The sequence below is a fragment of the Terriglobales bacterium genome (assembly GCA_035651655.1).
Lineage (GTDB): Bacteria > Acidobacteriota > Terriglobia > Terriglobales > Acidobacteriaceae > DASRFG01.
This window is the reverse complement of record DASRFG010000023.1, coordinates 519,044-634,386: the sequence shown is the minus strand read 5'-3', so window position 1 is coordinate 634,386 and position 115,343 is coordinate 519,044. Positions and strand designations below refer to the sequence as shown.

Annotated in this window: 99 protein-coding genes, 2 tRNA genes and 1 pseudogene (2 of these 102 running past the window's edge); 55 read left to right on the top strand and 47 right to left on the bottom strand. The window is 56.7% G+C overall.

The genetic code is table 11. The annotated features are described in order from the left end of the window. Nucleotides 1–1,261 carry the 3' portion of an arginine--tRNA ligase gene (gene argS / locus VFA76_11175; GenBank protein HZR32398.1) on the top strand. The gene continues 716 nt to the left of window position 1, outside the view, so only the last 1,261 of its 1,977 coding nucleotides appear in the window; the start codon falls outside the window, past its left edge; the stop codon is at nucleotides 1,259–1,261. A gap of 23 nt (nucleotides 1,262–1,284) precedes the next feature. Here the strand turns inward: argS and VFA76_11170 are convergent, their stop codons facing one another. Together VFA76_11170 and smpB are read right to left on the bottom strand one after the other, a co-directional pair. Further along, on the bottom strand, nucleotides 1,285–2,940 hold the full coding sequence (locus VFA76_11170; protein HZR32397.1) for a leucyl aminopeptidase: 1,656 nt from the start codon (nucleotides 2,938–2,940) through the stop codon (nucleotides 1,285–1,287). A 57-nt stretch (nucleotides 2,941–2,997) separates the two neighbouring features. Next, nucleotides 2,998–3,534: an SsrA-binding protein SmpB gene (smpB, locus tag VFA76_11165; GenBank protein ID HZR32396.1), complete on the bottom strand. Its 537-nt coding sequence runs from the start codon at nucleotides 3,532–3,534 to the stop codon at nucleotides 2,998–3,000. Between the two features lie 179 nt (nucleotides 3,535–3,713). Between smpB and VFA76_11160 the strand changes: the two genes are divergently transcribed. The 6 genes from VFA76_11160 to VFA76_11135 all read left to right on the top strand — a co-directional run bounded on the left by VFA76_11160 (nucleotide 3,714) and on the right by VFA76_11135 (nucleotide 10,464). Further along, complete coding sequence (locus VFA76_11160; GenBank protein HZR32395.1) at nucleotides 3,714–6,041, top strand: cohesin domain-containing protein; 2,328 nt, start codon at nucleotides 3,714–3,716, stop codon at nucleotides 6,039–6,041. A 44-nt stretch (nucleotides 6,042–6,085) separates the two neighbouring features. After that, nucleotides 6,086–6,610: a type II secretion system protein gene (locus tag VFA76_11155; GenBank protein ID HZR32394.1), complete on the top strand. Its 525-nt coding sequence runs from the start codon at nucleotides 6,086–6,088 to the stop codon at nucleotides 6,608–6,610. Continuing rightward, on the top strand, nucleotides 6,604–7,011 hold the full coding sequence (locus tag VFA76_11150; GenBank protein ID HZR32393.1) for a prepilin-type N-terminal cleavage/methylation domain-containing protein: 408 nt from the start codon (nucleotides 6,604–6,606) through the stop codon (nucleotides 7,009–7,011). The genes VFA76_11155 and VFA76_11150 overlap by 7 nt, the downstream gene beginning before the upstream one ends. Before the next feature lie 61 nt (nucleotides 7,012–7,072). After that, nucleotides 7,073–8,752 carry a urocanate hydratase gene (gene hutU / locus VFA76_11145; GenBank protein HZR32392.1) on the top strand — a complete coding sequence of 560 codons (1,680 nt, stop codon included), beginning with the start codon at nucleotides 7,073–7,075 and terminating at the stop codon, nucleotides 8,750–8,752. Between the two features lie 41 nt (nucleotides 8,753–8,793). Continuing rightward, entirely contained in the window at nucleotides 8,794–10,137 is a 1,344-nt protein-coding gene (gene hutI / locus VFA76_11140; GenBank protein ID HZR32391.1) for an imidazolonepropionase, read from the top strand. 251 nt (nucleotides 10,138–10,388) lie between these two features. Then, nucleotides 10,389–10,464, top strand: a tRNA-Phe gene (locus VFA76_11135). A gap of 88 nt (nucleotides 10,465–10,552) precedes the next feature. Here VFA76_11135 and VFA76_11130 read toward each other — a convergent pair. The 3 genes from VFA76_11130 to VFA76_11120 all read right to left on the bottom strand — a co-directional run bounded on the left by VFA76_11130 (nucleotide 10,553) and on the right by VFA76_11120 (nucleotide 18,336). After that, nucleotides 10,553–12,817: a M23 family metallopeptidase gene (locus VFA76_11130; protein HZR32390.1), complete on the bottom strand. Its 2,265-nt coding sequence runs from the start codon at nucleotides 12,815–12,817 to the stop codon at nucleotides 10,553–10,555. Nucleotides 12,818–13,201: 384 nt separating this feature from the next. After that, entirely contained in the window at nucleotides 13,202–16,708 is a 3,507-nt protein-coding gene (locus VFA76_11125; GenBank protein ID HZR32389.1) for a TonB-dependent receptor, read from the bottom strand. Nucleotides 16,709–16,923: 215 nt separating this feature from the next. Beyond that, entirely contained in the window at nucleotides 16,924–18,336 is a 1,413-nt protein-coding gene (locus VFA76_11120) for an amidohydrolase family protein (protein ID HZR32388.1), read from the bottom strand. Nucleotides 18,337–18,442: 106 nt separating this feature from the next. Between VFA76_11120 and VFA76_11115 the strand changes: the two genes are divergently transcribed. Beyond that, entirely contained in the window at nucleotides 18,443–20,224 is a 1,782-nt protein-coding gene (locus VFA76_11115) for an amidohydrolase family protein (protein ID HZR32387.1), read from the top strand. Then, complete coding sequence (locus VFA76_11110) at nucleotides 20,221–21,522, top strand: APC family permease (GenBank protein HZR32386.1); 1,302 nt, start codon at nucleotides 20,221–20,223, stop codon at nucleotides 21,520–21,522. Before VFA76_11115 ends, VFA76_11110 begins: the two co-directional genes overlap by 4 nt. A gap of 36 nt (nucleotides 21,523–21,558) precedes the next feature. Here the strand turns inward: VFA76_11110 and VFA76_11105 are convergent, their stop codons facing one another. Further along, complete coding sequence (locus tag VFA76_11105) at nucleotides 21,559–22,854, bottom strand: FAD-binding oxidoreductase (protein ID HZR32385.1); 1,296 nt, start codon at nucleotides 22,852–22,854, stop codon at nucleotides 21,559–21,561. Between the two features lie 83 nt (nucleotides 22,855–22,937). Between VFA76_11105 and VFA76_11100 the strand changes: the two genes are divergently transcribed. Further along, on the top strand, nucleotides 22,938–23,339 hold the full coding sequence (locus VFA76_11100) for a secondary thiamine-phosphate synthase enzyme YjbQ (GenBank protein ID HZR32384.1): 402 nt from the start codon (nucleotides 22,938–22,940) through the stop codon (nucleotides 23,337–23,339). Nucleotides 23,340–23,419: 80 nt separating this feature from the next. Here the strand turns inward: VFA76_11100 and VFA76_11095 are convergent, their stop codons facing one another. Beyond that, nucleotides 23,420–24,076: a DUF5818 domain-containing protein gene (locus tag VFA76_11095; GenBank protein ID HZR32383.1), complete on the bottom strand. Its 657-nt coding sequence runs from the start codon at nucleotides 24,074–24,076 to the stop codon at nucleotides 23,420–23,422. A 340-nt stretch (nucleotides 24,077–24,416) separates the two neighbouring features. Between VFA76_11095 and VFA76_11090 the strand changes: the two genes are divergently transcribed. From VFA76_11090 to VFA76_11065, 6 genes are all read left to right on the top strand, one after another. Further along, nucleotides 24,417–25,412: a GRP family sugar transporter gene (locus VFA76_11090; GenBank protein ID HZR32382.1), complete on the top strand. Its 996-nt coding sequence runs from the start codon at nucleotides 24,417–24,419 to the stop codon at nucleotides 25,410–25,412. Nucleotides 25,413–25,465: 53 nt separating this feature from the next. Further along, a complete protein-coding gene (gene rbsK / locus VFA76_11085; GenBank protein HZR32381.1) occupies nucleotides 25,466–26,488 on the top strand; it encodes a ribokinase in 1,023 nt (340 codons plus the stop codon). A gap of 105 nt (nucleotides 26,489–26,593) precedes the next feature. Continuing rightward, nucleotides 26,594–27,583, top strand: coding sequence for a nucleoside hydrolase (locus VFA76_11080; protein HZR32380.1), 990 nt, complete (start codon nucleotides 26,594–26,596; stop codon nucleotides 27,581–27,583). A 130-nt stretch (nucleotides 27,584–27,713) separates the two neighbouring features. Further along, complete coding sequence (locus tag VFA76_11075; GenBank protein ID HZR32379.1) at nucleotides 27,714–30,704, top strand: carboxypeptidase regulatory-like domain-containing protein; 2,991 nt, start codon at nucleotides 27,714–27,716, stop codon at nucleotides 30,702–30,704. Between the two features lie 45 nt (nucleotides 30,705–30,749). Beyond that, nucleotides 30,750–32,225, top strand: a complete 1,476-nt coding sequence (locus tag VFA76_11070) for a tetratricopeptide repeat protein (GenBank protein ID HZR32378.1) — start codon at nucleotides 30,750–30,752, stop codon at nucleotides 32,223–32,225. Between the two features lie 54 nt (nucleotides 32,226–32,279). Continuing rightward, nucleotides 32,280–34,049, top strand: a complete 1,770-nt coding sequence (locus VFA76_11065) for a CRTAC1 family protein (protein ID HZR32377.1) — start codon at nucleotides 32,280–32,282, stop codon at nucleotides 34,047–34,049. A 13-nt stretch (nucleotides 34,050–34,062) separates the two neighbouring features. Here VFA76_11065 and VFA76_11060 read toward each other — a convergent pair whose 3' ends face one another. Genes VFA76_11060 through VFA76_11050 form a run of 3 tightly spaced genes read right to left on the bottom strand, consistent with a single transcriptional unit; the run spans nucleotide 34,063 to nucleotide 35,244 of the window. Beyond that, on the bottom strand, nucleotides 34,063–34,719 hold the full coding sequence (locus VFA76_11060; protein ID HZR32376.1) for a hypothetical protein: 657 nt from the start codon (nucleotides 34,717–34,719) through the stop codon (nucleotides 34,063–34,065). Between the two features lie 27 nt (nucleotides 34,720–34,746). Further along, nucleotides 34,747–35,088 carry a redoxin family protein gene (locus VFA76_11055; protein HZR32375.1) on the bottom strand — a complete coding sequence of 114 codons (342 nt, stop codon included), beginning with the start codon at nucleotides 35,086–35,088 and terminating at the stop codon, nucleotides 34,747–34,749. A 9-nt stretch (nucleotides 35,089–35,097) separates the two neighbouring features. Further along, nucleotides 35,098–35,244: a hypothetical protein gene (locus tag VFA76_11050; protein ID HZR32374.1), complete on the bottom strand. Its 147-nt coding sequence runs from the start codon at nucleotides 35,242–35,244 to the stop codon at nucleotides 35,098–35,100. Between the two features lie 175 nt (nucleotides 35,245–35,419). Between VFA76_11050 and eno the strand changes: the two genes are divergently transcribed. Next, nucleotides 35,420–36,739 (top strand): phosphopyruvate hydratase, encoded by a 1,320-nt coding sequence (gene eno / locus VFA76_11045; protein HZR32373.1) that lies wholly within the window; start codon nucleotides 35,420–35,422, stop codon nucleotides 36,737–36,739. 17 nt (nucleotides 36,740–36,756) lie between these two features. Continuing rightward, nucleotides 36,757–38,367, top strand: coding sequence for a 2,3-bisphosphoglycerate-independent phosphoglycerate mutase (gene gpmI / locus VFA76_11040; GenBank protein HZR32372.1), 1,611 nt, complete (start codon nucleotides 36,757–36,759; stop codon nucleotides 38,365–38,367). Nucleotides 38,368–38,547: 180 nt separating this feature from the next. Here gpmI and VFA76_11035 read toward each other — a convergent pair whose 3' ends face one another. From VFA76_11035 to VFA76_11025, 3 genes are all read right to left on the bottom strand, one after another. Continuing rightward, on the bottom strand, nucleotides 38,548–38,715 hold the full coding sequence (locus tag VFA76_11035; GenBank protein ID HZR32371.1) for a hypothetical protein: 168 nt from the start codon (nucleotides 38,713–38,715) through the stop codon (nucleotides 38,548–38,550). Between the two features lie 492 nt (nucleotides 38,716–39,207). Further along, entirely contained in the window at nucleotides 39,208–39,672 is a 465-nt protein-coding gene (gene msrA, locus VFA76_11030; protein HZR32370.1) for a peptide-methionine (S)-S-oxide reductase MsrA, read from the bottom strand. A 62-nt stretch (nucleotides 39,673–39,734) separates the two neighbouring features. Next, nucleotides 39,735–40,931, bottom strand: coding sequence for a hypothetical protein (locus VFA76_11025; protein ID HZR32369.1), 1,197 nt, complete (start codon nucleotides 40,929–40,931; stop codon nucleotides 39,735–39,737). A gap of 94 nt (nucleotides 40,932–41,025) precedes the next feature. On the opposite strand from VFA76_11025, the gene rpsO reads away from it, so the two are divergent. Both rpsO and pnp read left to right on the top strand, forming a co-directional pair. Beyond that, complete coding sequence (gene rpsO / locus VFA76_11020) at nucleotides 41,026–41,337, top strand: 30S ribosomal protein S15 (protein ID HZR32368.1); 312 nt, start codon at nucleotides 41,026–41,028, stop codon at nucleotides 41,335–41,337. A gap of 244 nt (nucleotides 41,338–41,581) precedes the next feature. Beyond that, nucleotides 41,582–43,948, top strand: a complete 2,367-nt coding sequence (gene pnp, locus VFA76_11015) for a polyribonucleotide nucleotidyltransferase (GenBank protein ID HZR32367.1) — start codon at nucleotides 41,582–41,584, stop codon at nucleotides 43,946–43,948. A 91-nt stretch (nucleotides 43,949–44,039) separates the two neighbouring features. On the opposite strand, the gene murA is transcribed toward pnp, so the two are convergent. The 4 genes from murA to VFA76_10995 all read right to left on the bottom strand — a co-directional run bounded on the left by murA (nucleotide 44,040) and on the right by VFA76_10995 (nucleotide 47,842). Further along, a complete protein-coding gene (gene murA / locus VFA76_11010; protein ID HZR32366.1) occupies nucleotides 44,040–45,344 on the bottom strand; it encodes a UDP-N-acetylglucosamine 1-carboxyvinyltransferase in 1,305 nt (434 codons plus the stop codon). An 83-nt stretch (nucleotides 45,345–45,427) separates the two neighbouring features. Beyond that, nucleotides 45,428–46,378, bottom strand: a complete 951-nt coding sequence (murQ, locus tag VFA76_11005; protein HZR32365.1) for an N-acetylmuramic acid 6-phosphate etherase — start codon at nucleotides 46,376–46,378, stop codon at nucleotides 45,428–45,430. Beyond that, nucleotides 46,335–46,793 (bottom strand): hypothetical protein, encoded by a 459-nt coding sequence (locus tag VFA76_11000; GenBank protein ID HZR32364.1) that lies wholly within the window; start codon nucleotides 46,791–46,793, stop codon nucleotides 46,335–46,337. Before VFA76_11000 ends, murQ begins: the two co-directional genes overlap by 44 nt. Continuing rightward, nucleotides 46,790–47,842 (bottom strand): serine hydrolase domain-containing protein, encoded by a 1,053-nt coding sequence (locus tag VFA76_10995; protein HZR32363.1) that lies wholly within the window; start codon nucleotides 47,840–47,842, stop codon nucleotides 46,790–46,792. The genes VFA76_11000 and VFA76_10995 overlap by 4 nt, the downstream gene beginning before the upstream one ends. A 243-nt stretch (nucleotides 47,843–48,085) precedes the next feature. Between VFA76_10995 and VFA76_10990 the strand changes: the two genes are divergently transcribed. Next, nucleotides 48,086–50,470 carry a serine hydrolase gene (locus VFA76_10990; protein HZR32362.1) on the top strand — a complete coding sequence of 795 codons (2,385 nt, stop codon included), beginning with the start codon at nucleotides 48,086–48,088 and terminating at the stop codon, nucleotides 50,468–50,470. 21 nt (nucleotides 50,471–50,491) lie between these two features. Further along, nucleotides 50,492–50,752 carry a hypothetical protein gene (locus tag VFA76_10985; protein ID HZR32361.1) on the top strand — a complete coding sequence of 87 codons (261 nt, stop codon included), beginning with the start codon at nucleotides 50,492–50,494 and terminating at the stop codon, nucleotides 50,750–50,752. A gap of 14 nt (nucleotides 50,753–50,766) precedes the next feature. On the opposite strand, the gene VFA76_10980 is transcribed toward VFA76_10985, so the two are convergent. Next, a complete protein-coding gene (locus tag VFA76_10980) occupies nucleotides 50,767–51,561 on the bottom strand; it encodes an ABC transporter permease (GenBank protein HZR32360.1) in 795 nt (264 codons plus the stop codon). Continuing rightward, a complete protein-coding gene (locus VFA76_10975; protein HZR32359.1) occupies nucleotides 51,542–52,264 on the bottom strand; it encodes a phosphate ABC transporter ATP-binding protein in 723 nt (240 codons plus the stop codon). The genes VFA76_10980 and VFA76_10975 overlap by 20 nt, the downstream gene beginning before the upstream one ends. Nucleotides 52,265–52,384: 120 nt before the next feature. Between VFA76_10975 and VFA76_10970 the strand changes: the two genes are divergently transcribed. Genes VFA76_10970 through VFA76_10960 form a run of 3 tightly spaced genes read left to right on the top strand, consistent with a single transcriptional unit; the run spans nucleotide 52,385 to nucleotide 54,943 of the window. After that, nucleotides 52,385–53,356: a serine hydrolase gene (locus tag VFA76_10970; protein ID HZR32358.1), complete on the top strand. Its 972-nt coding sequence runs from the start codon at nucleotides 52,385–52,387 to the stop codon at nucleotides 53,354–53,356. 57 nt (nucleotides 53,357–53,413) lie between these two features. Next, the gene (locus VFA76_10965) at nucleotides 53,414–54,133 is read left to right on the top strand and encodes a hypothetical protein (protein ID HZR32357.1); all 720 of its coding nucleotides are present in this window, start codon (nucleotides 53,414–53,416) and stop codon (nucleotides 54,131–54,133) included. A gap of 6 nt (nucleotides 54,134–54,139) precedes the next feature. Beyond that, nucleotides 54,140–54,943, top strand: coding sequence for a hypothetical protein (locus tag VFA76_10960; GenBank protein HZR32356.1), 804 nt, complete (start codon nucleotides 54,140–54,142; stop codon nucleotides 54,941–54,943). 7 nt (nucleotides 54,944–54,950) lie between these two features. Here VFA76_10960 and VFA76_10955 read toward each other — a convergent pair whose 3' ends face one another. Then, nucleotides 54,951–55,673 carry an SIMPL domain-containing protein gene (locus VFA76_10955; GenBank protein ID HZR32355.1) on the bottom strand — a complete coding sequence of 241 codons (723 nt, stop codon included), beginning with the start codon at nucleotides 55,671–55,673 and terminating at the stop codon, nucleotides 54,951–54,953. 199 nt (nucleotides 55,674–55,872) lie between these two features. Here VFA76_10955 and VFA76_10950 point away from each other — a divergent pair, with 199 nt between their 5' ends. Beyond that, a complete protein-coding gene (locus VFA76_10950) occupies nucleotides 55,873–56,079 on the top strand; it encodes a hypothetical protein (GenBank protein HZR32354.1) in 207 nt (68 codons plus the stop codon). Between the two features lie 69 nt (nucleotides 56,080–56,148). On the opposite strand, the gene VFA76_10945 is transcribed toward VFA76_10950, so the two are convergent. After that, the gene (locus tag VFA76_10945; protein HZR32353.1) at nucleotides 56,149–57,237 is read right to left on the bottom strand and encodes an HD domain-containing phosphohydrolase; all 1,089 of its coding nucleotides are present in this window, start codon (nucleotides 57,235–57,237) and stop codon (nucleotides 56,149–56,151) included. Between the two features lie 127 nt (nucleotides 57,238–57,364). On the opposite strand from VFA76_10945, the gene VFA76_10940 reads away from it, so the two are divergent. From VFA76_10940 to VFA76_10930, 3 genes are all read left to right on the top strand, one after another. Further along, nucleotides 57,365–60,868 carry a GAF domain-containing protein gene (locus VFA76_10940; protein HZR32352.1) on the top strand — a complete coding sequence of 1,168 codons (3,504 nt, stop codon included), beginning with the start codon at nucleotides 57,365–57,367 and terminating at the stop codon, nucleotides 60,866–60,868. A 307-nt stretch (nucleotides 60,869–61,175) separates the two neighbouring features. Further along, complete coding sequence (locus VFA76_10935; GenBank protein ID HZR32351.1) at nucleotides 61,176–61,694, top strand: sigma factor-like helix-turn-helix DNA-binding protein; 519 nt, start codon at nucleotides 61,176–61,178, stop codon at nucleotides 61,692–61,694. Nucleotides 61,695–61,878: 184 nt separating this feature from the next. Then, nucleotides 61,879–62,448 carry a sulfite oxidase-like oxidoreductase gene (locus VFA76_10930; protein HZR32350.1) on the top strand — a complete coding sequence of 190 codons (570 nt, stop codon included), beginning with the start codon at nucleotides 61,879–61,881 and terminating at the stop codon, nucleotides 62,446–62,448. Nucleotides 62,449–62,458: 10 nt separating this feature from the next. Here the strand turns inward: VFA76_10930 and VFA76_10925 are convergent, their stop codons facing one another. The 3 genes from VFA76_10925 to VFA76_10915 form a co-directional block, all read right to left on the bottom strand. Beyond that, nucleotides 62,459–63,067, bottom strand: coding sequence for an SPOR domain-containing protein (locus VFA76_10925; protein HZR32349.1), 609 nt, complete (start codon nucleotides 63,065–63,067; stop codon nucleotides 62,459–62,461). A 53-nt stretch (nucleotides 63,068–63,120) separates the two neighbouring features. Next, a complete protein-coding gene (locus VFA76_10920; protein ID HZR32348.1) occupies nucleotides 63,121–63,894 on the bottom strand; it encodes a slipin family protein in 774 nt (257 codons plus the stop codon). A gap of 150 nt (nucleotides 63,895–64,044) precedes the next feature. Then, nucleotides 64,045–65,442 (bottom strand): nodulation protein NfeD, encoded by a 1,398-nt coding sequence (locus VFA76_10915; protein ID HZR32347.1) that lies wholly within the window; start codon nucleotides 65,440–65,442, stop codon nucleotides 64,045–64,047. 182 nt (nucleotides 65,443–65,624) lie between these two features. Between VFA76_10915 and VFA76_10910 the strand changes: the two genes are divergently transcribed. Next, nucleotides 65,625–66,002 (top strand): LPXTG cell wall anchor domain-containing protein, encoded by a 378-nt coding sequence (locus VFA76_10910; GenBank protein HZR32346.1) that lies wholly within the window; start codon nucleotides 65,625–65,627, stop codon nucleotides 66,000–66,002. Nucleotides 66,003–66,379: 377 nt separating this feature from the next. Further along, nucleotides 66,380–67,792: a hypothetical protein gene (locus VFA76_10905; GenBank protein ID HZR32345.1), complete on the top strand. Its 1,413-nt coding sequence runs from the start codon at nucleotides 66,380–66,382 to the stop codon at nucleotides 67,790–67,792. Between the two features lie 119 nt (nucleotides 67,793–67,911). Here VFA76_10905 and VFA76_10900 read toward each other — a convergent pair whose 3' ends face one another. From VFA76_10900 to VFA76_10865, 8 genes are all read right to left on the bottom strand, one after another. Beyond that, entirely contained in the window at nucleotides 67,912–68,190 is a 279-nt protein-coding gene (locus VFA76_10900) for a helix-turn-helix domain-containing protein (protein ID HZR32344.1), read from the bottom strand. Nucleotides 68,191–68,244: 54 nt separating this feature from the next. Then, complete coding sequence (locus VFA76_10895) at nucleotides 68,245–68,802, bottom strand: CvpA family protein (protein ID HZR32343.1); 558 nt, start codon at nucleotides 68,800–68,802, stop codon at nucleotides 68,245–68,247. 30 nt (nucleotides 68,803–68,832) lie between these two features. Further along, entirely contained in the window at nucleotides 68,833–69,744 is a 912-nt protein-coding gene (locus tag VFA76_10890; protein HZR32342.1) for a phosphoribosylaminoimidazolesuccinocarboxamide synthase, read from the bottom strand. 264 nt (nucleotides 69,745–70,008) lie between these two features. After that, entirely contained in the window at nucleotides 70,009–73,854 is a 3,846-nt protein-coding gene (gene smc / locus VFA76_10885) for a chromosome segregation protein SMC (GenBank protein HZR32341.1), read from the bottom strand. Nucleotides 73,855–74,244: 390 nt separating this feature from the next. Then, on the bottom strand, nucleotides 74,245–75,624 hold the full coding sequence (locus VFA76_10880; protein ID HZR32340.1) for a dipeptidase: 1,380 nt from the start codon (nucleotides 75,622–75,624) through the stop codon (nucleotides 74,245–74,247). 114 nt (nucleotides 75,625–75,738) lie between these two features. Further along, nucleotides 75,739–76,809: a glycine oxidase ThiO gene (gene thiO / locus VFA76_10875; protein ID HZR32339.1), complete on the bottom strand. Its 1,071-nt coding sequence runs from the start codon at nucleotides 76,807–76,809 to the stop codon at nucleotides 75,739–75,741. A 105-nt stretch (nucleotides 76,810–76,914) separates the two neighbouring features. Beyond that, a complete protein-coding gene (locus VFA76_10870) occupies nucleotides 76,915–77,556 on the bottom strand; it encodes a class D sortase (GenBank protein HZR32338.1) in 642 nt (213 codons plus the stop codon). 192 nt (nucleotides 77,557–77,748) lie between these two features. Then, nucleotides 77,749–78,285, bottom strand: a complete 537-nt coding sequence (locus tag VFA76_10865) for a hypothetical protein (protein ID HZR32337.1) — start codon at nucleotides 78,283–78,285, stop codon at nucleotides 77,749–77,751. A 285-nt stretch (nucleotides 78,286–78,570) separates the two neighbouring features. Between VFA76_10865 and VFA76_10860 the strand changes: the two genes are divergently transcribed. Beyond that, nucleotides 78,571–79,455, top strand: coding sequence for a hypothetical protein (locus VFA76_10860; GenBank protein ID HZR32336.1), 885 nt, complete (start codon nucleotides 78,571–78,573; stop codon nucleotides 79,453–79,455). A 51-nt stretch (nucleotides 79,456–79,506) separates the two neighbouring features. Here VFA76_10860 and VFA76_10855 read toward each other — a convergent pair whose 3' ends face one another. The 4 genes from VFA76_10855 to VFA76_10840 form a co-directional block, all read right to left on the bottom strand. Then, nucleotides 79,507–80,097, bottom strand: a complete 591-nt coding sequence (locus VFA76_10855; protein ID HZR32335.1) for a hypothetical protein — start codon at nucleotides 80,095–80,097, stop codon at nucleotides 79,507–79,509. Between the two features lie 61 nt (nucleotides 80,098–80,158). Then, complete coding sequence (polX, locus tag VFA76_10850; GenBank protein ID HZR32334.1) at nucleotides 80,159–81,904, bottom strand: DNA polymerase/3'-5' exonuclease PolX; 1,746 nt, start codon at nucleotides 81,902–81,904, stop codon at nucleotides 80,159–80,161. A 147-nt stretch (nucleotides 81,905–82,051) separates the two neighbouring features. After that, nucleotides 82,052–82,261, bottom strand: coding sequence for a cold shock domain-containing protein (locus tag VFA76_10845; GenBank protein HZR32333.1), 210 nt, complete (start codon nucleotides 82,259–82,261; stop codon nucleotides 82,052–82,054). Nucleotides 82,262–82,473: 212 nt separating this feature from the next. Beyond that, complete coding sequence (locus VFA76_10840) at nucleotides 82,474–83,079, bottom strand: NUDIX hydrolase (GenBank protein ID HZR32332.1); 606 nt, start codon at nucleotides 83,077–83,079, stop codon at nucleotides 82,474–82,476. Between the two features lie 38 nt (nucleotides 83,080–83,117). Here VFA76_10840 and VFA76_10835 point away from each other — a divergent pair, with 38 nt between their 5' ends. After that, nucleotides 83,118–84,011, top strand: coding sequence for a DUF2520 domain-containing protein (locus VFA76_10835; GenBank protein ID HZR32331.1), 894 nt, complete (start codon nucleotides 83,118–83,120; stop codon nucleotides 84,009–84,011). Here VFA76_10835 and ribA read toward each other — a convergent pair. Further along, entirely contained in the window at nucleotides 83,998–84,612 is a 615-nt protein-coding gene (gene ribA / locus VFA76_10830) for a GTP cyclohydrolase II (protein HZR32330.1), read from the bottom strand. The genes VFA76_10835 and ribA overlap by 14 nt on opposite strands. Nucleotides 84,613–84,717: 105 nt before the next feature. Here ribA and VFA76_10825 point away from each other — a divergent pair. From VFA76_10825 to VFA76_10795, 7 genes are all read left to right on the top strand, one after another. Beyond that, nucleotides 84,718–84,793 (top strand) — tRNA-Ala (locus VFA76_10825). Between the two features lie 246 nt (nucleotides 84,794–85,039). Continuing rightward, nucleotides 85,040–86,980 (top strand): hypothetical protein, encoded by a 1,941-nt coding sequence (locus VFA76_10820; protein HZR32329.1) that lies wholly within the window; start codon nucleotides 85,040–85,042, stop codon nucleotides 86,978–86,980. Between the two features lie 251 nt (nucleotides 86,981–87,231). Continuing rightward, complete coding sequence (locus tag VFA76_10815) at nucleotides 87,232–87,555, top strand: hypothetical protein (GenBank protein HZR32328.1); 324 nt, start codon at nucleotides 87,232–87,234, stop codon at nucleotides 87,553–87,555. 40 nt (nucleotides 87,556–87,595) lie between these two features. Continuing rightward, nucleotides 87,596–88,057, top strand: coding sequence for a hypothetical protein (locus VFA76_10810; GenBank protein ID HZR32327.1), 462 nt, complete (start codon nucleotides 87,596–87,598; stop codon nucleotides 88,055–88,057). Between the two features lie 463 nt (nucleotides 88,058–88,520). Continuing rightward, nucleotides 88,521–88,928, top strand: coding sequence for a response regulator (locus VFA76_10805; GenBank protein ID HZR32326.1), 408 nt, complete (start codon nucleotides 88,521–88,523; stop codon nucleotides 88,926–88,928). A 25-nt stretch (nucleotides 88,929–88,953) separates the two neighbouring features. Continuing rightward, on the top strand, nucleotides 88,954–89,385 hold the full coding sequence (locus VFA76_10800) for a response regulator (protein HZR32325.1): 432 nt from the start codon (nucleotides 88,954–88,956) through the stop codon (nucleotides 89,383–89,385). Nucleotides 89,386–89,411: 26 nt separating this feature from the next. Continuing rightward, the gene (locus tag VFA76_10795) at nucleotides 89,412–89,801 is read left to right on the top strand and encodes a hypothetical protein (protein HZR32324.1); all 390 of its coding nucleotides are present in this window, start codon (nucleotides 89,412–89,414) and stop codon (nucleotides 89,799–89,801) included. 114 nt (nucleotides 89,802–89,915) lie between these two features. Here the strand turns inward: VFA76_10795 and VFA76_10790 are convergent, their stop codons facing one another. Further along, on the bottom strand, nucleotides 89,916–90,083 hold the full coding sequence (locus tag VFA76_10790) for a Flp family type IVb pilin (protein HZR32323.1): 168 nt from the start codon (nucleotides 90,081–90,083) through the stop codon (nucleotides 89,916–89,918). Between the two features lie 388 nt (nucleotides 90,084–90,471). Then, entirely contained in the window at nucleotides 90,472–92,067 is a 1,596-nt protein-coding gene (locus VFA76_10785) for a S41 family peptidase (GenBank protein ID HZR32322.1), read from the bottom strand. Between the two features lie 305 nt (nucleotides 92,068–92,372). Between VFA76_10785 and VFA76_10780 the strand changes: the two genes are divergently transcribed. Genes VFA76_10780 through VFA76_10770 form a run of 3 tightly spaced genes read left to right on the top strand, consistent with a single transcriptional unit; the run spans nucleotide 92,373 to nucleotide 94,448 of the window. Further along, complete coding sequence (locus tag VFA76_10780; GenBank protein ID HZR32321.1) at nucleotides 92,373–92,678, top strand: twin-arginine translocase TatA/TatE family subunit; 306 nt, start codon at nucleotides 92,373–92,375, stop codon at nucleotides 92,676–92,678. A 52-nt stretch (nucleotides 92,679–92,730) separates the two neighbouring features. After that, complete coding sequence (gene tatC, locus VFA76_10775; protein ID HZR32320.1) at nucleotides 92,731–93,477, top strand: twin-arginine translocase subunit TatC; 747 nt, start codon at nucleotides 92,731–92,733, stop codon at nucleotides 93,475–93,477. Beyond that, complete coding sequence (locus tag VFA76_10770; protein HZR32319.1) at nucleotides 93,474–94,448, top strand: M28 family peptidase; 975 nt, start codon at nucleotides 93,474–93,476, stop codon at nucleotides 94,446–94,448. Before tatC ends, VFA76_10770 begins: the two co-directional genes overlap by 4 nt. A 13-nt stretch (nucleotides 94,449–94,461) precedes the next feature. Here the strand turns inward: VFA76_10770 and VFA76_10765 are convergent, their stop codons facing one another. After that, entirely contained in the window at nucleotides 94,462–95,964 is a 1,503-nt protein-coding gene (locus VFA76_10765) for an ATP-binding protein (protein HZR32318.1), read from the bottom strand. Nucleotides 95,965–96,203: 239 nt separating this feature from the next. On the opposite strand from VFA76_10765, the gene VFA76_10760 reads away from it, so the two are divergent. Beyond that, complete coding sequence (locus VFA76_10760; protein ID HZR32317.1) at nucleotides 96,204–96,368, top strand: hypothetical protein; 165 nt, start codon at nucleotides 96,204–96,206, stop codon at nucleotides 96,366–96,368. Between the two features lie 32 nt (nucleotides 96,369–96,400). Here the strand turns inward: VFA76_10760 and VFA76_10755 are convergent, their stop codons facing one another. Beyond that, a complete protein-coding gene (locus tag VFA76_10755; protein HZR32316.1) occupies nucleotides 96,401–97,219 on the bottom strand; it encodes a DUF2231 domain-containing protein in 819 nt (272 codons plus the stop codon). A gap of 178 nt (nucleotides 97,220–97,397) precedes the next feature. On the opposite strand from VFA76_10755, the gene VFA76_10750 reads away from it, so the two are divergent. Genes VFA76_10750 through ubiE form a run of 3 tightly spaced genes read left to right on the top strand, consistent with a single transcriptional unit; the run spans nucleotide 97,398 to nucleotide 100,272 of the window. Further along, nucleotides 97,398–98,318, top strand: coding sequence for a TerC family protein (locus tag VFA76_10750; protein HZR32315.1), 921 nt, complete (start codon nucleotides 97,398–97,400; stop codon nucleotides 98,316–98,318). 18 nt (nucleotides 98,319–98,336) lie between these two features. Further along, a complete protein-coding gene (aroB, locus tag VFA76_10745) occupies nucleotides 98,337–99,452 on the top strand; it encodes a 3-dehydroquinate synthase (GenBank protein ID HZR32314.1) in 1,116 nt (371 codons plus the stop codon). A gap of 7 nt (nucleotides 99,453–99,459) precedes the next feature. Further along, entirely contained in the window at nucleotides 99,460–100,272 is an 813-nt protein-coding gene (ubiE, locus tag VFA76_10740) for a bifunctional demethylmenaquinone methyltransferase/2-methoxy-6-polyprenyl-1,4-benzoquinol methylase UbiE (GenBank protein ID HZR32313.1), read from the top strand. Here the strand turns inward: ubiE and VFA76_10735 are convergent. Together VFA76_10735 and VFA76_10730 are read right to left on the bottom strand one after the other, a co-directional pair. Next, the gene (locus VFA76_10735; protein ID HZR32312.1) at nucleotides 100,269–101,360 is read right to left on the bottom strand and encodes an NAD-dependent epimerase/dehydratase family protein; all 1,092 of its coding nucleotides are present in this window, start codon (nucleotides 101,358–101,360) and stop codon (nucleotides 100,269–100,271) included. The genes ubiE and VFA76_10735 overlap by 4 nt on opposite strands. After that, nucleotides 101,361–102,545: a peptidylprolyl isomerase gene (locus VFA76_10730; GenBank protein HZR32311.1), complete on the bottom strand. Its 1,185-nt coding sequence runs from the start codon at nucleotides 102,543–102,545 to the stop codon at nucleotides 101,361–101,363. A 162-nt stretch (nucleotides 102,546–102,707) separates the two neighbouring features. On the opposite strand from VFA76_10730, the gene VFA76_10725 reads away from it, so the two are divergent. From VFA76_10725 to VFA76_10710, 4 genes and pseudogenes are all read left to right on the top strand, one after another. Then, entirely contained in the window at nucleotides 102,708–104,135 is a 1,428-nt protein-coding gene (locus VFA76_10725) for a cation diffusion facilitator family transporter (protein ID HZR32310.1), read from the top strand. Between the two features lie 21 nt (nucleotides 104,136–104,156). After that, complete coding sequence (locus VFA76_10720) at nucleotides 104,157–104,555, top strand: OsmC family protein (GenBank protein ID HZR32309.1); 399 nt, start codon at nucleotides 104,157–104,159, stop codon at nucleotides 104,553–104,555. Nucleotides 104,556–104,646: 91 nt separating this feature from the next. Next, nucleotides 104,647–104,832: pseudogene (locus tag VFA76_10715) on the top strand (glutaredoxin family protein). Then, a complete protein-coding gene (locus VFA76_10710) occupies nucleotides 104,822–105,769 on the top strand; it encodes an EamA family transporter (protein HZR32308.1) in 948 nt (315 codons plus the stop codon). The pseudogene VFA76_10715 and the gene VFA76_10710 overlap by 11 nt, the downstream one beginning before the upstream one ends. Nucleotides 105,770–105,806: 37 nt before the next feature. On the opposite strand, the gene VFA76_10705 is transcribed toward VFA76_10710, so the two are convergent. Then, nucleotides 105,807–106,862, bottom strand: a complete 1,056-nt coding sequence (locus tag VFA76_10705; GenBank protein HZR32307.1) for a UDP-N-acetylmuramate dehydrogenase — start codon at nucleotides 106,860–106,862, stop codon at nucleotides 105,807–105,809. A gap of 167 nt (nucleotides 106,863–107,029) precedes the next feature. Here VFA76_10705 and VFA76_10700 point away from each other — a divergent pair, with 167 nt between their 5' ends. Beyond that, nucleotides 107,030–107,464 carry a BrxA/BrxB family bacilliredoxin gene (locus VFA76_10700; protein HZR32306.1) on the top strand — a complete coding sequence of 145 codons (435 nt, stop codon included), beginning with the start codon at nucleotides 107,030–107,032 and terminating at the stop codon, nucleotides 107,462–107,464. On the opposite strand, the gene VFA76_10695 is transcribed toward VFA76_10700, so the two are convergent. Both VFA76_10695 and aroF read right to left on the bottom strand, forming a co-directional pair. Next, nucleotides 107,461–108,639, bottom strand: coding sequence for a beta-propeller fold lactonase family protein (locus tag VFA76_10695; protein ID HZR32305.1), 1,179 nt, complete (start codon nucleotides 108,637–108,639; stop codon nucleotides 107,461–107,463). The genes VFA76_10700 and VFA76_10695 overlap by 4 nt on opposite strands. After that, the gene (aroF, locus tag VFA76_10690; GenBank protein HZR32304.1) at nucleotides 108,636–109,712 is read right to left on the bottom strand and encodes a 3-deoxy-7-phosphoheptulonate synthase; all 1,077 of its coding nucleotides are present in this window, start codon (nucleotides 109,710–109,712) and stop codon (nucleotides 108,636–108,638) included. The genes VFA76_10695 and aroF overlap by 4 nt, the downstream gene beginning before the upstream one ends. A gap of 101 nt (nucleotides 109,713–109,813) precedes the next feature. Between aroF and VFA76_10685 the strand changes: the two genes are divergently transcribed. From VFA76_10685 to VFA76_10675, 3 genes are all read left to right on the top strand, one after another. Next, complete coding sequence (locus tag VFA76_10685) at nucleotides 109,814–110,752, top strand: deoxyribonuclease IV (protein ID HZR32303.1); 939 nt, start codon at nucleotides 109,814–109,816, stop codon at nucleotides 110,750–110,752. 81 nt (nucleotides 110,753–110,833) lie between these two features. Then, on the top strand, nucleotides 110,834–113,455 hold the full coding sequence (gene leuS, locus VFA76_10680) for a leucine--tRNA ligase (protein HZR32302.1): 2,622 nt from the start codon (nucleotides 110,834–110,836) through the stop codon (nucleotides 113,453–113,455). Next, nucleotides 113,456–114,412 carry a hypothetical protein gene (locus tag VFA76_10675; protein HZR32301.1) on the top strand — a complete coding sequence of 319 codons (957 nt, stop codon included), beginning with the start codon at nucleotides 113,456–113,458 and terminating at the stop codon, nucleotides 114,410–114,412. Here VFA76_10675 and VFA76_10670 read toward each other — a convergent pair. Continuing rightward, nucleotides 114,364–115,343, bottom strand: partial view of an acyl-CoA dehydrogenase family protein gene (locus tag VFA76_10670; GenBank protein HZR32300.1) — the 3' portion only. 199 nt of this gene lie beyond the right edge of the window; only the last 980 of its 1,179 coding nucleotides appear in the window; the start codon falls outside the window, past its right edge — the gene reads right to left on this strand; its stop codon occupies nucleotides 114,364–114,366. The two genes, VFA76_10675 and VFA76_10670, sit on opposite strands and share 49 nt — an antisense overlap.

Here is a 115,343-nt window from a genome sequence, read left to right as displayed (position 1 = left end):
GACCGCAATTCTGCGCATTCACCTGCAGACTATGGAGCGGCTGGAGGTCGAGTACGACTTTCTGCCGCGAGAGAGCGAGATTCTCCATTTGCATTTCTGGGATGCCGCCTTCCAACAGTTAAAAGAAAAAGGCGTGCTCTATTTGGAAACTCGAGGCAAAAACGCAGGTTGTTGGGTGATGCGGCGGGTGAACACGCAAGCGGCTACGGGCACAGAGGGCGCCCAGGCCGAGGTGGCGGAAGAAGATCAGAAGGTGATCGTCCGCTCCAATGGCACCGTCGGGTATGTTGGCAAAGATATCGCCTATCACTTGTGGAAGTTTGGCCTCCTCGGCAAGGATTTTGGATACCAGCGCTTCTTCCGCTACCCCAATGGTCACGAATGCTGGATCTCAACTGACCCGAAATACGGGAGTCCTGACCATCCTCATTTCGGCGGTGTACGCGCCATCTACAACGTGATTGACGCGAGACAAGCTGAAGCGCAGAACACCGTCATCGAAGCGCTACGCGCGCTGGGTTACGCGGAACAGGCAGACCACTATACCCATTTCTCTTACGAGATGGTGGCGCTCACCCCGCGTTGTGCCGCCGAATTGGGGTATCAGCTTTCCGAGGACGAATGGGGCAAGGCCTACATCGAAGTTTCTGGCCGGCGCGGCTTTGGGGTCAAAGCCGACGACCTGATTGATGCGCTAATCGCATCTGCGCAGCGCGAAGTGGGCCCACGGCATCCTGAGCTCAGTGAGAGCGAACGTGCCAATATTGCAAAACAGATTGCTCTCGGCGCTTTGCGCTATTTCATGCTTAAGTTCACCAAGAATTCGGTGATTGCATTCGATTTTAAGGACGCGCTCAGCTTCGAAGGCGACACCGGGCCTTATGCACAATACGCGGTGGTACGGGCGACCAATATTTTTCGCAAAGGAGAAGTAGATCCCGAGACCCTCGATAGCGGCGGCATTGACTTCAGCAAATTTCTTGAAGGTGAAGCGGGAAACGAAATCTGGGAGTTGTGGCTGGCAGCCTCGAAAACCTCATTCGTGGTAGACCAGTGCATCGCCACCACAGAACCGGCCTACGCCGCCAAACACGCCTTTCAACTGGCGCAGATGTTCAATAATTTCTATCACCGGCACCGCATTATCGCCGAACCCGACCAAGAGCGCAGAAAATTCCTGTTTGCCACGGCGGCAGTTGTGCGGCGCGAACTGATCCGCGTACTGGAGGTCATGGGAATCGGCGTGCCGCCGGTCATGTAGCGGGACGGTGTATCGGTTCCGGCCTATAATCCCGCGCCGCTGTCCGATCTCTTCTGGGCCGCCTGGGTTCCGATGCCTCGGCTGCCTTGTCCGCCGGCGGAGCCAGCCTGGCCGGCACCATCTTTGGCAAGGTCCTTTACGAACTCGACCAGCGAGCGTACTGCGATGCCCGAAGGTCCTTTCGCGATCCAGGCCTTGTTCTCTTCCATCCAGGCCGTGCCCGCAATGTCGAGGTGAAGCCAGGGTGTTTCTTCGGCAAATTCCTTCAGGAACATGGCTGCGGTGACGGCTCCCCCGTAACGCCCTCCAGTGTTCATCATGTCCGCGATATTGGAGCGGATCATCTCTTTGTATTCTTCGTCGAGGGGCATGCGCCACATCTTTTCACCCGAGCGCTGGAGAGCGCGACTGAAGCGCTCGAAGATCTCTTCGTTGTTGGTGAAGATGCCGGCGTTGACCATGCCCAGTGCCACCACTACCGCGCCGGTGAGCGTGGCGGCGTCAATCAGGTGAGTGCAGCCGAGCTGGCGAGCATAGTGAAGTCCGTCGGCGAGGACCAGGCGGCCCTCGGCGTCCGTGTTGATGATCTCTATGGATTTGCCAGACATCGCGATCTGCACATCACCCGGCTTTTGGGCGTGCCCGGAGGGCATGTTCTCGGTGGCACAAACAATCCCGATAACACGCACTTTGGGCTTGAGCAGCGCAATGGCTCGCATGGCGCCGATCATGGCCGCGCCGCCAGCCATGTCGTACTTCATCTTCTCCATGCCATCGCTCGGCTTGATCGAAATGCCGCCGCTGTCGAAGGTGATGCCTTTGCCTACCAGACCAAGCACCGGTTTGTCCGGTGCATCTTTGGGCTCGTAACGAATCACGATCAAGGCGGGCGGCTCGTCCGATCCCTGGGCCACGCTCCAGAATGCCCCCATCTTCAATTCTTTGATCTTGTCGGCGCCGTAGGTTTCTACGCGCAGATTGTCGGAACGCGGAGCGATCTCTTCCACCATCTTGCGAGCGCGTTGTGCGAGGACAGTCGGCGTGAGGCGGTTGCCGGGTTCATTCACTAGTTCGCGGGTGAAATTCTGCGATTCGCCGATGATGCGAGCTTCTTCCATGGCCGCCCGCAATTTGGCTTCATCCTTTTTCTCGCGGACGACCACGGTCAATGCTTCGATGCGCTGGTCTTTGCGGTCACTCTTGTACGTGTCGGGATCGAAGTTGCCGACGAATGCGCCTTCAATGGTGGACTTGACTGCATCCGGCGCGTCGCCACGCTCAAAAACGTACGTGCTCTGTGAAGCGGGATTGGCTGGACCCGACCAACTCTCGGGTGCAACGAAAGCGAAGCTTCGAATTCCTTTGGGTTTAAGAAAGCGTACGGCTGTGCCGGCGAGTTTGCGAAGCTCGTATCCGGTGAAATTGTCAGCCTTGCCGCCGCCAATCAACAGCAAACGCTTTGCTTTTAAGCCAGCGGGGCGGTGCAACATCACGGTTTCAAAGATTTTGGCGGTTACTTCACCGCTAGAGATAAGGTCAGCTGCAGCAGAGCGCACAGCGGCGTCGCTGATATCGAGCGCGGTTTCGTTCTTCTCTTTTTGTCCGCGATCAAGGACGGTGACGACGAGGCATTCAGTTTCAATCTGACTCGGAGTGGCGAACGAGAGGTCGGTCTTCATAGTTGGTGCTTCTACAGTAAAAGATGGAGGGACGGTTTGTCATCCACGGCGGCGGGCTTAACGGGCGTTGTGCTTCCTTCCACGGGCGACGGCCTCGCGAGCTTCGCGATCGGCGGTGCGGCGACGCTCGGTTTCCCTTTTGTCCCACAGCTGCTTGCCCTTGGCCAGGGCCAGCTCAACCTTGACCCGCCCATTTTTGAAGTACATGCGGGTCGGAATCAGCGTCAGGCCGCGCTGTTGGGTCTTGCCGATAAGCTTCCGCAATTCATCGCCGTGAACCAGCAGCTTGCGAGTCCGAAGAGGCTCGTGGTTAAAGATGTTACCGTGCTCGTAAGGCCCGATATGGGCATTCAAGAGCCAGAGTTCGCCATCTTTAATTAGGCCGTAAGAATCCTTGAGGTTGGCGTGCCCCGCGCGGACCGATTTGACCTCGGTCCCGGTGAGCACGATGCCAGCCTCGAACTTGTCCGTAAGAAAGTAGTTGTGGGAGGCAGCACGGTTGACTGAGGCGTCGCGTTGGCCGGCAGCAGTGGGGTCGCGCCGGGGGTGTTTCTCACTTCCAGGACGAACCGTATGTGCAGGCTGGCGAGGCATTTAACCGGATAAGGCAGCGCTTGAGAGACTAAAATGTACCATACAGTAACCAGCGGATTCGGCCGCTCCCGATGCTATAATTTTTGCTCCTCATGCAATTTTCGCCTTCTCAGCCGATCAAACAAGGAGCAGCGTTTCAGTCTGCGGGCGAAGTCCTGCTCGGCAACGCCAAGTCTCTAATGGCCAGGTCGATCCAAACCTTCGGAGTACTATGCCTCTTAATCGCCGTCTCTGTTCCGGCATTGGCGGACCAGGCGAAGTCCTTTTATAACAAGGGCAAAGACGCTGAAGCCCGGCAGAACTATGAGCTTGCCTACGAAAACTATAAGCACGCCTACGATTTGAGGCCGAAAGAGGTACGCTATCGCGCGGCTTACGAACGCACCCGTTTCCTCGCAGCGGCCTCCAAAGTACATCGCGGACAACTACTACGCGAGGCCGGCAAGTTACAGGAAGCGCTGGCGGAGTTCGAGGCTGCGGCGGCAATAGATACGTCCAGCTTCATCGCTCAGCAAGAGGCCGCACGCACCCGCCAATTAATGCAGCAGGTAGAGGCACCGCCCAAGCCGCAAGCTGCCGCACCGGGCCCACTGAGAAAGATGTTGGATCAGGCAGGCGGCCCGGTCGAACTTGCCCCCATTTCCAATGTTCCCATCACCCTGAAGCTTACGGAAGACACAAAGACGATTTATGAGACGGTGGGCAAGCTGGCAGGGATCAATGTGCTCTTCGATCCCGACTACACCTCGCGCCGGATCAGGGTCGAGTTGAATGGAGTTACCCTGCAACAGGCCCTGGAAATTATCGCCTTGCAATCTAAAACCTTCTGGCGGCCGGTGACTCCGAACACCATCTTTGTTGCCGCAGACAATCCAGCCAAGCGCAAAGAATTAGAGCAGAGCGTCATCAAGACTTTTTATTTGTCCAATTTGTCCGCCCCTACGGAATTGCAGGACGTGGTCAACGCGATGCGCACTATCCTGGAGGTCAGTCGCATCCAGCAGTTGCCCTCACAGAACGCCATCGTCGTGCGGGGCACACCGGACCAGCTGGCGCTGGCTGAAAAGCTAATAGGGGACATTGATAAGTCCAAGCCGGAAGTAGTGGTGGATGTCGTGGTGATGCAGGTCACGCGGCAAAAAATGCGCACCCTCGGAATTAATCCTCCCACCACCGGTACGGTCACGCTGCAAAGCAATGTGAACCCTGCCAGCGGCAGCGGTAGTGGTTCGGGGGCCGGCAGCGGCAGCAACGCCAGTTCTTCAGGGAGCATAAACCTCAATCGCATAGGCAACCTGACTGCCACCGACTTTCAGGTAAACATCGGGCAAGCCACGGCGACGGCATTGTTTTCAGACAGCGACTCGAAACTTATTCAAAATCCACAGATTCGGGCAATTGATGGGCAAAAAGCCAGTTTGAAGATTGGCCAGCGCGTGCCGGTGGCGACGGGTTCGTTTCAGCCCGGTATTGGCGGTGTAGGCATAAACCCGCTGGTGAATACGCAGTTTCAATATCTCGATGTCGGCGTGAACGTTGATATCACGCCGCATATCCATGGCGACCGGTCGGTCACTTTGAAAGTTGGAATGGATATCTCGGAAGTGGACTCGACGACGAACATCGGCGGCATCAACCAGCCGGTAATCGGACAACGCAAGATCGAGCACGAGATCAGGCTCAAAGAGGGAGAAGTCAACATCCTGGGTGGCATCCTGGAACACCAGGACACAAAAGCGTTGACCGGCTATCCGTGGCTGGCGCAAGTTCCAATTCTAAAATACCTGTTTTCGCAAACTACTCAGGATCGGCGTGATAGCGAAATCGTTTTTGTGCTGATACCGCACGTGGTCCGTGGCCAGGTAGTGGATGAGATGAATCAGCGCGTGTTGGATGTGGGCACGGCGAACTCAATTGATCTACGGCGAGCCAGCGAAGCGGCTCCTAACGTAAATCAGCCGGCAGCGCCAGTGCAATCCACGTCACCATCTTCCGCAGCACCCGCGCCTTCCCAACCGCCAGCTGTTACTCAGCCGGGGGCACCGGCCCAGCCACAGGCTGCCGCCGCTGAACCATTCGTGACGCCTGGTTCGGCAGTGGCTCTCAGCTTCGACCCAGAGAACGTCACTCCGGCGGTAGGTTCTACCTTTGCAGTGAACGTAAATTTGAAGGGTGGGCAAAACATCTATTCGGTTCCGGTGCAAATTGCCTACAACCCGAATTCCCTGCAAGTACTGAACGTCTCTAATGGACGCCTTCTGTCGCGCGATGGCCAGGCGGTGGCGCTGGTGCACCGGGATGATCCTGCCACCGGGATTCTTCAGGTTACCGCGACGCGTCCTCCCAATACGGGAGGAGTCTCGGGCGACGGAGATGTATTTACGATTACGTTCCTGGCCAAGGCCGCAGGCAGCTCTACCCTCAGCATCACGCGGGACGGTTTACGCGATGCCGCCATGCAGCCGATCCAGGCGAGTGGCTCAAAGGCCGCGATCAACGTGCAGTAGCGCCTTGGGACCGCAGATCCGAGTAAAATGTTGTGTATAAGTTCATGATTAAAGAAGTTCGCCTGGTGGGCGTTAGCCGTCTACCAGTGCACTCTAAATATCCTCCATTGGAAAACGTGCGGTTGCGCAGGTCGAGGGGCTTCACGCTCGTCGAGTTGATTGTCACCATGTCAATCCTCGCGATCCTCACCGGGCTGGCGGTTCCGTTAGTCCGGGTGAAAATCCAGCGCGAACGGGAGCGCGAACTGCGCCGAGATCTCTGGGAATTACGCGATGCCATTGACCGCTATAAGGACGCGGCTGACCGCGCGGCATTTCAAATCAAAGTGGGAAGTGAAGGTTATCCGCCCGATTTGGAGACCCTGGTGAATGGGGTGGACGTGGGAGGCAAGAAAGTGCGTTTCTTGCGGCGCATCCCCGTGGACCCGATGACCGGTAAAAACGAGTGGGGTTTGCGCTCGATGCAGGACGACCCTACTTCTGACTCCTGGGGCGGGCAGAACGTGTTTGATGTTTTCACGAAATCGCCGGGAACAGCACTGGACGGGACAAAGTATTCAGAATGGTGAGCGGGAAACCCAAATCGCGCAGCGGCGGCTTCACCCTCATCGAGTTGATGATGGTGATCAGCATCCTGCTGATTCTGTATTCGATTGCGACGCCGATTTACAAGACCTCAATTCTGCGCGCGCGGGAGACGGTGCTGAAAGACGACCTGTTCCAGCTGCGCAGCCTGATTTCACAGTACACCTTGGACAAACAAAAGGCACCGCAGTCTTTGGAAGACCTGATCTCAGCAGGTTATTTGAAGTCCATTCCTAAAGACCCCTTCACTGCGTCCACAGAAACATGGACAACTGATCAAGAAGACACGCTGCTCAGCGTGGACCAGCAGCAGCCCGGCATCATTGATGTGCATAGCGGATCAAATCAGGTGAGCTCCGAAGGCACACCCTATAGTTCGTGGTGAAGATTCGCAGGCCCGAACCCCGAATTGCGCCACTTGGTAGAACCCACTAACATTGATCCTTATGCCGGTTGAAACCGAAATCAACCACTCCACCTATACCCCAATTAGCGCGCCGCGCGGAAACCGCATTTCCTGCAAGGGCTGGCAGCAGGAAGCGGCCATGCGCATGCTCATGAACAATCTTGATGAAGAGGTTGCGGAACGGTCTCGCGACCTGATTGTCTATGGCGGTAGCGGCAAAGCAGCGCGTAATTGGGAGTGCTATCAAGCGATCCTTCACTCCCTAAAGTCATTGGAGAACGACGAGACTCTGCTGGTTCAATCTGGTAAGCCGGTGGGCATATTTAAGACGCATGAATATGCTCCACGCGTGCTCATCGCCAACTCCAACCTGGTGGGGCACTGGTCAAATTGGGAGAAATTCAACGAACTGGATCGCGCCGGCCTGATGATGTATGGCCAGATGACGGCGGGCTCGTGGATTTATATCGGCTCACAGGGCATTGTCCAGGGCACGTTTGAGACCTTTGCTGCCGCAGGAGAAAGGCATTTTCGTGGCGAGCTGGCAGGCAAGCTGATCGTGAGCGGCGGCATGGGTGGCATGGGCGGCGCTCAGCCTCTGGCAGCTACGATGACCGGCGCGACTTTCCTGGGAATTGACGTTGACCCCGAGCGCATCAAGAAACGCCTGAAGACCGGCTATTGCGACTTCATGGTCAACTCGCTGGACGAGGCGCTGCGGATTATAAAGAATGCCGTTCGCAAGAAAGAAAATATTTCAGTGGGGCTGGTCGGTAACTGCGCCGATGTCATTCCGGAGCTCGCAGAACGGGGTGTGGTGCCGGACATCCTTACGGACCAGACTTCAGCGCACGATCCGCTGAATGGATATATCCCGCAGGGACTCACCTTGGAGCAGGCGGAGGAGTTGCGCCAGCGCGATCCTAAAGCATATGAACAGCGTTCTCTGGATTCGATTGCGCGCCACGTCGAAGGCATGCTGCGCCTGCAGAAGATGGGCGCGGTAACATTCGATTACGGCAACAACATTCGTACGTTTGCTTTCCAGAACGGAGTTAAAAACGCTTATGATTTTCCGGGATTTGTCCCCGCTTATATTCGACCATTATTCTGTGAGGGACGCGGCCCGTTCCGATGGGTAGCGCTTTCGGGTGAGCCGTCAGACATCGCGGTCACGGATGAGCTGGTGCTCGAGCTTTTTCCTGATGATCGTGTTCTTAAGCGTTGGATTGATCTTGCCCGCAAGCGAATCAAGTTCCAAGGTCTGCCGGCGCGCATTTGTTGGCTGGGTTATGGGGAGCGCGCACAGTTCGGGTTGGCGATTAACGAGCTGGTGAAAAAGGGAAAGATAAAGGCGCCCATCGTGATGGGGCGCGATCACCTGGACAGCGGTTCTGTGGCATCGCCATACCGCGAGACGGAGAGCATGAAAGATGGCAGCGATGCGGTGGCTGACTGGCCGCTGCTGAATGCGCTGCTGAACACTGCAAGCGGCGCGTCCTGGGTCTCGATCCATAACGGCGGCGGCGTCGGCATCGGATATTCGCAACATGCCGGCCAGGTCACGGTCGCCGACGGCAGCGACGCAATGGCCAAGCGCATCGGGCGCGTCCTTACCAACGATCCCGGCATCGGCGTGGCGAGGCATGTAGATGCGGGATACGATGAGGCCAGCGACTTCGCACAGAAAAAGGGAATTAACATTCCCATGAAGCGGTAAGCCGTCACTTTTCATTAGCAAGCATTCTCTGTCATCACCGGATGCCCAAAGTCTCCAGAACAAATAGTGTGCGCCGAGGATCGGCGGGCCCCGCTGCTCGTGGCCGCCGGAACGATTTCGGGCCGGTCCTGCTCACCAACATCCGTCAATTGCTGACGCTGCGTTCAGGCAGCACCGGCCCACGCCGGGGGAAAGAACTACGCGACCTTGGAATTATTGAAGATGCCGCCGTTCTGTGCGACGCAGGAAAAATCCTCTCTGTCGGAAACACAAAGGATGCACTCTATGATCCTTGGCTGAAGAAAAATCGCCGCAGAGTCGAGGAGATTGATTGCGCAGGGAAGGTGGTCATTCCGGGTTTTGTGGATTCGCACACTCATCCTGTTTTTACCGGCCCCCGCTTGCTGGATTTTGAAAAGCGCATTGCTGGAGCAGACTACGAGGCGATCTCTCAGGCAGGCGGCGGCATTCGCTCCAGTGTAGAAGGGGTGCGGAATGCCACGCGGCAGAAACTTGCCCACAAGGTGCTCGCGGCATTTGAAGAAATGGGAGCGCAGGGCACTACGACCGCCGAGGCAAAGTCCGGCTACGGGCTGAGCGTCGAGGCAGAACTGAAGTCTCTACTTGCGATTCGAGACGCAGCCAATCGTTGGCCGGGCACCGTGGTCCCCACTCTCTTAGGTGCGCATGTGGTCCCGCGAGAATACGAGGGCCACTCAAAAAAGTATGTTCAGGATGTCTGTAAGCTAATGGTGCCTCGTGCCGCCCGTGAGAAGTTAGCGAAATTTGTGGATGTGTTCCGCGACCGCGGAGCATTTTCAGTGGAGGAGGCGGAGCAGATTTTCAAAGCGGCCATCAGGAACGGTTTGGGTGTGCGCGCGCATGTCTGCCAATTAACCATGTGCTCTCTCGCGCCTCTCCTTGGGTACCGGCCAGCCTCACTGGATCACCTGGATTTCGTTGCCGACAATGACATCAAGGAGCTGTCGCAATCAGAAACCGTTGCAACTCTGGTACCGGGCGCTAACTACTATCTTGGTCTCGACCGATTTCCGCCGGCGCGGAAGTTGATTGATAACGGAGTAGCCGTCGCTTTGGCCACAGACTACAACCCGGGAACCTCACCCACCACCAGCATGCCATTTGTGCTGTCCCTGGCGAGCACTCATTTGAAAATGTCGCCCGCCGAGGCAATCAGCTCCGCGACCATCAATGGAGCGTGCGCACTGGGACTTCAAGATCGAAAAGGAACTATCGAGCCGAGCAAGGATGCCGACCTCGCGATATTTGATTTCACGGATTATCGTGAGCTGGCCTACTGGTTTGGATCCAATCATTGCTGGGCCACGATAGCAGGCGGAGAAGTAAAAATGAATTGCCGCTAGTAAGTCGTGGGGCAGGGGTGAGGGTCTGGTTTCTGGGTGAGTCGACGATCGGCGGACTTGCATTGCCTGCGGCCGTTGCCTTCCCGTCCAACCGTGAGCATCCGATTGAGGGTTTGGGGAACGCGTTGTTATAATCAGTCTGGTTCTGCAAGTTTCCAATCGATGCGGTCGCAAAGGCCGCCTCTTCCGCCACTGTGAGGGCGCGCTCTGAACGGCTTACTCGCCGCCAGTTCCGCCGGTTTCCAAGTTGTGGCCAGGTAGCTCAGTTGGTAGAGCGCAGCCCTGAAAAGGCTGGCGTCGGCGGTTCGATTCCGTCCCTGGCCACCATGATTAAAATCCCTTAGGCCCCCTCGTAAAGGTTTCAAGACTAATGGATTCACGCCTCCCTCTCACTGTGCCCCGGTCGGTCATCGAGCTAGTTGGGATCATTCCAAAGCAAGATATTAGGCCCGAATGGATAAGGATCTGTTCGAGTCGAACTCTTCCAGCCATAAGGATCGATAGGAACGCAACGCGGAAGAGCACATTGGTATGCGCCCCTGGACGTCTTTATTAATCCTTTCCTCACTTCGAAATGGAGATGGGCTCCGAGAATAAGCGGCTTGTTGTTAGGTTTTATAGCCTTGTTCCCAACTTGTCCGATCGTACATTGTGGCGTAACAGGAACGCGCTGACCATCACCTCGATGCAAGGTGATGCTAGCCTGGCCAGGACAAGTAATCACCCTGAAATCGACGGCATAGTAGTATGAGATCAGCACACCTAGACCCGAGTCTGCCAAGCTAAACGTATAAACACCGGTTGCATCAACCGTATACTGGCCGGAAGTCGGGTTCGACCTAACCTTCTTCAGTTTCTTGTTTGGGCGTGCTGCATAGACCACACGCAGGTTACTTTGAAATTCCCCGGCATGGGCGACGGCCACCTGGAATGGCGCTTGCGGAATAGTTGCCGATTCATTCTTAACCTTTTCCAGGTCACCCATGTGGAGATACCACGTGGAGTAGCCGTTTCCGTGGTCAAGGGTGAGAATGTTAAAGCCATCAACGGCACTACTGGTGGCGGCTCCTGTGCAGTCGGTTTTCCGAGTGATGGGATCACAATCCGGAATAAAAGCCACGCCCGGGGCTGGTGCAAAAACAGAGGTTCCTAAGCTTGTCGGATAGTCGAAACCCGGGTGCCCTTCGTAAAACAGCCATGACTTACAATTGACTGGCTTATGATTTTCGTCGTAACAGCCCCCTCCGCCCGTGTAGTAGCCATTTATCGCGAATGGTTGATCTAGGGTGTTTTTGTAACCGGCCGGAGATCGTGGATTACCCTGCGCGTTTAGGGCGACACATGGCGCTGCCGCGGGCGTGCAATTAAATGTACCCTCCTCGCCTGTATACGCGTCAACTAAATTATCGGCCGCGTAGTATTGTGGGTTCCCCTGACTATTCTTTGCGACATGGTGATCCATGACCGTGCTGATACTGGCAGTGGAGGGCGTCACTCCGTGTAAGGGAAAACTCAGGAACGGGGTCGACCCGTCGGCGTTCTTCAATAGCCATACTTGCGGGACTTGGTTGCTGTTCTGGACGGCATTCAGAGCATCAATCAATATTTTGCTGTTTGGATTGTAACCGCTGCCGACCAGAAATCCCCGTGGCGGGATCCCCGGCGTGCTCCCAGGGATTATGTTCGTCCACGCGTCGGTGCCTCCGATCGCATTCGCATCTGAAAGGAGCCACGTTCCGTTCGTTCCATCGCCAGGAACGATGTCGAGCACAACTAGCCGGTTGCTTCCTGGATCATAGCCAAAAGTGGATACATCCCCTGCCGGTGGTATCGTTCCGCCCGGAGTTAGAAAGGTCCACGCTACGTTGGGAGGAGTAGATAAAAGATCGAGGCTCCCAACAAAGCTCGCATTGCTGTAGCCACAGCAACCTCCGAAGATAGTGACAACATGGGAAGCAGGATCGTAGCCTGTGGCGAAATGGCCACGTCCCGAGGGTACGCTGCCGCTTTGAGAAACCATTTGCCACAAGGACCCAGGTGGATCGTTAATGTCATTCGCATCTTGCAGTACCCAGACGTCGGACCAGGTTTGAGTACCCGCAGGGTTTGACCCGAAGAAAATCGTCATTGCATTTGCAGCTTGATCGTAGATTGCTCCATTCTGTGATCGTGCGTCAGGCGGGCCTCCACTGGGTGTACGCTGGACCCAAGTTGGAGAGCTGCTGTTAAGCCCGTTTGCATTGGTTAGAATCCAAACGTCATTCAGAAATGGGCCATAGCCAAAGCCATTTGTTGTTCCTCCGAATACGATCATCCGATTGGTGACGGGATCGTAAACCGCACTGTGCCTTAAGCGGCCGGGCGGATCATTAGTTGTTTGAAGCTTATTCCAGGTTGGGATGCCTGCAGCCCCGCTTGCGTTAACGAGCACCCAGGTATCGTGCGATACCGCACTGTTGTCAAACGGGCTCACTCCGCCGAAGACGATCAAGCGGTCGTGGGCGGCATCATAAGCGCTGCTCTGAGAGCCGTCTCCGCCATAATGTGGGAAGCCGTTCGGCGAAGTGGTAGCCGGTGTGATCGGTGGAAGCCAAGTTGTCTGTGCAAAGCCGGCCCCGGCTGTAACAGCGAGTAGCGCTGTCAGGAGAATGGTGCGCGCGACGAGGTTTCCCGTTTTCATTACATTCCCTCCAGGCAGCAATGAGAGACGCGTCCGTTCTTGCGCGGAACGCGGTCTGCATCGCGCAGATTTTCCGCTTGGGTTCGTTCCCGGGAACCAGGAGACTTCACCTCAGGGTGCAGCACTTGCTCTGTGAGGGAACTGCTCTTCGGAGAGGCGATTCCGGGCGGATTGTGCTCCCGCCGTTTAAGAGTGTCAAGCGGAAATTTCAGATCCCGATTTCGTTTCTCAAAAAACGCTGATGGCTTCCCCTTGCGGTAGGTAAAGCTGAAAGAACAACGTCACGGCTCGAGCGGCAACTTGAGCACTATTCTTATATAGGTCGCGTCAAGGATGAGGCGCACGAGCCACACGGAGTAGGTGCCGTCTGTCCGAGTGTTCTGGCTAAAACGACACTCGCATCCCAATCTCGAAGGCGCGAGGAATGCCCTGCGAGAACACGCCCGTACCCAAACCGTATCGGTTGGCGCGTTGCGCATAGGTGGTGCCGTTAGCTGAGCCGACGGAACCATCCAGCACGCCGCGTATAGGCGAAGTAATGAAACCAGCCGGCGGATCGAAGTTTGCCTTGTTCACAACGTTGAATATGTCAACCGTAGGCTCGAGCACGAACTCCTCTCCCGCACCCTTCCAGAGCCGATTCAAGTGAAAGGGGTAGCTGATGCGCAGATCGTCGGCAATGAAGTTGTCAATTCCAACCTGGCCGGCGGGAGCGTTGGTGATGGCGGGAACCACTGCGCCTAGCTGTTTCAACTGCGCGGACGTAAACAGACCGGCTGATACCAGGGCCTGGCCAGCAGGAGTCAGCGTGCCCGCAGTGCTGGAATTGAAATTGTTGATAACAGAATTCAGGCTGCCGACTTTCACACCGCGGCCGAAGGCGCCAAGATTTGTGCCGGGCAGAAGGTCACTGCCGGTGCCGTCGCCGGTGAGGTCGGTCAGGAAGATTTCAGCTGGGCAATTGCACTGTAAGGGCACGCTCAGGCTGTTCGGGAGAGCGCTGTAAATGCGCGTCAACATGCTGACTCGAAGCCCGCCGCGGACGTCGAAAGTGCCGCCAAAAGCAAGCATGTGAGTGCGGTCGAGGGCGTTCGGCCCGAAAAAGTGCAAGGGGTTCAGATTGTCGCGCGCGTTCTGGGCGTAGACAACATCCTGATCAGGTGCAGTCGAGTTAAAGCGGGAGAGGCTGTAATTGGCCTGCCAGGAAAGCTGGCGCACGCCGGGAAACGGATTGGCAACATTCTGGTTCAAGCGCACCTGCAGCGCGTTGTACACCGAGCGGCCAATCGTGTCGCTGAGCATGATCTGGCCGAAGCTGGGATCCACTCCGCCAAATGCGAAGGTGTTATTGGGCTGAACTATTGTTGTCAATAGCCCATTCGCAGGCGAGCCCAAGCCATTGGCGGCGAAGGTCTGGATGGTGGCGCCCTGGGAAATTGTGCACGCGATGTCGGCACAACCGGGGTACTGGGCTATTGTTGTTTGGATTGCGGCCTGCGCAGCAGCCTTGTTGAAAGTCCGGGCCGCACCCAGGAAATTTACATCGTGGTTCATGATGGAATGGGTGTTTACGTTGCGCAGGTAATCCACGGAGACAAATAAGTTTTTGCGGATTTGGCGCTGTACGCCGAAATTGATCTCGACGGAGCGCGGGATCTGGAGGTTCGGAGCAAGTACCCCGAACAGAGTATTCCGATTGAATCCATTAGGATCGTCAAATCCGGGAATGCCATTGGGATTGAAGGTGGCTGCTGCTGCAGCACTGGCAGCCTGAAACGCGGCTTGAGCCGCGGCAACCTGCCCAGCGACACTTCCGATCGGCTGGCCAATCCAGGGAGTCACCGAGATAGAGGTGCCTGGAACGGTCCCACTGTTAACCACAGGGGTGAAGTTAGCCAAGCCGCCAGGAATGCGTAGCGGTCGGTCGAAAAGGATGTTCTCGGTCAGGAAATTGTCGTAAAACAGGCCGGCACCGAGGCGCACGGAAGTCTTGCCATCCTTGAATGGGTCCCAAGCAACGCCAACCTGGGGAGCAAAGTCCAGATTAGCTTGGCGGGGTGGACGGTCAGAACCCGGAATCAGGCTTGTAAGGCTGGGCAGGGCGCGCGCGTCGCTGTCAGTACGACCGGTTACACGGTTATACCGCAGGGCGAGCGTGGCAGTCAGGTTCGGCTTCACCTTCCAGACATCGCCCACGTACAGGCTGAAACGGTGCCCCGGAAATGTGCCATGGGGGAGGCCCATTCCTCGTATTTCTGAAGAAAATCCCAGACCGTTGCCGAAGGCGATGTTTTCCAGAGGATAGTTGAGCGGATTAGTAGCGCCGCCGCCAAATGTGTTGTTGGCGTTCGCGAAATTCACTTCAGTAGATGTTCCGTTCGAGTTAAGTATGGGACCATCGCCGATGAAACCAGAAAATCCGCCTTCAAGGATGCTGACGTACTCAATCCCATAGCGAAGAGTGTGGGAGCGGTAAGGTACCGAGCCGTCATAGCGGACCTGCTTGTTGCGCTGCAATGTGAACTGCGGCACCAGATAGTTAGGTCCGAGGCAGAGCTGGTTGACACCAGCGGTGCAGAAAACATCGGGACCAATGCCGATTCCCGCGGGCACTCCTCCGGGGAATGCCTGGGGCAGTCCACCGACGACGTGCAGCGCATCCTGGATGAAGTTGCGAAAACGCATCAGGCCAAAGCGGAAGCTGTGGGTGTAGGTACCCGTGGTGCCGTCCAAGGCGAAAGTGTGCACTGCATTTAGATTTCGATTGGAGAATGGCTGAAGGGAAATCCCCCCGAATCCGGTGACCAAATTCAGCTGGTCAAAGTGAAAGGAATAAAACGTGCGCCAATTATTGGAGATGTTCCAGTCGAGACGGGCGGTGGCTTCGGTCTCGTGGAATGGAGTTGAGAACGCGCCGGCAAAATTGGAAAAATTCCCACCGGGACTGACAAAGGTCGTTCCGTGCTGCAGCGTGTGCTCATGACCGACAAACCAGAACAGCTTGTTTTTAATGAACGGCCCGCCAACACGCCAACCCACCATGCTGCGGTCGAAAGGCGCCTTCGTCGCCCCCACGCGGGCAGCCAGAGAGTCGTTGCGGAAAAGATAGAAGGCGCTGCCGTGCAGTGCGTTGGAGCCAGCGCGGGTTATGACATTAACGGCCCCTGAACTGGTGACACCGTTCGCCGGGTCTAGTGTGGATTGCGCGACTTGGAATTCCTGAATGGATTCTTCGGACAAATTGATGGTAGTAGTGCCGACGAAATCGTCAGTTATGTCAACGCCGTCCGCCTCAATTCGGGTCGAACGTCCTGAGCGGCCCTGCAGAGAAATGGCGGCGAAACCCTGTTTGGTGGGGTCGAGATTTCCACCGTCCTGAATTTGCGCGCCAGCGTTCAGCTGTGCCAAGTCGAGGAAGTTGCGGCCATTTAGGGGTAATTGGTCGATCTGTTTGGCGGTCATCACGTCCTGCACCACCGCTTGGACGGTGTTGACAGGGCTTGCGGTCTCGGCGCTCACATTGATGGAAGTGCTTTGCTCGCCGACTTGCAGCCTGAAGTCACCATTTGCGGTCTCGCCCACAAGCACGATGACCGCCTGACTCCCGGCGCCAAAGCCTTTCTGCTGGTAGCTTACGGTGTACTGTCCCGGCGCGAGGGCGGTCGCGGAATACGTGCCGGCATTGGTCGTGGCCAGGGTTCGAGTAGCGCCCGTAGAAACCGACCTGATGGTCACCGCCACTCCCGGAACCACCGCGCCGCTCGGGTCGGTGACCGTTCCAATGATGCTGCCGGTGGCGGTCTGGCTTAAGGCTGGCTGGCTCACCGACAGAGTGAAGAGAATTGCCAGTCCGAGAAGAACAACCTGCAAATAACAGCTCCGTATCCGCATACTTCCTCCATTACGGCGACAGCACCTGCACAATAGCAACAACTTATTGCTAATACACTTGTCGCGACCTACAGACAGCAAAGAGAATGGAAAGTTTCAGAAAAGAATGAAAGTGGAAACGACTATACCCCACTTGTGGGAGCTGTCAAGCAGAACCCTGACAGCTCAACGCGCTCGCCTGAAAAGAAAGACTTCGTGCTCTGCACTGCGATTCGTTAACGGGAGTTCGCTGCCAGCACGACCTGGTGCAGAAGATCGTCCAAGCGCGAGCGCGACAGATAGCGGCCGTTAAGCACCACGGCACGAATTTTGCGAATGTTACTGATATTTGCCAATGGATCCGCATCCAGCAGCACCAAGTCGCCCACGTTGCCCTTCTGCACGGTTCCCATGTCTGACCTACCCAGAAAGAACGCAGGATTGCGAGTGGCGGTTTGCAATGCCTCCAGGGGCGTGAAACCGGCGCGAACAAAATATTCCAGCTCCTCATGCAGACTGAAGCCGGGAAAAACGTGCACTCCGGCAGCGGTATCAGTGCCTGCTAGGAAAGGAACGCCGGCCCGGTGCATGGCGCCGACAATCTCCAACTCCTTATCGGTGAACTTTTCGCGGACGGGTAATGGATCCGTGTCCATGTCTTTCAATATGTCGGTAGTGAACATTGGCCAGGTGTGGTCCTTCCAGGCCGCCGGGGCATACTTGGTGAGCGGATCGCGACTGAAATCGCTCTTGTCTATTAACCATTGCCCGTGCTCCCAGACCAGCGTCGGTACCTGCCAGGTCTGGTTCTTGGCGAAGAGAGCGATCAAGGTCTTCGCGTTGGCATCGCTGTAAGTGGCCACGAAGCGGCCGGGCCCTTTAGGACCCTTCATCAGGTCATCTTCTATAGTCGAGCAAGCTTCAAAGACACCGGTCAGGTGCTCGATGCTTTTCTGCCCGGCATTTGAGGCTTCGCTAGCGCGGACAGCGTCCGGCACGTGCCCGACAAATGGAATGCCCTGTTTCTTGGCTTCCTCCACCGCGGCAAAATAGGCATCACGGGGAATCAGCGATTGAAACTTAATAAAATCAACACCCGCCCGTTTGAGATCATCGACCGTCTTGCGGCCATCATCCGGCGTGCCCACGCCGACCGAACTTGGGAAGCGAGGTTTGGGGCCATCGAGCATGGGTCCGGCAATCACTAGTCTTGGGCCAAGCAGTTTTCCAGAGGCGATGTCCGAACGCCACTGCTTTGCGACCGCCAAGTCGGCCCCCATATCCCGCACACCGGTAACGCCGTTGGCAACGAACAGCGGAAACGATATCTTCTCCCCTGTCCACTGTGGCAGCCACTCGCCAAACACCGTATGCACATGCATGTCCCAAAGGCCGGGTATGAGATATTTGCCGCGGCCATCCACTACCTGCGTGTTTTTTATAGTGGCGGCGTGGCCGTTTTTTGCGACCTCGACAATTCGCTGGCCGGAGACCACAACCGTCATGTCATGCTGAGTGGGGCCACCAGTAGTATCAATGACGTTGACGTGCGTAAAGGCGACCGGCCGGTCAGCGGCAACGGCCCTTGGCGCGCACAGGAACATGATCGCAACGGCAAGGAGAAGTTGCAGTCGGAAATTTGTTGGCATAAATGTATTGCTGGGTGCGCGTCATTGTACTAGCGCACTCGCAATTCTCAAACTGGCGTCAGTCAGAACAAAGCTTTCGGTTAACCCCAGCACCTGAAAGGCGCTGATGACTACGAAATCGTTGTTGCAGTACGCGGCAGTGATGGCGCTGCTGGTGGTAGCGGCAGGGATCATGCCGGCAGCAAAATCTGCAGTTGCGGCGAACCCACCTCAATCTGATGCGGCCGATCTAGTGCTGATAAACGGCAAAATTCTAACCGTGGATGCCAACGATTCGATCGCGCAGGCGGTGGCGATTAAGGGAGGAAAGATTGTCGCTGTCGGCTCGAGCGAAGCCATCCTGCAGCGGGCCGGGAGCGGTACACGCGTAATTGATCTGCACGGGCGCACAGCTACACCCGGGCTCATTGATACTCATGGTCACTTCGCGGACGGTGGTGTCAATGAGCTCTACCACGTCAACCTGAGCGACTCCTCGCGAGTGGAAGATGTGGTCGCCAAGGTTCGCGACAAGGTGGCGACGACGAAGCCGGGGGAATGGGTCCAGGGCGATGGCTGGGACGAGGGCAAGCTGGCGGAGCATCGTTATGTGTATGCATCGGACCTCGACAAGGTTAGCCCTAACAATCCGGTGTGGTTGTTACATACCACCGGTCATTATGGAGTGGCGAACAGCTACGCGATGAAGTTGGCGCACATATCAACTGAAACGCAACCGCCTGCTGCGGGCACGATCGATCATGACGCCGCAGGCAATGCCACCGGCGTGCTGAAGGAAGCGGCCATGAGCTTGGTGACGCGCCTGATTCCGGCTACTACTCCCGAGCAGGAGCGAAATGGAATCCTGCACATTATCGAAGGCCTGCATCGGGAAGGCATGACGGCGGTAAAAGACGCCGACATCGAGGCACACACATGGGAGGCCTACCGACAGCTTCTAGAGGAGAACAAATTGAGCGTGCGGGTGTTCGTGCTATGGCATGCCGGCACGACGATGGAATCGGCGCGCCAGACTGCCGCACGCATCTCGGCGCTCCCCAAGCCGCCACAATCTCTCGGCGATGGGATATTGCTCTCCGGCGGCGCGAAGCTGTACATGGATGGCAGCGGCGGAGGGCGCACCGCGTGGGTACACAAGGAGTGGAACAAGAACTTTATCGACAAGGATGCCGGTAATTTCGGATATCCGTCAACCGATCCTGAGATCTACCGTCAGGAAGTTCGATTGTTTCATCAGGCGGGTATACACGTGGGCACGCATGCCGTGGGCGATCGCGCGATTGACTGGGTGGTGGACACCTACGCGCAGGTCTTGAAGGAGAAGCCGACGCGCGGGCTTCGGCATAGCATCATCCATTGCAATATCCCAACCGGTCACGCGATTGATACGATGGCGGTACTACAAAAGGAATACGACGCTGGCTACCCCGAGCCTCAACCGCCATTTGTGTGGTGGATCGGTGACACTTATGCCGGCAACTTTGGTCCGGAGCGCTCGCTGCGGCTGAATCCGTTCAAAACCTATTTGGCGAAAAATGTGAAATGGACTGGAGGCTCGGATTACTTCGTTACGCCTTTCCCAGCACGTTACGGTCTGTGGGCGTCCATTGTCCGCGAACCGCTGAAGGGTGTGTACGGAGCGCATCCCTTTGGCACTGCAGAATCCGTCGACATTCACAGCGCACTGCGTTCATACACGGCGTGGGCAGCACGGCAACTTTTTCTTGAAGACAAGATCGGCTCGATCGAGTCTGGCAAGGAAGCTGACATTGCCGTGTGGGACCGCGACATGTACTCGATTCCATCCGCCGACCTAAAGAATCTGAAGTGTGAGATGACTATCTTTGCCGGAAGAATCGTTTATACGGCCGAGAACGGAGAGCGTTGAACCGGCGACAACTCACGAAGACAGGCCTCTTCTATTTTGTTTTCGTGATGTACTCCTACACCACGGCTGGTCCTTTCGGGTTGGAAGACCAGGTCAGCACCTCCGGGCCGGGACTCACCCTCATCTATCACCTGCTGCTGCCTTTCTTCTGGTGCATTCCCATCTCACTGGTTGCGGCCGAGCTGACTACTGCCATGCCGGTGCAGGGTGGCTTTTACCGCTGGACGCGTGCCGCGTTCGGAGATTTCTGGGGATTTCTGGCGGGATGGTGGAACTGGTGCGCTTCGTTCTTACTAGGTGGCGCCTATGCAGTGCTGTTCAGCGATTACGTCAGCTACTGGCTTCCCCAGCTCGTGGGCTGGAAGCACTACCTGCTCTCGGTTGCGCTGATCGCATTGATTGCCTGGGTAAACATTCGAGGAATTCAACTGGTCGGCAAGGTGGCGACGGTCCTTGAGATTTTTATTCTCCTGCCGGTCGTGGTGCTCTGCGTGGTGGCCTTATGGAAGTGGCAGCACAATCCTTTTTCGCCCCTGGTGCCTCCGCAAGGGCCAGTGTTCCAGGTATTCGGCGTCGGGCTCGCATTGGGCATCTGGTTGTATTCGGGATATGAACAGCTTTCAACCGTCGCGGAAGAAGTAGAAAATCCGCAGCGCAATTATCCCCGCGCTCTGGCGTGGGTAGTGCCCATGTCTATGGCGACCTACTTCTTGCCGACCTTGTGCTCCCTGGCTGCCCTGGACAATTGGCAGCTATGGCATACCGGATATTTCTCTCAGGCTGCCCGGTTAATCGGCGGCCCTTGGCTCGGACTCTGGATGACTTTGGCTGCCACTGTGACCAGCGTTTCCATCCTCAACAGCACGGTGTTGGCGAGCACACGCATGCCATTCGCCATGGCCGAAGACGGTTATCTCACGCCGATCTTGACACGACTGCACTCGCGCTATAAGACACCCTGGATCGCCATTCTGGTTTCGGCCGCGGTGTATGCCGCTCTGTCCTGGCGCACGTTAACCGAGCTGATCTCCATCTATGCGTGGTTAAGGATCGCAACCTCGCTGTTGACGGTGCTCTCGGGTTGGCGCTTGCGGAACAAAGCGCCCGAGCTGCCGCGTCCGTTTCACATTCCCTGGGGACGCAAAGGCTTGTTGTACTCCGTCGGCGCTCCGGTTTTGCTGAGTGGAGTGGCGCTACTGGGGAGCGATCGTGTGGGCACCCGCTGGGGATTGATCTTGCTGCTTCTTGGTCCGCTCGCTTATCTGTTATTGCGACGGCGGCCTCGCCTTCAGAGGTGAAGAAAGGCGGCTTTCTCTAAACGTCGTGAATTGAAGTCAGCTGACCCAATCCAAAAACCGGTACCAGGCTCCAGCCAGCGGAAGGAACCACGGGCGGCCGTTATAGAGTCCCAGTGGAGCTGTAGGGAAGGGGATACCGGCAAACGGATTTTCGCTGGTTCCGCCGCAGATCAGGTCACCCATCTGCATGCCCAAATAGGTCGCCATGGCAACACCGTGGCCGGCGTATCCCAGGGAATAGTACATGCCATCAAGCTGGCCGGCATGGGGCATGATGTCGAATGCAAAATCGAGCGTGCCACCCCAGGCGTAGTCAATTTGTGTGTCGCGGAGCTGTGGGTAAACGCTCAGCATTCCGCGGCGGAGAATTTCCGCGCTACGGCGAACAGAATTTTGAGTCTCCGGAAAGAAGGCCGCGCGGCCGCCGAACAGCATTCGGTTATCTGGAGTCAGGCGATAGTAGTAGAGAAAATTTTTCGAGTCATAGATCATGCGGTTGCGGGGGCTGAGTTCGAGCGCCAGACTCTCCGGCAGACGCTCCGTAACAATAATGTAGGAACCGATGGGGATCACACGCTTGCGGAGCGCCGGGGTCGTGCTGGTGTAGCCGCTGGTGGCTACGAACACGTCACGCGCCCACAATTGGCCGCGGGAAGTGTTCACTTTAAATCCCGAATCTCCATTGCGGGACGCTGCGGCTAGAGCCTGGACGCGTGCATGCTCATAGATGGTTGCGCCAGTTCTTTGCGCGGCTTCGGCCAATCCGGCGACATAGCGGGCCGGATTCAGGCCGGCGCTGGTTTCATCTACCAGGCCTCCAAAATAAATGTCGGAACCGATCTCCGCGTGCAAGTCTTTTCTTGGAACCACCTGCAGAGAATGCTTAAAGTCGCGCGCAAGGGTTTCGGCCGACCTTGCGAAGGCTGCGAAGTGAGCTGCTTTGCACGCCACCTCCAAGTGTCCGGTGCGGGAGAGGTCGCAGGCAATGTTCTCTTGTTTCACTATCTGCTCAACCGAATCAATTGAGGCGAGCGAGGCGGCATACATGCGTCGCGTGGCCTCAAGGCCGTACTTCGAAACCAGCTTCTCCACCGACAGCTTCATTCCGGTGAGCACCATTCCGCCATTCCGCGAACTGGCGCCCCAGCCCACGGTCTCGGCTTCCATGACAGCGACCTTCGCGCCACGTTTCGCCATAGCGCGCGCGGCCGAAAGGCCGGTGAACCCGGCGCCGATCACAGCGACGTCCACTCGCTCGGGTAACGGACCGGAGTTGTTCCCCGCGGGCATGGTGGCGGTATCCAGCCAGAAGGTTTTTTCTTTGTAGCCCATGAACGAGGCGCCGATATTATCATCCGCAAGCTACAACAGGCTGCGGCTTCTCGCCAGACCACATCCAATTGAAAGTGAAATCAATGCAGAAGATAACCGTAAAGACGGGGAAGAAACGCCAGGTAGTGGACATCACCGACCAGCTGGATGCCGTATTGCGTAAACACTACCCGGATGAGACCGGCATTTGTCAGCTTTCGTTGCTCCATACGACGGCGGCGCTCACCACAGCCGATCTGGATCCCGGAACCGATCTCGACATGCTTGACGCTTTTGAGGCCATGATGCCCAAACTACGTTATCGTCATCCCCACAATCCCGCCCATGTGCCCGATCACATTCTCTCGGCAATGATTGGGACCTCTCTTGCGCTGCCAGTACAGAAGGGAAAGTTGGTGCTAGGTACCTGGCAGAGGGTAGTTCTTATAGAGTTCGACGGACCGCGCGAACGGGAGAGCGTCGTTGCCCTTGTTCCCGTGCACTGAGGCGGGCTTCCGAATTTTGGCCAAAAAAAATCCACCGGCAAATTTCGCCGGTGGGTCGAGAAAGAATTTTCCAGCTGCGCTTACTTGCTGCTCGGCATGCTGCCCGAGGTGCTGCAGCTGTCGGAGATTTTCTTTGCCTTGGTCACGTTGAACGTGTTCTGTGCTGCACTCGAAGCGCTGGGATTAGCTCCAGAAGCGTTCGACGCGCCGGCCTGGGAAGAATCCGACGGGTTCGACGGATTTGAACTGCTGGGCTGAGAACCGCTCTGAGAACCGCTGGAGCTGCTCATGCCGCTGTTCGAGCTGGAACCGGCGGCTTGTTCGGCGCCGCTTACACGTACTTCTTTTCCAACGTATTCACTCAGCGAAGAGGTATCGCCGCTCAGCTGCCAGGTCTGGCCGTTCTTATCGGTCAGCGTGTAGCTGCCACCTGAACCGCTTAAGCAGCCTTCAAGTTTCGTCTTTGCAGTTGAGGTGGTCGTGCTGGTCGTGGTGGTGGATTGAGTAGTGGTTGTCGTTTGCGAACCGCTCGGATTGGCGGTGCTGGTGGAGCTATTGGGATCCGAGCTTTGGGAAGAAGTACTGGGCGAAGAGGTACTGGTGCTTTGCGAAGCACTTGTCTCTTGCGAAGCACTTGTTCCGCTCTGCGGATTGCTGGCGGATGTGTCGCTGGTTTGCGCCACAACCCAAGCTGAAGCGAGCAGCAGCAGCAGGGTCACTAACCATGTATTTCTCATTACAGGTATCCTCCTAAGGGTTTTCCTTCGGCCATTTGAGCTGTCGATTGTTGTTAGGCGTGGCGCGCTTGAATAATTAGATTGGACCCAACGTGAGAGGTTGGCTGTCCGGAAGCCTCAATCGAGAGCTGCTGGCCTGAGCACTTCAGGTACTCCGGGTGGTTGATCAGCTATGACTTGGCTTGTGTCTCGGCAAGTTTTATTGGCCACCAACAATCCGCCCACAGCAGATGGTCATACGCCCGGGGATTGACCTTGACAAAGGATTGAAACGTTTTACGATTGCCCACCGCCTATCCTCTTGTGAACGGGTGGGTTGGGCGTAAGGGGAGGACAACGGATGTATCAGCCGGAAGCATATGCCGTGGTGCTGCTGTTCATGATCACTAGTGCTGTCTGCTGGGGGTCATGGGCCAACACTATGAAGCTCACTCCCAAGTGGCCGTTTCCGCTGTTCTACTGGGATTACGTCTTCGGTATTGTGCTGACGAGTATCTTTTGGGGGCTCACCCTGGGAAGTTTGCGAGGAGGACAATCCAGCTTTCTGGCCGACCTTGCTCAAACTGACACCCGCCACATTCTCTACGCCATGGCTGGGGGAGCGGTATTTAACGTTGCCAACCTGCTCCTGGTAGCAGCGATCGCGATCGCCGGATTAGCAGTAGCCTTTCCCATCGGCATTGGTTTAGCTCTGGTGGTAGGAGTACTAATGAATTATCTCCTGGCACCGAAAGGTCATCCTTACTTACTCTTCGGCGGCGTAGCCATGGTGATGCTCGCCATCGTCTTCGACGCGATGGCGTATCGCCGGCGCGAGGTGGGACGGCAGCAGGTCAGCCGCAAGGGGATCGTGATCAGTCTGGCCTGCGGCGTTCTCATGGGAGTGTTCTATCCGTTGGTGACTAAGGCGGTAACCGGCGAGCGGGCGCTCGGCCCGTATGCAGTGGCGTTCTGGTTCTCGATCGGCACATTGTTGTGCGCAGTGCCGGTGAATTATTTAATGATGCGCAAGCCGCTGACCGGCGACCCTCCTGTCCGCGTGAAGGATTATTTTGCTGGGCGTGCTTCGTGGCACCTGATCGGAATATTAGGCGGGGCGATTTGGTGTACGGGCACGGTGTTGAACTTCGTCGCGTCCCATGCGCAGTTGGTCGGCCCGGCAGTTTCATACGCGATCGGACAAGGCGCGACCATGGTCTCAGCCATATGGGGTGTGTTTATCTGGAAAGAATTTGCGAATGCGCCGCCTGAATCGCGTCGGCTAATCCCGCTCATGTTCGCATGCTTCGTCATCGGGCTGGGAGCGGTTGCAATAGCGCCGATCGTCACTCATTAAATGTCGTTGTTCATTAAGATCGTTTGCTCATTAATTTGGATCCTTGGAGCGAGATGAAACCGATACTAGTGGTGGGGAGCGTCAACCTGGATATGGTGGCCTCGTCCGAGCGCATTCCTGCGCCCGGGGAGACGCTCATCGGCAACCGGTTTGAGACCTTCTTCGGCGGAAAGGGGGCGAACCAAGCGGTGGGAGTGGCGCGGCTCGGCTATCCCGTAAGTATGATCGCCAAGGTAGGCGACGACGAAATTGGGGAGCGCCTGCGGCGAGGGCTGCACGATGCCGGCGTAAACGCCCGCGGGATTACAGCAGCGGCGCAGACTTCATCGGGAGTCGCCCTGATCACAACCGACAGCCGGGGTCAAAACAGCATTGTCGTGGTGCCTGGAGCGAACGGGCGTTTGCTGCCGATGGACGTGGAACGCTTCGGGTCGTTGCTGGCAAATGCTGGCATGATCCTGATGCAGTTGGAAGTCCCGCTGGAAACGGTGGTGTACGTAGCGGAAATGGGATACCGGAAGAAGATCCCAGTGATGCTGGATCCTGCGCCGGCGCGTGACTTGCCTCCAAAGCTGCTGCTTCAACTTAGCTGGCTCACTCCCAATGAGAGCGAGACTTTGGCCCTGTGCGGGTCTTCTCCGGCACAGGGATCGGGAAGCTTGCAATTTGATCCCACGCATGTGCGCCAGCATGCAGAAGACTTGCTGGGGCGCGGGCCGCGCCATGTGATCTTGAAGCTGGGAAGCCAAGGTGCTTACCTGGCAAGCCGCAATGGGGAGCGGGAATACATCCCGGCCTTCAAGGTGCGTGCGGTTGATTCAACTGCAGCTGGAGACGCTTTCAATGCAGCGCTCGCGGTTGCGCTGCTTGAGGACAAGCCGCCTGCCGAGGCCGCGCGTTACGCATCAGCCGTGGCAGCTGTTTCCGTGACCCGCAAGGGCGCCCAACCATCCATGCCGGACAAGGCGGAAGTCACTCGTTTTCTGAAAACGGCAAAGCTCCAGGCTGCACCGGGTTTCAGTTCGGTGGAGACTGCCGCGCCCCCTGGGGCCGCACGACTGGCGCATACTTCGTGAGGGAACCTCCCAATTTTCTACACAATCTATCCGAAAGGTACAAAAGCAATGCGAGATATTCGTTCATCGGTCATATGTTTACTGTTTCTTTTGTGCCAGCTGGCAGTGGCACAAGGAACTTCCTCGCCCAAGAAGATCATCATTGATACGGACCCGGGTACCGATGACGCACTGGCCATCCTGCTGGCACTGACCTCGCCCGAGGTCCAAGTTCAGGCGCTGACGGTGGTCCCCGGAAATGTCACCGCTGAAGTGGGTCTGGAAAACGCGCTCAAGCTAGTGAACCTCGCCAAGCGGTGCGACATCCCGGTAACGGCCGGGGCCAAACACCCGCTTTTTCAGAAGCTGATTACCGCCGAATTCTGGCACGGCAAGAACGGTTTGGCAGATGTGGAGCTGCCGACCGGCTGCCGCGCCGACCCGCGGTTCGGCCCCGACCTGATTATCGAACTGGTGCATAAATATCCTCACCAGATCACGCTGGTTCCCGTCGGTCCATTGACCAATATCGCGCTGGCGCTCTCAAAAGACCCGAGCATTGCTCCTCTCGTCCGAGAAGTTGTCATTATGGGCGGAAGCATCTCGGGAGGAAACGTTAATGCTGCTGCGGAAGCCAACATCTACAACGACCCCGAGGCGGCGCAGATCGTCTTTAATGCGGGCTGGCCCCTCACCATGGTAGGTCTGGATGTTGGGAACCGCACTTTGTTGACTCAGCGCGAGGTGGCACAGCTTGAGGCAGCGCCCGGCCCCATCTCGAGCTTTGTGGCAAAGGTGGGGAAGTACCTGGTGGGACAATCGCAGAAATTCGGATTTTCCGGCTCGCCTATGTATGACCCACTCGCGATGGGGGTAGCGCTCGACTCATCGCTGGTGACAACGAAATCCATGCACGTTGATGTTGAAACCCGAGGTGAGTTCACACGAGGAGAAACCGTCGCCAACCGGGAAGGCTACATCGAGCGCAACGTGCTGCACGGAGACCGTTATGTCATCGAAGGCATGGATAAGGTGACGCCCAACGTAAAAGTCTGTGTTGATGTGCAAGCGCAACGCTTCCTGGATCTGCTGGTGAGCCGCGTGCGAGGCAAGTAGAACTGAACTGTGTTCCGGTAAAACTATATTCTTGACTTTGGCTGCTATAAATCGTCTAATTTCGCCCAACTAAATGTCTTCTGGGTTTCTCTCACTTGCACTTTCCCAAGCCTGTAAAGGGAGGAAGAACATGCGTCTGCCTGGTGCCTGCGTATTTTTTGCCCTGATTTGTACATGCTTATTAATGGGTCAGACCCTTGAGCGGGGCGACGTCCATGGCACGGTGCTGGATCCAGCCCATGCAGTGATCCCCAATGCCAAAGTGACGCTCAGCAGTTCTTCCACCGGTTTCCAGAGGAACGTAGTAACAGACGCGGCCGGACACTACAATTTCCCGCAAGTGCCGCCGGGCGAGTATCAACTTCTGGCAGAGTCGCCGAGCTTTACGACCACCAAGGTTTCAAGCATCCTGCTTCACGTCGGCGGCAGCCTGGACATTGACATCAATATGCCCGTCAAGGGCACCAGTGAAGAAGTAAACGTGACCGCCACGGCAGTGGATGTGAACCAGGCCGGAATCAGCGAACTAATCAACTCCCAGAGTGTCTCCAGCTTACCCCTTTCCGGACGGGATTATCGCGACCTGGCGCAATTGACGCCCTCAGCGCAGGTGGTTCCCGGACTGCGCGGCGGCATTCGGCTCGGCGGCCAGCAGAGCGACTACACCGGAATTGCGATCGATGGCGGGGATTCTTTTAACAATTCCTTCGGCGAGTTCTTCGGATCTTTGGAAACCAAGAATTTCACCATCCCACTGGACGCGGTGCAGGAGTTCCAGGTAGTTACCAACGGCTTTGCGCCGGAATTCGGTCGCTCAACCGGTGGCTTGCTGAACGTGGTTACCAAGTCCGGGACGAACGATGTCCATGGCAGCGCGCATTACTATATGCGCCACAAGAACCTGACGGCCAATGACGCACTGAATAATCCTTCCAACGTCACCTGGCAACACCAGTTCGGCGCCTCGATCGGGTTCCCCATTAAGAAGGACCGCCAGTTCATGTTTCTGGCCGTAGATCGCCAACAGCAGCACGGACCGCTGATCACCAAGTTTGCTCGCAATGTTAGCGGAGTTGCAGTACCCGAGTTGGGCATAGCCGATTTGGCGTCGCTGGAAGGCGCCCACACCCAATTTCAAAACCTCTTCTCGGTGCTGGGGCATTACGATTATCAGATCAATAACAAACACCACTTCAGCGCACGCGCCTTCTTCACCCGAAACCATACCAGCGGGTTTACCGGAGGTCGCGGCCAAAATGAGGTTAGCGCAGCCTTTGACAACACCGAGAACTTTCACAACCAGGGCGTGAACTCGGTTTTCACGTTGAATAGTGTGCTCGGCAACAACAAGGTGAACGAGGTCAAGTTGTTGCTGTCGGGCGAAACCCGGCCGCGCCATCCCAACGGCAATGCAACCGAAGTGCAAATCGCTGACACCGGCAATTTCGGACAGCGATTCTTTTTGCCCATCAACGGAGATAACGGCAAACTTCAAGCGCAAGACAATTTCGACTATGTGTTTGGAAAGCACGACATTAAGTTTGGCGGCGATGCGGACATTTTCTTCGACCGGAAAGATACTTTCGCCGGCTGGTCTCGCGGCACTTATCTTTTCGGCACACTCGAGGACTTCGAAGCGCGCAAGCCTTTCGGATTCATCCAAGGGTTCGGCTTAAACGGGAAGAATATCTTTCAAGCAGCTCCATTAGCCCCTACCCATCAGATAGGCATCGGTCTGTACTGGCAGGACAAGTGGCAAGTCAGCAACCACTTCACACTCACTTATGGTCTGCGCTGGGACGGCTCCAAAAATCCGCAACCACAGACCCGGACTCCCGGCCAGCAGGTTTACATTGGCATTGGTCCGATTGGGCCCGGCGGGAGTCACCTGGCCCCAGTTCCGCAAAACGTGCCTAACGATTACACGCAGTTTGGGCCCCGTGTTGGCGCGGCATACAGTTTCGGACCTCAAGATAAGCTGACCGTACTACGTGCTGCGTGGGGACTGTACTACGCCCAGACCCCCACAATCTTTTTTCCAACTTCGGGCGGTGAGAAGACCTCAACCCTTTTCTGCTTCGGGGGTGCGCCTCCCGCGTGCGCGCCTCCGGGTGGTTTCCCGAACTTATACCCTTCAGCCTTGCAGCCGAACGATCCTCTGATTGCAACCATTGGACCGCCGGGAATAACTTACGTTGATCCGGCGTTCAAAAACCCGCGCGTCTCGAATCTTACAGTGGGGGTTGAGCAGCGCATTGCCACTTGGACCTTGGGTGCTACATATGCCTACTCCCATTCCGACCACTTGCGCACAGGGGGATTCAGCACCACGCAGTGGGCACGAAACGTCGTGGTGGACCACTATGATCAATTCGGTCGTGCCATTGTCGTGCCCTTTACCGGCGCGGATCCTACTATTGCGGCGGTTGGTTTCGGTACTTCTGAACTCGCGAGCTTCAGCCATTCCAACTACCACGAGTTTGTCGTAAGTGCGCGCAAGAGCTTTGCTCAGCGCTGGCAGTTATTCAGCAGCTACACCGTGTCCCAGAATAAAGACAATGCTTCAAGCGAGCGTGACACCGATACCTTCTTCGGCCCGCAGGACCCGTTCAATATCAATCTGGACTATGGGACCAACGGTCTAGATATTCGTCATCAGTTCAAGTCGGCGGTGGTCGTGACTCTTCCTTACGGGTTTACGTTGAGCGACTCCATCCAGGTACGCAGTGGGCTTCCCTACCCGGCGTACAGCCTGGACGACATCAACAATGACGCTGTAGCGAACCAGGTTGCGTTTAACGACCGTCCAGTGGTGACACCGGCGAGCGGCAAGGCGTTTCTGCTGCCCAGGTACCCGGCGCGACAGCCAAATTTCTTCCAGACCGACTTTCGCGTGGAGAAGAACTTAAAATTCAGCGAACGCTACAACCTCGATTTGCTTGCTGATATGTTTAACCTGACAAACCACGGGAATTTATTCTCCAATCCCAATAACTCTGCTTTTGTTCCATCGGCACTGACCGCAGTTCCGCAACCTAGCGCGACTTATCGGAAGCTGGACCAGATCTCCCCCGGAAGTCTGCCGTTTGCGGTACAGCTTGGGTTGCGGCTCAATTTCTGAAGACGGGGCGGCCGCTTTGTTGCAGCCGCCTTGTTACGGCCTCTCGTGAATCAGCGTTGGTTTTGCGGCTGGCGTCGCCCGCACAGACAAAACTGTTATTTACAAGCTAAGCGCCGTAGGCTGGCAATTCTTCTGATAAGCAGCTCTCTGCTCACTTCATATTCTGTTTTTTCCCAAACTCCGAGCAAGAGCACTGCCGCATTTCGCAAGCAAGCACAGCTGTTGATGGAACAAGGCAGAGTTGAGGACTCGCTGCCGTTGCTTCAGCAAGCCGTGGCGGCGAATCCCCGGGATGTTCAGACCAATCTGCTGTTGGGACGAACGCTGCAGCAGATCGGACGTATTCCCGAGGCGATTGCCGCCTATAAAACAATTCTGAGAGTAGAACCCGCTAATCAGGCGGCGGCTCTCGGCCTGAGCTCCGCCTACCGTACGGTTTTTAATTACAAGCAGGCTGAGATCGTCCTGCGCCGCGCCATGCGGGCCCACCCACGGGACGCGGAGCCGGCAGTCGCGCTCGGCGAGCTCGAAATGCAATTGCAGCATTATGACTCGGCTATCGCCGTACTGAAGCGTGCGGTGGCACTGGCCCCAGCTAACACTGCTGCTCTTCGGGACCTGGGGATTTGCTATCAGCTGACCGGCAAATCAGAGCTGGCGCTGAATAACTTCAATCGCGCCGTTCGCCTCGGGCCGCGCTCAGCGGCGGCGTATTACTTTCGCGCCAAGTTCTTCGCCGACTCCAATCAAAATGAGAACGCCGAGCGCGATGCCCGCAAAGTGTTAGCCCTAGAGCCTGAGAATACGCCAGCGAGCCTGCTGCTGGCGAAGGTGTTGTTGCGGTCAGGTGGGTGTGCGGAGGCGAAAAAGCTGTTGGAGCCGCTGAGCGACCGCGAGCAAGAGGGACCGCGGCAGAAGCCGGATACCCAAAACGCCTCTCGTACTGAGGAACTCTTCCAGCTTGCTCGTGCATACGATTGCCTGAAGCAGCACGAACTGGCGCGAGCCACGCGGGCGAAATTTGACGAACTCTCGCACCGCGAAGAAGCCGCGCGCAGCGCTCGTTCAGACGCGGACCACATAGCCGAACAAGCCGGAGAGTTGGCACGCCAAAACCAACTCGCACCCGCCTTGCAACTCCTGGAGCAAGCGCTGCAGAAGGATCCCGAGAACGCCGCTGCCCATGCTCAAATGGCGAAAATCAATTTTTCCAGGGGCGATGTGACCGGCGCTCGCGTCGAAATCGAAGCGGCGCTGCGGTCCAGACCTTATCATCCTGAGTTCTTGTACGTGCTCGGCCGGGTCATGGAGAAGCAAGGCGATGACCAGCGCGCACTACAGGCGTTCCAGCAAACCGTTCTAATAGACCCGCGCGAGGCCGACGCATATTACGAGATTGCACAAATCCACTCTCGCCTGGGTCATCAAGCTGAGGCAGTGCAGGCATTGAAGTCGGCGCTGCAAATTTCACCCGACGATCCCGACTACCGGCGCGCCCTGGCTACTCTCACCAACCGCTGACATCTGTTCTCTCTGCCTTCGGTTATGATCCCATGAATGGTCCGGCGAACATGTTTGTGCGCTGTACTCTTGTGGGCGTGGCTGCTCGGCAGCCAATCCCAGCCGGTGCAACCGCATGCTTCGCATTCCCGAACTGAGGGCCAGTCGCCGCTCGGTTTCCGCTTGGACAACGTAACCGCCGAATCGGGCATTCGTTTCATTCACGACAACGCCGCGAGCAAAGATATGTTCCTGCCCGAAACCATGGGCGCTGGTTGCGGCTGGATAGACTACGACGGCGACGGGCTGCTGGATCTGTTCTTCGTCCAGAGTGGCCCTACCCCGTCGTACCAACCGTCCAAGCCGCTTCGCAATGCCTTATATCGGAACACTGGTGATGGCACCTTCAGCGATGTAACTGACTCCGCTGGATTGGGAGTGGCGAACGATACGTTCGGCATGGGTGTTGCAGTGGGCGACTTCGACAACGACGGCAAGCCGGACCTTTACGTCACCGGATTTCCGCGCTCTCACCTTTACCACAATGTGGGTGGGAAATTTGTGGACATTACCCAGTCCGCAGGCGTAGCTAATGCGGGTCGGTGGGCGACCAGCGCCGCCTGGTTCGACTATGACAACGACGGTCTGCTGGACTTGTTCGTGGCTAACTATCTCGATTGGGACTACAGCAAGAATGTTTACTGCGGCGAGCACAAGCCCGGTTACCGCAGTTACTGTGCTCCGGCGGTCTTCAGCGGAGTTGCGCCAACTCTCTACCACAACAACGGGGACGGCACTTTCACCGACGTGACCCGCGCTGCCGGTCTGAGCAACTCGCTGGGCAAGGGACTTGGCGTTGTCGCATTCGACTACAACAACGATGGTTTTATTGACGTCATCCAGTCCAATGATTCGGTCCGAAATTTTCTATTTCGGAATAACGGAAATGGAACGTTCAGCGAAGTAGGAGTCGAAACCGGCATCGCCTACGGCGAAGAAGGTAAGCCGGAGGCCGGCATGGGCATTGACGCCGGCGATTTCGATCACCAGGGCCTGCTCGATGTTTACGTCACCCACCTTGATATGGAATTGCACCGTCTGTTTCACAACTCAAAGGATGGAACGTTTCGTGATGACACCTTCGCTGCGCAAATGGCTAAGACAATGAACGTGCTGAGCGGTTTTGGAACAAAGTTTTTGGACATTGACAACGACGGCTGGCTCGATCTGCTGCAGATCAACGGACACATCTTGCCTAATATTCATCTTTATAAAGGGAGCGTTCAGTACGCCGAGCCGAAAACTTTGTGGATGAACCAGCACGATGGCACCTTCCGAGATGTCTCCCCGCAAGTCGGCGCTGACTTCATGCGCCCCACTATCGGCCGTGGACTTTGCCTGGCCGACTTCGACAACGACGGCTCCGTAGATTTTGCGGTTAGTAATAATGGCGGCCCCGCTGAACTATGGAGAACTCGTGTGACGGCAGGGAACTCATGGTTGGGGTTCACTCTCATCGGAACCAAGAGCAACCGCGACGCCGTGGGCGCAAAGATAACGCTCGTTGCCGGGGGAATGTCACAATTCCAGCAGAAGCTGGGTGGCGGCAGCTACGCTTCTGCTTCCGATCCACGGCTGTTTTTTGGGCTGGGTCAAGCGACCAAGGCTGACGCGGTACGGGTGGTGTGGCCCAGCGGGCGCAAGGATGAATTTACGAATCTCCAAGCAGGGCAGTTCGTTACTATCAAAGAGGGAAGTGGTATTGTGGCGAACACCAAGCCTGCGGCCCGGACTAAAAAGTCGCAATCAGAAAAAAATCCAGTGCGGACCCGTCGCCCGCACTGACAGTCTGAATGTACTACAACGAGCCGCCACCGGCAGCGCCGGTTGCGACCCCGGCTGCCGGCGTGATGCTAACAGGGCGGCTTAACTCCAGCACTAATTCGGTTCCGGCAGGCAGCGTAGCGGACCTGCGCTTCACCAGCCAATGGACCATGGTTGCACCGGCGCCAATTCCCGCGCCAATGATGCCAGCCTGGGCGCCACCAACTAACGCGCCAATTACAACGCCTCCGCCAGTACCGGCAGCAGACTCGCGCAGATCATACTTATCGTGGCCGCTACCTTTGAACTGGCCTTCATCGTTAACGTCAGTGCCGTGTCCAACATTGGTGTCCACGAGCACAGCGCTCAGCGCGTACTCCTGGCCATTGGGAAGTGTGACCGTATCGGGACGCAAGCCGATGGTCGGCTTGCCGGCAATCCGGCGCGGTTCGCTGATCCTGGTGATATGGCCCTTGATCTCCGACCCGAGGGGAATAACTATCCGATTGCCCAGCATCACCGGCTCGCTTACGCGACCATAGAATTGGCTGCCCACCCTGGTAGTGAAGGTGGCCAGCGTAATCTGCAATTTCATTTTCACCGCTGTGCCCACGGGGAGCGACAAGCTGCTCTGCGCAACCGCGGCGGCGGACAGCAACATCAAGCAAATCAAAAGCCCAGCTCTCTTCATTGAACCTCCTGCTCTATTCCGTTTCAATTACTTCAGCTTGCGAAGTGCATCCATTACGTGCTCAAGCGGCGCACGGTCGACTTGGTTTTTGCTGCGATAAATGAATCGCATGGTCCCATCACGATCAATCACCAACGTGGCCGGGTGCGCAATGTTTAATGCGTCATGGCCAAAGCGGTGGTGCAAGCCATAGGCCTTGGTCACCCTGCGATCCTCGTCCAGCAGGAAGGGAAATGAAATGGGATGCTCGCCCAAAAACCTCTCCGGATGAAAAATCCCGTTTCGTTTCTCAGCCGCGATGTAAACCAGGGACGCATTGGCTTGTGCAATCTGCTCCGTTAGGGGCTCAGCCTGAGCCATGCGCTTCACGCAGTTCGGTCACCAGGTGCCGCGCAAAAACTCCAAAATCACCGGTCCATGCCGCAGCAGGCCGGAAAGCGAAACCTCGCCCTCACGATTGGCTGCCGGCAGAGTGAACTCCGGTGCTCGATCTCCGATCTGGAGAGTCCCCGTGCTCTCCCTCATCTGATGGCGACTGTAGAACAGCAAAGAAGCTTGAACAATAGCCGATAGGACAACTAGAACCAGCGGAGGTACGTCCGGGCTGATCCGGGGTCCTTGGATTACGGTTGATATAATCGCGGTTTTGCCGCTGCGCCAGAGTCTCGGAAGAGAAGGGTTTCAGGAGAGAAGAGACGGAATGAAAGCGAATACTCAGATACAGGAAATTCGTGGCCGTGAGGTGCTTGATTCTCGCGGTAATCCCACGGTGGAAGCGGATGTGCTACTCGCGGGCGGCGCGAAAGGCCGTGCGGCGGTGCCCAGCGGCGCCTCGACGGGAGAGCACGAGGCAGTGGAACTACGCGACGGCGACAAGAAGCGTTATCTGGGAAAGGGCGTGCTCAAAGCCGTGGGCAACGTGAATGGAGAAATCTCCAGAGGGCTGGTCCGGATGGACGCCTCTGACCAGCGAGCGCTCGACCGGAAGATGATTCAGTTGGACGGTACGGAGAACAAGTCCAGACTAGGCGCTAATGCGATTCTCGCCGTCTCCATGGCCGCCGCGCGCGCGGCTGCAAATGCCTTGGGCGTGCCACTCTATCGCAACCTTGGGGGCCGCGATGCCGCGCTGCTTCCCGTCCCCATGATGAACATCCTGAACGGCGGCGCGCACGCCGACAACAATGTTGATTTCCAGGAATTTATGGTCATGCCAGTGGGTGCCGGGTCTTTTTCGGAAGCGCTGCGCTGGGGAGTGGAGATCTTCCACACCTTAAAGGGCGTTCTCAAGAAACGCGGATATAGCACGGCCGTCGGCGATGAAGGCGGGTTCGCGCCATCCGTGAAGTCGAATGTGGAAGCTATTGAGGTCGTGCTGGAGGCCATTCAGGCCGCGGGATACAAAGCAGGCGAACAGGTGGCGATTGCTCTTGATCCGGCGACCAGCGAGCTATTCCAGAACGGCAAGTACGTTTTTAAGAAATCCGATAAGTCATCAAAGGGTTCGGAAGAGATGGTGCGGTTTTGGAGCGACTGGGCAAGGCAATATCCGATTGTCTCCATCGAGGATGGCTTGGCTGAGGACGACTGGGAAGGCTGGAAACTTCTGACCAAAGAGTTGGGTAGCCGCATTCAGTTGGTCGGCGACGACCTGTTCGTCACCAACACCAAACGCCTGCAGCGCGGAATCGAGCAGCAGGTTGCGAATTCGATTCTCATTAAGGTCAACCAGATCGGCACGGTCAGCGAAACTTTGGATGCGATCGAGTTGGCGCGGAATAACGGATACACGTCGGTGATTTCGCACCGCTCGGGCGAGACGGAAGACACGTTCATCGCCGACTTCGCAGTGGCGACGCGCGCCGGCCAGATTAAAACCGGCTCGGCCTCCCGCACCGACCGCGTTGCCAAATACAACCAGTTGCTGCGAATTGAAGAAGAGCTCGGCAATACCGCGGAATTTTTGGGATTGAAGGCGCTCAACTATCAAAGAGAGATGGCGGGAAGGACGAGAGGGTAGGCCGCGCAGGAGAAACAATGCCCATTCGTCCCAAACCAATCGTGCTCACCATCTTAGATGGTTGGGGATACCGCGCTGAGACCCAGGCCAATGCCATCGCCCTGGCGCGCAAGCCTGCTTATGATCGTTTGCTGCGCGATTTTCCCAATACGCTGATCCATACCAGCGGTCCTTACGTGGGTTTGCCCGAGGGACAGATGGGCAACAGCGAGGTTGGCCATCTTAATATCGGCGCTGGACGCATCGTGCACATGGACATCACCCGCATTGACCAGATGATTCAGAATGGAGACTTCTTCTCCAATCCGGTGCTGCTGGGCGCGATGAAGCATGCTCGTAGCGGCGGCCGGCGGTTGCATATTTTCGGCCTTCTCTCTGACGGGGGGGTGCACTCGCACCAGAATCACCTTTACGCTCTGCTGAAGATGGCAAAGCAGAACGGCGTGGACCGCGTTTTCGTGCACGCTTTTATGGATGGGCGCGACACCCTGCCCACCAGCGGCGCCGGATATCTGCAACAGCTCCAGCAAAAGATGCGGGAGTATTCCACAGGCAAGATCGCCAGTGTCAGCGGCCGCTACTATGCAATGGACCGAGATCGGCGCTGGGAGCGCATCGCCAAGGCATTCAATGTAATGGTGCACGGCAAAGGCGAAGCCGGGCCGTTCGTGGACGCGGTGCAAGGAGTGAAGGAATCGTACAACCAGGGCGTCACGGATGAGTTCGTCGTGCCCTTCATCTGCACTGACAATCGTGGTGAGCCGCTGGCGATCATCCGGGACGAGGACGCGTGCATCTCCTTCAACTTCCGGGCCGATCGTGCACGCCAGATTACACGCGCGCTGGCGCGCAACAGCGGGCTTACACCTAACGGTGGGAGTGAACTGCCTGATGCAGCCGGGTTGGATGCGACCATCCCACGTGACCGCACACCTCGTAACCAGCACTACGTCTGCATGACCCGGTATGACAAGCAATTCACCTTACCAGTAGTGCTCCCGCCGGAGCCGCTGGACAATATCCTGGCCAACGTGATGGCCGCGGCCAACCTGCGCAATTTGCGCGTTGCCGAGACCGAAAAGTACGCCCATGTCACTTACTTCTTTAACGGCGGAGTAGAGCCGCCCTTTCCCGGTGAAGAGCGCGTACTCGTCCCATCACAGAAGGTCGCGACTTATGACCTCAAGCCGGAGATGAGCGCGGCTGGAATCGCCGACGAAGTAGTCAAGGCCATCGAGAAAGGTGCTTTCGACGTCATCGTTGTAAACTTTGCTAACGCTGACATGGTCGGCCACTCGGGAAAAATTGAGCCAACCGTGAAAGGGGTAGAGACGGTTGACGCTTGCCTTGAACGCATCACTGCGGCACTGCGCTTTCGTGGCGGCGCCATGATCATTACTGCTGACCACGGCAATGCTGAGATGATGATTGACCCAGCCACCGGCGGTCCGCATACCGCGCACACCACCAATCCCGTGCCGCTCATCGTAGTCAGCGCAGAAGACAAGAGATTCACTCTGCGCAACCACGGCTCCTTACGCGACATTTCGCCCACGCTGCTGGGTCTGTTGGGTATCCCTCAGCCGGGTGAGATGACCGGGCACGATCTGCGCATTCCGCTTAGATAATCAGCGACGAGCAGGTCGTATAGGGCGGACGCTGGCCGCGAGAGTCTTGCGGACAAATGCGGCGGACAGTGTGTCCGCCCTACACTTCCTTAGAAAAAACAAGCGGAACACCATGCGGGCTAGAGAGTAGCCCATCAGGTGTTCCGCGAAGCGAAGGCGAAGCCAAGGCTCGGGTTTGGATTATGTTCCGAGCGAACTGGCCACTTGCGAGAAGACGGTATTGGATTTCGTACCGATCAGTCGCACCGTCCCGATCACAATTACCAGGATTACGGCCAACATCACTGCGTATTCCGCGATGTCCTGACCGCTATCATCCAACCACATTCTACGAAGAAGGTCCTTCATTGTTCCCTCCAAACCGAGTTAATTAGGGGAGTGCAAAGCTCAGCCATATTTCTTAAGTATTACTGCAATTTCTTACGCAGCCGCCTCAGTTCTACGAAGGTCAGTGCGGTGGTCATGCAAATCACGCTTCCAAACAAGATCTGCAGGGTTGCCATCGCGTTCATACCTGCACCCTCCCTGGGTGCCGTCTGCGGGCAACGGAGTGCTTTCTCTGCCATTGCTCGAAGGCTAGTGTCGCCTGTGGAGGGAATTTCGTAAACATTACCACGGACCAGCCTCTGAATCGCGAGGGTCTCGGTGGAATTGTGCAAAGGTACAGTATGGAAGGGTGCGTAATTGCGACTCGCTCTCCTCCCAGCTTTGCCTAAGTGATTTGTTTGCTTATAGTTGTTAGCTGGAACCCGGAAAGCAAGACTTCTGAGCTCTTCGGTTGTCGTTTATGGCAGCCAGCCGCTCAGAGGCTCCGCATCCTCCTGTGCCCCTATTGCACAACTAGATGTGGCAGGCGTTGGCGCCGCGTTTTTCCAGATAGCGCTGGTGGTAATCCTCAGCTTTATAGAAGGTAGTAGCCGGGACGATCTGTGTGACTATGGGGCGCTTGAACTGGGCCTGCCAGCGTTCCTTCGAAGCCCGCGCAGCTTTCTCTTGCTCCGGAGAGTGGAAGAAGATAGCCGAGCGATACTGCGTACCGAAGTCGGGACCCTGGCGGTTCAATGTGGTGGGATCGTGCATCTTCCAAAAGTGGTCCAAAAGTGCGTCGTAAGAAATTTTCTGCGGATCGAAGCTGACCTCGAGTGCCTCGGCGTGGCCGGTGCGGTCAGTGCAAACGTCGCGATAAGTAGGGCTTTCAGTATTACCCCCGGTATATCCGACAATCGCGTCACTCACCCCAGGCAGTTGACGAAAACTTGCCTCTACGCCCCAGAAGCAACCAGCGGCAAATGTGGCTTTTTCCATGATTGTCCCCCACGGAGTTTGATTCGCAACCGGGAAGAAAGTTTCTTTTGGCGGTCGCGCGACTATTGGCTCATTTTAACAGCCAGTTGTTTCTCGTCGGGCGTCATCTGTCCCCAGAGCATCTGCATGTTGTGCTCCACGGACATATTGTTGGGAGATTGTCTGAGCGCCAATGCGAACCAACGGTATGCGCTCGGGCGATCCAAGGGAACGCAGTGACCGGTCGCATAGAGCGTGCCAAGCCTGCTCTTCGCACTTGCGCTGTCGTTACCCGCAGCCTCTCGCAGAAGACCCACCGCTCGATCGCAGTCCTGGGTGGCGGCGCTGTTGTATAGCAACGCGTCCGCCCGGGCGACGAGAGAGGCGCCGGGGTCTTCGTTTTTGGTATTCGGCGTCGTTTCCCTTGCGGCTGCGTTGCGCGATCGAGGCGTCGCTGCTGTGGGAGTTTTCTCCGCTGGCGCTTTATTACTACTGCCATGGTCGGTACTTGCTCCCGAGTTATCAGCCTGATCGACGGACGCAGATTCCTGGCTCGGCGCTTTGCTCTCGTCTGATTTCGGAGCACCTGGGGTTGTTGCGTTGTGGGCTGCTCCGGCGCTCGCAGCAGGAGTGCTATCGCTCTCGCTAGGCGCTTGCTGGTTGGGTGTCTCGGGCGGCTTTGAAGCGGCGGGTAACGCAGATTCCGGCGGGGTTGCGACTTTTGGGGCCGGAGAAGCGTGCTGATCGTTTACGGCCGCCGCGGACTCTTCAGTTGACGCCGGTTCGGTCGCGGTTTGATCTGGCCATGGAGTGGTGCTGGCCGGCTTCTTGGAGTTTAGCGCCGTTTGGACGCGCTGCACCAGATCCATGACTTTGGCGCGATTGAGCTTTCCATTCTTCCACTGCAGTCCAAGCAGAATGGCAAACACCGCCACAATGGCGAGGGCCGCGTAAATTCTCCAGTGGCCTGAGGGCTCTTCTTCCTCATCCAGCAGGTAATCAGCGCTACGGTCAGTCGGTTCGTTCAACCCCAGAAAGGAAGGTCCGCTGATCGGCTGACCGCGAGCTGGTTCAGGTTCAGGCGGAGGCGGCACAATTCTGGGGACAGGTGATTCAGCTGTCCTTGATGCGGGAGCACTGGCCTCTCCTGGCACACCCGCGGTCAATCGCGGTAAGGCATTTCCGCACATGCCGCAGAATCGGTAAGGAGCGGGATTCTCATGCGAGCAGTTTGGGCAGACGATCTTGGCGTCGGAGATTCGATTAAAACGCTCTAACATGACCATATTCCTTCCTTAGATGTCGAGCCGAGACGTCGCGGGCTGCTGCTCGCCAGCAAAACTTTACACCCGCGCAATCAGCGTGTTACCCTCGATGACGTCACTAGATAATCGAGAATATAGGAGTAGAGCAGGTTCAGTGCTAGCCCGACAGCAGAAGCAAGCCCTAATTGATCAACACCGTACCCATGCTACGGACACGGGCAGTCCCGAGGTCCAAATCGCTATTCTAAGCGAACGCATCGGTCAGTTGACGGACCACTTCAAGGCGCACCAGAAGGACCACGCCTCAAGGCGAGGTCTTCTCATGCTGGTCAGCAAGCGGCGTCGCTTGCTGGACTACCTCAAGAACTACAACTCTGAGCGATACCAGAACGTGATCCAGAGACTCGGCATTCGCAAGTAGTTGTTTCGAGGGGCCCTCCAGAAGGGAACCGCGTCCCCTAGGGGACAATTACAGGTCCCGTTTGGGCCAAACGCATCCGTCATGGAATCCCTGTAGGCGATTTGGTTGAACCGCCAAGTGAGAAGCGCCGGGGTTTCAGCAACCATCAAGGCTGGCCAGCTTGCTGGAGGTATTGTGACCGAGTCCTCTGCTAGCGTGTCCCGCACCAGAACCTCGCAGACGATACTCCTGGAAGGAAACAAGAATGAAGCAAGAAGTTCAAGAACTTACTGTACAACTCTCCGGCGGAAAACAAATTTCATTTGAGACTGGAAAATTAGCCAAGCAGGCCCATGGCTCGGCGGTAATTCGCTCGGGAGACAACGTGGTGCTGGCCACGGCGGTGGCCAATCAAGAGCCTCGCGAAGGAATTGATTTCTTCCCGCTTACCGTGGATTACCGCGAATATACATATGCCGGCGGACGCATTCCTGGCGGATTTATCAAGCGCGAAGGTCGGCCGAGTGAGCGCGAGATTTTAACCAGCCGGCAAATTGACAGACCCATCCGCCCGCTCTTCCCGGAAGGTTTTCGCAGTGAAACTCAGGTAATCGCGTTTGTACTTTCCGCAGACACGAATAATGACCCCGACGTGCTGGGCATCAACGCCGCCTCGGCGGCGCTAACCCTTTCTGACATCCCCTTCGGGGGCCCGGTGGGCGCAGTGCGGGTTGGTCTGGTGGATGGTCAGTTCATCGTCAATCCCACTTACGAAGAAATGCGTGGCGGCTTGCTGCGCATTATGGTTGTGGGCACGGCTGAAGGCATCGTGATGATCGAAGCGGGCGCCAGCCAGGTCCAGGAACAGACCGTGGTAGATGCCATCGAGTTTGCCCACCAGGAAATTAAGAAGATCTGCGCAGGTATCGAGCAGTTGCGTCAAAAGGCTGGAAAGCCGAAGCGCGAGTTCACTCCGCCCGTAATTGATGAGGCTTACTACAACAAGCTGCGCGGGAAGATTGGCGAGCGGCTTGGCGATGCACTCGATACGCAAAAGCATCCCAAAGCGGAAAGCTACCGCCTGGTAAAGTCTTACAAGAAAGAGCTGCTGGAAGCGATTCCGGAAGAGGATGAAGAAGCCCGCACCAAGTTCACGCAATATTTCGAACTTTCGCGTGAGCGCATCTTCCGCGAGCAGGTGATTAATCAGAAGCGCCGTCCTGATGGACGAGGGTTCGACCAGATTCGCGACATCTGGATTGAAGTCGGAGTTCTCCCGCGGACCCATGGCTCTGCGATTTTTACCCGTGGTGAAACCCAGGCGCTGGTGACCACCACTCTTGGCACTTCGGACGACATGCAGCGGCTCGAAGTCTTCGAAGGCGAAGCCAAGAAGCGATTTATGCTGCACTACAACTTCCCGCCGTTCTCGGTTGGAGAAGTCGCCTTCCTGCGCGGCGCGGGTCGTCGCGAGATCGGCCACGGGGCTCTAGCCGAGCGGGCTATTGCTGCGGTATTGCCTTCAGAAAACGATTGGCCGTATGCCATGCGTGTGGTTGCCGACATTCTGGAATCCAACGGTTCCTCTTCCATGGCGACGGTTTGCGGCGCATCGCTCTCGATGATGGATGCGGGCGTTCCCCTGGTTTCGCCGGTAGCTGGTGTAGCCATGGGATTGGTGAAAGAAGGCGATAAGTACGCCATTCTCACTGACATCGCAGGCGCCGAGGACCACTACGGTGACATGGACTTCAAGGTTGCCGGAACGCGCGAAGGAATCACTGCTCTGCAGATGGACATCAAGGTGGCTGGAATCACCGCGCAAATCATGCGCGAGGCGCTGGAGCAGGCACGCCGAGGCCGGCTCTTTATCCTCGACAAAATGGTTGAGGCTCTTCCAGAAGCCCGTTCGAAGGTCTCTGCTCATGCGCCGCGCTTTTACACGTTGCAGATTCCGGTGGACAAAATCCGCGATCTTATTGGCCCCGGCGGCAAGATGATCCGCAGCATTATCGAGCAGACCGGAGTCAAAATTGATGTGGAAGACTCCGGAAAAGTGAACGTTGCCTCCAGTGACGAGACCTCAGCCGCCAAGGCGCTGCAAATTATCGGCGATCTTACGGCCACTGCGGAAGTAGGGAAGACGTACCTGGGCAAAGTCTCGCGATTGGCGGATTTCGGCGCCTTCGTGGAGATCCTGCCTGGTACTGATGGGTTGCTGCACATCAGTGAGGTAGCCGAGCATCGCATCAAGGATGTGCGCGACGAACTCAAAGAGGGCGATCAGGTGCTGGTGAAGGTACTTTCAATCGAGGGCAACCGGATCCGGCTCTCGCGCAAAGCCATTCTGAAGGAGCAACGCGCCAAGATGGGTGGCGGGGAGGCCGCGGCGGCCGCCGGCGCAGCCACGGGTACCATGACCATCGAGGGTGGCGGCGAGTTTACAGAAGAGGAAGCTGCGGCAGCTGAAGCCGAGCCTAACTTCAATCGCGTGGAACATCGTTCAGATTCTCACCAGGGAGGCGGCCAGCACGGCGGCGGACATGGTGGGCATGGGGGTGGCCGCGGAGGTCGTGGAGGCCGAGGCCATAACGGTCGCAGCGGACGCGGACGCGGTGGGCCGCGACGTTAAGCTGCTGTCTTAGGATTTGCAGAATAAACAAGGCCACCTGAATGGGTGGCCTTTGCTTTCGAATCTCAAGAGCTTGTGGCGAACTGACGGATTAAACCGGCACGGCTGGCGCTACCGCCCGCTTGGGAAACATTTCGCCGATGCGGCGAATCTGGGCGCCCACACTGCGCAATTTCTCTTCGATCCGCTCGTAACCGCGGTCAATATGGTACACCCGGTCGATGATCGTTTCTGCATCAGCGACCAACGCAGCCAGCACCAGCGAAGCTGAGGCACGCAGGTCAGAAGCCTGTACGGCCGCCCCGCTCAAGGGGGTCTTGCCGCGGACGGTAGCCCGCCGGCCTGCAACTTTAATGTCCGCGCCCATGCGTACCAGTTCCAGAGCGTGCATAAAGCGATTCTCGAAAATGTTCTCGGTGATCACCGAGCTGCCGTTGGTCTGAGTGGCCAAGGCCATATACTGCGCCTGCATGTCAGTCGGGAAGCCAGGATATTCTTCGGTCACTACATCGGAAGCTTTCAGGTTGCCGTCTCCGATCACACGGACCGCATCTGGCCCCTGCGACAGCTTGATTCCAACTTGGTGCAGTTTCTGCAATAGCGCTGTGAGATGGCCGGGGTCGCAGCCGGCGACGTTCAAATCTCCGCCGGTGAGGGCGGCGGCGATCACAAAAGTTCCCGCTTCAATTCGGTCCGGGATGATGCGATGACGCGCGCCGTGAAGTCGCGACACCCCCTGCACGCGAATGGTGGAAGTGCCCGCGCCTTCAATCTTGGCGCCCATTTTGTTCAGCAACGCGGCCAGGTCGGCAACCTCCGGCTCGCGCGCGCAATTCTGCAGCACCGTTTCGCCATCGGCGAGAGTAGCCGCCATTAGCAGATCTTCAGTTCCGGTCACCGTGATTTTGTCGAAGCGAATCTCCGCGCCCTTGAGCCGTTTGGCCCGGGCAACCACGTAGCCGTGATCGTTCTCGATAGTGGCGCCCAGTTTCTCGAGACCTTTTACGTGAAGGTCAATCGGGCGCGCGCCAATGGCGCAGCCGCCGGGTTGAGAGACGCGTGCATATCCGGTACGGGCCACAAGGGGCCCGAGCACCAGGGTCGAGGCGCGCATCGTCTTCACCAGGTCGTAGGAAGCTTCCGGCGCGGTCAGGTGACGGCAGCAGATGGTGGTGCGGTGCTGCGCGCGTCCGTAGCCCAGTTCTACTTCCGCGCCCATCGCGGCCAACAGCTTGCGGGTAGTCTCAATGTCGTGGACCTGCGGGATGTTCTCCAGAATGACGGGTTCTTCGGTAAGTAGAGCGGCCGCCATGGCCGGCAAGGCCGCGTTCTTCGCCCCGCTTACGCGGATAGTTCCGAGCAGCGGATTTCCGCCGCGTATTACGAATTTGTCCACGGCTATGTACACCCCATTGGTTCGTCCGAAAAGTGCAACCACATTCTAGCGAGGAAACCTGTGGAAGGCAGCGGGAATTTCACTTAGCTCTTGACGCGACGGGACGTGACCTTGCGTTTTCCCGAACCGGTGATCGCCTTACGGGCGTTCCCGTTGGCGTGGGCTAGTCTGCGCTCGGCTTCTTTGCGATTTACACCAGATCGGAGCATAACCAGGGCCACCGGGACGCTCTCTCCCGCGGCTTCAACTGCACGTTTGGCCGTGTTCCGATCCACGCCTGCAGCCTGCTGCAAAATCCCCAGTCCCCTCTCCGAGAGCTTCTGATTTCGCAGCTGCACGTTGATCATAAGGTTGCCATAAACCCGCCCCAGTCGGGCCATGGCTCCGGTGGAGAGCATGTTGAGGATCATTTTCTGGGCGGAACCAGCCTTCATCCGCGAGGAACCGGCAACTACTTCTGGTCCTACCTCTGCCACGATCTGCACGTGCGCTGCCTTGCCCAGTGGCGAGTTTCGCGCGCACGTAACGGCGACGGTTTTTGCCCCGTGCTGCCGAGCGTAGCTCAGAGCAGCGATCGTATAAGGCGTGCGTCCACTAGCGGCGAGGCCGACAACCACGTCATTCTTGCCGGGCCGCTTTCTTTTTATGTCACGCACACCGAGTTGGCGGGAGTCTTCGCTGGCTTCAACTGCGGCTCCTAGCGCTTTTTTACCTCCGGCGATTACAAACTGTATGGTTTCAGGGTCGGTGTTGAAGGTAGGCGGACACTCTGACGCATCCAAGGCCGCAATACGCCCGCTAGTGCCGGTGCCGACGTAGATGACTCGGCCGCCTCGCGCCAAAGCCGCGACAATCAGGTCAATTGCCTTTGCGATCTGGGGCAGAGCGCGGCGCACGGCGGGTGCAACTTTCGCGTCCTCGGAATTAATAATGCGGGCAATTTCGAGGGCCGATCGCGTATCCAGCTCCGCAGCGGCACGGTTGCGCCGCTCAGTTGCCAGTGCGGCCAAGTCTTTTGGTGTTGGATTCTTCATCTGCCCCGGGAACCTCTCCGCTCCCAGTTTCGAAGATGAACGTCTTTCCGGGAAGTACCTCGCGCAATGCCGTCTCGATGCGCGACAAGCACTGGGAAATCCTCTCCATGTGCTCGCGATCTTTGGTGAAATAGGCCGAGTACTGGATCACCTGCAGTTCATTGCGCACTCGATGGTTCATCTCAGCGATAATCTCCAGCTTCTCTGCCATAACGCGATTGTGGCGCTCTTCATAAGCCCAAACCAGAGCACCGCAGAAGGCACCCAGACCAACGGCGTCCAAGACCACGTAACCGTGGTGGTAGGGAGATGAGGCCAGCAGCTGGTTCGAAGCGTAGGCGAGAGCGGAAACTGCGAGCATAAGTACGAGCCCAGCGCCAATGGCGCTGCGAGGAATGTGTTTTGCGAGGGTCATGTGAGCGCCTCAACTACCGCATCGTGAAACCGGGGTCTGATCTCTTTTATTCCCTGGCCGCTACGGTCGGGCCACGTACGATTGCTCAAGAGTGTCACCGAGAGATGCCGCGCAGGATCAACCCACAACGAAGTGCCAGTGTACCCGAGATGACCAAAAGAACCCGCAGAGAAATGGTGGCCGGATTGTGATGGCGACGACGGGGAGTCCCATCCCAACGCGCGAGAAGTCCCCAGTGGCACAGTCTCGCGACGGGTAAACAGGGCCACAGTTTCAGGACGGAAAATGGGACTCCTACCATTCAACATTGTTTCGGCAAATAGGGCCACATTGGAGGCAGTGGCGAACAATCCAGCATGCCCCGCTACGCCATCCATCACGCTGGCATTCTCGTCCTGGACCTCCCCCTGGATTATTCGCCGCCGAAATTCACGGTCATCCTCGGTTGGCGGAATGCTCTGCTTCCAGTTCGCTGGCGGGCAAAAGCAGGTGTGGGCCAGTCCCAGTGGGCCGAAAATCTCCCTCTGGCAGAAACGGTCGAGCGGTTCGTCGGCGATACGCCCCAGGACCTCACCCAGAACAATAAAGCCGATATCGCTGTATTCGGCGTGAGTTGTGGGATCGGCGGTGAGGGGCGTTGAAATGGCGTTCTTCACCAGTTCCGCGCGATTGTGCGCTTTCTGAAACAATTTTTCATAAGCAGGTAGACCGGACGAGTGCGCCAGGAGCATCCGGATGGTGACCTGTTTTCGTCGTTCGTCTCCTCCCGCCGAAAATTCTGGGACGATGGAGGCCACCGGCGTTTCCAATTCCAGGTGTCCGCGTTGGTATAGCAGCATGGCCATTGCGGTAGTGGCAACCACCTTGGAGACTGATGCAAGGTCAAAGATCGTATCCGCTTGCACCTCCGCGGCGTTTTGTTCATAAGTGAAACGCCCGACGCCTTTCAGTGCCGCCAGCTTCCCGCGATAGCTGACTGCGGCAGCGCATCCCGGAAACGCACGATCGGCAACACCCTTACGCAAAACTTCGAAGGCCTTGGCAAACACTGAATCTTGCTGCTGGTAGGCGGGGTTCAGGATTTTCGTGTGCGAGCTGTGAGCTGGCCCTGGCAATTGATTCGGTTGACCATTCGCTTATAGCAGACTGCGCTCGGGTCGGTAAAGATGCCGATCATTCACGCTTGCGTGGGCGCGAGTTTGCCAGGGGGCACATAATGGTCACTTGAGAACGGATCGGGGGTTGTGTAAATTCGCAATTACTTCACTTTGCAAAGTTTATTCCCATTGAAGATGATTCTCCGGCTTCGCAACCGAGCTGCTGCGCTGGCCTGCATACTCATTCTGACCAGTTTTTCATACGCAAAAACCAAGAAGTCGTACGCCATTCCGCTTCCGCAAGTAGATGCAATTCTTCAGGATGCAATTACCAACCGTCAGGTACCCGGCGCCGTAGTGTTGATCGGGCACGACAAGCATGTGGTCTATCGCAAAGCATTTGGCTGGAGATCGCTGGAGCCGCGGCGCGAGCGCATGACGGTGGACACCATTTTTGATCTTGCTTCACTTACCAAGGTGGTGGCCACAACCACATCGGTGATGCGCCTGGTGGAGCTTGGTCAAGTGCGGATCAACGATCCTGTCATACGTTATATTCCGGAGTTTGCTGCCAATGGCAAACAGGACATAACTGTCCGCCAACTGTTGACGCACTATTCCGGGCTGGCCCCAGACATTGATCTGAACCCACCATGGCAGGGACGCGACATTGCCTACCAGATGTCTTTTCAGGAGAAGCCGGCGAGCCCACCCGGAACACGATTCATCTATAGCGACACCAACTTCATTGTCCTCGGAGCACTGGTAGAGCGGGTATCCGGCATGCCGCTCGATAAGTATGCGGAAGCGCATGTCTTCCTGCCGCTCGGAATGGCGCATACGCGTTTTCTGCCCCCGCATGCATGGTTGCCCAGGATCGCGCCCACCGAGTATGACGAGCGCAATGTGATGCTGCGCGGTGTGGTGCACGATCCCCGGGCGCGGCGCATGGGCGGAGTGGCTGGGCACGCAGGACTATTCTCCACCGCCGATGACCTCGCCAAGTTCGCTCAGGACCTGCTGGATGGCGGAAAAATCCTTTCGCCCCTCATCATCGAGAAAATGAGTACGCCCCAGCAACCGCCCACAGCTACCAGCGTGCGCGGGCTTGGCTGGGACATAGATTCGCCTCTCTCCAGCAATCGCGGCGAACTCTTGCCCGTCGGCTCCTTTGGCCACACTGGTTGGACGGGAACCTCCATTTGGATTGATCCCACGACGCGCACCTACATAATCATTCTTGCCAACGGAGTGCACCCGCGCGGACAAGGCACTGCCATCTCATTGCGCTCCAAAGTGGCGACTGCGGTCGCCGCCGCCCTGCACCTGACCGTAGCCGAAAAAGACCAGGTGCGGCTCGCGCGCATTACCGGCTACAACGAAGCCGAGACGGCCGCGCGCAATGTGCAGGTCCGGGCGGGCGCGGTAAAAACGGGCATAGATGTTCTCGAAGTCAGCAATTTCGATCTCGACCTTTTTCATAGCACGGCAACCCAGAAGCGCATCGGAATTCTTACCAACCAAACCGGTCTCGACGCCGAAGGCCACCGCACCATTGATGTGCTCGCCCACGCGCCCGGAGTCTCACTAGCCGCCATCTTCAGCCCCGAGCACGGTGTCACTGGCACGCTCGACACCACTTCAATCGGCAACTCCACCGATTCAGCCACGGGAGTACCGGTTTATAGCGTCTATGGAAACACTGACGCCGAACGCCGTCCTTCACTCGATGTGCTTAAGAGCCTGAGCGCTGTTTTTATAGACATTCAGGACGCGGGCGTGCGCTTCTACACTTACGAAACTACGCTCGGTTATTTCCTGGAAGCGGCGGCGCAGGCGGGCATTGAGATCGTGGTTCTGGATCGGCCGAATCCGATTACCGGATCGATGGTCCAAGGGCCAATCCCCGATTCCGGAACGCAAAGTTTCACCAACTATCATCCCATGCCTATTCGCCACGGCATGACCATGGGAGAGTTGGCGAGGATGTTTAACGTCGAACGGCACCTTAACGCGAATCTCAACGTTCTCCCGATGCAGGGCTGGATGCGCGGCGATTGGTTTGACTCGACATCGCTGGTCTGGGTAAATCCTTCGCCAAATCTGCGCAGCTTGACCGAAGCCACCCTGTATCCGGGAGTGGCATTGGTTGAAGGTACAAATGTTTCCGTGGGCCGAGGCACGGACACCCCGTTCGAGTTGGTGGGTGCGCCTTGGGTGAGTGCCAGGGAACTGGCTGATTTCCTGAACGCCCGGCAGATTCCGGGTGTTCGATTGGTACCCATCAGCTTCACTCCAAACGCCAGCAATTATGCCGGCCAGCTGTGCCAGGGAGTGAACATCATTCTTCTTGATCGCACCGTTTTAAACGCGCCGGAACTGGGCATCGAACTAGCGTCAGCACTGCGCCACCTGTATCCGCAGCAGTACCACATGGACCGTATGATAGAGTTGCTCGCGAACAAAGCGGTGTTCGATGCGATCATGGCGGGAGAGGATCCGCAGCGTATCGCAGCCGACTGGCGCGAGGCACTCGAGGCCTTTGAGCAGGTTCGCCAGAAATACCTGATTTACAAATAAGGGACTGTGAGGCCTTCTCCCATGACCCAAGAGGCTGGAAAGTACTTTCTCCAGCGTTGCGCCGGACCGAACTGCGGCGTGCTGAAGGGCAACACCAATCATTGGTGGATGATGTGGACGACGTATCCCTCTGGCAACGCGCCCGTACTCTCATTGGCGCCATGGGATGAAGAGGTCGCTGTGCGTGAAAGTGCCATCCCGGTATGCGGCGAGCAATGTGCCCACAAGCTGCAGTCGCAGTTCATGGACAACCTGCTAAACACAAGGCAGCGCACGGGCTAAGAATCCCATCTGATCTATTTTCCCAATGTAGGCCGAAGAATGAGCTGCTCCGCGGGAGAGAACGCGTGACCACGGATAAAAGTCGTGCTCACCAGCGAGGTGAGACCTGACGCTGCGAAGATCATCGCCAAAACTACGAACTGATAGATAGCCGCGTAAATCGGCCTCGCGCCGGACAGCAACATTCCTGCCATCAACCCAGGTATCCAGACAATCCCCAGCGATCGCAGCGAATCAATCGCCGGGATGAGACTGGCTTCGAACGATGCCTGTACGTAGGGTGCGACGCTTTCGTTAGGTCCGGCGCCCAATGCCAGGGCAGTTTCCACCTCACCCACATGTGCCAACACTTCAGAGCGAAAGCGGTTCAATGCCAGGCCATTCGTATTCATTGAATTCGCGATCAACATGCTGCCGACTGGGATCAATGCCGTGATCGCGGTGTCAATTACGCCCAGACCCGTCATGATCGCAATCACTACGCCAGCTCCTAATGCGATGGCGTAAGTGGAAACTCTGAATGCCCCGGGAATGCCCTTGGCACGCCGGGTTGAGGTGGCTCCGGCGGCAAAGATCATTCCTGTAAGCAGGAAAATGCTGACCCACCGCGGCGCATGCAGCAAAGCCACCAGAACGGAACCCACCGCAATGATCTGGACCAGTCCTCGGACTAGCGCTATCGCGGTCTCTCGTTCTAGGTGGATATGACGCTTGCGGGCAAGCAGAACTACCGCGATTGCCAACGCAGCTGAAACCGCAGCCTGGGCCAGGCCTAGCTGTAGTTGGCCGTTAAAGAACCAGTTGAGCATGTAGCACCTCTTTTACTGGGCCTATGCGAATAGCACGACCAGCCTGAATCATCATGACTCGATCAGCCATGCGGGCAGCTTGGGGCATGTCATGGGTAACGATCACGCAGGTGAGCCGGGCATCGCGGATGATGCTCCTGATAAGTGATTCGACGCCCTGCTTGGCGTCGTCATCCAGGGCGGACGTTGGTTCATCCATGAGAAGAACAGTTGGCGAATTAGCAAGGGCGCGGGCGAGTGAAACGCGTTGAGCTTCGCCTCCCGATAGGTTAGTCACGTCGCGGTTAGAGAACCCGGGCAGGCCAACTTTGGTGAGCAACAGCTCTATGGTGTCGTCCGGTAAATTTTCGCCGCGCTGTAGTGGCCCAAAAGCGATGTTGTAGGCTACGGTTCCCGGAAACAGAAAAGGCCGTTGCGTGACCATCCCCACTTTGCGGCGAAGTTCACGGGGCGGAATCTGCCGATAATCTATTTCCTGAATAAAAACTGTTCCGCTGGCGGGCTCATCCAGGCGATTCAAAAGTCGCAGGAATGATGTCTTACCTGAGCCACTTGGGCCAAAGATTGCGAGCGTCTCACCAGTGCGGACCTCAACCGAGATGTCATCTACGATCGCAACGCCGTTCACCACTCGGCTGAGATGTTCAGTCCTCAACAGTGGCGCGTCGGATGTCGTAGGTTCCGGCGCTGCGGGCAGGGTCATTCACAATATTATGCCTGAGGGGTTGGCAGAAGACTCTGTCGGCAACATCCGGGCTATGCCAACCATCGACACGGGTTATATTCATTCGGCTGGTCCCATGACATTTGCAAAGGGGAAACAATGCATCCGGGCTTAACCAAGAATTTAATGGTTCTTTCGCTATTGGTCACCCCTGCGTTTGCTGCCAACTTGCAGCAAAAAATTGAGGCCATGGCGGCGCACCATCATGGGAAGGTGGCGCTCTATGCGATCAATATGAAGACGGGCGCAACTGTAGCGATTAATCCTGATCGGCCTGTAGCGACCGCGTCGGTGATCAAATTGCCTCTCATGGTAGAGGCTTACGCGCAGGTCAAAGCAGGAAAGCGCCGCCTGACCGACAAAGTCACGCTCACTAAAGAAAACCAGGTACCCGGTTCGGGAGTCCTGACATTTCTCCAGCCTGGGCTCGAGCTCACGTTGCAGGACGCCATCGTGCTGATGATGACCGTCAGCGATAACACGGGAACAAATATGGTGATCGATCAGGTCGGGATCCCCTCGGTCAACGCGCGAATGAACAGCATGGGCCTGAAGAATACCTACCTGTATAAGAAAGTTTACAAGCCTGCCGAGGGCCAACTACCTCCGGACAGCAAGCAGTTCGGGCTGGGAAAGACTACAGCGCGGGAAATGGCGGAGGTCATGGAGAGCGTCGAAGGCTGCGCCACGAGCGCGAAACCGCCAACCTCTGCACCCGCGGATTGGAACGGCATCTCTGATTCCGCGCTCTGCCGGCAGATGATCGGCATTATGCGTAACCAGCAATATCGCAACATGATTCCGCATTATTTGGAAGTCGTGGACACATCCGAGACGCCCTCCGCCATCGCCGACAAGATTGGCATGCTGGACGACGTGCGCAATGATGTTGCGCTGATCGAAAGTAAATCCGGGCCGATCGTGATCTCCGCCTTTACCTATGACAATAAAGACCAAAGCTGGAACGCGGAAAATGAAGCTGAACTACTCATCGCTCGAATGTCAAAAGCAATCGTGGACGCCTGGGCGCCCGCGGGTCTGAAGACCGGCGCACAAGAGGCTAGCAAATAGCTGCCGCCGCGCTACTCTCTTTGTCCCCGAAGTCTTATACTTGTCAGAGGAGTGCGTATGCGTAGCTTTGGGTTTTGCATCTTGTTAACCGCGCTGGCGTGGGGGCAGGCACCGAACCAACCCGCCTCCGGGGACAGCAAGGAATCCGCACCTGCTCTGACTACTAAGGCGGACACAAGCTCTGAAAGGGCGGTGGCGCTGGTGGTTCCAGCCGGAACCAAAATTCCTCTTTCGCTCAAGCAGGCCATCTCCACCAAGACGGCCCGCCAAGGCGATCCAGTGTATGCGGAAACCGCTTTTCCAGTCGCCATGAATGGACGAATGCTGATTCCGGCCGGCACCTACGTCCAGGGAACCATTGACCGCGTCCGTCGCCCGGGACGGGTCAAAGGTAAAGCCGAACTCCTGATGCACTTTACAACTCTCATCTTTCCGAACGGCTATACCCTCCTGATGCCCGCATCAGTAGACAGACTCCCGGGAGCCGCGCACGAAAAGACGAAAGGTGAGGAAGGAACCATCCAGGAGGAGGGCCAGACTGGGCAAAAGATTGGTACAGCTGCCAGCACTGCTGCCACCGGCGCTGTGGTAGGCGGTTTGAGCAGCGGCGGGAAGGGAGCTTTGATTGGATCCGGGATTGGCGGCGCCGCCGGCCTGGCGATTGCGATGCTGACTCGCGGCAACGATGTTCGCTTGGAGCCGGGCACAAGCATCGAGATGATTATGCAGCGTGAGCTTCCACTTGACCCCGTGCGATCCCACGCCCCTGCAAACTGATTAACCATGGCCATCCGTACTGTCTTTTCCATAGTCGAGGACTGCTCCCGAGGCGAGCGGCAGGGTTGGGAGGACTTTGCGCGCGACTACGGGGCACTTACCCGTACTCTCTTGCAGCATTATTTCCCGACATTGTCGCCCGACATTGAGACGCATGTTCTTGCTGTTTTCCAGCGAGCGAGAGCCAATCAGAATGAATGGTTCCGACAGATCAAGTTTTCCAACGAACGTGAATTCCTGATGTCCTTCAGGGAGTTGGTATTTGCCTATGGAAGGGAAGTCGCCCGCGTGCCAGTTCCACAGATTTCCCTGGAACAGATGCGCGAAATTATGAAGGACCTTACATTGATCGAGCGCGCGATGTTATGGATGTTCATCAAGGGCTATAGCGCGCAGCAGATTGCGCCCATGATGATGAATGCAGCCGCCACGGCAGAAGCCACCCAGAAGGTTGCCGACGAAAGGCTCACAAAAGTCCTTCCCGGTAGCTCGCCTGACGCCTTCAATATTTCGGTTCGAGTGCTGATGCAGGAGGCGGAAAAGACCAAGTCAGAACGATGTCTTGCCCTCAAGACCTTCAACAATATCGTTAATGGTCAGGTCAGCTGGCGGGAGCGCGAGCTAGCCGAAGAACACATAAAGGATTGCTTTAACTGCTTGGATCGCTTTACAGCTTTTCAGGAGATGATCCAGCTGCGCAAAAATACGCAGCGGCTGCAACAGAACGAAGTGGGGGCAATCCTGGTGCGCCTTAACCTTCCTGCCGCCAAGGCCAAAACTGTGCTCGGCAGAATATTCTCAAAGGTGTGATCCTGCTTCATTTCAGGGTAAACAAAGCATTGACGTGCGCGGTTACGGTGACCTTCTGAGGAGTGAACTCTTCGGTGGGAGCGGCCATCGCAGTCTTGTCCATGGCTCCCATCATGGCGCGAGCGGCCATGGGCATAGGTCTGACCTGTTCGAACGTATCCACTGAAGCGTAAGACAGTTCTCCGACAGCGCGCTGGGCGGCCCTGGCTAGCGCGTCTGCTTCTTGCCGGGCGTGGGCATAGGCCTGGTCTACCGCCTTTAGTTTGGCAGCGTCCATATCCTCCAGGATGTAATTGATGCTTTGATATTCGGTCACGTCAATGTCGGTGAGCTGTTGCAGAATGGGCGAGACCTTGGAAAAGTCTTTGAGTTTGAGCGATACACTGCTGTTCACGCGATATCCGACGAGCTTGTGTTTGGGTGAGCGATAGTCGTAAATCGGTTGCAGAGAGAAGAATCCAAACTCCGCCATTTGTGGAGGGATTCCGTTTGAACGCAATAGCTGACGGACCTGCTCCGCTCCGCGGCTAGCCTGATCGTAGGCGGCTTTGGCAGTATCAGCCTGAGTGGAAATACTAAACTGCACCAGCGCCGTATCCGGCGCCGCTTCGTACTTGCCATCGGCTCCTACATAAACTGTATTCGCTTGAGCGCTTACCGTCGGATGTTCCTGGGCAGAGGCCAAATTTAGGCTGGTGATGAGTGCCACAACCCAGACTGCCATCTTCATCTGCATGTCTTCCCTCCCGAACGCGCCCGCGACAAAACAGGAGTGTAATCTACCAATAGAACGCACTTCGCTGGCACTATTGCGCCTGAAATTACCGACCCAAGCCCCGCCCAAAGGGGGAGGGTTCCGCTGAAGTCTTAAACTTTACAGTTGCGGGCGTGCATCTAATTATGTAAGGCTATTTTTCGAAGGAGGCCTCATGCGAACGTGGTATGTACCCTTGGCACTTATGGGAATCGGTGGTTTGGGAGTGCTGTTCCTCACGGACCGTGGGCGGCAGAGTCTGCGCTGGCTGGCGGACAACCTGCAGCACGCCGTGGAGTGGAACGAGGCTGCCCAGCGAGAACTCGACCGGATCCAAGTTGCCCTCAATCGCGTATCGGAGTCGTTGCAGGCGGTTCAATAGCGGTGGGTTGCGCGCCCTTCCCTCGTTATTTACCCGCTAGCCCCACAGGTTTTAGCCATAGGTGAACTGCTATTTGGCTGCTGCGGAATACGCAAATCGGTAAATCTGCGAGTCAATCTCCTTACGTAATTCTTCCCAGATCCGCGCTGGCATTGCCAGGAATGCCTTGACCACATCCGGATCGAATTGCCGGTCAGCCCAGCGGGCAATCTCTTCACGCGCAGCCTCCACCGACTGTGCCGCCCGGTAGGGCCGATCGGAAGTGATGGCGTCAAGCGTGTCAGCTACGGAGAAGATGCGTGCCCCCATTGGGATCTCAGACCCCTTGAGTCCGCGAGGATACCCAGTGCCGTCGTAGCGCTCCTGGTGGGAATACACGATATCGGCCGCCTCAGCCAGGAAGGGGATTTTGCGCAGCATCTGGTAACCGCGGAAGCAGTGCTCGCGCATAATGGTGACTTCCTCTGGATTGAGGGCTCCCGGCTTACGCAGGATGGCATCCGGAATGGCCATCTTTCCAATGTCGTGGAGGAAGGCGCCACGCGCGATGACACGTATCCTATCGTCTCCCACCCCCATAGCTCGGGCGATGGCGATGGTGAAGGCAGTAACGCGCTTGGAGTGCCCTTCTGTCTCTGCGTCTTTTAAGTCGAGCGCGTCCCCGAGGGCTTCAAGCGTGATGTCGTACGAGCGTTCCAGGTCGCTCATCGCGCGATAAAGCTGGTCGGTTCGCGCCTTCACCAGAGATTCGAGGTTGGTTTGATAGGAGCGATTCTCAATCTTCAGGCGCCGATTTTCCAGCGCGCGCCGCACCGTCGCGAGTAATTGCTCACGCTCAAACGGCTTGAGCAGGTAGTCATAGGCGCCATTACGAATTGCCGCCAAGGCAACAGAGATGTCATGGACGGCGGTGACCATCACAACCGGTATATCGGGATACTGTTCCTTGGCGCGTTCCAGCAGGCCAATGCCGTCGAGTTCGGCCATCATCAAATCAGAGAGCACAAGCTCGAACTGGGGGTCCGACTCAATGACCGCCAACGCCTCTTTGCCGGAACACGCTTGCTGGCATTGATACCCGGCAGAGCTCAGCATGGAGGTCACAATCTCTCTGATTGCCTCCTCGTCATCAACCACAAGAATGCGCTCGGCTGCCATTTGTTGTACTCAGCTCAGGGGGAAGGCCATTGTAGCGCAGTTCCCCCGCCGTAATGCCCATAACCGGTGGTAACCATGATTACTTTCGGGTTCCGTGGTATATACGCCTCACGATTCCCGATTTGGAATGAACTTCTCGCGGTGGTGCGCCTGGATGGGCGGCGCTCAGTTCGTCGGCGCCTTACCTCCCGCCGAAGCCCCGGAAATACTGGTGCTTCTGGGAGCCAGCCTTCTTGTCTTTCGAACTTTCCGGCACCGCTACCTTCTCCCCTGGATGCTGGGTTGGCTGGCCTATCTCATCTACCGCGGGCCGCAGTGGTTACTGCCCTCGAACCTCGGGCTGGGCTGGGCGCCGGCCGTCGCCTTCATTGCAGCCGTGTTTCTCTTCTCCGCGGCAATTTTGCTCTACACCAACAGTCAATTTCTCCTGCTGCCAGCGGCTATAGCGGCCACCATGGGAATCGCGATGGCGGTGCTGCGGGACATATTCTGGCCCCATTCACCCTTGGTTCTGTGGGCACTTGAAGGCACATTCCGAGTCTGTATTCTTTTTGCCCTGGTTCGGCTCATACGGCAAAGCTGGGGTGGTTGGCGGATCGGTCCCTGGCTGCTGTGTGCCTCCTTGCCCTTGCTGCACCTGGAACCGGGCATCGCGAAGGGACATTTATTCTCCGGCTTGGATTTTGCGATAGAGAGCGTGCTTTGTCTTGGCATGCTGATGATCGTCCTGGATGAGTCAAAAATCCGCACTCGCCAATTGGGTGTGGTAAATGCCCTCGCCGGAGCTATCACTCAGGCACCCAACCAGCAAGCCATGCTGGAAATGGCACTGCAACAGCTAAAGCAGCTGACGGGCGCGAGTGCCGCGTGGTTCCGCTTCTTAAAAGGGAACCGCACCATCATCGCTGGGCGGCTGGGAGTGGCCCCCGAATTCCTTAAAAATCGTCAGCACTGGGAACACGATAGAGCACTAGCGACCCTGGTGGCCCGCTCTACCCCAGCCTTGCTGAAGACAAGCGATCTCGATCCGGCTACTCGGGATCACTTCCAACGAGATGGCATGCGTTACGTGGTTGCCATACCTGTGAAAGGTAAGACATCCGTAATCGGACTGCTCGCCCTGTCGTATCGCCGTCAGAGTTCGTATTTGATGGAGGAGCTGGAATTTCTAGGGGCTACCGCTAACCAGCTAGGTATCGCAGTAGAGAACCTGGCGCTGCTTGAGCTTATCCTGCGCTCTCAGCGCGAATGGGTCAGCACCTTTGACTCGATCGAGGATTGCATCCTGGTCCACGATTCCGAATACCGCATCATGAAGGCCAATCGCGCGTTATTGACCCGCTTGGGTCGGTCACCGCTGGAAGTAGTTGAAAGCACCTGCGACCAGGTATTGCCGCACGACCGAACCGAATGGCAGGGATGTCCGTATTGCACACACATTACGGCTGAGTTCGCCGAAGGCGCCGACCCTTGCTTCGGGGGGTCTTCTCTGGTCTCGACTTCGTCCTATGTCTGGACCCCTTCCTACAGCGACGATGACCGTCAAAAAGAGCTTGGCACCATACATATTGTTCGCGACACCACCGAATATCGCGCCGCGGAACAAAAGTACCGGCTCCTGTTTGAACAGGTCCATGAAGGAGTGTTTGTCGCCGACCGGCACGGCAAGCTCTTGGACTGCAACAACGCCCTGGTCACCATGCTGGGGTACGCACAACGCGACGATTTACTGGCGCTGAATGCCGATGCGCTCTACGCCTCGTTGGAGCAGCGAGGCAAGTTGCTCAGGCAAATAGAGACGCATAATCACGTCCGTAGCTTTGAAGTACAGCTTCGCAAGCGTGACGGAAGCACCCTGGCTGCCGTGGAAACCAGTTTTGCCACTCGTAATGCTGCTGGCGAAATCGAACGCTACCAAGGTTTCCTCCTTGATGTCACTGAAAAGAAGAGAGCAGAGGATGAAATTCGCCGCCGCAATCGCGAGTTGCACGTGCTCAACGCCATTGCGGTCATTGCCACACAGTCCTTTGACTTGGACGAAATTCTTAGCCTTACTCTGCGGCAGGTGATCCACTTATTCAACGCGGAGACGGGTTCGGTCTACCTGACCGAACACGGCTCAGACAAACTCCGGCGGCGCGCCTCCTGGGGCCATCGCACCGAAATGGGATTACTGCACCCGGAACTCATCCTGTCCCATGAATCGTGGGAAGCTATCGTGCGCATGCGAGTTGAAGTCCTTACTCCAAAGCACCTTACGCGCCTGCCTGAGCCAGTAACCAACTTCATCCGCGCTGAAGGCTTACGCTCGTGGATGTGGGCCATCCTGTGGGGCAAGGACGAACCGCTGGGGGTGATGGGCATCAGCAGCCGTGAGGAACGCGAATTTACCGCGAGCGACGAAAAGTTGGTGATTGCAATCGGCCGTCAGCTGGCTACTACTGTGGACAAAATACGTCTGTATGAGGAGACCTCGCGCGCCTACGAGGACTTGCGCAGGACCCAGGAGCAGCTGCTGCAGAGCGAGAAAATGTCTGCCATTGGACAATTAATCGCGGGCGTCGCGCACGAGTTGAACAATCCGTTGACCGCTATTTTGGGGTACGCTCAATTGCTGGAAAACGAAGCTCTGGGCGAGCGCTCACGGGACTTCGTTCGCAAGTTGTTCACCCAGGCGCAACGCACTCACCGCCTGGTACAGAACCTGCTTTCATTCGCTCGACAACGCAAGCCCCAGAAGATCGAAGTAGATGTTCCCCGCGTGCTGGAGGACACGCTGGTTCTGCGGGAATACGATCTCAAGCGCAGCAATATTGTTTTGGAACGCGAGGTGGCTCCTGATCTTCCCTCCGTGATTGCTGACCCTCACCAGCTCGAGCAGGTGTTCCTTAACATCATCAACAATGCGGTGGACGCAATCCAGGAGGGTGAAGGAGGTGGCATCCTGCGAGTGCGGATTTATAGCCAGGAAGCCCGCGTATGTGTCGAGTTCCATGATAGTGGGCCCGGGCTTCTCGACCCCAAACGCATCTTCGATCCTTTTTACACAACCAAGAGTGTTGGAAAAGGCACCGGGCTTGGGCTGAGCATTTGCTATGGCATCGTAAAGGAGCATGGAGGCGAAATCTCAGCCCAGAATTCGCCTGAGGGTGGGGCGGTCGTGCTGGTTTGCCTGCCTGCGGCAGATAAGACAATTCAGTTGCAGCAACCAATTATTTCACCTCCGCGGCAGCTTGCCCTTGAAGGCCGCGTTCTGCTGGTGGACGATGAGGAGGGCGTGCTCGAGTTCGAACGCGAAGTGCTCGCAGGCGCAGGGGCAAAGGTCGCAACCGCCAGTTCTGCAGAGGAAGCTCTCGTCCTGATGAGAGCAGAAAATTTCGATGCTTACATCCTGAATGGCAGCATGCCTAATGGTTGGGCAGCCCAGAGGATGTTCGACTGGCTGGCACAAAACCGTGCGGGTAGCCAGAAGCATCTGCTGTTCACTTTCGCAGTAATTGATGCCGCGACCCAGGTTTTCTTGGATGAAAAGGGAATCCAATATCTGATTAAGCCTTTTGACATGGGCGACATCATAGCTGCCACCCGGCGCGTGCTGAGCAAAGTGCACGCCGCATCTGCTTCTCAATAACCCTGTTGTCACTCAAGCGACCCATTGTAGGCATCCAGGTACCACTTTTGATGTTCAGGGTTCCTGTTCGCCCTAACTTTACCGAAACCCGAATTTTTCGGCGAAAATTCCCAGAAAGACGATTACGAGTGGCAATCGGCGGTCTTTCCGGTTCTTTTGGCGACATTTTCCCTCCCAACGGGTTTGAATCGAAAGATCGACAGCGAGCTTTCATCGAACAAACGATTGGCTCAGTAAGTGCAACAGTCTGATTGTCATGAGGTCGGGTACAGGCCTCAAATTGAAAGACTTCTCTCAGGGGGCAACGATGGCAAGCGCCGTAAACCAGGCAAAGATTACAGCACTAGCGGCACATTTTCCTGCAGCCACGGAACCTCTCGGGGCCTACCAGGAAAGCTTTGACGAGCACCGCCACCGCATTTACTCTCTCGCATTTTGGATGACCGACAATGAAATGAGCGCTGAGGAGATTGCGGGCAGCGTGTTCCGCCGCGCTTTTGCCATGAGCCCGGCTCCGAGTTCAGAGACTCTGGATAAAGTACTGCTGAGCGAAATCCGGGAATTGATGCCCGTCGGGACCCTGTGTCTTAGCGCTCCTGTTTGCGCTGAAATTTCTTCGGTACGGCATAACGTGAAACGTGTTCACCTGGAGCGGGCAGTGGTACAGCTGCCGCCCACCGAGCGCTTGATCTTCCTATTGCACGATGTGGAAGGTTACGACCATGCCCGCATAGCCCGTGCGTTGGGACTGGAAGAGCAGGAATCGCAGTTCGGCCTTCACCAAGCCCGCTTGCGGGTGCGTGAACTTGTCAGCAGCATGGTTTAGATTGAGTCATGAGTGGTGAAAGGCGCGGTCCATGACCGCGCCTTTTTTGTTGCCCACAGTAGCTCGTCCGCTTTCCTTCCCTTGATTCCGGTAGACGAAAACACTTGAAGCTGCGCAAGAGCAACTGCGTCTAATTGTCCATATGCTGTTTGAAGGCAATGAACGGAAACAGCGCGAGTTGGAGATGCGGCGCCAAGGCCGCTTGCCTCCAGGACAATCGCTCACTCTCAAGTGGCCGGTGCTGCAGTATGGGACGGTTCCGAAGGCAGACCTCAAGACCTGGGATTTTCGCATCGCTGGACTGGTTGAGGAGCCTGTCCGGCTCAGCTGGGAACAATTAAACGCTCTTCCAAAAATTGAGGTGACGCGCGATTTCCATTGCGTCACACGCTGGAGCCGCTTTGACAATCGTTGGCAGGGAGTTGCCTTTCGCGAGCTCTTGAAGCTGGTTCGGCTAAAGCCTGGGGCAGGGTTCGTGCTGGCACATGCAGAGCAAGGCTATACCGCAAATATACCGCTCCCCGATCTTGATCGCGAGGACGTGCTGTTCGCAACCCATCATGACGGTGAGCCACTCACGCCCGAGCACGGATATCCTTTACGCCTGATTGTGCCGCACCTGTATGGCTGGAAATCAGTGAAGTGGGTCCGGGGAATGGAATTCTTCAACCAAGATGTTCCGGGGTTCTGGGAGCAGAACGGATATCACATTTACGGCGATCCCTGGAAGGAACAGCGCTTCGATACCGATTGATGGTCCCCGGTTATTTCTTAAGGATTGGGTTATAGCCGTCCCCGACCAATTTTGCGCGGACTGTTTCAGCGTCTTTGATATCGCTAAACGGACCTACCTGCACATGGAAAAGCTGATCATAGGGCTCATTGCCGGCGACCACTACAACGTAGTTTTTCTTCTGCAGAGCGGCCACTAAGGCGTCTGCATCTTCCTTCTTGCTGACCGCCGCCACTTGCACCATGTAACCGCTCGCGCCTAGGACGCCGGTGAGTTGGGATGGCTGTTGCGCTGCGTTAGCATTGTTCGGGGTTGGCGAGTCAGCAGCGGGTTTGCTGGCTTGCGCATCCGGACTGGGCGCGGGATTCGCCGGCGCATCCCCCTCGTTCTGCTTCACAGTCTCGAAGAAAGTCAGGCCGGTATCCGTCGCTTTCGCTGGTTTCGTTTTCGCGTTGTTAGGCTTGACTCCAGAAGCGTCCGGCGTGGCCGTTTGTGCGACGTCAGGCTTGAAGCTGTTCCTCCCCATCGAGTACCCGACCCCGAAGCACACTGCACAGAGTGCCACCAGGGCGAAGAAGATCGCCAACATCCGTCCCGTTCCCAAAGTTATTTCGGTGTCCTGATCCTGCGACAACGCCATCTCGGTGGCTCCTCCAACTGGTTGTTGAGACTCTTCGTAAAGCCAGTGTGTCTTCATGGTGTGCCGGGTGCCGCCTTTGTGCCAAGTGCCTTATGCAGTCCATTTAGCAGATCAATGGGGATGGGGAATACGACGGTCGTGTTCTTTTCCACGCCGATCTCGGTCAGTGTCTGCAGGTAACGAAGCTGCACGCTGACCGGCTCCTCAGCGAGCAGCCTCGCGGCATCTACGAGCCTCTGCGCGGCAGAGAATTCTCCTTCTGCGTGGATGATCTTCGAACGCTTCTCGCGTTCCGCTTCGGCCTGCTTGGCCATAGCGCGCAACATGGTTTCCGGCATGTCCACCTGCTTTACTTCGACATTGACCACCTTCACGCCCCAGGGATCGGTGTGCTGATCGAGAATGCTTTGCAAGCGCAAATTGATTTTTTCACGGTGCGCCAATAGCTCATCAAGTTCCACTTCGCCCAACACCGAGCGCAACGTGGTTTGGGCGAACTGTGATGTCTGGTAAACGTAGTTCGAGACCTCCACCACCGCGCGTCGCGGATCAATGACGCGCAGGAAGATCACGGCATTCACCTTCAGGGTGACGTTGTCGCGAGTGATGATGTCTTGCGGAGGAACTTCCAGCGCTTCCTGCCGCAACGAGATACGCACCATGCGGTCAATTGGCGCGAACACCAGGATCACCCCTGGGCCCTTGGCATTCGCCAGCAAGCGGCCGAGACGAAAGATTACGCCCCGTTCGTACTCCGCGAGAATCTTGATTGAACTGAGGATGTACAAACCGACAACAATGATGACGATGATGGGGAAGGAGATCATGGAGGCCTCCGCCGGGCCAAAAACATTCTCGTTTCGGGTCGCTGCGCGGATTGTATATCAATTGGTTGCGCTTGCGATGACTCCTCGCTCAAGGCGCAGTTGCTTGGAATGGTGCGGGGCAGCGGGCAGCGCCCCGGGGGTTGGTACCGTCTAGACTGACACGGGAGCTTGCGATGGTTGCGCCGCCGGCGCGGGTTCCACTTCGAGGCGCAGACCATCTACCCGGCGCACGACGACCGGCTGTCCAGCATCGATATTGGTCGGAGCGAAGGCGTCCCAGAGCTCACCGTGCACAAAAACCTTGCCGGAGGGTGACAGAGGAGTACGCGCAACTCCGATCTCCCCGACGAGCCCTTGGGCTCCAGTAACGACCTTGCTTCGACGCGCGCGCAAAGCAATATCCATCAGGAAAATCGTAATCAACCCGAGCGGAATACTGACCGCCAACGCCGTCCAAAGCCCCACTCGCATTTCTGGAATGGGTCCATCCACCAGCAGCAATGCGCCGAGTGTGAGCATGGCGATGCCGCCGATTCCCAAAACTCCATGGGTAGCAAACTTGGCTTCTAGCGCGAAAAGCACGAAGGATCCCAGGATCAAGATCAGGGCGGCATAACGTGTCGGCAGCAGATCAAGCGCGAAGGCGGCGAGGAGAATGAAAATAACTCCGACTACACCCGGGATGACCGCTCCGGGATGGTTGAATTCCGCGTAAAGCGCCAGTGCCCCTATCGCCAGCAAAATGAACGCCACGTTCGGGTTCATGATGTAGGAGAGGATGCGCTGCTTCAGGGTCATCTCATAAGGGACTACAGGCTTGCCGACCAGATTGAGAGTGATGGTGGTGCCATCGAAGCGATGAATAGGTTTACCGGCGATCTGCTTGAAGAGGTCATCCTCATTCGGCGCCACCACGTCAATCAATTTTTGGGAGAGCGCCTCTTGGTCAGTAAACGATTTTGACTTGCGAACTGCGCTCTCCGCCACATCCACGTTGCGGCCGCGTTTGGCGACCACGGAGCGCATCAGGGCTGCCGAGTCGTTTTCTACCTTCTCCTTCATCACATCGTCCATCTTGCCGCCCATCATGACCGGATGCGCGGCTCCCGTATTCGTTCCCGGAGCCATCGCCGCCACGTCGGCAGACTCCAGGATAAAAAACCCAGCCGAGGCTGCGCGGCTCCCGCTGGGAGTGACGTAGATGATCACGGGTATCGGTGACGCCACAATCTTCTCGATAATGTCGCGCGTGGAATCCAGCAAGCCGCCGGGAGTGTTGATTTCAATCAGCACGGCCTGGTCTTTTTCCTGCTGCGCCTTGGCCAATGCACGCCCAAGATATTCGTTGGTGATCGGGTGAATGGTGTCGTGAACCGTGATCTTGAGCACCTGCGCAGAAGCCGAGTTGGTTGCCGACAGCAGGGCGGAGAAAAGGCACAACGCAATCAGCGGACGTAAATGGAATGTACGCAGCTTGAAATCCATGCCGACATTCATAAAAGGGAACTGCATTGTCTCACGGTTCACCCTTAGCGTAACTTCAGGCAAGCCCAGCGACTCCGCGCCGTGGAACCAGGCAGATGATACTTAGGCCGTTGGATCTAAGGCGATTGTAGCAATCCGCAGCTCTGTCGCGCGACCCTGACCAGCCGAAATCCCGGGCAAACCCGCCGCCGACAATCGAGGTCTAATCTCCAAACACCACAAGCAACTATTTCACGGAGGTTTCGATGAAAAAATTACTTTTTCTGCTTTCGGTCATGCTGATCACCGTCGGCATGTCGGTGGCCCAGAGCAACAGCAGCAGCACGAGCCCGGACCAGAGCAGCAGCAGCGCGACTGGTCAGAGCTCTTCGAATCCGGACCAGAATGCTACTTCTACTCCCAGCAGCACTCCGTCCGATCAAAGCGCAACTTCGACCGATCAGACCAGCACCACCACAACCACGACTCACAAACATCGCGCAGCGGGCGCGGCGAATGACCAGAATGCTGGCGCTTCCGCCGGCGGGAACCTGCCCCAGACGGCATCACCGCTTCCTTTGCTCGGCTTGTTGGGTATCGGATCACTGGCCGCAGGCGTGGTTACTCGTAGAAAGAATCGCTAGCCAGTCGTTTAGTGCGTAAAGGCAGCTCTCGCGCCGGAAAGCGCTCGTGAGCTGCCTTTTTCTTGGTCCCTTATTATCCATTCACGAGAGTGCGCCAAACATCCAGAAACACGCATATTTGCATCTAATCCACATGGGAAAGTCTCTGCAGGGTTAGGCAACTTGCCTTAGACGAGGTACATACTTATAATCCGGCTCTCTGCTCCTGCCTGGAGTCCAGTACTGAATGGACAGTTGGAGGCGGAGTGAGGGTCGCGGTTCTCCGGGATAGACTTGCGGACTGCAATGCGAGCCCACGTCCGAGAGCTCCGGGACGCGGTTGCGTACCTGAGTAGGAAGTCGCCCTCTTTTCCCAATAAATTGTAAGGAGCCATGGAATGAAAAAGACGCTCGTCAGCTTTGTGCTTGTAATCGCCGCGGTTGCCGTTGCGCAACAGCCTACCTCACAGCAGTCGACCCCGTCGACGGCTCCAGGAGCGGCCCCCGCGCAGCAGACGGCGCCTGCTCAAACGCCTCCCACCGGACAGGCCGCGCCCGGCCAACAAACGCCCCCAGCGGGGCAAGCTGCCCCCGGCGCCCAAGCTGCGCCTCAGCAGCCGCAGCAAAAGAAAGAAATCAAGGATCCTGCGGAGTACAACGCCTATGTTGGTGCGGTGCAGCAGACGGATCCGAATGCCAAGGTATCCGGATTGGAGTCGTTTCTACAGCAGTATCCCAACAGCGTCATGAAGGAGGACGCTTTGGAATTGCTGATGGCCACCTACCAGCAGACCGGCAATAACGGCAAGACGGAGGAAGCCGCCAATCGCGTGTTGCAGGCGAATCCCAACAATCTTCGGGCACTGGCACTTCTGGCCTACACCAAACGCGCGGCGGCCGAGAGCGGCCAGAATGCACAACAGAACCTGACCCAGGGTGCTCAATTTGCGCAGCAAGGTCTGCAAGCTTTGAACACGGCTCCCAAGCCCGAGGGGATGTCTGATGCCGACTGGCAGAAGCTGAAGACCCAGACGAGTGACATTTTTCACGGTGTGATCGGCTTGGCTGCGCTTCAAAACAAGGACTACAAGGCCGCCCAGGAGAATTTATTAATTGCGGTCGGCGATAATCCTAACAACCTCAGAGATGTTTATCCTTTGTCTCTCGCCTTCCTGGAAGACAAACCGATCAATCCTCAAGGTTTGTGGTTCATCGCGCGTGCGGTAGGTCTCAGCAACGGCAACGCGGACATCGTGAAGTACGGACGCTCAAAGTACGTGAAGTACCACGGCTCCGACCAGGGCTGGAATGAGTTGGTGGCCCAAGCCAAAACCACTCCGGCTGTCCCTCAAGGATTCACCGTAGCGCCGGCTCCGCCCCCGCCCAGTCCCGCCCAGCAGGCCGCTGATTTAGTGGCTAAAACTCCTGTGAAGGACATGTCATTTGCGGATTGGGAGTTGATTCTCTCCTCCGGCAATCAGCAAGCTGCCGACCAGGTGTGGAATACGCTGAAGGGCGTCCCATTACAGTTGAAGGCGCAAGTGATCAATGCAACCAGAACTCGGCTGGAGCTTGCCGCCAGCCAGGATGACATAGACGCAAAACGTGCGGATCTGGTGCTGGATATGGCGGCCCCAATTCCGCTGCGCGACATGCCCAAAGTCGGGCAGGAAATCGCAGTGGAGGGGATTCCGGTTTCCTATACTCCCAATCCGTTTGTCATGACTCTCAGCAAAGGTGTCTTGCTGCAGGCCGCAGGGCCGAAGAAGAAGGCAGCACCCGCACACCGCCGCACGCGGCGCTCGCAGTAAGCGAACGCCGGCATGTTGCCGGTGAGGTCGTTTAAATATCACAGGCAGCCGTTTTCGCGGCTGCCTTTCTTTTTTGCGGGAATCTGTCTGGAAATTTGCTGTTGGAGTGAGCTGGCGCATTACCTCGCCATCTTCTTCTCCAAGGCGAGCGGTCGGGCGCTACGGGGCGGGCGTCGCGTACCGTCGCGCAGCATGCGTACGTCTATCTTTAATTCCTGAATAGTGCGGCTCAGGGTGTTGCGATGCATTGCCAGCTGCCTTGCGGCGCGGCATTGATTACCGTTGTTCTCCTGTAAGACGGTGAGGATGAAACGTTTCTTGAATTCGCGTACGGCCTCGGAATAAAGAATGCCGCTCTTGTACATCTGCATGATTAATGCTTCGAGTTGATCCTTCACGGGAACTCTCTTTCCTTTGTAAGGAGCTTGTTGTCAACTCAGCCAGAGTAACCACTACCGTCGCACTGCAGACGTTCCTGAACCTTCACTATTCACCTGCGGGGTCAATCCCTGCAAAGCCGCCACGCCCTGGCGGAAGCGGTTTCGCACTTCCGCAGGCGCTACCCAGATGGCGCCTCTTGCCATCACCAGGAAATACGGTCCCAGGCTGGAATTCGCCAGCCATCGCGATCCCGGCGTAAATGAGGCAACCGCCAGCACAATCACGGTCACCATCAATACGCCCCGCACCAACCCAAAAGCCCCACCCAACAGACGGTCGAACCAGCGCAAACCAGCTTTCTTCAACAGCCAGCGGGCAATCCCGCCCAGAATGCCGGCCGCCAGCACCACCACAAGAAAAACCGCAAAAAACGCAGCTACCTCGGCCACCCAGGTCGCCTTGACATAGGGCATGAACCATTGGGCGAGCGATTCATATTCCCACGCCGCTACTAAATACCCGACCACCACTCCGGCCAGTGAAAAGACCTCGTAAAAAAAACCTTGCGATGCCGACAAAGCCACCGACAGCAACAGACCTAAAATAATTGCCCAATCAACGCCCGTCATGCGCGCCGGCGCTTCTTACTGGTACAACGTTTAGACATTCAGTTCTTTCCCGGTCAGCCGACGATATGCTTCCAGGTACTTCTCGCTCGTCTTGAGCGCCACCTCGGGCGGCAGGCCGGGAGCGGGTGGCTGCTTGTTCCAGCGGATTTGTTCCAGGTAGTCGCGTACGTACTGTTTGTCAAAAGATTCCTGCGCTTTACCCGGCTGGTAAGTCTCAGCCGGCCAGAAGCGAGAGGAGTCCGGCGTCAAAACTTCATCCGCCAATACCAGGCCCCCGGGAGTGCGCCCGAATTCGAATTTTGTGTCGGCAATGATGATTCCGCGCTGCCGGGCATAATCGGCGGCTGTCTTGTAGAGACGCAAGCTGATTTCCCGCAGTTCCTTGCTTAATTGAGGGCCGGCTTGTTGCGCCATGCGTTCAAAGGAAATGTTCTCGTCGTGTCCGGACACGGCCTTGGTAGCCGGTGTAAAAATCGGCTCCGGCAACTGGTCCGATTCGCGCAGGCCCTTCGGCAGTGCGATCCCACACACGCTGCCAGTGGCCTGGTATTCCTTCCACGCGGAACCAGAAATGTATCCCCGCACCACGCACTCCATGGCCACCATATCAGCACGCATCACCAGCATGGAGCGCCCGCGCAACTGGTCGGCATGCGGCCGCAGGTGAGCCGGATAGCGGTCCACATCGGCGGTGATCAGGTGATTGGGAACGATCCCCTTCAGGAGCTCAAACCAAAATAGGGAAAGCTGAGTAAGAACTCTCCCTTTATGGGGAATTCCTGAGGCCAAAACGTAATCGAACGCGGAGATGCGGTCAGTGGCGACAAACAGCAGACGCTCGTTATCTACTCGGTAAACATCCCTGACCTTACCACTGGCGTGAAGCTCAAGCTCATCAATGTTGGTTTCGAGAAGAACGGTATCGAGGAGTTGGGAAGTCATGAAGAAATTCTACACAGAAAAATCGTGGCGTATTCTAGCCCCTCAGATTTTTTTGTCAACTGGTGGGGGAAAGTACTACGGTCGGAGGCCGCGCATTTCAAGAGAAAAAAGTTGACAAGGCTCGCATCTTGGGAATCGCGCTCTGGACAAGGCTTTGCAGGGAGGCAATTGTGGAAAAATCGGCCAGCTACTTTTGCCCCACAAGCTGGACAAGATTAAAAAACGTTTATGTCGTGGGACGACATAAGTTCCGGCTCGCAACTCTTAGGTCCCAAATCGGACCGAAACCAATTTGGAAACGCCCGGCTCCTGCATCGTCACCCCGTACATGACCGGGGCGATGCTCATGGTCTTCTTGCTATGGGTGATCAGCACAAATTGGGTCTGCACGCTCATTTCGCGTACCAGTTCGGTGAAGCGCCCGATATTCGCCTCATCCAGGGGGGCGTCCACTTCGTCAAGAATGCAGAAGGGACTCGGCTGATACTGGAAGATGCCCACCAGTAGCGCCAATGCGGTGAGTGCTTTTTCGCCTCCGGAGAGCAGCAGCACGTTCTGCAGACGTTTGCCAGGGGGCGAGGCCACAACGTCAATGCCACTCTCGGCCGTGTTCTCTTCGTCGGTGAGCCTCATGAAGGCCTGACCGCCGCCGAACAGCTTGCGGAACGTCATCTGGAAATTTTCGTTGATGTGGCCGAATGCTTCCTCAAACTTCTGCCGCGAGACGGTATCAATTTCCCGGATCGTATTTTGTGTGTTCTCAATGGACTCCAACAGGTCCTTGCGTTGAGTTTCGAGGAATTGGTGGCGCGTCGCGGTCTCCTTATATTCTTCCAGCGCCATCATGTTCACCGGTCCCATGGAATCGAGGTGGGCCCTCATCTGATGGTAGATGGCGTCTTCTTGCGCCAGTTGTTCGCCGGCCACCGGCATCAATGTGGTGTCTTCGAGCAATTGCTGACGAGTGACACCGAGCTCATTCAGGCATGTTTCCGCCATGTACTGCAAATCCGACTGCAACTTGGCCGCTGTGGTGCTGATTTCGGCGCGCCGATCGCGGAGTTGATCCATGGCTTGCCGGGCGGAGCGCAGCTGTTCATCAATCTGTGCCAGGCGGGCGCGGACTTGCTCTGATTCTGTCAGCAGCTCGCGCTCACCGATTTCGGCCTCAGCGCGCTCACGCTCTACCGCTATGAGCTGGTCCGCCAGGGCGACATTCTCGCTCTCTCGTTGTTGGTGCTCTGCCAGCGCCGCCTCAACCTGCGTGCGCAGAGCCTGCTCCCGGCCAGCCATTTCGGCGACCAGCAATTCGATCCGTTCCAGCGCCACGGCCGCCGATCGCCGACGTTCCTCGACGGTCGCCACGCTGGCCATTTGCTGCGAAGCTTTGTGCGCGGCTTCATCACGGAAGCGCCGCAGCTCAGAGAGACTCTCCTGGGCCTTGGCGGCGTTGCGCTCCAATTCGGTCCGTACGGCTTCAATTTCGATCAGTTCGCGCTGCTTCACCGCTATCGCGCTTTTTTGTTCGTCGCGCTCCCCAGCAAGCCGTTGCAGCTCGCGTTGATAGATGGCGAGTCTTTCGTTGGTTTTCGCGGCCTCTGCATCCAGCTGTTGCAGAGAGTGGCCCGAAGTCATGGCTTGCTTTTCAGCTTCGCGCTTTTCGTCCTCCAGCCGCTCCAGCAGGGCAGTGAGATCTTTGATCTCTCTCGCCAAAACGCCGGCTCGCTGCTCCTCGCCCCGGAGCGCGATTTCCAACTCAGCCACGTCGCGCATCACGACTCGCAATTCGCGCTTCATCGAGAGTGGTCCCTCGGACCGCTGCTTACCTCCGGTCACGGTCACGTTATGGAAGCACTCGCCGGATTGGGAAAGGAAGAAAGCCTGCGGATTTTCCAGCGCCAGGTTTTTGGCGAATTCGGGATCGGGGACGATGTAACCGTCCCGCAGCTTGGGCAGGATCACTTCCAGCGACTTGCCGAACCCATTGAGCACACGAATGCAACTCTTCAGGGGAATAATAGGAGCGGGCGGGGGAGCCGCTTGCGCGCTCTCATCTACGGAGAACGAAAAACGTGCCTGCGAATCCGAGGGATGGACCAGGAAGGTAGCGCGGCCGTCCACATCGCTCCGGAGCAGCCGTAGACCCTCGTCAGCGGCATCCCAGGACTTCACTACAATGTAGTTGAGTTCGTCGCGCAAGAAATCTTCCACCACATGCTCGTAGCGATCTTCCACTTCGAGGAAGTCCGCTAGCACCCCGGCGGGCGCAAGACCACCCTGCATACCACCGGACTGGAATAGACGTCGCACCGATTCGGTGGAATACCCGTGCTCGGCAATCACTGCTTCCAGCGAGCTCTTCTTTCCCAGCAGGCTGGCATATTCCGCGCGCAGACTGTCGAGGCGGGACTTGCATTCCACTTCCTCCCGGCGCTGGCTTTCGATTCGTGAGCGAACTTGTTCGATCTGCTCACCTAGCCCTGCCAAACGCTGGGAAGCAGATTCAAAGGTGAGCGCCAACTGACCGCGTTCACCTCCGAAGGCTGATAGTTGAGCGCTGGCTGATTCAAATTCCTGCCCGATGCGCTGGGCGTCGCGCTCCAGCGCAGCCAGCCGCTCTTCTGAGAGCACGACCTGGTTGCGCAGGTCTGACCCGGCGGCCAAGGACTGCAGTATGGCGGCACGATCCATTTCCTGGCCCTGTTCAACCGCGGTGAGCGCCGCAGCAGCCTGGGCTGCCTGCTGGCGACAATACTCGAGCTCCTGCTGGGCCACGGCAACATCGGCCGCCGCAGATTCCAGCACCTGCCGATTCGCCTCACACTCCGCCCGCAAGGCGAGCGCTTTCTCTTGCGCCTGTGCGGCCTCGGTCTCTGATGCTGTCGCCCGCTGCTGCAGCTCCCCACAGCGCTCCTGGTTGTGAATTCGACGGGCCTGCGCGCGGTCAATCTCCAACGCGATCGCATTGAGGCGCTCGCGCCTCTGCCGCGCTTCGGATTCAATGGCATAACCGCGCTGCGTACGCCCTGAATGCTCAGCTTCAAGCTGCTGGATGGCCGCGCCCTGTGCCTGCATCTCTTCCGATGCGGCATTGATCTGCGCTGCCAGTTCACGATTCTCTTGCTCCACCTGCGCGAACTTGCTGGCTAATACAATCCGCAACTTGGCCCGCATCTCGTCGCGAAGTCTGGCATAGCGCTCGGCCTTGGAGGCTTGTCGCTTCAACGAGTTCATCTGCCGAGTAACTTCATCGAAAATGTCGTTCACGCGGGACAGGTTTAGCTTGGCATCCTCTAGCCGCGCTTCAGCCAGGCGCTTGCGGGTTTTGAACTTGGTGATTCCTGCCGCCTCTTCAATGATGGCGCGCCGATCGGTGGGCTTGCTGCTCAGAATCTGCCCGATTCGGCCCTGCTCGATCAAGGCGTAGGACTCCGGCCCTAGGCCGGTTCCCATGAACAGATCTTGAATGTCGCGCAGGCGGCACAGCTTCCCGTTCAGCAGGTATTCACTGTCGCCGGAGCGGAAAAGACGTCGGGTGACGGCGATCTCGCCCTTCTTAAACGTCACTCGCTTGAAATTGCGGCGCCTGATCTTGAGAACTACCTGCGAATTCTGGGTGCCTGATTCTTCTCCCCCCTGCTCGCCGGCAGCGGCCTCTGCGGCAACCGGTGTGCCCGAAACTGCTTCTTCTTCTGTCTGTCCGGGCTGTACTTCCTGCACATATTCATCGGCTTCCTGGGCGGCTTGAGCCCGCTGTGCGGTTTCGTCCCACTCTTCCAGGGGCATCTCGTCGTGGATCTCGACCTGGGTTTCGTCGTGAACATCGCCGCCCTCATAAACTTCGGGGTCAATCAGGGTGAGCGACACCTCCGCCATGCCTGTCGGTTTACGATCGCGAGTGCCAGCGAAGATGACGTCTTCCATGCGCGAGCCGCGCAGTGTCTTCGCCGATTGCTCACCCAGAACCCAAGCGATGGCATCGGAAATATTGGACTTTCCGCATCCGTTGGGGCCAATAATGGCCGCCACTCCTTCACCGTGGAACTTCAGCTCGGTGCGGTCGCAGAAGGACTTAAAACCCAGAATTTGCAGCTTTTTTAGTTTGAGCAATTCCACTCCTTGCCTGGTGTGAGGGCATCACGTCCTGCGTGGCCGTGCTCTTTGGCTGGTAACTACTGTGGTTCCGGAGGCTTGGGGCCTAGCTGGAAATCTTGTCCCCACACCTGGCAACGGAACCGATTACGACTACTTTATCCGGCAGTTCGTGACTCGGTCAAGTACGAATCGCAATATGTAGTGTGCACCATGCCAGTAACACTGCTTCTTGGACACCTTATGCGCTCAGAGAACCTGAAGCTGGTGAGGAAGTTAGGTCGGGGAATCGCGAGAGCGCCTTTAAATGTAGCGCAAACGGTGCATCGCAGCAATTGGAAAGGGAGTTTGGAGAGAGTTTTCCAAAGGCCCGGCAATGCAGGTTTTAGTTCAAGCGAGCGAGTTGTTTTACGACGTTCCGCCGACAATCTGGAAGAAGCGGATGATGGATTCAATTCCCCGATAAAAATTGGGAATGTGGAATTTTTCATTGGGCGCGTGAAGGTTATCGTCGGGAAGTCCAAAGCCCATCATCACGCTAGGAATTTTGAGCGACTTCTCAAAGTCGGCGACGATGGGGATGGAACCGCCGGACCGGATGTAAACCGTGTCTTTCTTAAACACATCGTGCATGGCTCGAGCTGCGGCCTTCACGTACTCGCTGTCAGTGCGAATCACGATCGGGTCGGCCATGCTCCACTGCTTGATCCTCACGGTGATCCCTTTAGGCACAATGGATTGCACGTAGTCGTTGAAGAGCTTCCATATCTCGTCTGGGCGCTGGTCGGGAACCAGGCGCATGGAGATTTTTGCCGAGGCTCGCGCCGGTATCACGGTCTTGGCGCCCGCTCCTGTAAACCCTCCCGGTTCGCCATGTACTTCCACGGTAGGGCGCGCCCAAGTCCGATAGAGGACTGAATATCCCGGTTCCCCGGTTAGTACCTTGGAGCCAACTTCAGTCTGCCGATAATGCTCCTCGTCGAAGGGCAGCGACTCCCAGGCTTTAAGTTCGTCAGCGCTGGGCTTCTGCACCCGATCGTAGAAGCCGGGAATAAGAATCTTGCCGTCTTCATCTTTGAGCTTGGAAATAATTCGGGCGAGCGCCTCGAAAGGATTGGGCGCGGCACCGCCATACATGCCCGAGTGCAGATCAACCATGGCGCCGGTGGCCTCTACCTCGGTATAGACCATGCCGCGTAGACCGACACACAAGGTTGGCGTCTCGGGGGCGAACATTTCCGTATCGGAGATCAAAGCAAAGTCCGCCCGCAGACGGTCGGGGTGATCTCGTACGTAGGCCGCGATGGATTCACCGCCGACTTCCTCCTCGCCCTCGATGAGCAATCTCACGTTGATCGGCAGCTTGCCATTGCCGGTCTTCATCAGCGACTCGATGGCTTTCAAGTGCATGTACATCTGGCCCTTGTCGTCCACCGCGCCCCGAGCATAGAGGTTCTGATTGCGTTCGGTGGGATCGAAGGGTGGGGACTTCCACTCATCCAAGGGATCGGGCGGCTGGACATCGTAGTGGCCGTAGCAGAGAACGGTGGGCTTGCCTGCCGCGTGCAGCCAATCAGCGTAAACCAAAGGATGACCGCTGGTTGAGATAACTTGCACATGCTCCAGGCCAATGCGCTTCATCTCATCGGCCACAAACTGAGCGGCCCGCCGGACGTCGTCTTTATGATCGGGGAGGGTACTTACACTCGGGATCCGCAGCAAGTCCTTGAGTTCGCTCAAAAATCGCTGCTGGTTCTGACGCGCGTAATCAACTGCCGCACTCGACATGGGCCCCTTTTCCTTGTTCTTCTAACTTCTCTGAAACGTTTTAAATCACCTACCGAGTGCGTCAGTATACCGGAAACCGACGCCAAGGCTGGGTTGGTCGCCGCTCATTCCGGATTAACGAAGGCCGAACCTCGCCGGCGAGAAGGGAGCAATGTCAATTTCAGACTTCTCTCCAGTTAAAAGCTGAGTCATCAGCTTGGCAGTGATTGGCGCCAGTAAGATACCGTCGCGAAAATGGCCGGCCGCCACAAAATATCCGGGAAGTTCGGTTTCGCCAAGGATAGGCATGTCGTCGGGGGTGCCGGGCCGCAATCCCGCCCAATCTTCCAGCATGCGCGCCTGACCCAGCTCGGGAATCAGATTGGCAGCAGCCTGGTGGAAGCGCTGAATTGTCTCCGGCTCGGTGCGCTTATCGAATCCGACGTCTTCTACCGTGGTACCCACGAAAATTCGCCCATCGCTGCGCGGAACCAAGTACACATTCGGAGCTCGCACTACATGCCGTAGAAGCTGTCTATCTGGCCAAACCAGACTGAGCATCTGCCCTTTCACAGGCCGGGTCGGAACGGGGCGTACCGGTGATTTCACCTCGGTCGCCCAAGCTCCGGCACAGTTCACCATCTTGTTGCCGGCAAAGCGTGTCTTGGAGGTCAAGACACCTGTGGCACGCCCGTCTTCTACTAGTACCTCCGTGACTCGCTCACCTGACGAGACATCTACGCCTCGGTGTTTCGCAGCCTTCAGCACTGCCGAAAAAAGAGCGCGAGGATCGACGCTTTTCTCCGGCCACAATTCTCCTTTTTGGGGAGTATGGGCCAGATGGGGCTCGAGTTCTTCCAGTCGCTTCGCATCCAATGCGATTACATCGGGACAAAGGGACTTCTCGTGCGCGCCGAGAATGATGGCGCCCTCGCTCCGCAAGTCGGCGTTTTCGCCAGATTCGTCCTGCAGTTCATGGACAAATTCGGGATAAAGCCGAGCGCTGGCCCGGATCAACGGCTGCACCGCTTTAGGAATGTGCGGATCACAGTAGGCGAGCATTCCAGCGGCGGCATGCGAAGCCTCACGTCCCGGCTGGTTGCGCTCCAGAATCAGCACTGCGGCCCCTTCCTTACGCAACATCCATGCGAGAGAAACGCCAATGACGCCTGCGCCGATGACAATCACGTCCCAGGTCTTCTTCACGACGCCAATTGTAAATGCGGACAGATCTGGAACTGTCGAAAGCAGCCGCGGCTGCCGCGGTCTGTATTGCGGGCTGGAGGACCGGAAGAGATGCGTGCAGTACTCTTACTTAGCTTCGCCTATCGTGGCCGCTTGCTGCGAAGACTTCGCAGGGGTGGCTGGCGAATCGGATGCCAACTTCGAGAACACAACCAGTCGCTCGGGCGCCGGGCCAATATAGTAAGTCGGGTAGCAGGTGATCAGCGTAAGTTCCGCGTCAGAGCTAGCTTTGACCACAGAAACGTCATCCGGTTGAACTATCCGCTTACCCATCACCTCGTAGTGGTACTCCTTGCCATCGCGCTGCACGACGATTACGTCACCTTTGTGCAGTTCATAAATGTGACGGAAGAAAGTGTCTCGATGAGCGGTAATCACCGAATTGCCGTTCTCGCCCGGAGCCGGGGTTTGTTTCATGTGGCCGGGGCCGAGTAGCAGTTGATGCCGCGAGGTTCCTTCAACAACCACTGCATCCAGCTTAATGGCGGGAATGTATAAGCGTGTGAGTGTCTCTTCAGCAGAGATTTTCTTTGGCGACCCCTGCGACGCCGCGACTTGCTGCTGTTGCTCGTGGAACCGTGCCGCCAACCGGCGTTGCTCCAGGTACATCCGCCCGTACTGCGCGGACACGTAAACCAGAAGCAAGGTTCCTGCCATGATCAGCAGAATCGGCCAGGAGCGCTTTAGCTTTTCTATTCTGATGTCCAAATTTGTGCGCCTCCGGCAAAGATCAGGGCAGAATTATTCTCTTCTCCCGGTTGTTCTCCTGCCTCATTGCTCTTTGCTGTCCAGAGTGGTGGGCCGTGCGGCCTCAGCAGACTAAAAAGTGGCATTTTATGAGATGCGAGATTCCAGAGTACCGCACCAGTGCTGCTGTTAGAAGATGTGTCGAGGTTACTACTAGCGAGCGCGGATGGCCGAGGTAATGCCGCCCGCCAGGACTCCGAAACCGATTATCGCTAATAAAGGCAAGGAGGTGCTGGAATCGGTGACCGGTGTACCCCCAGCAGGAGAATTCGTGGCCGCCTGATCTGGTTTGGGCGGCAGAACTATGAACTCAACGCTGGTCTGGGTTCCGGCAAGGGGGGTGTTGTTGGCATCTACTACCTGAAGCCAGACGGTGTGAGTACCCGGTAACAATCCGGTAAATGACTGTTCGGTAGAACTGGTTTTCACGGGATCGTGGTCGTCAAGTTGAATCTGAAAATTGGGAGTTCCGGGCACGCTCCCCGCGCGAGCCAGTTCGAAGCGCACGTCCACGTAATTGCTGGTTATCTTTTCACCTGGCGCAGGTTGAAGGATACGGATGGCCGGTTCTCCAGGCAGGCCCGCGCCCTCCTGGGACCGAGTAACAGCCCTGGCGTGAGTGTGCATCGCGGCGACAGATGCCACGATTCCCAGCAGCGCCAGCACTACGACTTTGTCGAACCTATTCATCTGTTTGAGTTTGCACTTTCGTAAAGCACCAAAGGTGAGCACCTCGATACCAAAAAACGGATAAACACTTCCGCCCGCCCCCGCCTACCCTTTTGCGCAAACACGCATGAGAACGTCTTGCGCCCGAGCTGCTTAGGGAGAAAAAGGCTCTTTTGGGATCGAAGATCTCTCACAGTACTGTGCAATCCATTGGCCTAAATCGTCAGTGTATTGAACTATCGGCACAATTGACACCCTTTAACTTCTGCTCAACAATGACGATACTTAATCCTGAAAGGCGAACCTATGTCGGATGAAATGGACGTTCAGGGCCAGGATGCCCCAATACAGGATAGCGACGCTGGCTACATGTACCAGGATGCTCCGGAATCGCGCACGAGCTTCTGGAAATGGATGCTGGTAGGCCTGGTGATCGCCTACGTCGTGGGTTCAGGATATTTCATCGTCGTGATGAAGGCGCGCCTCGACCGGCTGGAACACTCCGATGAGAACGCACGCGGTGGGCTCCATGAGCTCAATCAGCGTTTAAGTACTGTGCAGGCCAGTAATGAAGCTCTCGCCTCGCAGCTTGGGATGACAAAGAAAGAGCTCTCGCAGCGGGCCAGCGACCTGCAACGGCAGCAGCGTGCCTCTGAAGCTCGTTTGGCCACCGAACAGCAACACCAGCTCAGCAAGATGAGCGGTGAAGTTGCCGGCGTCAAGAGCGACGTGGGCGGGGTCAAATCAGAGGTGGCCGCCGCGAAAAGTGACCTGGAAGCTACCAAAGAGAAACTGGAACGGGCCATCGGTGACTTGGGCGTACAGAGCGGACTCATCGCCCATACCCGCGACGATCTAGAAGCTCTGAAGCATCAGGGTGACCGCAACTATTACGAGTTTACGTTACAGAAAAAGGCCAATCCAACTCCGATTTCAACGGTAAGCCTGCAGCTTAAGAAGGCAGACGCCAAGAAGGGGAAGTTCACCCTGAACGTGTTGTCGGATGACCGGATGATCGAAAAGAAAGACCGCACCATCAACGAGCCGATACAGTTTTACAGCGGTCGCGAGCACATGCTCTACGAAGTTGTGGTGTGGACGGTGGACAAAAACAGGATTGCCGGTTATTTGAGCACACCCAAGAGTGCTCCCCGGCCGGTGTTGAGCCAGACCCCGCAAGGCGCACAGTAGCTCTCGGGAATGGCGGAGTGATACGCCATTCCTGAAATTCTTCCATCCAACTCATTTGGTGATTACTACCGGTCGTTGGTCGTAGGGGTCCACGAGCACGCTGATCGATTTGCGATGTTCGAAGGCATCCTGGTTGACGGGAAAACTCACCACCACCGTACCCCTTGCCTGCGCGCCCGCAGGGATTTTGGTCTCAGCCAATAAGGCTGGCAAGGCATTCTGTTTCAACGAGGGATAGGCTTGAAAGTACCGATCATAGTCCACTGCGCTGGCACCCGTGTCGGGAAAGTCGCCCTTGTCAGTCTTCAGTAGCGCAGAGACCCCGTGCACGTACAACATCTTGTCGCTGGTGTTCTGAACAGTGAAAGTGATGGCCACTAGCACGCTGGCCTTGTCTCCCAATTCCACAGAAGCGACGTTGTCAATGCTGCCTGCCCCGGCCGGCTTGTAACGCAGCAGCCACATCGCTGCCGCCACCACAATCCCCAAAGCCAGAATTGCGATCACAAGTACCTTGGCAGGAGGCAAGGTCCATTTCGGATTGTCGAACTCCTCGCTCAGGGTAGGTATGTCCTCGCTAACTGCGCGTGGAGTTGCCGGCGGCCTGGGACTCGCGTTAGGTGCGGCGTTCTGGTCAGGCATAAGCAGCCTCTCTGCTAGAAAGATTATCCCAGAGTGGCAGGGGTTGTGTATCTTCGCCCATCTATGCAGCCTGGCGCTTCATAGCTTTGGCGAACTTTTCCGGCGGCAGAGTATTGAGTACATCATCCTTGGTCAGCCACGCCCGCCGCGCCTGCAGGACTCCATACTTGATCTTCGCCAAATGCGTGGTGCGGTGAGAATCGGTATTGATGACAATTTTCACACCCCGCTGCTTGGCCAGCCGCAAATTGTGATCGTTTAGATCGAGCCGGTCGGGATACGCATTCAGCTCCATGGCAACTTTGTTCTTCGCGGCAGCCTGCAGGACCGCCTCCATGTCGAATTGGTACGCGTCGCGGCGCAACAGGATGCGGCCGGTGGGGTGACCCACGATTGAGATGTGCGGATTGCTGAGTGCGCGAAGCAACCGGTCGGTCATCTGCGCGGGTTCCTGATTGAAGGCGGAGTGCACGCTGCCGATCACTAAGTCCATTTCCGCCAGCACCGAATCTGAAAGGTCCAGTTCGCCATCCGCCAGGATATCCACTTCGATTCCCGCGAAGACTGTGATGCCTTCGATGTCCTTGTTTGCGTTGCGGATCTTGCGGATGTGCTCAGAAGCGCGCTTGTCGTCCAGGCCATTAGCGAAGGCTAAATTCTTGGAATGGTCGGTAATGGCCATGTATTTGTATCCTCGTGAGCCCGCCGCCTGGGCCATCTCTTCGATGGTGTTTCGGCCGTCAGTCTCCACGGTGTGCATGTGCACATCGCCCTGCAAATCTTCAACCGAAATCAAGACCGGCAATTTGTGCTCAGCAGCAGCCTCAATTTCACCGCAATTCTCCCGCAGTTCCGGCGGGATGCAATCGAGCTTGAGCTTAGCGTAAATCTCGTCTTCAGTCTTACCGGCGACGCGCTTGCTGCCTTCCAAAGTGTCCAGTCCGTATTCACTCAGGGTGAACCCCATTTTGAGAGCGCGCTGGCGCAGCGCCACGTTGTGCGACTTGGAGCCGGTGAAATATTGCATGGCAGCGCCGAACGACTCAGGCAGGAGCAGACGCACATCCACCTGCATGCCGCCACGCAGACGAAAGCTGACTTTGTTCTCTCCGCGCGCGATTACCTCCAAGATCCCTGGAAAACGCACAATCTGATCAATCACGGCAGAGCGCTGTTTGTCGTTGTTGCAACATTTTCCAGTCACCAGAATGTCAAGGTCGCCCACTGTTTCTCGCCCCCGCCGCAATGATCCTGCCGGAGTTACCTTGTCCACGCCTTCCAAACCGGCGAGGTGCTGAATCATGTCTTGCGCGATCTGATCTGCGTCATCCAGGCAGAACCGTCCGGCAATCCGACGGTAGTCTTCAATTGACTTCAGAATTTTCTTTTCTTGCTTCTCGCCCATGCGCGGCAGTTCCTGCAGCTTGCCCTCGCGCGCCAGTTTCTCCACTCCCGCCAGATCGCAGACCTTGTACGCGCTCCAGATCAGCGCAATAGTTTTCGGTCCCAGGCCCTGAATCCTAAGCAGTTCCAGCATGGAGGGACGATACTTCTCCAGAAGTTCAGTGTGAAGCTTGAGCTTGCCCTCGCGGCAGATTTCCTGGATGTTCTCCGCCATGCGCTTTCCAATGCCAGGAATTTCCATCAGCTTCTTGGGGTCAGAGGTGAGCTGTTCAAGCTGTTGCGACTGGCTCTCGATAGCTTGCGCGGCATTCCGATAAGACCGGATACGGAAGGAATCATCGCCGTTGATTTCCATTAGGTCGGCGGTCTCGTAAAGAACCCCAGCTATTGCTTTGTTGTCCATGCGAGTGTGTTTCTTGTCAGATCAGGGCAGAAAAGAATTGTATCGCTATCGCCGCCGTCATCGCCGAATTCGCGGCGACACTGAATATGCCAAAAGAAAACCCAGCCTGGCGCAGGCTGGGCTACAAATTTAATTTAACTAAACTGACTATGAAAGTTTTACGACCTCGCCCGCCTGGGGTCCCTTTTGGCCCTGAACGATCTCAAATTCCACTTGATCGCCCTCCTGCAGGCTCTTGTAACCTTCGGAGCTGATCGCGCTGTAGTGCACGAATACATCCGCTCCATCGTCTCGGCCGATAAAGCCGAAACCCTTGGCATTGTTGAACCACTTCACTACGCCTTTTATGCGTGCCACTTGCTCGTCCTCCAAAAACAGCTTTCTCGTCCCCTTCTGGGGAACAGTTGGGGCCTCGGGACAGGGACGTGTGTCCAGCGTCTGGTTCGGAATGGAGGAACTTCGACTTCGACTGGACCTGCGATCCTGATTGAGGGATTGGAATTATTCTGCGGCTTTTTCAGCTCTGTTGTCAAGATGGTACATACGAAAAGCCAGTAGCAGAGCGGTTTTCAGCAGAGATGGTTGCAGGCAAGCCACAATACGCCGGCGATGGTCTTGCCGTCCGGGATGCGGCCGCGCTGCACCATCCGTAGGGCAGCTGAGAGTGGAAATAGTCGCTTGCGGATGCGCTCGTCCTCTTCCGGTTTAGCCTTGCCGCGTTTTAACCCTCGCGCCAGAAAGACAGCCATTGTCTCGTCGGAAAATCCAGGGCTGGCATAGAAGAACAGTGCGCGCTGCCAGTCCTGGGCAGTGTAGCCAGTTTCTTCCAGCAGTTCGCGTTTCGCGGCAGCCAGGGCTGTCTCGCCGGGATCAATTCGTCCAGCAGGGAATTCCCACAAATATCTTCCTGCCGCGTAGCGATACTGGCGGGCGAGCAAGACTCGCAGTTCGCGTCCGGAATCATCCACCGGCATGATTACCGCCGAGCCAGTGTGGCGCACTATATCGCGACGGACGGTTACTCCGCTGGGTTCCCGAATTCGGTCGCTGTGTACTGTGAAAGCCGGACCTTTGAATATCACTCGTGAGGAGAGCACGCGCACTTGATTTTTTGTGGACGACTTTGTTGCTGACGACCTGCCCTTGCCCATCCGAAAAATATAACAGCCTGCCATGCTTGGCGCTGTAGCGGCCTCCTTGCTATGCTGCCCGCGTGCCAGGCACGCCACGAATCGCAATTGTGGGACCGGGAAATCTGGGACGCGCGCTCGCTCTCGCGCTGCGCAATGCGGGTTACCGAATTACTGAAATTATTTTTCGCGAGACCAGCGGTTCCAAGCGTCTTGCCCAGGACTTGGCCCGCAGAGTTAGCGCCACTGCGGTTCCAGTCGACAAACCCAGTTTGGATGCCGACGTAATCTGGTTGTGCGTTCCTGACGGCGCTATTGCTGATCTCTCCCGACTACTCGCACAACGTCGTGACGTAGCCTGGAAAGACAAAGTAGCTTTTCATTCCAGCGGCGCTCTTGCAGCGAAGGAACTGGCGCCGCTGCAGCGAAAAGGCACGGGTGTTGCCTCCGTCCACCCGCTGATGACGTTCGCCGCGGCGGCTGGTAACTCAGCATCCACACAAAAACTAGCCGGAGTGCCGTTCGCCATCGAAGGTGATCCCAGAGCGGCGAGGGTGGCGAGAAAGATTGTCCGAAAGCTCGGCGGGAATGCGTTTAGCGTCAAAGCGAAAGACAAGCCGCTTTACCATGCCTGGGGCGCGTTTGCCTCGCCGTTAGTCGTGGCGTTGCTGGCACTGGCTGAACAGGTGGGAGGGGCAGCGGGCATGGGGAAGGGAACTGCTGGACGAAACTCTGCACGCAAGAAGATGGAGCCGATTCTACGCCAGACCCTGCGCAATTATGTAGAGCGTGGTCCGGCCGCCTCATTTAGCGGTCCATTGGTGCGTGGTGATGTGGCGACGGTCCGGCTTAATCTGCGGGCGCTCGCGCGAGTACCTGGCGCTGAGGAGGTTTACCTCGCGCTGGCGCGCGCTGCGTTACGCACTCTGCCGGTCCGCAACCGGGCAGACTTGCGACAACTGCTCAGCGGGAAGTGAACAGGTGCCCGAGCTTTTCTTTCTTCGTCTTCAGGTAATTTTCTGAGGCGGAGTGCGCTTCGACCTCACAAGGAACTCTTTCAACCACTTTGATACCGGCCGCCTCGAGGGCGGCAACTTTGTCCGGATTGTTAGATAGGAGCCTCACCTCGGCAATACCCAGTTTCTTGAGGATCTCGGCAGGCAAGGCAAACTCACGATGATCGGCTTTAAAACCGAGGCGTTCGTTGGCTTCAACGGTATCCAGTCCGGAATCCTGAAGTTCGTAAGCCTGCAGCTTGGCCATCAGTCCGATGCCACGGCCCTCCTGCTGCTCGTAAATCAGCACGCCGGCTCCAGCCGAACCGATCATTGCTAGCCCCATTTCGAGTTGCTGGCGGCAATCGCAGCGTAGGGAGCCGAACACATCACCGGTCAGGCACTGGGAGTGTATGCGTACCAGCGGTGGCGCCGACAGGATGTCGCCCATCGCCAGCGCGACTGCCTCTTCCTTGCGCTCACCTTTCTTTTCAGAAAACTCGCCTTCAAATCCGAAAATGCGGAACTTGCCCCAGCGGGTGGGGAAGTCAGCCTCTGCGATCTTGCGAACCAGTGAGCTCACAACACCATTATATGTGGTGGTGTGGCTGCCGCACGGTCGTTGGCGTTCCCCAGCCGGCTTGTTAGAATTGAAATACTCGCCTGCGCCGCAGGACTTTTGCGCTGTGGGGCTATAGCTCAGCTGGGAGAGCGCATCGTTCGCAACGATGAGGTCGTCGGTTCGATCCCGACTAGCTCCACCATGTTTCCAATCACTTACACGCATCCCAGCAAGCCGACGGATTCTTGGAACAGGATGGAACAGAATTGGGTGGCAACTGCTTTGGTTGCAGCACCGAAACCGAACGTGATGGCCGCCGGGATCCATTCAAAGCCGCAACGGGCTTGACATCCAGGTTGACCTAGATCAGAATTCCCGACCAATTCTCGGGGCATGCCTTTTGTTTCCGCTTAAAACCTATTCACTTCGCCCCCCCAGGAGCCACAATATGGCAAAGACCGTGTCAACTTTGATGTTGGCCATGCTTGTGATTTGCTCGGCATCCGCCCAACAGAAGCCATCTCCGAAGTCCACGGTCATTGTTCCCAGACTGATTCGCTTTGGCGGCGTGCTGCGCAGCACTGAGGGCAAACCGCTGAGCGCTACGGCAGGAGTCACATTCGCTCTCTACAAAGATCAATCGGGTGGAGCTGCGCTCTGGCAGGAGACGCAGAATGTACCCATGGACGCAAGTGGCCGCTACAATGTGCTGCTCGGAGCCACGAAGAGTGACGGAGTTCCGATCGAATTGTTTACAACCGGTGAAGCGCAGTGGCTGGGCATTCGGGTGGAAGGACAGGAGGAGCAGCCACGGGTCCTCCTGGTAAGCGTTCCCTACGCGTTGAAGGCGCAGGAGGCGGAGACTCTTGCGGGAAAACCTGCATCGCAATTCGTCTCTACCGAGACGTTGAAAGAGCAGGTTCGGCAGGAGGTGAAAGCTCAAGTTCAGCCGAACGCTCGCACAAAATCGAACACCAAGTCATCGGCTGCCGGGGCGGCCGCAGTAGCTTCGGGCCCGACCAATTTCAGCGGCGCCACTGCCGACCAAATAGTCGGAGTGACACAAACCGGCACCGGAAACGGCGTAGTCAGCAAAACTCCCGGCGCCGCCGGCATTGGAGTGTACGGGCTAAACACCAGCACAGCCGCGGGGGTTGGTTACGGAGTTCGTGGCGATAGCTCCACGGTAAGCGGCAGAGGCATGCGAGGACTTGCCTCAGGGAGCTCAGGAGTTGGTGTTCAGGCCACAGCCACTGGAGCTGGCGGCATCGGGCTGTTGGGAGAGAGCAAAGCAACCGCTGGATCAAATATCGGATTGTATGGAACAAACGCCAGCCCTGTTGGAATCGCCGGGGTCTTCAACAACACGGCAGGCGGCAAGATCCTCAGCCTGCGTAGCAATGGTGTGGAGAAAGTGGGAGTGTTGGGTAATGGGAACGTCGGTATCGGAACTACCACTCCGAAGCACCGGCTTGGTCTCGCTGGCGGGCCGGCATGGACGACCAATGGCTGGCTGGGCTCTGTGGAGTTGCCGAATGGCTCGGCGCTGGGATGGCAAACCAACGATGCCACTATGCGGTTCGGGATGGGTCACACCAATGGTGGATTCTTGATCTTCCGCACCACGGCCGACCCGGGCACGACAGGCAGTCAGGCCATCTACGACTTCGGGATCAGTGATGCTGGCAATGTGCAAATTGGCGGTAATTTCGTGTTTCCAAACTCCAACCGGCTGCAGGTTGAGAGCCCGGGTGACGCCGTGCACGGCATTAGTACCCTCAATGGGCGTGGGGTTTGGGGCGAAAGCCTTCAGTTCCAGGGAGTGTACGGTTTCAGTGAATTGAACGCCGGAATAGTGGGCGAGAGCCACAAATTTCACGCCGTGTACGGTGTCTCGCATGACGTGAATAATGGCGGAGTGTACGGTACCAACGATGCCAATGGCTTCGGCGTGATTGGGGTCAGCGCGGACGGCACAGGAGTAAAGGGGGACAGCGCCAACGGGTTTGCGATGTCCGCGGCCGGAAACGTAACGCAAAATCGCGACAAAGGTGGCTGGGTAAAAGCCATGGCATACGTAGGGAGTGGTGGTGGAATTTTTCGCTGTTTCAATTCATTTATCGCCGGCAGCGCGGCCTCCGCTCCCCCCTGCGGGTTCACCGCGACTAGCTCGACGAATGGAGTGTTTAGAGTCAATTTCGGATTTCCCGTCAATGATCGTTTTATCTCTCTCACTCCTCACTATGGTCCCGGTAATGCCGCTCCCAACAATATGGGCGCAAATTTCGTTTTCCCCGACGCTGATGTCAATGCGGTTGATGTCGTCACGTACGACGCAAATGATGGGGATGACTCATATGGCGTAAGTTTCATGATCTTTGTGTACTGAACTTTTGCATGGGCATTCTGTCCGACGATACCTATGAGGGCATTGATTCTCCGGCACCGTAGAGGGTAACGCTTAAATTGGCGGGGCTGGCACTGGCCGCTGCACATGTGCAAGGATTTTCACTACGTCCGCAAGGAACTTCTACCGTGATTTTGCCCATTGACTCCCCGGAAATCTCAATATATCTTCCGCCACGCACTAGGTTTCTTTCTGAGGATACTGGACCAAGGGAAGAACTGTTGCGGTGAACCATGCTCGAGGTCGCACGCAGGCCGCGGCGGATTCTGGTGGTTTTATGCTGGGTAATCTTTGGCTTGGGAATCGTCGTTCAGGCCATGGCACCACGACTGAAAGTCAAAAACAACGTCTTTGTAATTCCCCCGTCGCTGCTCGCCTCAGGAAAACCCATCGATCCCGCCGCTCTCGTCGCGCATGAACGACGAATGCAGTTGCTCTCGGTTTTGTTGACCTTAGGCGGCGCAGTCGGACTCGGCATTTGCTATCGCCGTGTCCTTATAAGGCATGTTCAATATGTGTTAACCAAATCGCCCACACGCAGCACAATTCGCCTTTGAACAAGACCATCTTCAAGGCCTTTATAGAGAGGACGAACAAATGAATAGTCACAGTGCAGTTTCTCGTATGGTAAGCCTGCTCCTGTCTGTAGTAGTTGTTACCTTGACCCTTGCAATCGTGGTGCCCGGGATACACGCGTATACTACCGTGGCCAACGCGGCCGTTCTCACTTATAACCTCGCCCCTAACACCGATAGTGCGGCCATCACACCCGCAACGAGCCGGCCGGTGCTAGTTATGGGCGTTTGCAACACCTCTGGCGTTCGAGGTGTGGGCCAAGTCAGCATGATACATGTTCCGGCTTCATTCCTAGAATGGACGGGGCTGGAATCGACGTTGAAATCTACGATTACCCAGGGCTTCAGCGGCGTTGCTGGCACCCATATCCTCTACATTGATTTTGGTCACGTGGTTGATATCAGGGTGGCCAGTCCCGACACTTTCGTAGTCCACAATGGGGCGGGTGGGAACCGAGATGGGAACGTCACCCTTATCTGGTGAACTCCGCACTATCTGCGCAGCATCGTGCCCGAGGCCGACCTTCGCCGGTACTGGGTGATCCCGACTAGCTCCACCAAATTCGCCCGGTCCACCACGTCGAAGCCGGCTTGGCAGGACGAAAACAGCAACTCGCGATCTTAAATTTTCTCTTCCGTGCTGCCTAAATGGCCTATTATCGCCGGGCCTGCCAACACGCCCGCTACGGCATGCCTCTAATACCTTACGTGGAGGTGGCTTATTTCCGCTCTGGTTATGGCTGTTGCGATTACCTGGGTGGCTGCAGCTCTGGCAGCGATACGAGAAGCGCGCCAAACAGGCCGTCGGCCGTTCGGTTGCTGCTAGTGGTTAAGCAAAGTAGCCGTTGCCGAAAGACAACGCTGTTGACTCCAGATGCAACCCGTTTTTGGCAGTGGCACATCCCACCCGCAACTACCACAGGGACCAAATCCCCAGCATGAATTCCATGGAGTCCTCCAAACTCGGGTTAGTCCTGCTGGTTGACGATGACGCAGGTATTCTTTTCACCTTTAAACTTATTTTAGAGGAAGAGGGATACCTGGTGACTGCAGTCGGCAGAGGCGCAGCGGCTCGCAAGCTGCTCAAAGAGCACAGCTACGATGCCGCAGTCATTGATTTGAATCTGGAGCGCGAGGGTCTCGGACTGGAACTCGCCCAGGAGGCGAAAAGCCTCCCCATCCCGCCAGCCGTGGTGCTCTACACCGGCTACCCATCAATTGAGCAGTTACGAGCTGCCCTTGCCCTGAAGGTAGACTATCTTGCGTTGAAACCGGTAGATGTTGATGAAATGAAGGCCGCCCTCTTTCGGCTGGTAGCGCGCCGCGCCAACAACCTGGCGATGGCAGCTTCTTGAGCTGCTCAGGAATCTAATGTAAGGTATGCTGCTGGTTCAGAGTCACCCCGCCATGGCATTGGCCGATAAGCCCTCAGTCCTGATCGTTGACGATGAAGTCAACATTGCTCGCACGCTGAGCATGGTGTTCCAGGACGAAGGATATACTGTCACCACCGCGCACAGCAGCTCCGAGGCGCTGGAATTACTCCAGGATGGTCACAAATTCGACGCCGTGGTTACCGACCTTAATATGGAGAAACCGGATATAGGGTTGGATGTGGCGCGCGCTGCCAAGGGTCTAAGTCCGGCTCCGGTTACCGTGATCTGTACTGGCTACGCCAGCACTTCGAATTCGAGAGTCGCGCTGCAAATCCACGTGGATTATCTGGCTACCAAGCCGGTCAACCTTGAGGAATTAGTCCCGGCGGTGAATCGGCTCCTGGCCCGCAAACGCGAAACGGGGGTGCGACTTTGAATCCGGCGGGAGCTAAACCGAGCAAAATGGCCCTGATCGTTCACTCGGACCTCACTGCATTGTCGGGGATGCAGTCGGCACTGGCTGCCCAGGGTTACGTCTGCGTTGTAGCGCGCGATCTACCAACAGCATTAATGGCCATCACCCAGCATTACTTCGAGCTAGCAATCGTTTCGTCGCGTTTAGGCGAAGGTGGGGATGGCTGGCCGCTGGCCGGAGTGGTGCATCTGGTCTTCCCACGCGCTTTCGTAGCTGTGCTAACCCCTGGCGAACCAGATGTGCTTACCTTCCAGGCGGCCATCAACAATGGCATCACCCAGGTCTACCAACAATCCAATACTCCCTCTGAACTAGTGAAAGCGATTGTTGCGGACATATCGCGACCGCAACGAAACACTAGCACCACTTTGCAATAGAAGTTCGACAAGTAAAAGTGCGGTCGGACCGGCCGTGGAATAGGTTCGGCTCGCCGCGTCTGGGGCGAGCCGATCCGAGAAGGCGGTCTTTGAAGCTTAATAAAGTTTGAAGGTCTATGTGCCTAGAGTGCTGGCGACCTGAGAGAAGACAGTGTTCGATTTGGTGCCGATCAACTGAATGGTACCGATCACGATTACCAGGATCACAGCCAACATCACAGCATACTCGGCGATGTCCTGCCCGCTCTCATCGGACCACATCCTGCGGATAAGTTCGTTCATCTACCACTCCTTGCCTGAAAGTCTGCTAACCGTCATCGAACGAGCGTTAAATGCCGGCTAGGAGGTGAGTTTGCGCATTTTCCCATGAGGGTATAGGCAAGTCAAACAGAGATCCTACCTCGCCTCGAGGGTGCGATCACCCTCGTAGATTTGCAAGTTCGTGGCCACCTCTGGCTGCAGCTTTTGCTGGATCATTGCCGTGAATAGCCATGTCAGCGCACCTTAAATATAAGTAAACAGTATGTTTAACCGGAGGGGGTGACCGGAGAATCGATCAGTTTTCTGCAGGGACTCGATCTAATCTCGGCGAATGTGCAAAAGATTTCTCTTTTCGAGGGAAAGCAAAAGGCCCGCAAATGCGGGCCTTGGATCTTTTAGGAAGCGCCAACTAGCGGTTCAAGACGTGAGCGGCATTTCGCTCTGCCACTACGTGTTTGGCATTGTCGGCAAGTTGCTTTGCTTGGGGGAGAAGATCCAGTCCCTTAACCACTTCAGGATCGCTTTCAGCGCGGACTTTTAGCCCTTCTTCCTGACCAAAAGCGTCAATAAAGATTTCGCTCTTGATGTTGGAGCGCACCCAATCGTGGTTCTCTGTCAGTTCGGCCTCGGTGAAGGCCACGTGTTCTTGCTCGAGGAACCGGCGGAAGTCCTGCAGCACCTGGTCATCCACCTCAAAACTCTTGGTGGGATGATGAGTCAAGGTGTAGTGCTTGGCGAAGTTGAAAAATGCATAATGTTGCAACAGCGTGTCTTGGAACCGATTGCCTTTCAACGGTGGAATCTTAACGTCTGGCGCAATTCCACCCCCGCCGTAAACTGTGCGGCCGCTATCGGTCAGCTTGACCTCGTGGCTGGAATTGGGTTCCTCATTCTCACGATTGTAGTAATAGTCGTACAGGGAGACACCGTTGTATTCGCGCTGAATGAGGCGTCCACTAGGCGTGTAGTACTTTGCGGTAGTGAGCGCCAGACCGGTGTTCTCGGAAAGCGGATAAACCGTTTGCACCAGGCCCTTGCCAAACGTAGTTTGGCCGGCAATCAAACCTCGATCATGGTCCTGGATTGCGCCGGCAACGATTTCTGCCGCCGAGGCGGTTCCGCGGTTCACCAGTACTACCAGGGGGTAATCCTTGCCTGCATTACCGTGAGTGGCGCGATAGACCTTCTCCGGGCTGGAGCGTCCGCGATGCGAAACGATCACCTGGCCCTTGCGCAGGAACTTGTCTGCGACGCCAACCCCTTCGCTCAACAGTCCGCCGGGATTCTGACGCAAATCAAGCACTAAGCCTTTAAGATCGCCGAATTCGTCTAATGCCTGCGCAACTTCGTGCTCCGTAGTTTCCTGGAAACCAGAAACGTGCATGTACCCGATCCCGGGGCGAATCAGGAAGTGCAAATCAACGCTGTACCGCGGAATCTCATCCCGCACGATGGAAAAGTCGAGCGGCTTGTCGCTGCCTTCCCGTAGAACGGTAATGTGCACCGTCGTGCCTTTGGGTCCTTTGAGCATTTCGGCGACATCGGTGGTGCTCAGGTTGTCCGTGGGCTTGCCGTCAACCGCAATGATCACGTCTCCCGGGTGAATGCCGGCGCGGTAAGCAGGTGTCCCCACAAATGGGGCGATGACGATTACTTTGTTGTTTCGCGGGCCTACCGTCATTCCTACGCCGTAGTATTTGCCACGCTGCTCCTCGCGCAGAAGAGAGTAGGACTTGGGATCAAAGAAGTTGGAATGGGGATCCAGGGCGTGAAGCATGCCCGGAATGGCGCCATTGTAGATCGCCTTATCGGCATTGACTGGCTCAGCGTAATTCTGCTCCACCACGTCATACACGTCGCTAAACGCGCGCAAGCCATCGCGCATGTCACCGTCGCTGCCGGAGGTAGCGGTTCCAACCTTTTGGCCGAAGAGAACGCCCAGAAAACCGCAGGCAATGAGAATAAGCGTGATCAGGAACAAAGACCGGCGAGCGCCACGTACCATCTTGAAATCCTTTAGCTTGGGGATGGATTAGTGCGACTTGGTTAGGCAGACCAAGTCGAAACTTAATCGCAGTATACCATGCTGCCACAAGGCCGAAATCCGCAAACCGTGACCCTTAAAGACGTTATCAGCCGGGTACCTACGCCCAAGTTCTACAACTACTTAAGATGCGCTAGCGCCCATGCAGGCCACAAAATTTGGAGCGCGCGGAAGGGGTGGAGGGACCGAGGCTCCGAGCCAATTTTGAACTTACTCGGTGCTGGAACCTCGGAACTACCAACTTAGAACTGGTAAAATCTTCGCTTATGAACCTCGGTCTTTCCGAAATGATCTTCATTTTCGTGCTGGCGCTGATCATTTTCGGTCCTAAAAAGATGCCGGAGATTGGACGACAGATTGGCCGCGCCCTGGCCGAGTTCAAGCGTGCCAGCAACGAGTTCAAGGCGCAGATTGAAACCGAAATCAACAACCTGGAAGTTGAAACCAACCTCCATTCCACCTCTCCCGTAGAACCTCCACCGGGAACGGTGGCCAGCGGGGATGGCTTGGCTCACGTTGAATCCGTTCCCGAGCCGGAAATAATGCCACCCGTCAAGGCCCCAGATGCCTGATTCAGACGTATCGCCTCTGTCTGGACGTTTCCAAAACGAGGAGATGTCCAGCATGAGCTTCCTCGAGCATTTGGAGGAGCTGCGAAAGCGCATCATTTACTCGTTGCTCGGCGTGGCCGTGGGCTTCTTCGCCTGCTTTTGGTATGCGGACCGTATTCTGGCGCTTATGCAGCGGCCCATCATGCTGGCGCTCGAGCGCAATCACCTTCCCGATAAGCTCGTTTATTTAAATCCTACAGACACCTTTAACATTCACATCAAGGTCGGATTGCTGGCGGGATTGTTTGTTGCGTCGCCCTACGTGCTTTACCAGGTATGGATGTTCATATCGCCGGGGTTATACCGAAACGAAAAGCGATACGTCATGCCCTTCATGTTTTCAACGATTTTTTTATTCGTGGCGGGTGGCTATTTTGGGTACGAAATTGTGTATCCGCAGGCGCTGAATTTTCTGATCGGCTACGACAAACAGTTCCAGCCCATGATAACGATCAGCGAATACACCGACCTTTTTTTAACCATCATCATTGGCTTGGGCGCTATCTTCGAGATGCCGATCATGGTGTTCTTTCTGTCGCTGATGGGCATGGTCACTGCCGGTTGGATGTGGCGCAACCTGCGCTATTCAATCCTGGTGATATTCATCATCGCCGCGATTCTGACGCCCACGACTGACATTCTCAACATGTGCATCTTTGCCGCGCCGATGGTCGGGTTGTATGTCCTCAGCATCGCCGTGGCCTGGCTGGTCCATCCCACTCGCAGGCGTGCGCGCCGTGAAGCAGCGGCGAAGCCATGATCGGTTATAAGACTTCCGCAAACTTCCGGCAGCTGGGCATTTTCGTCCTGCTCCTGATTTCAATGGCCTGCAAATCCCAGTCACAACTCCAAACTCCGGCAACGTCTAGGTTGGACGTCAAAGAGCCAGGTGCACCCGAAACCAAGGCGGCTCCCCAGGTTAACCCTGAAAAGGCCATGCAGTACACCCGCCAGGTGGTGGAATTCGGCCCGCGATATCTCGGCAGTGCCGGGCATAAAAAAACAGAAGAGTTCCTGCGGTCACATCTGAAGTTAGACAATTTGGAAGAAGATGCATTCACCGATTCCACGCCCGCCGGCAATTTCCCGATGCGCAACTTCATTGCGAAGTTTCCGGGTACGGAGGAGGGCATCATCGTAATCGCTGGCCATTACGACACCCTTTACTCCAAAAAGAATTTCGTCGGCGCGAATGATGGCGGCTCCAGCACCGGCCTGCTGCTGGCGATTGCAGACCAGTTGCGCTCTCCCCAGAAACGGGACGGCAGAAGCGTCTGGCTGGTGTGGTTCGATGGCGAAGAAGCCATCAAGGAATGGTCAGACACGGACAGCACCTACGGCAGCCGCCATCTTGCTGAGAAATGGAAAAAGGACGGCACGGCATCCCGGATCAAAGGCTTTTTGCTGGCTGACATGGTTGGCGATAAGGACCTGAATATTGATCGCGACCAGAACTCCACTCCATGGTTGGAAGACTTGGTTTACAAAGCAGCTACCGAACTGGGATATCAATCCCACTTCTTTGGCCGTGCCAACGCAGTCACCGATGATCACCAGCCTTTTGCCCGTATTGGTGTGCCCGTCGCCGATCTAATCGATTTCGACTACGGATACGGAAATGTCTACTGGCACTCCAACGAGGACACGCTGGATAAGTTAAGCCCGCAGAGTTTGGGAATCGTGGGCGACGTGATCTTGAAGACTGTGCGGCTTTTAGATCTGCGCAAGTAGCGTGCTGCAGAGCTCAGATGGCAGACTGGGCGCTGGAGGCGCGCTGAACTGGTGATACCAGCTTCTTCTGCACCGCTTGAATCGGAAGAAAAACGCCGAAGCAGCTCCCGCTATTACCCGGCTGGGTGCGGCTATGAACCCGGATGCTTCCACCCTGCTTGCGCACGATGCCATGCGTGACCCACAGTCCGAGCCCCGTCCCCTTGTCAGCCTTGGTAGTGAAAAATGGCTCAAAGATTGAGTCTCGATGTTCGGGTTTTATTCCCGTGCCGGTATCGGCAATCGTGATACGCACTGCCGGAGTACCGAAACGGTCCCACAAGTTTGAGGCGCTGACACGCACGCGAATCCGGCCACCGTTGGGAATGGCTTCCACGGCATTGGTAATCAGGTTGGAGAGTACCTGTCTTAGTTCGCCGGAATAGGCTTCTATTTCTCCGCCGAATCTGTAGTCGGTTTCAACGGTAATGTTGCGCTCCTGGATGTTGCCGGAGTAAAGAGAAAGCAGATCGTTCATCATCTGGGAGACCCGCAGCGCAACCGGAGAACTTGATTCCCGATAGAAGGCCAGCATCTGCTTTACTATGTGGCCCATTCGCATCATCTCCTGCTGGGCCACTTCCACCATGCCGCGAGAGGTGGGATCAAGCGTCTTTGCTTGCAGCAGGAAAAGCAGATTTATAACCGCCGATATCGGATTATTGATCTCGTGTGCAATGGCCGCCGCTAGTCTGCCCGTCGCGGCCAGTTTCTCGTTCACCATCAGCGAGCGCTCGGCGCGCTTTAAGGCGGTAATGTCTCTGAAGGTGGCCACCGCTCCCACCACATCTCCATTTGTAGCCCGGATCGGCGCCGTGCCCAGCAGGACGACCTTCTCCGCACCGGCCTTGGTCTTTACCGCGAACTCGACGTTGTCCACTGCCTCGCCGGTGTCGAGTGAACGAAACATGGCCACGCGTGCTGGGCTCTCAGGTGCGGATGCGAGCACGTCTGCTCCGCAATCGAAATGCAGATTGGGCGAGACCCCAGCTAAGCTGGCGGCTTCACTATTAGCCAGCGTAACGCGCCCAGTCTCCGCTTCCACGGCTACCACTCCCATGGGCATGGTCTCAATCAGCGTCTCCAGAGTTCCCACCGCGCGATCGAGTTTCTGATTGGTGCTGCGCAGGGCCACTTGCGAAAAATGCAAGCCCGCCAAGCCCCAACACGCGAGCAAGGCAGTTGCCGCGAAGATAGTGAAACGGATGAACTCTTCCGTGCTCTGAAAAGCGCTTCTCGGGGTAGCAGGAATCAGCAGGTAAAAGAGTCCCAGCCCTGCAAGACAGGTGATCAGCATGCCGGACTTCCAACCGCCGTACCAGCCCGCGACCATAGCAGCCCCTAAGTACAGGAAGAACAAGGGCTGGATTTGCTGGTCAGGCATGAACGCAGCCAGCAGGAGTGCGGCCGTGGTCAGAAGGACAACTACGAGGTAGCGGATGATCTTGGTAATTTTCCGCCGGCGCGAAGGGGGCATTCTTCTAACTCTTCTTTGGGGAAAACCAGAAACGTGTCGTCAAGCGTAACATGAACAGCAGCTTAGCCGTCAATGGTAAAGATTGTTGAAGGAAATATTCTTCGAACGAAAGCTTATTTCTGGCCGGTTCGGGGATAGCTCTGGGCTTCTGGATGCGGCAACTGTTCAGGCCAGCAGCTCTCGAAAATCCTTGTCAAATTTTGCCTCGAGAGCCAAAATGGGAACAAGCGAGGCGCGCCATGAGGCAAGAGACAAAGAATCCCCCGTATCAAACTCCTGATGTGATTCTGACGCAACTACGTCGCCAGATGCGATTGCACCCGCCCACCAGGATCGAGGCGCAGGTTCCGAAGGCGAAGACTACATCTGCGACTGCTACCTCTCCCAAGCCGCACGCTGCCTGAAGCCAAGTCCGAATCGGCAGGGACACGAAAATTCAGGCGGCTTCCTTGCGCCCCGGCTGTTGTGGGCGATGGGGAGACACGTACACTTCGCCGTTGCGTATTTCAATTGGGTAGATTTCAATCTTTTTCTTAGCGGGACCTGCCACTACTCTCCCGGTCTTGATGTCAAATTGCGAGCCGTGCCACGGACACTGCACGGTGCAGCCCACCAGGGCGCCATCGGAGAGCGGGCCACCCTTGTGCGTGCAATGGTCTTCGAATCCAAAAACCCCGTCACTGCACCGGCCCACCACCACCCGCAGGTCCCCAACCCGTGCCAGCATCATCTGACCATCGGAAAGCTCACCCTGATTGCACACCGGCTGGTCCCAACCGCGGAGCGTCCGTTCTTTCAGCGCTCCAGCATTCGCGTAGAGATGGTCCACGCCAATCTGATTACGATATACGAGAGTTCCGCCCAGCCAACCGGAAGCTCCCAGCAGAATCACGCCGAGCCCGGACAGCAAGAGGGAAGAATTCGGCGGCATCGCGGCCGGACCGCCCCGGATAGCTGCTACCGTGATGAACACGGCCAGGGCCAGGACATTCAATCCGCCGTGCAAGTAGCCACGAGTTTTGGCGCTGGACCGCGGTGGCACAACCGTAAATAAATCAATCACCCCAGGAACCGCCGCTAATGCCGCCCCGATGCAGCCACCAATGATTGCGTAAAAGCCGGCTGCTGCGAAGGAAGCGTCAACTCGCGTGACCGCAAGGATGTCGAAAACGAAACTGGCCACCCACAGCCCTATAGGAAGGCTAACCAACATGGGATGAATCGGGTGGGATCGAATTTGAGCACGTGATCGCATGAAAATCTCCGGATTCCAGATCAGTGTTGCCGCTCCCTAACATAGACGCGTGTGCTCGACGGTGTGCCGTCCCAGGTGGGAATTTTTCTCTATCGCCCGCGATAGGCAGGATCGCTCCGGCTCCTCTAGTATTCTGGTGCCCGCCGCATCGGACAAAATTGCGGCTAGATGGGGACCATTGAATAACCTGCTCTTTTGGGTCCTGTTCAACCTCTTTGTGGTGGTGATGCTGGGCCTTGATCTGGGGGTCTTCCACCGCCGGGCCCATACCATTCGCTTTCGCGAGGCGTTTGCCTGGAGCGCCGTCTGGATGGCGCTGGCGGCGTGTTTCGCCGTGCTGGTCTATTTTTGGCATGGCCGAACATCGAGCCTGGAATTCATTACCGGCTACATCATCGAGCAGTCGCTAAGTGTGGATAACCTGTTTATCTTCCTGCTGATATTCCGCTATTTCCATGTTCCCGGTCCGCAGCAGCATCGGGTGCTCTTCTGGGGAATTATCGGAGCGCTGATCATGCGCGCCGTTTTCATACTGGTGGGCGTGAGCCTGATCCAGCGGTTCCAGTGGATCATCTACGTTTTTGGGGCATTCCTGGTGTTTACCGGGATCCGGCTTTTCCGGCAAAAAGAAATGGAAATCCATCCCGAAGGCAATCCGGTGGTGCGCGCAGTCCGCCGCTGGTTGCCAGTCACTAAGGAGTCGCCCGAGGGAAGATTCTTTGTCCGCCGCCATGGGCTGTATGTCACGCCCCTATTTTTGGTCTTGGTGGTAGTAGAGACGACTGACCTGATCTTTGCGGTTGACTCCATTCCCGCGGTGCTGGCCGTCACCCGTGACCCCTTTATCGTCTACACCTCCAACGCCTTTGCAATCCTCGGGCTGCGGTCGCTTTACTTTGCTTTGGCAGGAATGATGGAAGCTTTCCATTACTTACATTACGGTCTGGCAGTAATTCTTGTGTTCATTGGGGGAAAGATGCTGGTATCGCATCATTACCCCCTTTCGACAGAACTCGCCTTGGGGGTGGTAGCCGGTGTTCTGGCGCTTTCGATTGCCGCATCGCTCCTGTTCCCGCAGCATCGCAAAAAAGCCGAGTAGGAAACTCGGATACCATCTTTGTACTATCATGGTGGCGTGCCGGTTGTTCATCTCCCCATTCCTCCGCATCCTTATGATGCCTTGATCGAACCAGGTCTCCTGGGACGGTCAGGCGCACTGCTCCGTGAACTGTTCCCGGAGCGCACCCGCTTCTTTGTGATTACCGTTCCGGCGGTGCGCAAAGCCTGGGGGCCGGCCCTGATGTCCTCTCTCGCCAATGCCGGCCTGGAAGCGCAATTGCTCGAAATGCCCGACGGTGACAGCAGTAAAAGCATGCCGACGGTAGAACGGCTCGCCCGCAAGCTCATCCGGTTGGGTGCGGATCGAGGCTCCGTGCTCGTGGCTTTCGGTGGCGGAGTGGTGGGCGACCTGGTTGGATTTTTGGCTTCCATTTACATGCGCGGCATTGATTACGTGCAGGTACCCACCACCCTTCTGGCACAGGTAGATGCTTCGATTGGCGGAAAGACTGGAGTCAACCTGCGCGACGGCAAGAACCTGTTGGGACGGTTTCACCATCCGCGAGTGGTGCTCATTGATCCGCAGACGCTATCCACATTACCCGATCGTGAATTTCGGTCCGGCCTTTACGAGTCGCTGAAGTGCGGTGTGATTGGCATTCCTGAAGTTTTTCAACGTTTCGAAGACAATCGCGATCCTATCCTGCAACGCGATCTAAGTGCGCTGGAATGGTTAATCACCGAATCGGTAAAGTTCAAGGCTGCCGTGGTCACGGCTGATGAAAAGGAGACCGACCTGCGCCGCGTACTTAACTTTGGACACACCATCGGCCATGCCCTGGAAGCCGAGACCAGCTACAAGCAATTTCTCCACGGGGAAGCAGTAGCGTGGGGCATGGTAGCGGCTGCAATGATCGCTGCTGCACTGCAGAAGACCGACTCGGACACCGCTCGGCGCATCATTTCTACAGTGATCGCCTTGGCACCTTTGCCGCGCGTTGACCTGCGCGGAAAGCGCGTCTTCCGCCGTCTGAAGTCGGACAAGAAAACCAGCAACGGGGTGGTGCACTTCGTACTGCCGCGCACCATTGGATCCGCTGAGATCGTGCCAGACATTCCAGACAGTGCCGTCATCCAGGCAATTGAAGAGCTACGGTACCTCTCGCAAGCCTGATCCTGTAATGCAAGTCCGTGATCGGAACCTCTCGAATAAGACTGGCAAGGCGGCCGAACCTCGCTTCCCTGTGGGTGCGGCTCCACAGGGAGCAACAGACCCAGAAGCGGCTGCCCGCGCCGTGCGCGAGATGTTCACCTCGATTGCGCCACGCTATGACCTGCTGAACCATCTGCTCTCGTTCAACATCGATCGTTTGTGGTGGAGACGCGCCGCAGGAACTTTTTCGCATCTTCTCAATCGAGAAGGTGTGCGTGTGTTGGACCTCTGCTGCGGCACTGGGGACATGACCTTTGCCCTACATCGGCAGGCGGCTCGTAAACAGATCGGTAAGTTGACGCCAACCCTGGTGGGGGCGGACTTTTCGCACGCCATGCTCGTGCGCGCACGAGAGAAGTCTGGAGGAAACGATTTGCGTTGGATCGAAGCCGATGCGCTCCAGCTACCCATTCCAGACAGCAGCTTTGATTTGGTCACCAGCGCGTTCGGATTCCGCAATCTGAATAATTACGATGCCGGGCTGTCGGAGATCCTTCGCATACTGCGTCCCGGCGGCGAAGTGGGAATCCTTGATTTCGGCGAACCGCGCGGTCTTTTCGGAACCCTTTATCGCGCCTATTTTCGCCATGTGCTGCCCACGATTGGAACCCTGGTCTCTGGCGTCAAAGGGCCCTATTCCTATCTGCCCGCATCGGTAGAGCGTTTCCCATCACCTGACGAGATGCTAGAACGCATGCATCAGGCCGGATTCGATTCGGTGACCTGGACGCCATACACGTTGGGCGTTGCCGGACTCTATAGAGGAAAGAAAGACGCCTAGCCCGCTGCGGTGTGCTCCACGGTTTGTTCCTTGGGCGCAACGGCACGGAAACTATCCGCGAAGGCCTCTTTAACCGTGTATCGGATTACGTTTTCGTAATCCTCGCCAAGGAAAGCCCGTAGTCGAGAAGTATCCATGATGTAGGTTCCGGTCATATAAGGCGCGGCTTCGGGTGGAATCCCAGATATGCCGAGCTTCCACAGTAAGGCCAGAACACTTCTAAACAGGAGCTTTCCCGGAACGCGCACAAGCTGGTTGCCGGAGATTTGCACGCATTGGCCGAAGGTTAAAGGCTCGCCGCGTCCTGCAACATTCAAAATTGTGAGTTGCGGATCTTCTTCCCGGCGGCGCAGCAGATAAGCGATCAGGCGCGCAACAACGTCCACATGCACAAATTGAATGCGATTGTCCAAGTATCGGCGGCCCATGGGCAGAAGGCTGGGGAGGTGCTTATCTTCAGCCCGCATCGTCTGCGCACGTTGGCTCATGCCACTGGGGGTGCCGCGAAAGGCGCCCATCAGGTAATTCTGCACGCTCGCCCCCGCGTAGATGTGCGGCCGCAGAATGTAGCTTCTGCATTTTGATATTTCCATTGCCCGCAGCTGCGCCACTAAATCCGATTCGCGTTTGTGAATTGCATAGGGCAGAGTGTGTCCACGCAAGGGTTGGTCTTCTGTCACCGCAAGCGGCAGGTCGGACCCATAGGCGGAGACACTGCTGGGAAAAATAAATTTGCGGATCGCTCCCCCAACGCGGTTCACCTCAGTGATTGCTTCCATCACCCGGGCTGTGCCGGCCACATTGATGTGCCACATGCGGTCTTTGTCCAGCACGCCAGTGCGTACCGGATCAATTACAAACGCCAGATGTACGACGGCATAGGGGTCGCTTTGCCGCAGCAGCCGCATCAAGGTGTAGGACGCAGTCTCGTCACCCAGGTCAACGGCTTCAAATTGGGACAGTTTGTCTGAAGAAGGCGGTGCTAGATCCACACCGATCACGTCGAAATCCGCCAGTTGCGAGAGGACACGCGTGCCGAGATTGCCAGAAACACCGGTAATCAGGACACGCTGTTTCCCCTCGGACATTTACTCCTGACTCGGAGGCGGTGCGGGGGGAGCGCTTGGTTGTCCTGGTTGTGCGCGCGGGGCACGCATTGACGGTCCTGCCGCCGGGGCTGCTTCACCGAAATAGGACTGATTGAGCTCAGTCTTGACGGAGTTGATCAGCGTCTCCATTGACTGCTGCATGCGTTGGGACTGAAGTTGCTGGTGGATTTCTTGCTTGGCTTCGCTGAGCGGTACGGCGCTCTTGGAAATTACCTTGTAAACATAGAATCCACCTGGATCGGAAAGCAGCTCTGAAACCTGGCCTACACTCAGATCGAATACCTTTTGGTGAGTCTCAGGCAGGTTCGCGCGCGTTACCTTGCCCAGCTTCACATTGGGTGATGCAGACTTGAGTCCCGAAACTTCAAACGCTTCTTTCTGCAGGGCTTCAAAATCCCCGTTGGCAGCGGCGGCGGTGTGGATCTTCTCCGCTTCCGCTTTCATCGCGGCTTCATCGGCGGCGTTATCAGTCTTGGCTGGGGTCGCCGTGCTCGATTCGAGAGCCTTTGGATCTGCTGTGCTGGGCTCAGCATGTTGTTTAGTGTTGGGGATGAAGATGCGCATCAGCTCCACCTGCTCATAGTTGGAGGCGTGATCTTTGTAGTACTTTTCCACGTCCGCATCAGAAATGTCGCCAGCTTTTTCCTGCATGTGCCGGCTGAAGTCCTGCGCCAGCAGTTGAAGGGTCGCGAATTTTTGCATTTGCAGAAAGCGAGGATCTTTATCGAGGCCCATCTCTCGCGCTTTATCGGCAAACACCAGAAGCCGAGGATAAGCTTCAGCGAGTTGTCGCTTCACTGCCGGCGTCATATTGGGATTGAGCGCGTCGGCAAGTTTTTCAAACTGAGCTTTCCGAATCAGCGTCTTGCATCCCGCGCTGGAGGGGGTATCGCTAGTTTTGGCGGCGGAATTCTTGGTGGTTGCTGCGGGCTCCCCGGTGGCTTCCTTTTCGCAAAGTCCTTGCACAGTAATTACCACTGCATCGGGCGGCAGACTAGAAGCGGCGGCCCCTGCCTTGGGTGCTGCCTTCGGCTGGGCGGCTGGTGTGTGGGGAAGCCTGCCGTGCTGGACATGGTTCTGCGAGGGAGATTGGCTCGCGGACGGGGCGTTTTGCCCGAGAGCCAGAGTTGAAAGTAAAAACAGTAGCAACCAGCGACTACACATAGGTGAACTGCCTCCAGTATGGGTAATCTGAAATCCTAGCATACCCGCTCTGTGCGCGGCGGCTCGCTGTTTTCGCGAGAGCCTGCCCGTTCGCTGACCTGCGGTGGTTGGCTGAGTGCCGGGAAACGGCGATAATCGGGTGGTAGGGCCACGGTCTAACTCATGGCAGATCAAGCGGTCTTCGCCGCGGGACCAATGCAGGCTGAGAAGCGTGCAGTGGCAGGCCATTCCGTTATCGCCGCAATCTTCATCACTGCCTTGAAGATCGTCGTTGGCATCTCCACCGGCAGCTTGGGCATTCTGTCCGAAGCCGCCCATTCCGGTCTCGACCTCATTGCTGCAGTTATCACCCTGTTTTCGGTTCGCGTGTCAGATAAGCCGGCAGATGCCGAGCACCAATATGGTCATGGGAAGGTAGAGAACTTTTCAGCTTTCCTCGAGACTGGTCTTTTGCTGTTGACTTGTTTCTGGATCATTTACGAGGCCATTCTTCGCCTGTTTTATCGTCGCGTCGAGATTGAATCCACCCCAGTTGCGTTCCTGGTTCTGTTTCTTTCCATGGGGGTTGATTTCTGGCGTTCGCGGGCCCTTGCCAAGATCGCCAATAAGTATGACAGCCAGGCGCTTGAAGCTGATGCGCTTCACTTCAGTACGGATATCTGGTCAACCGGGGTGGTGGTGATCGGCCTGGTACTGGTGTGGCTGGGCAGGCAGTTCCATGTGGGCTGGCTGCGCGACGCCGATCCTGTGGCGGCGCTTTTTGTCGCGGGCGTGATTGTGTACGTCAGTTCAAGGCTCGCGCGTAAAACGATTGACGCATTGCTCGATGCTGCTCCACCGGGAATACGCTCCCGAATCATTGACGAAGTCAGAAAGCTGGAAGGCATTCTGGAGCTCGACCGCGTACGTATACGGCGCGCGGGGAACCGCTATTTCGCGGATGTGTCGGTGGGGCTGCGGCGCAACCTGACATTCCAGAAGTCGGAGCAGATGGCGGGCGCCGTTACGGAGGCGGTTCACCGCATCCTCCCTGATGCCGATGTGGTGGTGCACTCCATACCCCAGGCGGACCGAGAAGAAAACATTTTTGATCGCATCCGCGGCGTGGCCACTCGTAACAATTTCAACGTGCACGATGTTAGCGTCCAGGACCTGCACGGACGCTTGCATGTCGAGCAGCACCTGGAGTTGGACGAACACCTCACTTTGTTGCAAGCGCACGATCGAGTGACCCTGCTGGAATCTGAAATTCGTAGCGAGGTGCCGGAAATCTCGTCTATCCTCACCCACATTGAAAGTGAGCCAGGCACGATTGAGCCAGGAGACGAGATCCAGCATGATGCCAGACTGGAGTACCGTTTGCGGAAAGTTGTTCGGGACTTCCCCGAGGTATTGGACGCGCACGACGTGCAGATCAAGCGGGTACGGGAGCGGCTCTATGTCTCCTGCCACGTGACCATGCCGGACAACCTGCCCCTGGCACGCGTGCACGATTTAATTACCGATTTGGAGATCCGGTTTAAGAGAGAGGCCCCCGAGCTCTTTCGAGTGCTCATTCATCCCGAGCCGCAAACTGACAATACACGTTGAAGACAGCTCTAAAGGGGAGAAATGACCGAAGCTTCAGCACTGTGGACAGACAAAGAACGGTTTGTTGGGATTGCCAGCAGCGGGCACGCGCTGGTGGTGGATGCAGCGAGTGACAAGACTGCTTCCAGTCCGATGGAACTGGTGCTTATTGGTTTGTGCGCCTGCACCGCCAGCGATGTGGTCGGCATCCTGCGCAAAAAGCGGGAACCATTTACCCACCTCGAGGTGCGTGCCCAAGCCGAACGCGCCCCGCAGCCACCTTCCGTGTATACCGACATCAAGCTTATCTACCGGGTGGGCGGAAAGGTTTCAGCCAAGTCCATGGAAGATGCGGTCCGCCTCTCTAAGGAAAAATATTGCTCCGTTTCGGCCATGCTTCAGCAAACCGCAAAGGTTACCGTAGTCATCGAGTATGTCTGAACTGCGTGTTTTTCTGTTACGCTGAGGACTCGAAATCTACATGGCCAAATCAATCGTCGTCTTTACCCAGCCTGGTTGACCTCCCTGCCACACGGTAATGGCGTACCTCTCGGAGAGAGGTATTGAATACCAGGAGCGCGACGTCAGCCTTGACCAGAACGCCATTCAGGATTTGGTGCACAAGTATCAGAGCCGCACGACCCCGACGCTCGTCATTGGCGAGGAGGTCATGATCGGATTCGATCCTGAGCGGCTCAATGAGCTGCTTGCCGAGTAAATCCCATCCTCTTCGCGGATATTTCTATATCGCCGCCTGTACTTTCTTCTGGGGTATTTCAGCCGCTCTGGGCCGCGCGGCATTTACCGGACGCCTCGCCGTCCACGCCGGGCATGTCATTGATCCACTCATCCTCGCGCAAACCCGGAGCACGTTCGCCGTTCTGATGCTATTGCCCGCTCTGCTCCTCGTACGTCAGCGAAGCGAGCTGTTGATGCCCAGACGGGACATTGTTCGATGCCTTGTCCTGGGAGTGTTGGGGATCGCGGCCTCGAATTACTTTTATTACCTGGCAATCCAGAAGACGAATGTTGCGACCGCGATCATTCTGCAGTACACGGCGCCAGTATGGGTCCTGCTTTACATGGTTGGGCGGCGGGAGCAGCGGGCCACTCCTCAAAAAATCGCAGCGGTCGGACTGGCAGTGATCGGATGCGCTCTCGCCATCGGCATCATCGGCGGTGGTGGATTCCTGCTCAACCCAGTCGGAATTGGCGCAGCCCTGCTGGCCGCACTCTCATTTTCCTTTTACAACGTGGGTGGGCACCGGTTGCTGGCCGTTTACGACCGCTGGAAGGTGCTGCTCTATGTATTGCTCGGCGCTGCGCTCTCCTGGCTGGTGATCAACCCGCCCTGGAAGATTGTCGCGGCACATTATTCCGGAGGCCAGTGGCTCTTTCTTTTGATTTTCTCCGTCACCTCTGTGCTGTTGCCTTTCCCGCTTTACTTTGCGGGACTGCAGCACCTCGATGCCACGCGTGCTGTGGTCACCAGTTGTCTAGAGCCGGTTTTTTCAATTCTTATTACCGCGATTGCATTAGGTGAACTGGTGCGACCGGTGCAAGCGGTGGGAATCGTTATCGTGCTCCTGGCAACGGTGTTAGTGCAGTTGCCGGAGAAAGGTCGAGAACCGGTTTTGCTCGAGCCAATCGAGTGAGAATCGGTTAAACCGCAGCCGTAAATGGCCGCTGCGACTAGATCTGCTCAAAACCTACGAATACCGGTTCGGGACTCAATTCAATATCGAAGGTCTCGGCAACTCGTTTCTGGATTTCGTTCTTAAGCGCGATGATGTCGGCCGCTGTCGCACCGCCTCGGTTCACGATAGCCAGCGCGTGCTTATGCGAGATGCCTACAGCCCCGCGAGTGTAGCCTTTTGCAAATCCCGAGTGTTCCACGAGCCAGGCGGCTGAGACTTTACGTCGAGCCTCAAGCGCGGGATAACTTGGAACCTCCAATTTCATAGCTGCTGCCCTCTGGGTCAACTCCCGGTATTGATCGCCGCTGAGGACAGGATTTTTGAAGAATGATCCCGCGCTGCGGCAATCTTCGTCGCCGGGAACAATCAGCATGGCTTTGCTGGCGCGAATTTGCCGGACGGCTTCCCGCGTTTCCGCCAGCGTCGGGCGGCCGATGCGGCCGGCGAAGTACTTCTTTAGATCGGCATACTCGATGCGCGGCTCGCCATCGGGAGTAAGCGCGTAGGTCACTCGCAAAATGATGTAACGCCCGCGCTCGCCGGTATTGAAGATGCTGGTCCGATATTCAAAGCCGCACGCCGGCTTGCACAATTCGCGAATCTGGCCGTCTCGCAGGTCCAGCACCTGCACGCTCTCGATGGTTTCGGAAGCCTCCTGTCCATAGGCTCCCACATTTTGAACCGGAGTGCCGCCGATGCTTCCCGGAATCCCGCTCATGCACTCAATACCCGCGCAATTCCGTGCCACGGCGAATGCAACCAGTTTGTCCCATTCTTCTCCTGCGCCGGCTTGGAAAATCACGCGCCCTGCTTGGTCATGTTCTTCGATTCCGGAGATCGCAACCTGTAATACCAGCCCCGGCCAGCCTGAATCCGCGACTACAAGGTTGCTGCCACCGCCCAAGATGAAGAGGGGTAAGTTGCGCGAGCGCGCCAGGTCAACTGCGCTGCCCACATCCGCAGGCGTAGCGGCCTGAGCGAAATATCGCGCCGGGCCTCCCACGCGAAAGGTCGTGAGGGGTGCCAGAGGAACGTTTTCCTGGATGAGCATCGAGTAATGCAATCATACAGCCTGATTTTCTCGGCGCGGTGCAGAGCATTGCAGTTCAAGGCCGCAAGTGTTCATTCCGCTGGTTCCTTTTGCTGCCTGGCAGCGTAGGCTGGCCTCTCCGGGATGGGCGCGTATTACAATGAGTGCACAGACAACGAGGAGACCCAATGTATCCTGAACTGATGGTTGTGCCCATGCGCGAAGAACTGACTCGGCTCGGAATCGAAGAACTGCGGAGCGCCGGTGATGTGGATGATGTGCTGCGTAAGCCCGGTACCACAATGGTTGTGGTGAACTCCATTTGCGGATGCGCTGCAGGCCGGATGCGTCCGGCGGTCCGCATGGCGCTTGCGCACGGGGTTCTGCCGGAGAAAGTGGTCAGCGTTTTCGCCGGTCAGGACAGAGAGGCCACGGAGCGGGCACGCTCCTATTTCGAGGGGTATCCTCCATCTTCACCGTCTATTGGTTTGCTGCAAGATGGGAAGCTGGTTTACATGATGCAGCGCAGCGATATCGAAAGTCGCGAGGCCGAAGATATTGCCGTCGATCTCAGAGCGGCATTTGACAAGTTTTGCGCCAAAGCCGCCTCTTCCCGATCCTAGTTTGTTTTCGGCGACTGTTTGAAGAAGGCCTTGATCACGATGTCGTTCGGCTGGATTCCTACGGGCACCATGTTGTAGAGAGCCCGTTCCGCGCTGATCTTTGAAGTGGCGGGCAGCTTCTTCACCCGGATAATAGCAACGTCGGCCGAGCCGGTATCGATAACCAGGAGAAAATCCTGGTTTGAAGTCAATGCCAAGCCTTCGGGGTGGCTGCCTACCGCAATCGAGTTCTCCACCCGCCCGTTGTCTATGTTGTAAGCTGCCACCGAATCCGATCCGAAATTGCTCTCGTACAGCAGAGAGTTATCCGAAGTGACCACCCCGCGAACCGGATGTGTCCCAATTAAATAGCTCCCACCAACTTCGTTGGGCGTGGTTTCGATGATGGAAATATTTTCCGAATCGAAGTTGCTGACCAGTAACTCGCCGCCATCCGGCTTCAAAGCGAGGTGGACCGGAGTTTTGCCGACATCGAGCAGCGCCAGCACCGCGTTCTTTTTCAAATCAATGGCGGCGACCTGAGCCGCTCCGGAGCAGGCCACGAATGCCTTGCTGGAATCGGGCATTATGGCGATATCGGTGGGCTGTTTGCAGATCGGCAACGTCGCGGTCACTGTTAGCTTCGCGGTGTCAATGAGCGAGACCGAACTGTCCGCTCTATTCGACACGACGACAAGGCTGCCATCCGGCGAGACCCGCGCCAGGCCGGGTGCATTGCCAACCCTAATGTTGGTCAGCTGCTTGCGCTTATCCATGTCAATTACCGAGATATTGCCCGAACCCGAGTTCGCCACATAAGCCCGCCGCCCATCGGCAGAAACGTCGATGAAGTAGGGCGTCCGGTGGACCCCGATGGTCGCGACTACCACGTTGCGCTCAGCGTCAATCACACTCACGTTGTTGGAATCGCTATTCACCACATAGATTTCGTTCTTTTTGCGGTTCACCGCGAGACCGGTCGGGTTCGTGCCTACCGGAATCGTTTTCAGCACATTGAAGCGGGGATAGGGTCGGGGCGTGAGGTCGAGCACGGTTACGGTATTGCTTTCGCCGTTGCTGATGTAGGCGTATTCGCGGTAAGCCGGATCGTAAGTGGGCAGTGGCGGAGTGCGCAGCTTCCACCACAGCAGGGCAATAATTCCTGCTGCAACCAGGAAGAATACGGCCTTTTTCAAGAGCGAGCGGCGGCCGGTCGCGCTCCGGGTTTGGCCGCGTCGGCACGGGCGGCGGGTACATAGCGCTCAACCACCGTCGCAATTTGCCGGACCTGCTGCATCAGTTCGTCGAACTGATCGGGATAGATTGACTGCATGCCGTCAGAGAGCGCCTTGTCGGGATTATTGTGCACTTCGACCATGAGCCCGTCCGCGCCCACCGCCACCGCGGCCCGGGACATGGGAGTAACCTTGTTTCGCTTTCCAGTGCCGTGGCTGGGATCTACAACGATGGGCAGGTGGCTCAGGCGCTGCACCGCCGGGATCAGGCTCAAGTCCAGTGTATTCCGCGTATGATCGGCGAAGGTCCGCACCCCGCGCTCGCACAGGATCACGTTGTAGTTACCTTCGCTCATCACGTACTCTGCCGCCATTAGGAATTCTTCCAGGGTGGCGGACATACCCCGCTTCAGGAGTACCGGCTTTTTTGCGTGCCCCGCCCGCTTCAGCAAGGAAAAATTCTGCATGTTGCGGGCGCCGATTTGGATCACGTCTGCGTATTTTTCAACCTGGTCAATGGATTCGTTGTCCACCGCTTCCGTAACTATTTTCAGGCCGAAGCGCTCGCGGACCTCGGAAAGAATGCGCAGGCCTTCTTCGCCTAACCCTTGGAACGAATATGGCGAGGTCCGCGGTTTGTACGCGCCGCCGCGAAAAAACTGCGCTCCCGCAGAGTACACTCGCTCCGCCACCGCGAACGCCTGCTCCCGGCTCTCCACCGCGCACGGCCCGGCCATGATGGCCAGAGTACGTCCCCCGATGCTCGCCTCGCTGCCAGGAAAGGTGATGACGGTATTTTCTTCCTTGATGTCGCGGCTGACCAGTTTGTACGGCTTGCTGACCCGAATTAGCTCTTGCACCCCGACCATCTCTTCGATTGTGCCCTGTTCCACTTCGGTTTGGTTGCCGGTGATCCCAATGGCGGTGCGCTGTGCTCCGGGAATGGGGTGCGCTCGATAGCCCAGCTCTTCGATCCTCTTACATACGGCACGGACCTGCTCTTCGGTCGCGTGCGCCTGCATTACTACCAGCATGACTGACCTCGAATGAAACTCTAAGTTTACTGTCCCATGTGTCCCGCTGCAATAAAGCCGGCGGCGAACCCGATGCTAGACTCGAATATTCGTACTACAGTATGGGCAGATCTCTCACCAAACACGATGTCCTGAACCTTCCAGCTCCCAAACGCCCCGTCCATCTCCCGCGCCGCATTGGCATTCACACGTCCATTGCGGGCGGGGTAGAGAACGCCGCCGAGCGCGCGTATCGCCTGGGCTGCAATACCTTTCAGATATTTTCTTCCAGTCCGCGACAGTGGAAGCCCTACCAGCTGGCGGGATCACAGTGTGAAGTCATGAACAACCTGCGGCGGAAATATGACTTGAAGCCGCTGGTGATCCACGCCAATTACCTGATCAATCTGGCCGGAACCACGCCGCATTTCCACGGCAAATCAGTTGACGCATTTCGCGGCGAATTGGAGCGGGCACTTGCCCTGTGCGCCGAATACCTGGTGCTTCACCCCGGCTCTTTTCGGGGCGGCAGCAGGCAAGAGGGACTGGAGCGTGTTGCCAGTGCGATTGCCGCAGCTGCTCACGGGCTAGATCTTGCGAAGCACAACCTCACACTGCTGATCGAGAACACCGCCGGGGCTGAGTTTTCGCTCGGCAGTACCTTCGAGCAGGTGACCGAACTTATTGCGCACCTTCGCGGAGTTTTACCTGTCGCTGCTTGCATTGATACTTGTCACGTTCACGTCGCGGGGTATGACATTGTAAGTGCGGAAGGAATGGCAACGACGCTGAACTATCTGGACGCGACCATCGGGTTGAAAAATATTCGCGTGTGGCATTGCAATGATGCCAAAGCAGCCCGCGGCTCGCGGCTCGATCGCCACCAGCACATAGGGCAGGGAAGCATCGGCCTGGAGCCGTTCCGGCGGCTGCTCAAAGATCCGCGGCTTGCCCACGCCGCATTCATTGCCGAAACTCCGATTGATAAGCCCGGTGACGATCTGCGGAATGTGAAAACCTTGCAATCGTTGCTCGCTGCCCGAAAAGGCAAAACTGCGTAATTCGCCGAAGCCGCTGCCCCCTTCAGACAAAAAAACGATTGCGTGTAAAATTAAGAGTTCAACCCAAATTTGTGTTCCCTCATGCCGGAGACGCCCAACCAACCCGACACTCGCAACGAACGCTACGATCCCCAGCGGATCGAAGAGAAGTGGTTCGCGCGATGGAAGGCCGACCCGGGGCTCTATCGCGCTGAACCCGGTTCCAAGCAGCCCAAGTATTACGTTCTGGAGATGCTTCCCTATCCTTCGGGAGCACTTCACATGGGGCACGTACGGAATTACGCCATCGGCGATGCTCTCGCACGCTATATGTGGATGCGGGGCTATAACGTCCTCCACCCTATGGGATGGGACTCGTTCGGACTTCCGGCAGAGAACGCCGCCATCCAGAACAACACGCCGCCCCGCGATTGGACGCTCGGCAACATTGCCAATATGAAGGCGCAAATGAAGCGCCTGGGATTTGCGTACGACTGGGCCCGCGAGGTAACCACCTGCTTCCCCGATTACTACCGCTGGAACCAGTGGTTCTTTCTCAAGCTCTATGAGCGCGGCTTGGCCTATCGAAAGAAAAGCCGGGTGAACTGGTGTCCCAGGTGCGCAACCGTCCTGGCTAACGAGCAGGTCGTCAAGGGTTGCTGCTGGCGGCACGAGGATACTCCGGTCGAGCAGCGCGAGCTCGAGCAGTGGTTCCTTCGCACTACCAACTACGCCCAGGAACTGCTCGAGGATTTGGATAGGCTTGAGCACTGGCCCGAAAAAGTGCAGGTGATGCAGCGCAATTGGATCGGCCGCAGTGAAGGCACAGAGATTGACTTCAAGCTCGAAGGGCCGGCGGGCAAGGCAAGGAACAACATCACCGTATTCACGACTCGTATTGACACTATTTATGGTGCGACCTCAATCCAGCTTGCGCCTGAGCATCCCCTGGTCGCCGACTTTATTGCTGAGAACTCCGAACTGGCAGCCAAGGTAGATGAGCTCGTGGCCGAGCAGCGCAACGCCAAAGAAGTGGGCGATGTAGGAGCAATCGAGAAGCATGGAGTGGCAACCGGACGCTTTGCGATCAATCCATTCAACGGCGAGCGCATTCCCATTTGGATCGCCAATTACATCCTGATGGGTTACGGCACGGGCGCGATCATGTCCGTGCCGGCCCACGATGAGCGCGATTACGAGTTCGCGAAAAAATATGGGCTGGAAATTCGCATAGTGATCTTGCCTCGCCGGGAAGGCGAGCCGCCAAAGGAAGGAGAGCCCGAACAGCCCGTACTGCCGTATACGCACACTGAGAGCCTGCTGATTAATTCTGGAGAGTTCTCCGGGCTCTCCAATGCGGAAGCCATTCAAAAGATGGCCGAGTTCGCCCAGCAACACGGCTTCGGCCGTCCCACCGTCACTTATCGTTTAAAGGATTGGGGGATCTCGCGCCAGCGCTACTGGGGCACTCCCATTCCGATGATTTATTGCTCCCAGTGCGGGATTGTTCCGGTGCCGGAGAAGGATCTTCCTGTCCTGCTTCCGGAAAAAGTCGAGATTACCCTGGAAGGTGGATCACCGCTCGCTCGAGTACCGGAGTTTGTGAATGTAAAGTGTCCAAAATGCGGAGGCCCTGCTCGCCGCGAGACTGACACGATGGACACCTTCGTGGACTCGTCCTGGTATTTTTATCGCTACACCGACGCCCACAACGACAAAGCGCCATTCGATCCCAAAGAAGCCGCCTACTGGTTTCCGATTGACCAGTACATCGGCGGCATCGAGCACGCCATCCTGCACCTCATTTATTCGCGGTTCTGGACCAAGTTCATGCGGGACATCGGACTGGTAAAAAATTCCGAGCCGGTGCAGCGTCTCTTTACACAAGGCATGGTCATTAAAGATGGCGCAAAAATGTCCAAGAGTTTGGGCAATGTGGTTTCGCCCGACGACATGGTGGCGCGCTACGGAGCTGACAGCACCCGCATGTACACCTTGTTTGCTGCGCCACCGGACCGCGATCTCGACTGGCAGGATGCCGGCGTAGAGGGCATCTATCGTTTCCTGGGACGTGTATATAGATTCGTCTCGCGCCATGCGCGCGCAACGGAAGCGCAGTTGGTCAGTTCGGGCGCGGCTTCAAGCCATGGCGAGAAAACTATGGCGACGCAAAGTGCGCAATCTTCTCGCACGGTGCACGCAAACTCTGATCTCCAGACCACAGTCAGTAGGTCGTTGCAACGCAAACTTCATCAGACCATTAAGCGTGTGAGCCACGATTTCGACGGCCGCTGGCATTTCAACACCTCCATTGCCGCGATCATGGAGTTAGTCAATGAGCTCTACGCCGCAGAAGAGCAGTTCGGGAGCGGCGTCTCGCCAGAGTTTTTAGCAGAGATTCAGCGCAATCTCGTTCTCTTGCTGGCGCCATTCGCTCCGTATCTTGCGCATGAGCTCTGGGGGATGCTCGGCGAGCAAGGCGATCTCCTGCACGCAGCCTGGCCAAAGTACGACGCGGCGCTCGCTAAGGATGATGAAATCGAGATCGCGGTCCAAATCAACGGCAAGGTACGCAGCCGGATCTTGGTTTCAGCCGATGCACCGGAAGAAGCGATTCGCGAACGTGCCCTCTCCGAGGCAAAAATCCAGAGTGCCACTAATGGCAAACAGATCGCCAACGTTATCGTCGTTCCAGGCAAGCTGGTGAACATCGTGGTGCGTTAGGTGAGTCAACCAAATCGCAGCTTCGAGGGCGTTCGTCACGTATTGCGGCAGCGGTCACCGGTGTTGGCTGAAATCGCATGGCGCTGGAGTTTCGCAGCCGCTGCGTGGGCGCTGGTCATATTTACGCTCTATGAGTATTTGCGCAGCTTGCCGGTCTCAGGATCGGACCTGGTTTTGCTGCGCACTCGTCATCCGTTCTTAGTATCCCAGGCCCTTGCCCATATTCTTAGAGGCAGCGGCTTCCGCTTGGGAAAGAGCGCCATCATCGTCTTCCTTGCTGTAACCATATTGTGGATTATTCTAGCGTCGGTCGGACGGTCGGTGACTCTCAAAGCGATACTCCACAGCGCACATCCCGAGACCGGTGCTGGCTCTCTACTCGGGCTAAATTTTCTGCGTGCCGCTCTGATGGTTGCCGCGGTTCTGGCCACCTTGGGGGCTCTTATCCTGGCTGGCTTTGCGGCGCCCGCAGAGGCGAGCTCTCCGGGCGTGGTAGCCAACCTGGCCCTCGGGTTGATCACCCTGCTCTGGTGCTTGTGGAGTGCGCTGAACTGGTTGCTTTCTTTGGGGCCGATTTTTGTTTTGCGGGACGGTCAGGATACCTGGGGTTCGATCTCTTCCGCTGTGGAGTTTGTCCGGCGCGAGTTTGGCAGAATTGCGGCGGTGAATGCTGTGTTCTTCGTGGTGCGCGTCATCGGGTTCGTTGCCGCCACGTGCTTTCTATTTTTTCTAATGGGAATAATGGCGCAGCTTGAGGCTAAGACGATAATGCCGGCCTTTGTCGTGATCGGCCTTTTTTACCTCGCCTTCGCCGATTTACTCTACGTAGCCCGCTTGGGAGCGTATGCGGGAATGGCCGATGACGAGCCGCCCTCAGACCGGAGTGCTGTCAGGTATGTGGCCGCACCTCAGAACGCGTCAATCCCGGTTACGGCTGATCCGATAATCAGCGCGTGAATGTCGTGCGTTCCTTCGTAGGTTTTCACTGATTCCAGGTTTGCCATGTGACGAAAGATCGGATATTCGTCGGCGATGCCGTTCGCGCCAAGGATGTCGCGTGCCATGCGCGCACACTCCAGCGCCATCCAAACATTGTTTCGCTTTGCCATGGATATATGCTGGTGTCCAACCGTGCCCTTGTCCTTCAGTCGGCCAACCTGAAGCGCCAGCAACTGCGCCTTGGTGATCTCGCTGATCATCCACGCCAGCTTTTCCTGCACCAACTGGTGGGAGGCGATCGGCTGCTCGCGAAATTGCTTACGGAAAAGCGAATATTGCAGCGCGCAATCGTAGCAGGCCATGGCCGCGCCAATCGCGCCCCACGCGATCCCATAACGCGCCTGGTTCAGGCACATGAGTGGAGACTTCAGGCCATCGCTCTTGGGCAGCAGGTTGCATTCCGGCACGCGTACGTCCTGCAGCGAGAGACTTGAGGTTACCGAGGCCCGCAGCGACCACTTGCCGTGCACATCGGAAGCGCTAAAGCCAGGGCGGTTGGTCTCGACCAGAAACCCGCGAATCTTTTCATCTTCGTCTTCGTTTTTCGCCCAGATCACGGCGACATCGGCAATTGAGCCAGAAGTGATCCACATCTTCTCGCCGCTGATCACGTAGTCTTTGCCGACCTTCTTAGCGCGGGTACGCATTCCGCCGGGATTGGAGCCGAAGTCCGGCTCAGTCAGCCCAAAGCAGCCCAGCTTCTCGCCCTTCTGGAGTGCCGGCAGCCATTTCTGTTTTTGCTCTTCGCTGCCGAAGGCATAGATCGGATACATCACCAGCGCCGATTGCACGCTCACGAACGAGCGCACTCCGCTGTCTCCCCGTTCCATCTCCTGCATCACCAGCCCGTATTCCACGTTCGACATTTCGGCGCAGCCATAGCCCTTAA

What these genes read in the sequence shown, in the direction of transcription:
- VFA76_11075 (HZR32379.1), top strand. Translation starts at nt 27,714, where the DNA reads ATGCGTCTGCCTGGTGCCTGCGTATTTTTTGCCCTGATTTGTACATGC.
- polX (HZR32334.1), bottom strand. Translation starts at nt 81,904, where the DNA reads ATGGACAACAAAGCAATAGCTGGGGTTCTTTACGAGACCGCCGACCTA.
- rbsK (HZR32381.1), top strand. Translation starts at nt 25,466, where the DNA reads ATGAAACCGATACTAGTGGTGGGGAGCGTCAACCTGGATATGGTGGCC.
- VFA76_10975 (HZR32359.1), bottom strand. Translation starts at nt 52,264, where the DNA reads ATGACCCTGCCCGCAGCGCCGGAACCTACGACATCCGACGCGCCACTG.
- VFA76_10785 (HZR32322.1), bottom strand. Translation starts at nt 92,067, where the DNA reads ATGGTACGTGGCGCTCGCCGGTCTTTGTTCCTGATCACGCTTATTCTC.
- VFA76_10780 (HZR32321.1), top strand. Translation starts at nt 92,373, where the DNA reads ATGAACCTCGGTCTTTCCGAAATGATCTTCATTTTCGTGCTGGCGCTG.
- VFA76_10895 (HZR32343.1), bottom strand. Translation starts at nt 68,802, where the DNA reads ATGACGGGCGTTGATTGGGCAATTATTTTAGGTCTGTTGCTGTCGGTG.
- VFA76_11115 (HZR32387.1), top strand. Translation starts at nt 18,443, where the DNA reads ATGACTACGAAATCGTTGTTGCAGTACGCGGCAGTGATGGCGCTGCTG.
- VFA76_11120 (HZR32388.1), bottom strand. Translation starts at nt 18,336, where the DNA reads ATGCCAACAAATTTCCGACTGCAACTTCTCCTTGCCGTTGCGATCATG.
- VFA76_10725 (HZR32310.1), top strand. Translation starts at nt 102,708, where the DNA reads ATGGCAGATCAAGCGGTCTTCGCCGCGGGACCAATGCAGGCTGAGAAG.
- VFA76_10685 (HZR32303.1), top strand. Translation starts at nt 109,814, where the DNA reads ATGGGCAGATCTCTCACCAAACACGATGTCCTGAACCTTCCAGCTCCC.
- VFA76_11130 (HZR32390.1), bottom strand. Translation starts at nt 12,817, where the DNA reads ATGAAAACGGGAAACCTCGTCGCGCGCACCATTCTCCTGACAGCGCTA.
- VFA76_11105 (HZR32385.1), bottom strand. Translation starts at nt 22,854, where the DNA reads ATGGGCTACAAAGAAAAAACCTTCTGGCTGGATACCGCCACCATGCCC.
- VFA76_10990 (HZR32362.1), top strand. Translation starts at nt 48,086, where the DNA reads ATGATTCTCCGGCTTCGCAACCGAGCTGCTGCGCTGGCCTGCATACTC.
- VFA76_11035 (HZR32371.1), bottom strand. Translation starts at nt 38,715, where the DNA reads ATGAAGGACCTTCTTCGTAGAATGTGGTTGGATGATAGCGGTCAGGAC.
- gpmI (HZR32372.1), top strand. Translation starts at nt 36,757, where the DNA reads ATGCCCATTCGTCCCAAACCAATCGTGCTCACCATCTTAGATGGTTGG.
- VFA76_10955 (HZR32355.1), bottom strand. Translation starts at nt 55,673, where the DNA reads ATGAAGATGGCAGTCTGGGTTGTGGCACTCATCACCAGCCTAAATTTG.
- smpB (HZR32396.1), bottom strand. Translation starts at nt 3,534, where the DNA reads ATGCCTCGCCAGCCTGCACATACGGTTCGTCCTGGAAGTGAGAAACAC.
- VFA76_11125 (HZR32389.1), bottom strand. Translation starts at nt 16,708, where the DNA reads ATGCGGATACGGAGCTGTTATTTGCAGGTTGTTCTTCTCGGACTGGCA.
- VFA76_10970 (HZR32358.1), top strand. Translation starts at nt 52,385, where the DNA reads ATGCATCCGGGCTTAACCAAGAATTTAATGGTTCTTTCGCTATTGGTC.
- hutU (HZR32392.1), top strand. Translation starts at nt 7,073, where the DNA reads ATGCCGGTTGAAACCGAAATCAACCACTCCACCTATACCCCAATTAGC.
- hutI (HZR32391.1), top strand. Translation starts at nt 8,794, where the DNA reads ATGCCCAAAGTCTCCAGAACAAATAGTGTGCGCCGAGGATCGGCGGGC.
- VFA76_11095 (HZR32383.1), bottom strand. Translation starts at nt 24,076, where the DNA reads ATGAGAAATACATGGTTAGTGACCCTGCTGCTGCTGCTCGCTTCAGCT.
- VFA76_10765 (HZR32318.1), bottom strand. Translation starts at nt 95,964, where the DNA reads ATGCCCCCTTCGCGCCGGCGGAAAATTACCAAGATCATCCGCTACCTC.
- murQ (HZR32365.1), bottom strand. Translation starts at nt 46,378, where the DNA reads ATGAAGAATCCAACACCAAAAGACTTGGCCGCACTGGCAACTGAGCGG.
- VFA76_11025 (HZR32369.1), bottom strand. Translation starts at nt 40,931, where the DNA reads ATGTTAGAGCGTTTTAATCGAATCTCCGACGCCAAGATCGTCTGCCCA.
- VFA76_10905 (HZR32345.1), top strand. Translation starts at nt 66,380, where the DNA reads ATGAAAAAGACGCTCGTCAGCTTTGTGCTTGTAATCGCCGCGGTTGCC.
- VFA76_11100 (HZR32384.1), top strand. Translation starts at nt 22,938, where the DNA reads ATGCAGAAGATAACCGTAAAGACGGGGAAGAAACGCCAGGTAGTGGAC.
- VFA76_10760 (HZR32317.1), top strand. Translation starts at nt 96,204, where the DNA reads ATGAGGCAAGAGACAAAGAATCCCCCGTATCAAACTCCTGATGTGATT.
- VFA76_10860 (HZR32336.1), top strand. Translation starts at nt 78,571, where the DNA reads ATGTCGGATGAAATGGACGTTCAGGGCCAGGATGCCCCAATACAGGAT.
- VFA76_10820 (HZR32329.1), top strand. Translation starts at nt 85,040, where the DNA reads ATGGCAAAGACCGTGTCAACTTTGATGTTGGCCATGCTTGTGATTTGC.
- tatC (HZR32320.1), top strand. Translation starts at nt 92,731, where the DNA reads ATGAGCTTCCTCGAGCATTTGGAGGAGCTGCGAAAGCGCATCATTTAC.
- VFA76_10810 (HZR32327.1), top strand. Translation starts at nt 87,596, where the DNA reads ATGAATAGTCACAGTGCAGTTTCTCGTATGGTAAGCCTGCTCCTGTCT.
- msrA (HZR32370.1), bottom strand. Translation starts at nt 39,672, where the DNA reads ATGGAAAAAGCCACATTTGCCGCTGGTTGCTTCTGGGGCGTAGAGGCA.
- VFA76_10890 (HZR32342.1), bottom strand. Translation starts at nt 69,744, where the DNA reads ATGACTTCCCAACTCCTCGATACCGTTCTTCTCGAAACCAACATTGAT.
- VFA76_10930 (HZR32350.1), top strand. Translation starts at nt 61,879, where the DNA reads ATGCGGCGCCAAGGCCGCTTGCCTCCAGGACAATCGCTCACTCTCAAG.
- VFA76_10965 (HZR32357.1), top strand. Translation starts at nt 53,414, where the DNA reads ATGCGTAGCTTTGGGTTTTGCATCTTGTTAACCGCGCTGGCGTGGGGG.
- VFA76_10705 (HZR32307.1), bottom strand. Translation starts at nt 106,862, where the DNA reads ATGCTCATCCAGGAAAACGTTCCTCTGGCACCCCTCACGACCTTTCGC.
- VFA76_10805 (HZR32326.1), top strand. Translation starts at nt 88,521, where the DNA reads ATGGAGTCCTCCAAACTCGGGTTAGTCCTGCTGGTTGACGATGACGCA.
- aroF (HZR32304.1), bottom strand. Translation starts at nt 109,712, where the DNA reads ATGCTGGTAGTAATGCAGGCGCACGCGACCGAAGAGCAGGTCCGTGCC.
- VFA76_10795 (HZR32324.1), top strand. Translation starts at nt 89,412, where the DNA reads ATGGCCCTGATCGTTCACTCGGACCTCACTGCATTGTCGGGGATGCAG.
- VFA76_10920 (HZR32348.1), bottom strand. Translation starts at nt 63,894, where the DNA reads ATGATCTCCTTCCCCATCATCGTCATCATTGTTGTCGGTTTGTACATC.
- VFA76_10840 (HZR32332.1), bottom strand. Translation starts at nt 83,079, where the DNA reads ATGGCAGGCTGTTATATTTTTCGGATGGGCAAGGGCAGGTCGTCAGCA.
- VFA76_11050 (HZR32374.1), bottom strand. Translation starts at nt 35,244, where the DNA reads ATGAGGGAGAGCACGGGGACTCTCCAGATCGGAGATCGAGCACCGGAG.
- VFA76_10985 (HZR32361.1), top strand. Translation starts at nt 50,492, where the DNA reads ATGACCCAAGAGGCTGGAAAGTACTTTCTCCAGCGTTGCGCCGGACCG.
- VFA76_10770 (HZR32319.1), top strand. Translation starts at nt 93,474, where the DNA reads ATGATCGGTTATAAGACTTCCGCAAACTTCCGGCAGCTGGGCATTTTC.
- VFA76_10790 (HZR32323.1), bottom strand. Translation starts at nt 90,083, where the DNA reads ATGAACGAACTTATCCGCAGGATGTGGTCCGATGAGAGCGGGCAGGAC.
- rpsO (HZR32368.1), top strand. Translation starts at nt 41,026, where the DNA reads ATGACGTCACTAGATAATCGAGAATATAGGAGTAGAGCAGGTTCAGTG.
- VFA76_11000 (HZR32364.1), bottom strand. Translation starts at nt 46,793, where the DNA reads ATGACCCTCGCAAAACACATTCCTCGCAGCGCCATTGGCGCTGGGCTC.
- VFA76_10800 (HZR32325.1), top strand. Translation starts at nt 88,954, where the DNA reads ATGCTGCTGGTTCAGAGTCACCCCGCCATGGCATTGGCCGATAAGCCC.
- VFA76_10945 (HZR32353.1), bottom strand. Translation starts at nt 57,237, where the DNA reads ATGGCAGCCGAGCGCATTCTTGTGGTTGATGACGAGGAGGCAATCAGA.
- VFA76_10880 (HZR32340.1), bottom strand. Translation starts at nt 75,624, where the DNA reads ATGTCGAGTGCGGCAGTTGATTACGCGCGTCAGAACCAGCAGCGATTT.
- VFA76_11160 (HZR32395.1), top strand. Translation starts at nt 3,714, where the DNA reads ATGGCCAGGTCGATCCAAACCTTCGGAGTACTATGCCTCTTAATCGCC.
- VFA76_11060 (HZR32376.1), bottom strand. Translation starts at nt 34,719, where the DNA reads ATGAAGAGAGCTGGGCTTTTGATTTGCTTGATGTTGCTGTCCGCCGCC.
- VFA76_10910 (HZR32346.1), top strand. Translation starts at nt 65,625, where the DNA reads ATGAAAAAATTACTTTTTCTGCTTTCGGTCATGCTGATCACCGTCGGC.
- VFA76_10925 (HZR32349.1), bottom strand. Translation starts at nt 63,067, where the DNA reads ATGGCGTTGTCGCAGGATCAGGACACCGAAATAACTTTGGGAACGGGA.
- VFA76_11090 (HZR32382.1), top strand. Translation starts at nt 24,417, where the DNA reads ATGTATCAGCCGGAAGCATATGCCGTGGTGCTGCTGTTCATGATCACT.
- VFA76_10720 (HZR32309.1), top strand. Translation starts at nt 104,157, where the DNA reads ATGACCGAAGCTTCAGCACTGTGGACAGACAAAGAACGGTTTGTTGGG.
- leuS (HZR32302.1), top strand. Translation starts at nt 110,834, where the DNA reads ATGCCGGAGACGCCCAACCAACCCGACACTCGCAACGAACGCTACGAT.
- VFA76_11170 (HZR32397.1), bottom strand. Translation starts at nt 2,940, where the DNA reads ATGAAGACCGACCTCTCGTTCGCCACTCCGAGTCAGATTGAAACTGAA.
- VFA76_11155 (HZR32394.1), top strand. Translation starts at nt 6,086, where the DNA reads ATGATTAAAGAAGTTCGCCTGGTGGGCGTTAGCCGTCTACCAGTGCAC.
- eno (HZR32373.1), top strand. Translation starts at nt 35,420, where the DNA reads ATGAAAGCGAATACTCAGATACAGGAAATTCGTGGCCGTGAGGTGCTT.
- VFA76_10935 (HZR32351.1), top strand. Translation starts at nt 61,176, where the DNA reads ATGGCAAGCGCCGTAAACCAGGCAAAGATTACAGCACTAGCGGCACAT.
- ubiE (HZR32313.1), top strand. Translation starts at nt 99,460, where the DNA reads ATGCAAGTCCGTGATCGGAACCTCTCGAATAAGACTGGCAAGGCGGCC.
- VFA76_10735 (HZR32312.1), bottom strand. Translation starts at nt 101,360, where the DNA reads ATGTCCGAGGGGAAACAGCGTGTCCTGATTACCGGTGTTTCTGGCAAT.
- VFA76_10950 (HZR32354.1), top strand. Translation starts at nt 55,873, where the DNA reads ATGCGAACGTGGTATGTACCCTTGGCACTTATGGGAATCGGTGGTTTG.
- VFA76_10730 (HZR32311.1), bottom strand. Translation starts at nt 102,545, where the DNA reads ATGTGTAGTCGCTGGTTGCTACTGTTTTTACTTTCAACTCTGGCTCTC.
- VFA76_10960 (HZR32356.1), top strand. Translation starts at nt 54,140, where the DNA reads ATGGCCATCCGTACTGTCTTTTCCATAGTCGAGGACTGCTCCCGAGGC.
- pnp (HZR32367.1), top strand. Translation starts at nt 41,582, where the DNA reads ATGAAGCAAGAAGTTCAAGAACTTACTGTACAACTCTCCGGCGGAAAA.
- VFA76_11150 (HZR32393.1), top strand. Translation starts at nt 6,604, where the DNA reads ATGGTGAGCGGGAAACCCAAATCGCGCAGCGGCGGCTTCACCCTCATC.
- VFA76_10940 (HZR32352.1), top strand. Translation starts at nt 57,365, where the DNA reads ATGAACTTCTCGCGGTGGTGCGCCTGGATGGGCGGCGCTCAGTTCGTC.
- VFA76_10700 (HZR32306.1), top strand. Translation starts at nt 107,030, where the DNA reads ATGTATCCTGAACTGATGGTTGTGCCCATGCGCGAAGAACTGACTCGG.
- VFA76_10815 (HZR32328.1), top strand. Translation starts at nt 87,232, where the DNA reads ATGCTCGAGGTCGCACGCAGGCCGCGGCGGATTCTGGTGGTTTTATGC.
- VFA76_10755 (HZR32316.1), bottom strand. Translation starts at nt 97,219, where the DNA reads ATGCGATCACGTGCTCAAATTCGATCCCACCCGATTCATCCCATGTTG.
- VFA76_10855 (HZR32335.1), bottom strand. Translation starts at nt 80,097, where the DNA reads ATGCCTGACCAGAACGCCGCACCTAACGCGAGTCCCAGGCCGCCGGCA.
- VFA76_10980 (HZR32360.1), bottom strand. Translation starts at nt 51,561, where the DNA reads ATGCTCAACTGGTTCTTTAACGGCCAACTACAGCTAGGCCTGGCCCAG.
- VFA76_10865 (HZR32337.1), bottom strand. Translation starts at nt 78,285, where the DNA reads ATGAATAGGTTCGACAAAGTCGTAGTGCTGGCGCTGCTGGGAATCGTG.